Origin of the sequence: Streptomyces cacaoi (genome assembly GCF_006539165.1) — a bacterium.
Lineage (GTDB): Bacteria > Actinomycetota > Actinomycetes > Streptomycetales > Streptomycetaceae > Streptomyces > Streptomyces cacaoi.
In genome coordinates this window covers 1-106,008 of the sequence record NZ_BJMM01000025.1, presented here as the reverse complement: position 1 = coordinate 106,008, position 106,008 = coordinate 1, and the positions used below count along the sequence as shown (strand labels likewise).

General features: G+C 72.3%; 99 protein-coding genes, 1 tRNA gene and 3 pseudogenes. 61 read left to right on the top strand and 42 right to left on the bottom strand.

The features are described 5' to 3' along the window. Nucleotides 1–229: 229 nt before the first annotated feature. Both SCA03_RS22300 and SCA03_RS22295 read left to right on the top strand, forming a co-directional pair. Nucleotides 230–1,456, top strand: coding sequence for a low temperature requirement protein A (locus SCA03_RS22300; protein WP_030885837.1), 1,227 nt, complete (start codon nt 230–232; stop codon nt 1,454–1,456). Nucleotides 1,457–1,600: 144 nt separating this feature from the next. Next, nucleotides 1,601–2,074: a hypothetical protein gene (locus SCA03_RS22295; protein WP_086818457.1), complete on the top strand. Its 474-nt coding sequence runs from the start codon at nt 1,601–1,603 to the stop codon at nt 2,072–2,074. Nucleotides 2,075–2,285: 211 nt separating this feature from the next. Here SCA03_RS22295 and SCA03_RS22290 read toward each other — a convergent pair whose 3' ends face one another. Next, a complete protein-coding gene (locus tag SCA03_RS22290) occupies nt 2,286–3,104 on the bottom strand; it encodes a universal stress protein (RefSeq protein WP_230988847.1) in 819 nt (272 codons plus the stop codon). Between the two features lie 234 nt (nt 3,105–3,338). Between SCA03_RS22290 and SCA03_RS22285 the strand changes: the two genes are divergently transcribed. Next, nucleotides 3,339–4,454, top strand: coding sequence for an amidohydrolase family protein (locus SCA03_RS22285; RefSeq protein ID WP_371863972.1), 1,116 nt, complete (start codon nt 3,339–3,341; stop codon nt 4,452–4,454). 39 nt (nt 4,455–4,493) lie between these two features. Here SCA03_RS22285 and SCA03_RS22280 read toward each other — a convergent pair whose 3' ends face one another. Further along, nucleotides 4,494–5,165, bottom strand: a complete 672-nt coding sequence (locus SCA03_RS22280; RefSeq protein ID WP_141275596.1) for a class I SAM-dependent methyltransferase — start codon at nt 5,163–5,165, stop codon at nt 4,494–4,496. A 263-nt stretch (nt 5,166–5,428) separates the two neighbouring features. Then, nucleotides 5,429–5,935, bottom strand: a complete 507-nt coding sequence (locus SCA03_RS22275) for a hypothetical protein (RefSeq protein ID WP_086818454.1) — start codon at nt 5,933–5,935, stop codon at nt 5,429–5,431. Nucleotides 5,936–6,048: 113 nt separating this feature from the next. On the opposite strand from SCA03_RS22275, the gene SCA03_RS22270 reads away from it, so the two are divergent. After that, the gene (locus SCA03_RS22270) at nt 6,049–6,933 is read left to right on the top strand and encodes an LLM class flavin-dependent oxidoreductase (protein ID WP_086818453.1); all 885 of its coding nucleotides are present in this window, start codon (nt 6,049–6,051) and stop codon (nt 6,931–6,933) included. Nucleotides 6,934–7,392: 459 nt separating this feature from the next. Here SCA03_RS22270 and SCA03_RS22265 read toward each other — a convergent pair whose 3' ends face one another. The 6 genes and pseudogenes from SCA03_RS22265 to SCA03_RS22240 form a co-directional block, all read right to left on the bottom strand. Beyond that, nucleotides 7,393–7,986 carry a hypothetical protein gene (locus tag SCA03_RS22265; RefSeq protein WP_107061425.1) on the bottom strand — a complete coding sequence of 198 codons (594 nt, stop codon included), beginning with the start codon at nt 7,984–7,986 and terminating at the stop codon, nt 7,393–7,395. A 1,048-nt stretch (nt 7,987–9,034) separates the two neighbouring features. Beyond that, nucleotides 9,035–9,201 (bottom strand): annotated as a pseudogene (locus tag SCA03_RS36410) (LysE family translocator); the annotation flags it as partial. Nucleotides 9,202–9,297: 96 nt separating this feature from the next. After that, nucleotides 9,298–10,413 (bottom strand): MerR family transcriptional regulator, encoded by a 1,116-nt coding sequence (locus SCA03_RS22255; RefSeq protein WP_086816582.1) that lies wholly within the window; start codon nt 10,411–10,413, stop codon nt 9,298–9,300. A gap of 17 nt (nt 10,414–10,430) precedes the next feature. After that, on the bottom strand, nt 10,431–11,372 hold the full coding sequence (locus SCA03_RS22250) for a metal-dependent hydrolase (protein WP_086816581.1): 942 nt from the start codon (nt 11,370–11,372) through the stop codon (nt 10,431–10,433). Nucleotides 11,373–11,445: 73 nt separating this feature from the next. Further along, nucleotides 11,446–13,281, bottom strand: coding sequence for an SDR family oxidoreductase (locus SCA03_RS22245; protein WP_086816579.1), 1,836 nt, complete (start codon nt 13,279–13,281; stop codon nt 11,446–11,448). Further along, nucleotides 13,278–14,129 carry a M24 family metallopeptidase gene (locus SCA03_RS22240; RefSeq protein WP_086816577.1) on the bottom strand — a complete coding sequence of 284 codons (852 nt, stop codon included), beginning with the start codon at nt 14,127–14,129 and terminating at the stop codon, nt 13,278–13,280. The genes SCA03_RS22245 and SCA03_RS22240 overlap by 4 nt, the downstream gene beginning before the upstream one ends. 426 nt (nt 14,130–14,555) lie before the next feature. Here SCA03_RS22240 and SCA03_RS22235 point away from each other — a divergent pair, with 426 nt between their 5' ends. From SCA03_RS22235 to SCA03_RS22220, 4 genes are all read left to right on the top strand, one after another. After that, nucleotides 14,556–15,512 (top strand): ABC transporter ATP-binding protein, encoded by a 957-nt coding sequence (locus tag SCA03_RS22235; RefSeq protein ID WP_078874648.1) that lies wholly within the window; start codon nt 14,556–14,558, stop codon nt 15,510–15,512. Then, nucleotides 15,502–16,410 (top strand): ABC transporter permease subunit, encoded by a 909-nt coding sequence (locus tag SCA03_RS22230; protein ID WP_030880645.1) that lies wholly within the window; start codon nt 15,502–15,504, stop codon nt 16,408–16,410. Before SCA03_RS22235 ends, SCA03_RS22230 begins: the two co-directional genes overlap by 11 nt. Nucleotides 16,411–16,510: 100 nt before the next feature. Next, nucleotides 16,511–17,500, top strand: coding sequence for an ABC transporter ATP-binding protein (locus SCA03_RS22225; protein WP_030885797.1), 990 nt, complete (start codon nt 16,511–16,513; stop codon nt 17,498–17,500). 21 nt (nt 17,501–17,521) lie between these two features. Further along, nucleotides 17,522–18,244: an ABC transporter permease subunit gene (locus SCA03_RS22220; protein ID WP_030880641.1), complete on the top strand. Its 723-nt coding sequence runs from the start codon at nt 17,522–17,524 to the stop codon at nt 18,242–18,244. A 157-nt stretch (nt 18,245–18,401) separates the two neighbouring features. Here SCA03_RS22220 and SCA03_RS22215 read toward each other — a convergent pair whose 3' ends face one another. The 3 genes from SCA03_RS22215 to SCA03_RS22205 form a co-directional block, all read right to left on the bottom strand. After that, the gene (locus SCA03_RS22215; protein ID WP_086816575.1) at nt 18,402–19,820 is read right to left on the bottom strand and encodes a CynX/NimT family MFS transporter; all 1,419 of its coding nucleotides are present in this window, start codon (nt 19,818–19,820) and stop codon (nt 18,402–18,404) included. Between the two features lie 514 nt (nt 19,821–20,334). Next, nucleotides 20,335–21,045 (bottom strand): FadR/GntR family transcriptional regulator, encoded by a 711-nt coding sequence (locus tag SCA03_RS22210; RefSeq protein ID WP_030880637.1) that lies wholly within the window; start codon nt 21,043–21,045, stop codon nt 20,335–20,337. A gap of 448 nt (nt 21,046–21,493) precedes the next feature. After that, nucleotides 21,494–21,988: a chorismate mutase gene (locus tag SCA03_RS22205; RefSeq protein ID WP_230988846.1), complete on the bottom strand. Its 495-nt coding sequence runs from the start codon at nt 21,986–21,988 to the stop codon at nt 21,494–21,496. 786 nt (nt 21,989–22,774) lie between these two features. Between SCA03_RS22205 and SCA03_RS22200 the strand changes: the two genes are divergently transcribed. The 3 genes from SCA03_RS22200 (at nt 22,775) to SCA03_RS22190 (ending at nt 25,877) form a co-directional block, all read left to right on the top strand. Next, nucleotides 22,775–23,575, top strand: a complete 801-nt coding sequence (locus SCA03_RS22200) for an Fpg/Nei family DNA glycosylase (protein WP_086816571.1) — start codon at nt 22,775–22,777, stop codon at nt 23,573–23,575. A gap of 317 nt (nt 23,576–23,892) precedes the next feature. Then, the gene (locus tag SCA03_RS37320) at nt 23,893–25,215 is read left to right on the top strand and encodes an ATP-binding cassette domain-containing protein (protein ID WP_371863971.1); all 1,323 of its coding nucleotides are present in this window, start codon (nt 23,893–23,895) and stop codon (nt 25,213–25,215) included. Nucleotides 25,216–25,220: 5 nt separating this feature from the next. Continuing rightward, nucleotides 25,221–25,877 (top strand): hypothetical protein, encoded by a 657-nt coding sequence (locus SCA03_RS22190; protein ID WP_030880624.1) that lies wholly within the window; start codon nt 25,221–25,223, stop codon nt 25,875–25,877. Between the two features lie 75 nt (nt 25,878–25,952). Here SCA03_RS22190 and SCA03_RS22185 read toward each other — a convergent pair whose 3' ends face one another. Continuing rightward, entirely contained in the window at nt 25,953–26,441 is a 489-nt protein-coding gene (locus SCA03_RS22185; protein ID WP_086818035.1) for a PPOX class F420-dependent oxidoreductase, read from the bottom strand. Between the two features lie 981 nt (nt 26,442–27,422). Between SCA03_RS22185 and SCA03_RS35785 the strand changes: the two genes are divergently transcribed. Further along, complete coding sequence (locus tag SCA03_RS35785) at nt 27,423–28,019, top strand: restriction endonuclease (RefSeq protein ID WP_371863970.1); 597 nt, start codon at nt 27,423–27,425, stop codon at nt 28,017–28,019. Nucleotides 28,020–28,270: 251 nt separating this feature from the next. Here SCA03_RS35785 and SCA03_RS37025 read toward each other — a convergent pair whose 3' ends face one another. Next, a complete protein-coding gene (locus SCA03_RS37025; protein WP_086818247.1) occupies nt 28,271–29,386 on the bottom strand; it encodes a pirin family protein in 1,116 nt (371 codons plus the stop codon). A gap of 377 nt (nt 29,387–29,763) precedes the next feature. Then, entirely contained in the window at nt 29,764–30,216 is a 453-nt protein-coding gene (locus SCA03_RS22170; RefSeq protein WP_030880613.1) for a VOC family protein, read from the bottom strand. A 220-nt stretch (nt 30,217–30,436) separates the two neighbouring features. On the opposite strand from SCA03_RS22170, the gene SCA03_RS22165 reads away from it, so the two are divergent. Further along, nucleotides 30,437–30,694, top strand: a complete 258-nt coding sequence (locus SCA03_RS22165) for a hypothetical protein (RefSeq protein ID WP_086818248.1) — start codon at nt 30,437–30,439, stop codon at nt 30,692–30,694. Between the two features lie 220 nt (nt 30,695–30,914). Here SCA03_RS22165 and SCA03_RS22160 read toward each other — a convergent pair whose 3' ends face one another. Both SCA03_RS22160 and SCA03_RS22150 read right to left on the bottom strand, forming a co-directional pair. After that, nucleotides 30,915–31,622, bottom strand: coding sequence for an RNA polymerase sigma factor (locus tag SCA03_RS22160; RefSeq protein ID WP_030885765.1), 708 nt, complete (start codon nt 31,620–31,622; stop codon nt 30,915–30,917). 1,067 nt (nt 31,623–32,689) lie between these two features. Then, nucleotides 32,690–33,109, bottom strand: coding sequence for a MarR family winged helix-turn-helix transcriptional regulator (locus SCA03_RS22150; RefSeq protein WP_030880604.1), 420 nt, complete (start codon nt 33,107–33,109; stop codon nt 32,690–32,692). A 56-nt stretch (nt 33,110–33,165) separates the two neighbouring features. Here SCA03_RS22150 and SCA03_RS22145 point away from each other — a divergent pair, with 56 nt between their 5' ends. The 4 genes from SCA03_RS22145 (at nt 33,166) to SCA03_RS22130 (ending at nt 36,539) form a co-directional block, all read left to right on the top strand. Then, the gene (locus tag SCA03_RS22145; protein WP_086818249.1) at nt 33,166–33,696 is read left to right on the top strand and encodes a DUF6790 family protein; all 531 of its coding nucleotides are present in this window, start codon (nt 33,166–33,168) and stop codon (nt 33,694–33,696) included. Nucleotides 33,697–33,719: 23 nt separating this feature from the next. Next, nucleotides 33,720–34,379 carry a TMEM175 family protein gene (locus SCA03_RS22140; RefSeq protein ID WP_086818250.1) on the top strand — a complete coding sequence of 220 codons (660 nt, stop codon included), beginning with the start codon at nt 33,720–33,722 and terminating at the stop codon, nt 34,377–34,379. 294 nt (nt 34,380–34,673) lie between these two features. Next, the gene (locus SCA03_RS22135; protein WP_141275594.1) at nt 34,674–35,084 is read left to right on the top strand and encodes a VOC family protein; all 411 of its coding nucleotides are present in this window, start codon (nt 34,674–34,676) and stop codon (nt 35,082–35,084) included. 747 nt (nt 35,085–35,831) lie between these two features. Continuing rightward, nucleotides 35,832–36,539 (top strand): GIY-YIG nuclease family protein, encoded by a 708-nt coding sequence (locus SCA03_RS22130; protein WP_086815378.1) that lies wholly within the window; start codon nt 35,832–35,834, stop codon nt 36,537–36,539. Nucleotides 36,540–36,949: 410 nt separating this feature from the next. Here the strand turns inward: SCA03_RS22130 and SCA03_RS22125 are convergent, their stop codons facing one another. The 3 genes from SCA03_RS22125 to SCA03_RS22115 are packed head-to-tail and all read right to left on the bottom strand — an operon-like array spanning nt 36,950 to nt 38,139. Next, nucleotides 36,950–37,243, bottom strand: a complete 294-nt coding sequence (locus tag SCA03_RS22125) for a hypothetical protein (protein ID WP_086815379.1) — start codon at nt 37,241–37,243, stop codon at nt 36,950–36,952. Further along, the gene (locus SCA03_RS22120) at nt 37,240–37,686 is read right to left on the bottom strand and encodes an ATP-binding protein (protein WP_086815380.1); all 447 of its coding nucleotides are present in this window, start codon (nt 37,684–37,686) and stop codon (nt 37,240–37,242) included. Before SCA03_RS22120 ends, SCA03_RS22125 begins: the two co-directional genes overlap by 4 nt. Before the next feature lie 45 nt (nt 37,687–37,731). After that, nucleotides 37,732–38,139: an NUDIX hydrolase gene (locus SCA03_RS22115; RefSeq protein WP_086815381.1), complete on the bottom strand. Its 408-nt coding sequence runs from the start codon at nt 38,137–38,139 to the stop codon at nt 37,732–37,734. Between the two features lie 115 nt (nt 38,140–38,254). On the opposite strand from SCA03_RS22115, the gene SCA03_RS22110 reads away from it, so the two are divergent. The 12 genes from SCA03_RS22110 (at nt 38,255) to SCA03_RS22060 (ending at nt 45,597) form a co-directional block, all read left to right on the top strand. Beyond that, nucleotides 38,255–39,043 carry a GntR family transcriptional regulator gene (locus tag SCA03_RS22110; RefSeq protein WP_086815382.1) on the top strand — a complete coding sequence of 263 codons (789 nt, stop codon included), beginning with the start codon at nt 38,255–38,257 and terminating at the stop codon, nt 39,041–39,043. A 204-nt stretch (nt 39,044–39,247) separates the two neighbouring features. Next, nucleotides 39,248–39,598, top strand: a complete 351-nt coding sequence (locus tag SCA03_RS22105) for an SCO3933 family regulatory protein (RefSeq protein WP_086815383.1) — start codon at nt 39,248–39,250, stop codon at nt 39,596–39,598. Between the two features lie 2 nt (nt 39,599–39,600). Further along, a complete protein-coding gene (locus SCA03_RS22100; protein ID WP_086815384.1) occupies nt 39,601–40,977 on the top strand; it encodes an FtsK/SpoIIIE domain-containing protein in 1,377 nt (458 codons plus the stop codon). An 87-nt stretch (nt 40,978–41,064) separates the two neighbouring features. Further along, nucleotides 41,065–41,226 carry a hypothetical protein gene (locus SCA03_RS35205; protein WP_158102285.1) on the top strand — a complete coding sequence of 54 codons (162 nt, stop codon included), beginning with the start codon at nt 41,065–41,067 and terminating at the stop codon, nt 41,224–41,226. Between the two features lie 6 nt (nt 41,227–41,232). Beyond that, entirely contained in the window at nt 41,233–41,865 is a 633-nt protein-coding gene (locus SCA03_RS22095; RefSeq protein WP_086815385.1) for a DUF2637 domain-containing protein, read from the top strand. Nucleotides 41,866–41,884: 19 nt separating this feature from the next. Continuing rightward, entirely contained in the window at nt 41,885–42,070 is a 186-nt protein-coding gene (locus tag SCA03_RS22090) for a hypothetical protein (protein ID WP_086815386.1), read from the top strand. Further along, the gene (locus SCA03_RS22085) at nt 42,070–42,261 is read left to right on the top strand and encodes a mobile element transfer protein (protein WP_030885718.1); all 192 of its coding nucleotides are present in this window, start codon (nt 42,070–42,072) and stop codon (nt 42,259–42,261) included. Before SCA03_RS22090 ends, SCA03_RS22085 begins: the two co-directional genes overlap by 1 nt. Before the next feature lie 24 nt (nt 42,262–42,285). Then, on the top strand, nt 42,286–42,480 hold the full coding sequence (locus tag SCA03_RS22080) for a hypothetical protein (RefSeq protein ID WP_086815387.1): 195 nt from the start codon (nt 42,286–42,288) through the stop codon (nt 42,478–42,480). A 16-nt stretch (nt 42,481–42,496) separates the two neighbouring features. Next, nucleotides 42,497–42,769: a SpdD protein gene (locus SCA03_RS22075; RefSeq protein WP_086815388.1), complete on the top strand. Its 273-nt coding sequence runs from the start codon at nt 42,497–42,499 to the stop codon at nt 42,767–42,769. Nucleotides 42,770–42,863: 94 nt separating this feature from the next. Continuing rightward, nucleotides 42,864–44,210 (top strand): replication initiator, encoded by a 1,347-nt coding sequence (locus SCA03_RS22070; protein WP_086815389.1) that lies wholly within the window; start codon nt 42,864–42,866, stop codon nt 44,208–44,210. After that, nucleotides 44,207–44,425 carry an excisionase family DNA-binding protein gene (locus SCA03_RS22065; protein ID WP_086815390.1) on the top strand — a complete coding sequence of 73 codons (219 nt, stop codon included), beginning with the start codon at nt 44,207–44,209 and terminating at the stop codon, nt 44,423–44,425. The genes SCA03_RS22070 and SCA03_RS22065 overlap by 4 nt, the downstream gene beginning before the upstream one ends. Further along, on the top strand, nt 44,425–45,597 hold the full coding sequence (locus SCA03_RS22060) for a tyrosine-type recombinase/integrase (protein ID WP_086815391.1): 1,173 nt from the start codon (nt 44,425–44,427) through the stop codon (nt 45,595–45,597). Before SCA03_RS22065 ends, SCA03_RS22060 begins: the two co-directional genes overlap by 1 nt. A 53-nt stretch (nt 45,598–45,650) precedes the next feature. On the opposite strand, the gene SCA03_RS22055 is transcribed toward SCA03_RS22060, so the two are convergent. Next, nucleotides 45,651–45,721, bottom strand: a tRNA-Gly gene (locus SCA03_RS22055). 235 nt (nt 45,722–45,956) lie between these two features. Between SCA03_RS22055 and SCA03_RS35200 the strand changes: the two genes are divergently transcribed. From SCA03_RS35200 to SCA03_RS22045, 3 genes are all read left to right on the top strand, one after another. Next, nucleotides 45,957–46,124 (top strand): hypothetical protein, encoded by a 168-nt coding sequence (locus SCA03_RS35200; protein ID WP_169729632.1) that lies wholly within the window; start codon nt 45,957–45,959, stop codon nt 46,122–46,124. A gap of 182 nt (nt 46,125–46,306) precedes the next feature. Continuing rightward, nucleotides 46,307–46,882, top strand: coding sequence for a dCTP deaminase (gene dcd, locus SCA03_RS22050; RefSeq protein ID WP_030880585.1), 576 nt, complete (start codon nt 46,307–46,309; stop codon nt 46,880–46,882). A 55-nt stretch (nt 46,883–46,937) separates the two neighbouring features. Further along, nucleotides 46,938–47,435 carry a phosphoribosyltransferase gene (locus tag SCA03_RS22045; protein WP_030880583.1) on the top strand — a complete coding sequence of 166 codons (498 nt, stop codon included), beginning with the start codon at nt 46,938–46,940 and terminating at the stop codon, nt 47,433–47,435. A 159-nt stretch (nt 47,436–47,594) separates the two neighbouring features. On the opposite strand, the gene SCA03_RS22040 is transcribed toward SCA03_RS22045, so the two are convergent. Next, nucleotides 47,595–47,894, bottom strand: a complete 300-nt coding sequence (locus SCA03_RS22040; RefSeq protein WP_141275593.1) for a hypothetical protein — start codon at nt 47,892–47,894, stop codon at nt 47,595–47,597. 406 nt (nt 47,895–48,300) lie between these two features. Between SCA03_RS22040 and SCA03_RS22035 the strand changes: the two genes are divergently transcribed. Beyond that, entirely contained in the window at nt 48,301–49,830 is a 1,530-nt protein-coding gene (locus SCA03_RS22035) for a ricin-type beta-trefoil lectin domain protein (protein ID WP_086815392.1), read from the top strand. Nucleotides 49,831–49,919: 89 nt separating this feature from the next. Here the strand turns inward: SCA03_RS22035 and SCA03_RS22030 are convergent, their stop codons facing one another. The 4 genes and pseudogenes from SCA03_RS22030 to SCA03_RS22015 form a co-directional block, all read right to left on the bottom strand. After that, complete coding sequence (locus SCA03_RS22030; RefSeq protein ID WP_030880570.1) at nt 49,920–50,858, bottom strand: Yip1 family protein; 939 nt, start codon at nt 50,856–50,858, stop codon at nt 49,920–49,922. A 285-nt stretch (nt 50,859–51,143) separates the two neighbouring features. After that, nucleotides 51,144–51,548: pseudogene (locus SCA03_RS22025) on the bottom strand (ATP-binding protein); the annotation flags it as partial. Continuing rightward, the gene (locus tag SCA03_RS22020) at nt 51,542–52,531 is read right to left on the bottom strand and encodes an MEDS domain-containing protein (RefSeq protein ID WP_230988845.1); all 990 of its coding nucleotides are present in this window, start codon (nt 52,529–52,531) and stop codon (nt 51,542–51,544) included. The pseudogene SCA03_RS22025 and the gene SCA03_RS22020, both read right to left, overlap by 7 nt. A 268-nt stretch (nt 52,532–52,799) precedes the next feature. After that, complete coding sequence (locus tag SCA03_RS22015; RefSeq protein WP_086815393.1) at nt 52,800–55,112, bottom strand: (Fe-S)-binding protein; 2,313 nt, start codon at nt 55,110–55,112, stop codon at nt 52,800–52,802. A 307-nt stretch (nt 55,113–55,419) separates the two neighbouring features. Between SCA03_RS22015 and dnaK the strand changes: the two genes are divergently transcribed. The 4 genes from dnaK to SCA03_RS21995 are packed head-to-tail and all read left to right on the top strand — an operon-like array spanning nt 55,420 to nt 59,700. Then, nucleotides 55,420–57,300: a molecular chaperone DnaK gene (gene dnaK, locus SCA03_RS22010; protein ID WP_030880558.1), complete on the top strand. Its 1,881-nt coding sequence runs from the start codon at nt 55,420–55,422 to the stop codon at nt 57,298–57,300. Beyond that, complete coding sequence (gene grpE, locus SCA03_RS22005; RefSeq protein ID WP_086815394.1) at nt 57,297–58,007, top strand: nucleotide exchange factor GrpE; 711 nt, start codon at nt 57,297–57,299, stop codon at nt 58,005–58,007. Before dnaK ends, grpE begins: the two co-directional genes overlap by 4 nt. A 27-nt stretch (nt 58,008–58,034) precedes the next feature. Further along, complete coding sequence (dnaJ, locus tag SCA03_RS22000; RefSeq protein WP_030880550.1) at nt 58,035–59,228, top strand: molecular chaperone DnaJ; 1,194 nt, start codon at nt 58,035–58,037, stop codon at nt 59,226–59,228. A 1-nt stretch (nt 59,229) separates the two neighbouring features. Further along, complete coding sequence (locus tag SCA03_RS21995; protein WP_030880548.1) at nt 59,230–59,700, top strand: heat shock protein transcriptional repressor HspR; 471 nt, start codon at nt 59,230–59,232, stop codon at nt 59,698–59,700. Between the two features lie 102 nt (nt 59,701–59,802). Here the strand turns inward: SCA03_RS21995 and SCA03_RS21990 are convergent, their stop codons facing one another. Further along, nucleotides 59,803–60,720 (bottom strand): D-alanyl-D-alanine carboxypeptidase family protein, encoded by a 918-nt coding sequence (locus SCA03_RS21990; protein WP_030880545.1) that lies wholly within the window; start codon nt 60,718–60,720, stop codon nt 59,803–59,805. 329 nt (nt 60,721–61,049) lie between these two features. Between SCA03_RS21990 and clpB the strand changes: the two genes are divergently transcribed. Together clpB and SCA03_RS21980 are read left to right on the top strand one after the other, a co-directional pair. Further along, on the top strand, nt 61,050–63,680 hold the full coding sequence (clpB, locus tag SCA03_RS21985; RefSeq protein WP_030880541.1) for an ATP-dependent chaperone ClpB: 2,631 nt from the start codon (nt 61,050–61,052) through the stop codon (nt 63,678–63,680). Nucleotides 63,681–63,783: 103 nt separating this feature from the next. Further along, nucleotides 63,784–64,335 carry a type III secretion system chaperone family protein gene (locus SCA03_RS21980; protein ID WP_030880538.1) on the top strand — a complete coding sequence of 184 codons (552 nt, stop codon included), beginning with the start codon at nt 63,784–63,786 and terminating at the stop codon, nt 64,333–64,335. 99 nt (nt 64,336–64,434) lie between these two features. Here SCA03_RS21980 and SCA03_RS21975 read toward each other — a convergent pair whose 3' ends face one another. After that, entirely contained in the window at nt 64,435–65,661 is a 1,227-nt protein-coding gene (locus SCA03_RS21975) for a pyridoxal phosphate-dependent aminotransferase (protein WP_141275592.1), read from the bottom strand. Nucleotides 65,662–66,079: 418 nt separating this feature from the next. On the opposite strand from SCA03_RS21975, the gene SCA03_RS21970 reads away from it, so the two are divergent. From SCA03_RS21970 to SCA03_RS21955, 4 genes are all read left to right on the top strand, one after another. Continuing rightward, nucleotides 66,080–66,319 (top strand): hypothetical protein, encoded by a 240-nt coding sequence (locus SCA03_RS21970; RefSeq protein ID WP_141275591.1) that lies wholly within the window; start codon nt 66,080–66,082, stop codon nt 66,317–66,319. Nucleotides 66,320–66,637: 318 nt separating this feature from the next. Next, entirely contained in the window at nt 66,638–67,195 is a 558-nt protein-coding gene (locus SCA03_RS21965; RefSeq protein ID WP_086818461.1) for a DUF2617 family protein, read from the top strand. A gap of 139 nt (nt 67,196–67,334) precedes the next feature. Next, complete coding sequence (locus tag SCA03_RS21960) at nt 67,335–68,336, top strand: SRPBCC family protein (RefSeq protein WP_086818462.1); 1,002 nt, start codon at nt 67,335–67,337, stop codon at nt 68,334–68,336. A gap of 21 nt (nt 68,337–68,357) precedes the next feature. After that, nucleotides 68,358–69,185 carry an aldose epimerase family protein gene (locus SCA03_RS21955; RefSeq protein ID WP_051856446.1) on the top strand — a complete coding sequence of 276 codons (828 nt, stop codon included), beginning with the start codon at nt 68,358–68,360 and terminating at the stop codon, nt 69,183–69,185. 160 nt (nt 69,186–69,345) lie between these two features. On the opposite strand, the gene SCA03_RS21950 is transcribed toward SCA03_RS21955, so the two are convergent. Next, nucleotides 69,346–70,752 carry an arylsulfotransferase family protein gene (locus SCA03_RS21950; RefSeq protein WP_230988844.1) on the bottom strand — a complete coding sequence of 469 codons (1,407 nt, stop codon included), beginning with the start codon at nt 70,750–70,752 and terminating at the stop codon, nt 69,346–69,348. A 162-nt stretch (nt 70,753–70,914) separates the two neighbouring features. Between SCA03_RS21950 and SCA03_RS21945 the strand changes: the two genes are divergently transcribed. From SCA03_RS21945 to SCA03_RS21910, 8 genes are all read left to right on the top strand, one after another. After that, a complete protein-coding gene (locus SCA03_RS21945; protein ID WP_030885674.1) occupies nt 70,915–71,457 on the top strand; it encodes an orotate phosphoribosyltransferase in 543 nt (180 codons plus the stop codon). Nucleotides 71,458–71,781: 324 nt separating this feature from the next. Next, nucleotides 71,782–72,813, top strand: coding sequence for a class II fructose-bisphosphate aldolase (fbaA, locus tag SCA03_RS21940; protein ID WP_030885671.1), 1,032 nt, complete (start codon nt 71,782–71,784; stop codon nt 72,811–72,813). Nucleotides 72,814–73,024: 211 nt separating this feature from the next. Further along, the gene (gene malX / locus SCA03_RS21935; protein WP_268932865.1) at nt 73,025–74,821 is read left to right on the top strand and encodes a maltose/glucose-specific PTS transporter subunit IIBC; all 1,797 of its coding nucleotides are present in this window, start codon (nt 73,025–73,027) and stop codon (nt 74,819–74,821) included. Next, nucleotides 74,821–76,059, top strand: coding sequence for a MalY/PatB family protein (locus tag SCA03_RS21930; protein ID WP_086817557.1), 1,239 nt, complete (start codon nt 74,821–74,823; stop codon nt 76,057–76,059). The genes malX and SCA03_RS21930 overlap by 1 nt, the downstream gene beginning before the upstream one ends. Before the next feature lie 47 nt (nt 76,060–76,106). Next, entirely contained in the window at nt 76,107–76,520 is a 414-nt protein-coding gene (locus SCA03_RS21925; RefSeq protein ID WP_030885665.1) for a DUF3151 domain-containing protein, read from the top strand. Nucleotides 76,521–76,868: 348 nt separating this feature from the next. Further along, nucleotides 76,869–77,690 (top strand): tryptophan 2,3-dioxygenase family protein, encoded by an 822-nt coding sequence (locus tag SCA03_RS21920; RefSeq protein WP_086818451.1) that lies wholly within the window; start codon nt 76,869–76,871, stop codon nt 77,688–77,690. A 40-nt stretch (nt 77,691–77,730) separates the two neighbouring features. After that, the gene (kynU, locus tag SCA03_RS21915) at nt 77,731–79,128 is read left to right on the top strand and encodes a kynureninase (protein WP_230988843.1); all 1,398 of its coding nucleotides are present in this window, start codon (nt 77,731–77,733) and stop codon (nt 79,126–79,128) included. Nucleotides 79,129–79,183: 55 nt separating this feature from the next. Continuing rightward, the gene (locus SCA03_RS21910; protein WP_030885658.1) at nt 79,184–79,909 is read left to right on the top strand and encodes an alpha/beta hydrolase family protein; all 726 of its coding nucleotides are present in this window, start codon (nt 79,184–79,186) and stop codon (nt 79,907–79,909) included. A 111-nt stretch (nt 79,910–80,020) separates the two neighbouring features. On the opposite strand, the gene SCA03_RS21905 is transcribed toward SCA03_RS21910, so the two are convergent. After that, entirely contained in the window at nt 80,021–80,341 is a 321-nt protein-coding gene (locus SCA03_RS21905) for a hypothetical protein (protein WP_141275589.1), read from the bottom strand. A 153-nt stretch (nt 80,342–80,494) separates the two neighbouring features. Continuing rightward, nucleotides 80,495–80,665 (bottom strand): annotated as a pseudogene (locus tag SCA03_RS21900) (VOC family protein); the annotation flags it as partial. Between the two features lie 125 nt (nt 80,666–80,790). Between SCA03_RS21900 and SCA03_RS21895 the strand changes: the two are divergent. Together SCA03_RS21895 and SCA03_RS21890 are read left to right on the top strand one after the other, a co-directional pair. Continuing rightward, nucleotides 80,791–81,384 carry a Uma2 family endonuclease gene (locus SCA03_RS21895; RefSeq protein WP_086817926.1) on the top strand — a complete coding sequence of 198 codons (594 nt, stop codon included), beginning with the start codon at nt 80,791–80,793 and terminating at the stop codon, nt 81,382–81,384. A 237-nt stretch (nt 81,385–81,621) separates the two neighbouring features. Continuing rightward, nucleotides 81,622–82,941 carry an MFS transporter gene (locus tag SCA03_RS21890; RefSeq protein WP_086817927.1) on the top strand — a complete coding sequence of 440 codons (1,320 nt, stop codon included), beginning with the start codon at nt 81,622–81,624 and terminating at the stop codon, nt 82,939–82,941. A 94-nt stretch (nt 82,942–83,035) separates the two neighbouring features. Here SCA03_RS21890 and SCA03_RS21885 read toward each other — a convergent pair whose 3' ends face one another. After that, nucleotides 83,036–83,614 (bottom strand): Uma2 family endonuclease, encoded by a 579-nt coding sequence (locus SCA03_RS21885; RefSeq protein WP_086817928.1) that lies wholly within the window; start codon nt 83,612–83,614, stop codon nt 83,036–83,038. Nucleotides 83,615–83,725: 111 nt separating this feature from the next. Further along, nucleotides 83,726–85,009: an adenylosuccinate synthase gene (locus tag SCA03_RS21880; RefSeq protein WP_030885643.1), complete on the bottom strand. Its 1,284-nt coding sequence runs from the start codon at nt 85,007–85,009 to the stop codon at nt 83,726–83,728. A 520-nt stretch (nt 85,010–85,529) separates the two neighbouring features. On the opposite strand from SCA03_RS21880, the gene SCA03_RS37315 reads away from it, so the two are divergent. Beyond that, nucleotides 85,530–86,861 carry a diacylglycerol kinase family protein gene (locus SCA03_RS37315; RefSeq protein WP_371863968.1) on the top strand — a complete coding sequence of 444 codons (1,332 nt, stop codon included), beginning with the start codon at nt 85,530–85,532 and terminating at the stop codon, nt 86,859–86,861. Between the two features lie 105 nt (nt 86,862–86,966). On the opposite strand, the gene SCA03_RS21870 is transcribed toward SCA03_RS37315, so the two are convergent. From SCA03_RS21870 to SCA03_RS21860, 3 genes are all read right to left on the bottom strand, one after another. Then, nucleotides 86,967–88,151 carry a hypothetical protein gene (locus tag SCA03_RS21870; RefSeq protein ID WP_086818180.1) on the bottom strand — a complete coding sequence of 395 codons (1,185 nt, stop codon included), beginning with the start codon at nt 88,149–88,151 and terminating at the stop codon, nt 86,967–86,969. Further along, complete coding sequence (locus SCA03_RS21865) at nt 88,148–89,596, bottom strand: hypothetical protein (RefSeq protein ID WP_086818181.1); 1,449 nt, start codon at nt 89,594–89,596, stop codon at nt 88,148–88,150. Before SCA03_RS21865 ends, SCA03_RS21870 begins: the two co-directional genes overlap by 4 nt. Nucleotides 89,597–89,819: 223 nt before the next feature. After that, a complete protein-coding gene (locus tag SCA03_RS21860) occupies nt 89,820–90,365 on the bottom strand; it encodes a GbsR/MarR family transcriptional regulator (RefSeq protein WP_030885631.1) in 546 nt (181 codons plus the stop codon). A gap of 315 nt (nt 90,366–90,680) precedes the next feature. Between SCA03_RS21860 and SCA03_RS21855 the strand changes: the two genes are divergently transcribed. Both SCA03_RS21855 and SCA03_RS21850 read left to right on the top strand, forming a co-directional pair. Further along, the gene (locus SCA03_RS21855) at nt 90,681–91,814 is read left to right on the top strand and encodes an ABC transporter ATP-binding protein (protein ID WP_086817844.1); all 1,134 of its coding nucleotides are present in this window, start codon (nt 90,681–90,683) and stop codon (nt 91,812–91,814) included. After that, nucleotides 91,811–93,481 (top strand): ABC transporter permease, encoded by a 1,671-nt coding sequence (locus SCA03_RS21850; RefSeq protein WP_086817843.1) that lies wholly within the window; start codon nt 91,811–91,813, stop codon nt 93,479–93,481. Before SCA03_RS21855 ends, SCA03_RS21850 begins: the two co-directional genes overlap by 4 nt. 66 nt (nt 93,482–93,547) lie before the next feature. On the opposite strand, the gene SCA03_RS21845 is transcribed toward SCA03_RS21850, so the two are convergent. After that, the gene (locus SCA03_RS21845; RefSeq protein WP_037849403.1) at nt 93,548–95,473 is read right to left on the bottom strand and encodes a protein kinase domain-containing protein; all 1,926 of its coding nucleotides are present in this window, start codon (nt 95,471–95,473) and stop codon (nt 93,548–93,550) included. 425 nt (nt 95,474–95,898) lie between these two features. Here SCA03_RS21845 and SCA03_RS21840 point away from each other — a divergent pair, with 425 nt between their 5' ends. From SCA03_RS21840 to SCA03_RS21825, 4 genes are all read left to right on the top strand, one after another. Continuing rightward, nucleotides 95,899–96,726 (top strand): DUF4956 domain-containing protein, encoded by an 828-nt coding sequence (locus SCA03_RS21840; RefSeq protein ID WP_078874639.1) that lies wholly within the window; start codon nt 95,899–95,901, stop codon nt 96,724–96,726. Continuing rightward, complete coding sequence (locus tag SCA03_RS21835; RefSeq protein WP_030885619.1) at nt 96,723–97,541, top strand: VTC domain-containing protein; 819 nt, start codon at nt 96,723–96,725, stop codon at nt 97,539–97,541. The genes SCA03_RS21840 and SCA03_RS21835 overlap by 4 nt, the downstream gene beginning before the upstream one ends. Nucleotides 97,542–97,729: 188 nt before the next feature. Next, nucleotides 97,730–98,395: a DUF4232 domain-containing protein gene (locus tag SCA03_RS21830; protein WP_086818427.1), complete on the top strand. Its 666-nt coding sequence runs from the start codon at nt 97,730–97,732 to the stop codon at nt 98,393–98,395. Between the two features lie 635 nt (nt 98,396–99,030). Beyond that, nucleotides 99,031–100,215, top strand: coding sequence for a helix-turn-helix domain-containing protein (locus SCA03_RS21825; RefSeq protein ID WP_141275588.1), 1,185 nt, complete (start codon nt 99,031–99,033; stop codon nt 100,213–100,215). Between the two features lie 335 nt (nt 100,216–100,550). Here the strand turns inward: SCA03_RS21825 and SCA03_RS21820 are convergent, their stop codons facing one another. The 4 genes from SCA03_RS21820 to SCA03_RS21805 form a co-directional block, all read right to left on the bottom strand. Beyond that, complete coding sequence (locus SCA03_RS21820; RefSeq protein WP_051857177.1) at nt 100,551–100,799, bottom strand: hypothetical protein; 249 nt, start codon at nt 100,797–100,799, stop codon at nt 100,551–100,553. A 127-nt stretch (nt 100,800–100,926) separates the two neighbouring features. Further along, nucleotides 100,927–102,165, bottom strand: coding sequence for a helix-turn-helix domain-containing protein (locus SCA03_RS21815; RefSeq protein ID WP_030885606.1), 1,239 nt, complete (start codon nt 102,163–102,165; stop codon nt 100,927–100,929). A 192-nt stretch (nt 102,166–102,357) separates the two neighbouring features. Then, a complete protein-coding gene (locus SCA03_RS21810) occupies nt 102,358–103,620 on the bottom strand; it encodes a helix-turn-helix domain-containing protein (RefSeq protein ID WP_051857176.1) in 1,263 nt (420 codons plus the stop codon). 71 nt (nt 103,621–103,691) lie between these two features. Further along, complete coding sequence (locus tag SCA03_RS21805) at nt 103,692–104,144, bottom strand: Lrp/AsnC family transcriptional regulator (protein WP_030885600.1); 453 nt, start codon at nt 104,142–104,144, stop codon at nt 103,692–103,694. A 109-nt stretch (nt 104,145–104,253) separates the two neighbouring features. On the opposite strand from SCA03_RS21805, the gene SCA03_RS21800 reads away from it, so the two are divergent. Further along, nucleotides 104,254–104,898, top strand: a complete 645-nt coding sequence (locus tag SCA03_RS21800) for a LysE family translocator (RefSeq protein ID WP_170298105.1) — start codon at nt 104,254–104,256, stop codon at nt 104,896–104,898. A gap of 335 nt (nt 104,899–105,233) precedes the next feature. Here the strand turns inward: SCA03_RS21800 and SCA03_RS21795 are convergent. Further along, on the bottom strand, nt 105,234–106,008 hold a 775-nt coding region (locus tag SCA03_RS21795), incomplete at its 5' end, for a sensor histidine kinase (RefSeq protein ID WP_141275587.1).

Below are 106,008 nucleotides of genomic sequence, written 5' to 3'. Positions count from 1 at the left end.
GGAGCTCAGAGCCCGGCTCTGAAACAACAGCGCGCCAACCAGAAGAACCGCACAAGGCACGGCAACCGGCCAACAAGATGCGAGGGCGGAATCACCGCAAGACAAGGGCTCGAAGAGCAAGCGCAACGGCAAAGGCGGGCCCCGCCCCCCGTACGGCCCAGCACAAGGCGGCAGGCATAATCCCACCCGCCTAGCGTGCGAAAGAAGGCTCCACCCGGGGAGGAAGACGATGGCCGCAGACAGCGCCCCCCACGCCGGCGCAGCCCAACGCGGCCCGTGGCGCACCCCGATGACCCCCCGCTCCCCCGCGGAACCCCACCGCGCCGCCACCCCCCTTGAACTTCTGTTCGACCTCTGCTTCGTCGTCGCGGTCTCCCAGGCCGCCGCCCAACTGCGCCACGCCCTGGCCGAGGGCCACATCGGCGAGGGCGTCCTCGGCTACGCGATGGTGTTCTTCGCCATCTGGTGGGCGTGGATGAACTTCACCTGGTTCGCCTCCGCGTACGACACGGACGACGTCCCGTACCGGCTGCTGACCCTCGTCCAGATGACGGGCGTCCTGGTGCTGGCAGCGGGGGTGCGGGACGCCTTCGACTCCTACGACTTCGGCCTGGTCACCGCCGGATACGTGATCATGCGGGTGGCGATGATCCCGCAGTGGCTGCGGGCGGCGGCCGCGGACCCGCCGGGCCGCCCGGCGGCGCTGCGCTACGCCGTGGGCATCACGGTGGTCCAGGTCGGCTGGGTGGCCCGGCTCGCACTGCCGCACCCCGGCGACTACATCGGCTTCGCCGTCCTCGTCGCGGCCGAACTGGCCGTGCCGGCGTGGGCGGAGAGCGGGGGCCGGCAGACCTCCTGGCACCCGTCCCATATCGCCGAACGCTACGGGCTGTTCACGATCATCGTGCTCGGCGAGGTCCTCCTGGCGACGCTCGCCGGAATCCGTACGTCCGTCACCGAGCACGGGCTGTCCACCGCGCTCCTCGTCGTCGTCATCGGCGGGCTGATCCTCGTCTTCGGGATGTGGTGGATCTACTTCGCCGGGCCCGGCCCCCGGCTGCCGTCCCTGCGGGCCGCACTGACCTGGGGGTACGGACACTATGTCGTCTTCGCGTCGGTCGCCGCGCTGGGCGCCGGGCTGGAGGTGACGGTGGAGGCCGTCGAGCACCGCGGCCATCTGACCGAGACGGCCACCGCCTGGACGGTGGCGGTGCCCGTCGCGCTGTATCTGCTCGTCCTCGGGCCGCTGCACCGGCTGGTCCGCTCCGGCGCCGTCGCGCACCTCGCCCTGGTCGTCGCCGGGCCCGTCGTCGTGCTGGCACTGGCCGCGCTGGCCGGGCCGCTCACCCTGGAGGGGGCGGTGCTGGGCATGGGCGTCGCCCTCGCGCTGTCCCTGACCGCGAACCTCGTCCTCATCCATCGCCGCTCCTGCCGGACGGGCGGCCGGACGGAGTGACGCGGGCCCGCGGCAGGGGAGTTGAGACCGGAGCCGAGGCTCCCGTCGCCCCGGCCTCGGCGGAACGCCCCCGTCCGGCACCGGGTCGCTCCTAGGCTGAAGGGCACCGGCGCGGGGGCGCCGCGTGTGAGGAGGGTGAGGGACATGAGCGAGCGGCGAGGGCCTCCCGTCGCCCTGTTCAAGGCAGCGAACCACCTGGTCGGGCCGCTTCTGCGCTCCCCGCTGCACGGGCTGCTGAGCCGTCGGCTCCTGGTGATCCGGTACGAGGGCGCCAAGACCGGGCGCCGGTACGCCGTTCCCGTGGCCTACTACCGGTACGCGCAGGACGAGGTGTGGGTGTTCGGCGCCCGCACCGGCTGGATGTCCCACTTCCGCCGGCCCCGCACCGCCCGCCTGGTACTGCGCGGCCGCGAGACGAGGGCCGAGGGCACCGCCGTCGAGGACCGCGAGCAGGTGGCCGATCTCCTCCAGGAACTGGTCCGCCGCCTGGGGCCCCGCGCGATCCTGGACCCGTATCTGGCGCTGCCGCGCGACCGGCCGCCCACCCGGGAGGAGGCCCTGTCGGCGGCAGGCAGAGCACGCATCGCCCGCTTCCGCCTGACACCGCCCACCCCCTGACACCCACCCACGGCGAAACCGCCACCGACCCGGTGCCCCCGGCTGGCACCGGTTGACACCGGGGCACCGGTTGACCCCGGCCGGCACCGCCCACAGCACCGGCCGGCACCGCTCACCACCGGCAGGCCGCCGTCCCGCGCCGGGCCGCACCGGCGCGTGCGGTGTTCACGGCAGCGAGAGGGAGTCGTTCACGGCCGCGAGGCGGAGTCGTTCACAGCCGCGAGGCGGAGTCGAAGTCGCTCGCGGTGGCGCGGCGCAGCGCGGCCCGCAGGCGCCGGGGGAACCGGGGAGCGGGCACGGTGAGGACCGGGCACGTCGCCCGGGCCAGCACGCGGCGCGTCGTCCCGTCGTGCCGGAACAGGCCGCGGCGGCCGGCCCGGACACCGAGCACGAGCCGGTCGTGCGGCCCGTCGGCGGCCGCGCACAGGGCACGCCACGCCTGGTCGCGTACGAGGCGCCGCTCGACGCCGACACCGCGGGGCGGCACCCCACCGAACGCCGCGTCGAAGGCCCGTTCCATACGGTCCCGCGCCTGCCGGAACCCGTACTCGGCCCACACCGGGTCGGGCCGCAGCATGTAGCCCGCCTCCCCGCCCGGCGGCTCCCAGGCGACGACCGCCACGAGCCGCCGACCGGTCGCCCGCGCCTCCCGGGCAGCGGCCCGCAACGCGGCCGGATCAGCCGGCGAACCGCACAGCCCCACGACGACGACCCCCTGACCCCTCTCAACTCCTTCAGCCCCCTGAGCCCGCTGAGCCCGCTGAGCCGCCTTAGCCCCTTCAGTCCCTTCAGTCCCTTCAGTCCCTTCGGACCCTTGAGCCCCCGCCCCTCGCCCGGGCCCCAGCAACGGCCCGTGCCCCGAGGCCTGTTCGGGGCCCGACGTCCGCTCGGGGCCCGACGTCCGCTCGGGGCCCGGCTCCTGACCGTGGCCCGGCACCTGCCCCTGGCTCCGCGCCTGCCCCGCCCCGGCACCCGACTGCCGGGGCGACCTGCTCCGCCGGCGGGATCCGGTACGCCGTCTGCCGAGCATGGCCGTCCTCCTCCGCTCCGTCCCGTGCACTCCTCCGTCCCGGGAAGAGTGTTGCGACGGACGCACGGGCCTCCCAGGGCCAATCCCGGCACGGTGGCCCGATCCACCGGGCGGGACCGAGCTGTACCGGGGCACGACCGGGCGGGACCGGTCGGGACCGGACGGTGCCGGGCGGTGGCCGCCGGGCGTGAGCCCGTGGACAGCCGAACAGGCCGTTGCCTAGCGTCCCCGCACATGGGCACACGCACGGAGCAGGCCGGCCAGGAGCCGTGGACACAGACGGAAGCACGGGCCGGAACGGGCCCACGGGCCGAACCGGGAGCAGGGGAGGGGAACCCACCGGCGGACGGAAGCCGGGCCGCGGACGAGCACGGGGGCGGGTGCGGGGCCGAGCAAGGGAGTGAGCACGGGGGCGAGTGCGGGGCCGAGCACGTGGGCGAGTGCGGGGCCGGGCACGGGAGCGGGCACGGGGGTGCGGACGAGCGGGCGCGGGTCGCCGCGTTCCGGGAACGCAACGGTCTGCCCCAACTCATCGACATCCACACGCACTTCATGCCGGAGCGGCTGCTCGCCAAGGTGTGGGCCTACTTCGACGCGGCCGGCCCCCTCGTCGCCCGGCACTGGCCCATCCGCTACCGCCACGACGAGCGGCGCCGACTGGACACCCTGCGCGGCTTCGGCGTCCGCGCGTTCACGTCCATGCTCTATCCGCACAAGCCCGGCATGGCGGCCTCACTGAACGCCTGGGCCGCCGACTTCGCCGCCCGCACCCCCGACTGCCTGCACACGGCCACGTTCTTCGCCGAGCCGAGCGCCGCCGCCGACGTCCGCACCGCGCTGGACGCCGGTGCCCGCGTCTTCAAGTGCCACATCCAGGTCGGCGGGTTCGACCCGAACGATCCGCAACTCGACGAGGCGTGGGGCCTGTTGGCCGACGCCGGCGTGCCCGTCGTGACGCACTGCGGCTCCGGCCCCGTACCCGGCCGGTACACCGGTCCCGGCCCGATCGCCGCGCTCCTGGACCGGCACCCCCGGCTGCGCCTGGTGGTCGCGCACCTGGGCATGCCCGAGTACGACGACTTCCTCGCCCTCGCCGAACGCCACGACCGGGTCCTTCTCGACACGACCATGGCCTTCACCCCCTTCGTCGAGCAGGAGGCCCCCTTCCCCGACGCCTCCCTGCCCCGCCTCGCCGCGCTCGGCGACCGGGTCCTGCTCGGCACCGACTTCCCCAACATCCCCTACAGCTACGCCGACGCCCTGGACGTACTCGAACACCGCACCGGGCTGGGCGCCGACTGGCTCCGCGCCGTCTGCCACGACAACGCCGCCCGGCTGCTGGGGATATGACACCCGTCCGCCGTGCAGCCGGACCGCCTCCGCCCGTGCTCAGCCGCGGTCCGGCCGGTGGGCCAGGAAGAGCGTGTGCCCGCCGTCGCCCTCCGGCACGAACCGCTCGTCCTCGACACACATCCCGGACGCCTCCAGCCAGCCGTGGTAGTCCGCCGCACCGGCCTGGCTCCACCACATGGGCACGCCTCCGCCCAGCCAGTCCGGGTCCGTTCCCGTGAGCGCCACGGAGCCCGTCGTCGCGATCAGGAGTCCGCCCGGCCGCAGCCAGGAAGCGATCCGCCCCAGCAGGACGGGCTGCTCGGCGACCGGAATGTGGATGAGCGCATACAGACAGACGACGGCGTCGAACGAGCCCGGGGCGAAGTCCAGTTCGACGGCGTCGGCGCGTACGAACCGCGCCCGCCGGTTGGGCACCCGCCGCCGCGCCCTGCGCACCTGCTCCCCGCTGATGTCGACCCCGACGACCCGGTGCCCCGCCGCCACCAGCTCCCGCGCCACGGGAACCCCGCCCCCGCACCCGAGGTCCAGCACCTCGCCCGCACGCCCGCGCAGCCGCTCCCGCAGCACACCGAGCCAGGCGCCGTACTTCGTCTCCGACCCGAACACCTCGTCGTAGCGCGCCCCGAGTACGTCGTAACCGCGCCGCACGAGCGCCTTGCACTCCGCCTCCCCCGCGCCCGCCCCGTCGGCACCGTCCGCCCCATCCACCCTGTCCGCCCCCTCCGCACCGCACGAACCCCGCCGACCGCCCACCGTCGTCCCCGCCTCCCGCTCGGCCGAGCCCGTCTCCCGACCGACCGCCCCGCCTGCCGCTCGGCTGCCACCGCCCCAGCATGCCGCCGTAGCCAGAGAGACCCCACCGCATTTCCGCCCGCGTCCCGGCCGCCGTTCCGTCGACGCTTCCGCAGGACCGGGACGGGAAGGCAGGCCGCCCGGACGGGCACGCTCGGGGCGCGGGGCGGCCCCGGCCGTCAGTCCGCGAGGGCGCTCATCCAGCGGCTGAGGCCACCGTGCACAAGCGAGACGTTCTCCTTGTACGTACGGTCGCCGGGCAGCGCCACGATGAGCCGGCAGAACGGCGGATACCAGGTCATCTTCACCCGCACCCGACGTTCGAGGACCGCCTCCAGAAACGCCGGCGTCACCGAGCGCGGCAGATCGTGGAAGGTGATCCCGTCCACCGTGATGTGCGCGTCCCCCTCCTCGAAGAGCTGCACGGTGATCTGCGGAGTCGCCGGGCCACCGGACGGTCCGTCCGTCGCCGGGATCTCCAGCAGCGCCTCGTGCGGCAGCGAACCGTCCTCGTCCGTGACCGAGAACGCCCCCGCCGCGCTCCGCCGGGACGACTCGTCCGCCCCGATCGCATGCTCGACGGAAACCTCCAGGCCCCGGCGCTCCGCCACCTCCCGCAACGCCGCCACGGCCGCCTCGGTACTCGGCAGCTCCGGCAGGCCCCCGGCACCCTCCTTCTGGTACATGCCGGACATCATGCCTGGCCGGGCGAGCCGGTGCGACACGGCGGGGGAGGGCCGGAGCACGGGCCGGACAGGCGTCGGGCGGGCACCGGAGCGGGCGTGCGTAGGCTCGCGGTATGCGTCTGAGCACAGTGATCCTGCCCGTGCGCCGCTGGTCCGAGGGCGGACGGGACAGATGGCAGCGAGCCGAACAGCTCGGCTTCCACACCGCGTACACCTATGACCACCTGACGTGGCGCCCGCCCTTCCGGGACGGACCCTGGTTCGGGGCCCTCCCCACCCTGACGGCCGCCGCCACCGCGACCACCCGCATCCGGCTCGGCACGATGGTGACCTCGCCCAACTTCCGCCACCCCGTCCCCCTCGCCAAGGAACTGCTCACCCTCGACGACATCAGCGAGGGACGGCTCACCCTCGGGATCGGCGCCGGCGGCTCCGGCTTCGACGCCACCGCACTCGGACACGCGGCCTGGTCCACCCGCGAACGCGCCGACCGGTTCGGCGAGTTCGTCCCCCTGCTCGACCGTCTCCTCACCGAGCAGGAGGTCAGTCACGACGGCACCCACTACTCGGCACACGAAGCCCGCAGCCTGCCCGGCTGTGTGCAACGGCCCCGCATCCCGTTCGCCGTGGCCGCCACCGGACCGCGCGGCATGCGGCTCGCCGCCCGGCACGGCCAGGCATGGGTGACGACCGGAGACCCCGAAGCCAACGCCTCCGGCAGCCCCGCCCGTTCCCACGAGGCGCTGGCCCGGCAGATCGACCGCCTGGAGAAGACCTGCGCCGACGCCGGCCGCGACCCCTCCGACCTCCACCGCGTCCTGCTCACCGGCTTCACCCCGGACCGCCCCCTGGACTCCGTCGAAGCCTTCGCCGACTTCACCGGCCGCCACGCCGAGCTGGGCTTCGACGAACTCGTCCTGCACTGGCCACTCCCCGACACCCCCTTCGAGTCCGACCCGACCGTCTTCGAACACGCCGTCACCAGCCAACTCCCGTAACTGCCCGTACGCGGTGACGCGTTGGACGGCCGCACCCGGGAGCCAGGTGGGTGCGGCACCCCCTCGGGGCGCGGGAGGGCCGGCGCGAGGGGACAGCTCGCGATGGACGGGCCCGGGGCCTCGGAGGAGGCAACGACCAGGCCGCGAGAGACCCGGAGCACGAGGTCCCGCAGAGCGATCAGGGAACTTCGCGGCTCGGCCCGGGACTCCGTGCGCGGGCGGCGTTCCGGGCGCGAGGGCCGCCATACGAAGGCCGGGACGCGGGGGCCGGGACGCGTAGACCGGGCGCGAGGGGCGGGGCGCGAGGTGAGGGGCGCGGGGACCGGGCGCGAGGGGCGGGGCGCGAGGTGAGGGGCGCGGGGACCGGGCGCGAGGGACGGCGCGCGAGGTGAGGGGCGCGAGGTGAGGGGCGCGAGGTGAGGGCAGGCGTACGGAACGACAATGGGGGGGGGAACGGGCTCAGCCGTAGCGCTCGATCCGGAACCGGGTCTGCTCGGGGCCGGTGTTGCGGGTGTGCCCCACCGACCACGCACCACCGGTACCGGGCACACCGCAGACATCCCGCACGGTCACGTCCTCACCGTTCGCCTCGCCCCGCTCCCCCGACCAGGCGGCGCCGTCCCAACGCAGATACGGCGCGGTCGAGTCGTCCCAGAAATCCCACCCGGCCGCGAGCGCCGCACCGGTTCCGGGGCCCCGACCGGTACCGACGGCGCAGACGGCCTGCAACGCCCCGACGGAGAACGGAAGTCCGTCCCCGCTGACATGTGACCACGCCGACCCGTCGAACCGCGCCAGCACCACCCCCGGAGGCTTGCCCGGCGGCCCTCCCACACCGAACGCCCCGCCCACCGCCCAGACATCGTCCGGCGCGAACGGCAGCAGGTCCGTCACGACCAGCCGTATCCCGGGCACCGCCGGCAGCACCGTCCAGCCCTGCCCGTCCCAGCGAGCGAGGTCCCGCCCCACGAGGTGTGCCTCACCCGAGGGCGACAGCCGGACCCGCCCCGGGGCCTCCGCCGTCGACTCCCCCCGGGGACCGGCGGCGTCCACCTGCCCGCCTCCCCGTCGTGGTGCAGCAGCCTCGTGCCGTCCTCGAACCGGCCGGCCACCCACACCGAGCCGTCGTCGGCGGCCTCCGCCCAGGTCAGCTCCGTGCCGGGAGTCTCCTCCCCGGGGTAGGGCACCCGCTGCCAGCCCGCACCGTCCCACCGCAGCAACCGGGCCACGCCCGCTGCCCCCGCCCCGGCGACCGCCCACACCACCTCCGCACCCGCACCGGCATGCGCACCCGCACCTGTCGACGCCCGGCCGCCCGACGGACCGTCCGGCCCGCCCCCGCCGAAGGAGCCCGACACAGCGGAAGCGCCGGACGAGGACGAACCAACCGGCGCAGCACCGGAGTTACTCGCTACCGGCCGGGAACTCACCGAGCGCAGCGGACCCTCCACCCCCGCATCCCCCAACTCGCTCTGCCTCCACTCCGCACCGTCCCACTGCAACGCCAACGGCCGCCCCACATCGTCCGCGCCGAGCCCCTGCTCACCCACCGCCCACGCCCGCCCCTCCGACGAGGCCGTCACACTCAGCAGCCGTGCCCCCGGCTCCGTCACCGGACCCGGCACCAGCCGCCACCCCGCGCCCGCCGCGTCCCCGGCAACCGGCCCGCCGCCCGCACCGGCGGCACCCGGCACCCCGCGACCGGCGGCCTCCGCCCCACCGGCGCCGTAGCCGGACACCCCCGCCGTCGCCGCCAACACCCCGGCCCCGCCCAACCCGCGCAACAACGTACGTCTCCGCATGAGACAGCCCCCTCCATGACAACCCGGGCAACTCACGGTGACGCCCCACCCGTCGTCAAACAATCCGCCGATACGACCCCGCCCACCTACGCCCCCACGCCGACCAACCCCCACCAAAACGCGCACCCACCCCCACACCCCACCCCTGCCAGACCACACCCCAGCTCCGCCCAGCCGCCTCCCACAGGTCAGCCACAGCCCGCTCTGCCGACCCCGTCAGCCGCACCCCGTCCCGCTGCACGGGGTTCAGCTACTCCCCGACAGCACTCACCGCGCCTTCCATCCCTCTCCCGGCGCCCTCAGTCCTTACGACCGGTGACGGCCATGGACACACCGAGGCCGATCACCGACAGCCCTCCCACCCCGCCGACCACGGCCAGCCGACGCGGCGAACCCGCGAGCCACCCGCGAACCGCCCGCGAGCCGTGGTCGCAGCCAGCCCCCACACGCTGTCCGACACCAGCGCACCCCCATGGCGGCCACCCGCACGACGGCTACGCCCACGGCGCCCTACCGCACGACGGCTACCGCGCCGCGACCCCCGCACCCCGCTCCTCGCCCCTCACCCGCCCGTGCCCGGACGCTCCGTCTCCTGGTGCGGCGAACCCTGGTCTCCGGTGCCTTCCCGCACCGCACTCACCCCCGCCATACGGTCCATCGCACGGGCCCGCACCTCGCGTTCCGCCGCCGCGGCGACGAACTCGGCGACCTGGGCCTCCCCGACCAGCGCCCGCACCGCCTCGACCGTCTCCGCCGGCAGCCGTACCTGCTCGGCCGGCTGTACCTCCTCCGGTGACGGCGGGAGCGCGGCCGCCGTGCGCAGGTGGTCCCGCAGGTTGCGGGCCGCCAGCTTCTGCATGGCGCGGGCGAGTTCGGCGTCGACCGTCTGCTGGGCGAGTGGCCGAAGCCGGCGTACCAGGTCGGCGGCCTCCGAGGCGTCCACGTCCGACGGGTGTGCTCCCAGGTAGCGGATGAACACGTGCTCGTTGGTGAAGTCCAGGAAGCGGGCCGCGATGTGCTCCATGTGTCCGCGCAGCTCGCGCAGGTGTCCGGTGATCGCCGTCAACGGGACCCCCGCGCGGTGCAGTTCCGCGGCGACCGCCAGCTCCTGCGGGCTGGGCACCAGGTACTCGTCCCGGTCCGGCAGCGGCACCAGCACCCCCAGGGTGACCGCTTCCGCGACCGCTGTGTCGTCGTGCTCACCTCCGAACAGTTCTTCCAGCTCCGCCCGGGAGATCCGGTCGGATTCCTCGTCCGTCCATGGGCCGTCCACCTCTGTGACCAGGCCCAGCACCCCGCCGAGGCCGCGCCCCTCGTCCCACGCCTCCAGGAGCTCCTTGATGGAGGCCAGGGTGTAGCCGCGTTCCAGCAGGTCGGCGATCTGCCGGAGCCGGGCCAGGTGGGAGTCGTCGTACACGTTGGCCCTGCCGCGCCGTTCGGGCTTCGGCAGCAGGCCCCGGTCCTGGTACGCGCGGATGGTGCGGACCGTCGCCCCGCTGCGGTGCGCCAGATCCTCGATGCGGTACTCCGACCCCTGTGGGGAAGGGTCGGGGTCCCGCCCGCCGGAGGGAGTGGAGCCGGGCGGCGCTTCCCGCTGGGGTGCGGGCGGAGGCTGCCGGTCCGGGGACCGCTCTTCCGACGCGGGGTCGCCCTGCGGCGCGCTGGGGGACGGGGGCATGGACCGTATCTCCTCGCTCAACCTGCCACGGCGCGACGGCCTATCGCCCCTGCCGCGGCCCGCGCTGCGGGGGACGTGGCGAGGTAGTCCACGGCCCGGCGCAGCGAACCTTCCTGCGAGGGATGGTACGAGCGCCGGAAGTAGCGGGGTATCGCCGCTCCCAGCTCCCGCCAGGTCGGCAGCAGTCCCTTGGCCACCGCCCGGTTGTGCTCGCTCAGGGAGTACCGCAGGCGTCCGCCCAGCTGCGGGTCGTTGTGTATGAGGTACGAGGCGCCTCGCAGCCACAGCCAGGCCAGCACCGGGGCCGTCACCGTCATGGCCCCCGCGCGGCGCAGATAGCGGGGCAGACCGTGGCCGCCGCAGTGCTGGAACATGTCGAAAGCGACGGCGCGGTGTTCGACCTCCTCGGCTCCGTGCCAGCGCAGCAGGTCCAGCATCACGGGGTCGGGGCCGGCGGCGTCCAGTCCGTCCGCCCGGAGGACCCAGTCCCCGAGAACGGCGGTGAACTGTTCTATCGCCGCCACGAGCGCCAGCCGGAAGCGCAGCCATTCACGGGCCGACACGGGCAGGCCGAACGGTGGTGTCTCGCCGAGCAGTTGCTCGAAGAGATAGTCGACGTGCCGGGTGTAGGCCGAGGTGTCCAGGCGCTGGGCGGCCAGGTGGTCCAGGACGTGGGAGTGCTGGACGCTGTGGGTGGTTTCCTGGCCCATGAAGCCCTTCACATCGCGCAGCATCGCCTCGTCCCGCACCAGTGGCAGGGCCTCCTTGAAGACCTTCACGAACCACCGCTCCCCGGCGGGCAACAGCAGGTGCAGCACGTTGATCACATGCGTGGCGGTGGGTTCGTCCGGGATCCAGCGCAGCGGGGTGCTGTCCCAGTCGAAGGAGACCCGGCGCGGGGCGATCTCGTAGTGGAAGTCGTGGTCCTTGTCGAGGGTCTCTGCTTTCTCGTCGCTCATGACGACGCTCCTTGATCGGCAGGTGGAGGGCCGGACCGGCGGGCGCGAGGGTGCCCTCGGGCGGCCCCGGCACCTACAGGGGCGGCTGGATGCGGGCCACGGCACGCCGCGTGTGCGGCGCGAACCGCGCTATCAGGCGGGCACTGCGTGCCTCGGCGGTGACCGGGACGACCGCCTGGTTGCGGACGACGGCGCGGAGGATCGCGTCGGCGACCTTCTCCGGCGGGTAGTCGCGTATCCCGTACAGCCGCGTCGCCCGTCGCCTGCGCCGCTGTTCGGCGTTCTCGTCCAGCCCGGTGAGCCGTGCGGTCCTGGCGATGTCGGTGTTGACGAAGCCGGGGCAGACGGCCGTGACGCCGATTCCCTTGCCGGCGAGTTCCGCGCGGAGGCATTCGCTCAGCATCAGTACGGCTGCCTTGGAGGTGCTGTAGGCGGGGAGGATCCGCAGCGGCTGGAAGGCGGCGGCGGACGCGGTGTTGACGATGTGGCCGCCTTGGCCGCGCTCGGCCATCTGCCTGCCGAAGAGCCGGCACCCGTGGATGACGCCCCACAGATTCACATCCAGGGTGCGCTTCCAGTCCTCCGTGCTGGTGTCCAGGAAGGCACCCGCGACCCCGATGCCGGCGTTGTTGACCAGGACGTCCACGGTGCCGTACTCGGCGGCCACCTTCTCCGCGAGCTTCTCCATCTGTTGTTCGTCGGAGACGTCCACGGTCTCGGCCCAGGTCTGCCGGGCGCCGACGAGCCGGGCCATGTCGGCGGTGCGTGCCGCGCTCTCCCCGTCGCGATCCACCGCGATCACGCGGGCGCCCGCTTCCGCGAAGGAGAAGGCGGTGGCCCGGCCGATTCCGCTCCCGGCTCCGGTGACCAGGACGAGCTGACCGGCGAAGCGGTCCGCGTGCGGGCCCTTGGGCGCCGGCTCGCGTGCGGGCACGCCGGACTCCCTGGCGGTGACGAACTCCGCGATCCAGGCGGAGAGTTGATCGGGCCGGGTGCGTGGTACCCAGTGTTTGACCGGGAGCGTGCGCCGGGTGAGCTGCGGTGCCCACTGGTCGAGTTCGTCGTAGAGGCGTTCGCTGAGGAAGACGTCACCGGTCGGGGTGATCAGCTGCACCGGGACGTGTGCGTAGCAGTCCGTCCGGGGGCGGCGGGCCCGGGCGCGGACGTTGTCGCGGTAGAGCCAGGCGCCGTGGGCGGCGTCCCGGGGAAGTGACCGGGTCGGATACCCGTTGGCGGGGACCCGCTCGGCGCGCTCCATCATCTTCGGCCAGCTCTTGCCGAGCGGGCCCCGCCAGGCGAGCTCGGGCAGCAGCGGCGTGTGGAGCGCGTAGACGTACCAGGACCTGGCGCCCTGACCGAGGAGCTGGGCGGCGCGACGCGGTGTGGGGCGCTTGAGCCGGTTCTTGATCCAGTGTCCGAAGTGGTCGAGGGAGGGGCCGGAGATCGAGGTGAAGGACGCGAGGCGGCCCTCGGTGCGGTGCACCGTCGCGAACTCCCAGCCCTGCACGGAGCCCCAGTCGTGGCCCACGAGGTGCACCGGCGCGTCCGGGCTGACGGCGTCCGCCACGGCGAGGAAGTCGTCGGTGAGCTTCTCCAGTGTGAAGCCGCCGCGCAGCGGTTTCGGCGCCGTTGATTCGCCGCAGCCGCGCACGTCGTAGAGCACGACGTGGAAGCGGTCCTTGAGGCGGTGGGCGACGTCGGCCCAGACCTCTTTGCTGTCGGGGTAGCCGTGCACCAGCACGACCGTCGGCCGGTCGCTGTCGCCGAGTTCGACGACGGACAGTTCGATCCCGCCGGTGTGCACCCGGCGTTTCCTGCCGCCTTCCAGCAGCTGTTCCACGCCGGATGCCGTCTTCTGCTGCTCTGCGCCGGAGGGGCGGTGCGTGCGGCTCTCCTGCTTCCGGTTCATACGGTTGTTGCCTCCTCGCGCCGGCGCCGCACGTGCGGCAGATCGTCGTCCAGCCAGAAGGCGCTCTCGCCGGGGTCCCGGGAGTCGGTGACCACCAGGATCTCCTCGAACTTGGCGCCGGTTCCCCGGAAGCCGAGGTGCGGTTCGACCGCCCACAGGCCGGGTCGGGGCGGGTGGTCGGAGAAGCGGTAGGGGCTCCACAACGGGGACCAGCCGTCACGGTGGCCGTGCAGCGCGTCCTTGGCCAGGCCCCTGAGGGCGTTGGTGCCGAAGCCGAACACGGTGGGGGACCAGCGGCGCTCCTTCACGCGGTCGATCTTGTGCGCGATGACGCCGAAGGGATAGGCGCGGTGCCGGTTCACGTATCCCTGGCCGGCCATGAGGCGCTCGACGTCCTCATAGATCTCGCGCAGCGGGCGGCGCTCCCGGACCTCTCTGAGGATCAGTTCGCGGTGTTCCCGCAGATCGGTCATGAGGCGTTCGTGTACGGGGTTGAGGCCGAGACAGCCGGAGTACCCGATGTCGGAGGTGTATCCGTTGTGGATGGGAGCCATGTCCAGGATGAAGGGCATCCCCGGCTCCAGTGCGCGGTTGGTCGGGAAGAACTGCAACGGGATCTTGAAGCCGGTGAAGGCCGTACGGTCCCCGAACCAGGCGAAGGGCAGGTGGAACCAGTCCCGGACGCCGCGTTCGCGGAGCCACTCGCGCTGCATCCGGGCGGCTTCCCGCTCGGTCACCCCCGGTTCGAGACGGGCGGCGACCGACTCCGCGCAGGCGTAGCTGAGCTGCTGGACTTCCCTGAAACCCCGCAGGTCGGCGGGGGAGTATCCGATCGTCGCTGGGCGCATGGCCTACCGTCCGTCTCCGAGTCGTGCCGGTGAGTCCACAAGCTGACACCGATGAATGTGACATCGCTCCGTGGCGGGGTCAAGAGGTGTTCCCAGCCTGTGGATAACTTCGCGTGGGTCGCTTTTCCGGGGGGTTCAGGGAGGGTCCGGGCGATGCCGGGGTGTGCCCGCTCGCTCGTCGTTTCCGGTGAGCCGGAAATGCCAGGCTGAGGGCATCATGACTCAACTTCGGGGATTCGGTGGCGATTTGCTCCGATAGTGGGTTTTCTCATCGCCCTGCCCGGCCCGCTGTCGCCTCCCGGGGCGGGCCGGCGCGCCCCCTACTTCCGTCCCGGTGCCCCTACGGGCGCCTCCGACCTGAGGCGTACGCGGAAACCGACGTCCTGTCTGACGCGGCCCCGACGACTCGCCACTAGCGTCGAACACGTGACTGTGATCGCGACCGAAAGCCTCAGCAAGCGGTACCCCCGGGTGACCGCGCTCGACCGGCTGACCCTCGACATCACGCCGGGTGTGACGGGCCTGGTGGGAGCGAACGGCGCCGGGAAATCGACCCTCATCAAAATCCTTCTCGGCCTCTCGCCCGCCACGGAGGGCACAGCGCGCGTCCTGGACATGGACGTGCACACCGAAGGCGCCGCGATCCGGGAACGCGTGGGCTACATGCCGGAGCACGACTGCCTGCCACCGGACGTGACGGCCACCGAGTTCGTCGTGCACATGGCCCGCATGTCCGGGCTGCCCGGCACGGCAGCGCGGGAGCGCACCGCCGACACCCTGCGCCACGTCGGGCTCTACGAGGAGCGCTACCGCCCCATGGGCGGCTATTCGACGGGGATGAAGCAGCGCGTCAAGCTCGCTCAGGCCCTCGTGCACGACCCCCGGCTCGTGCTCCTGGACGAGCCGACCAACGGGCTCGACCCCGTGGGCCGGGACGAGATGCTCGGCCTGATCCGCCGCGTCCACACCGACTTCGGCATCTCGGTGCTGGTCACCTCGCACCTGCTCGGCGAACTGGAACGCACCAGCGACCACATCGTCGTCATCGACGGCGGCAAGCTGCTGCGCTCGTCCTCCACGCGGGAGTTCACCCAGCACACCGCCAGCATCACGGTGGAGGTCACCGACACCGATGCGCATCCCGACGGCACCGCGGCGCTGCGCGAGGCGCTCGCCCGGGCCGGTCTCTCCCCGCAGTCCCCGTCCGAGGCGAACGCTCCCGGAGCCGGCCACCTGCTGACCCTCCCCCTCGACGACGAGTCGGTGTACGACACCGTGCGGGACGCGGCGGCCGAACTCGGTCTGGGCCTGGTGCGCATGGAGCAGAGCCGCCACCGGATCGCCGAGGTCTTCAAGGAAAGGAGCGGCGCCGATGCCGCCTGAGCGCACCGCACCCGCGCCTGCCGCCCAGCGCGGCCAGGACGTCATCCACAACATCGGATACCGGTCGTACGAAGGGCCGCGGCTGGGCCGCTCCTACGCGCGGCGCGCCCTGTTCACGCAGTCCCTGCGGGGCGCCTACGGGCTGGGCCGTTCGGCCAAGTCGAAGGTGCTGCCGATGCTGCTGTTCGCCGTGGTGTGCGTCCCGGCGGCGATCATCGTCGCGGTGGCCGTGTTCGCCAAGCAGAAGGAACTGGCCGTCGGGAACGCCGAGTACGTGCTGATGCTGCAACCCGTCATCGGTATCTACCTGGCAGCTGTGGCTCCGCAGGCGATCTCGCTGGACCTGCGGTTCAAGACGACGCCGCTGTACTTCTCCCGTCCGATCGAACGGGGCGACTACGTCGCCGCGAAGTACGCGGCACTCAGTGCGGCACTTTTCGTGTTCACCGCCGTGCCGGTCCTCATCATGTACATCGGTGCACTGCTGGCGAAGCTCGACTTCGGTGAGCAGACGAAGTTCCTCGCGCAAGGCATCGTCTTCTGTGCCCTGTTCGCACTGCTGCACGCGGGAATCGCCGGCTTCATCGCCGCGCTCACCCCGCGCCGCGGCTTCGGCATCGCCGCGATCATCGTCACCCTGACGATCCCGTACTTCCTGATCAACGCGCTCCAGGCCATTCCCGGTCCCGACTCCCACGTGGTCGGCTGGCTCGGGCTGGGCTCCCCGGGAACGCTGATGGACGGTATCCAGAGCAGCTTCCTGGGCGGCGACTCGCAGTTCCCGTACGGGGCGAAGCCGACGGGCGGTGAGGGGATCGCCTACCTGCTGGTCTACGTCCTCCTCACGGTCGGCGCGTATCTGCTGCTGACCCGCCGCTACCGCAAGGCCGGACTGTGAACGCGCTTCCCCGGCCCCCGAGGACACCGCGCGCCGGGCAGGACCGCGCGCCGCTCCGACCGCTTCCCGCCCCTACCCTCCGAAGGAATGGGCCGCGCCCATGAGCACTCTCCACATCGACCGCGTTTCGCGTTGGTTCGGCAACGTCGTCGCCGTCAACGACATCACCATGACCATCGGTCCGGGTGTGACCGGACTGCTCGGCCCCAACGGTGCCGGGAAGTCCACGCTCATCCACATGATGAGCGGATTCCTGGCACCCTCCAGCGGCAGCGTCACCCTGGAGACGGGCGGGACCGCCTCCGGCGCACCGGCTCCGGTCGACGGCGCCGGTGACGGCGAGCGGACACCGCCCCCCGGCACCCCTGTCTGGCGGCACGAGGAGAGCTACCGCCACATCGGCCTCGTGCCCGAGCGCGAGGGGATGTACGACTTCCTCACCGGGCACGAGTTCGTGCTGGCCAACGCCGAACTCCACCAGCTGTCCGACCCCCGGGCCGCCGCCGCGGAAGCGCTCGCGACGGTCGAGATGGAGCACGCGCAGGACCGCCGGATCTCGACCTACAGCAAGGGCATGCGGCAGCGCGTGAAGATGGCGTCCGCGCTGGTCCACCAGCCGTCCGTGCTGCTGCTGGACGAGCCGTTCAACGGGATGGACCCGCGCCAGCGCATGCAGCTGATGGAGCTTCTGCGCAGGATGGGCGACGAGGGCCGCACCGTGCTGTTCTCCTCGCACATCCTGGAGGAGGTCGAGCAACTGGCCTCCCACATCGAGGTCATCGTGGCCGGACGGCACGCGGCCAGCGGCGACTTCCGCAAGATCCGGCGGCTGATGACCGACCGCCCGCACCGCTACCTGGTGCGCTCCAGCGACGACCGCAAGCTGGCGGGCGCGCTCATCGCGGACGCCTCCACCGCAGGCATCGAGGTCGACCAGCAGGAGGACGCCCTGCGCATCCAGGCCGTCGACTTCACCCGCTTCACCGCGCTGCTCCCGCGCGTCGCCCGCGAGCACGGCATCCGGCTGTACACCGTCTCGCCCTCCGACGAGTCCCTGGAGAGCGTCTTCTCGTACCTCGTCGCGGCCTGAGCGGCGGAAGGAGACCCACAGATGTTTCATCCCACCGTCGCGCGGCTGACGTACCGCGCGCTGCTCGGCCGCCGCCGCGCACTGCTGCTGTGCGCGCTGCCGGCACTGCTGATCGTCGTCGCCTGCGCGGTACGCGCGATGAACGGCGCGGACGACCAGGTCACCACACAGCTGTTGGGAGGTTTCGCGCTCGCCACGATGGTCCCGCTGATCGGAGTGATCGCGGGTACCGGCGCCATCGGGCCGGAGATCGACGACGGTTCGGTCGTCTATCTGCTGTCCAAGCCGGTGCGGCGGACGTCCGTCATCCTGACCAAGCTCGTCGTCGCCTCCGGGGTGACCGTCGTGTTCTCGGCGGTGCCCGTCTTCGTGGCCGGCTTCGTCCTCAACGGCAACAGCCAGCAGATCGCCGTGGCCTACACCGTCGCCGCGGCCGTCGCCTCCCTCGCCTACAGCGCCCTGTTCCTGATGCTGGCCACCCTCAGCAGGCACGCCGTCGTCATCGGGCTCATCTACGCGCTGATCTGGGAAGCCCTGTTCGGCTCCCTCGTGTCCGGCGCCAAGATGCTCAGCGTGCAGCAGTGGTCCCTGGCACTGGCCGAGAAGATCGCCGGAGCCGGTGCCGAGATCACCTCGGATGTGGCGCTGCCCGCGGCGATCGTCCTGCTCCTGGTGGCGGTCGTCGGCAGCAGCGCGCTGGCCGGCCAGAAGCTGCGCAGCCTGACGCTGGCGGGTGAGGACTAGGAGACGGAAAACTCCCGCAGCTGTGTCGAGTTGCATCCCACGGCTGCGGGACGTCGTCCCGACGGAGGGCGTCGTGCCCCGGGTACATGGAAAAGCGCGGCACGCGCGCGAGGGAGAGGTTTTCTCACTCCTCGCGCGCGTGCCGCGCTCTTTCCGGTCAGCCGGCCGCCGGTTCGCCGATCCTGCGGTTACGGCCCGCCCCCAGGCCGAGCAGCACCAGACCGGCGCACACGCACAGCAGCAGCACGATCGGCACAGTCCAGCCACCGGTCACCTGGTGGACGGCACCCAGCGCCAACGGGCCGGCCGCGGCGAGGAGATAGCCCCACGTCTGTGCCATCCCGGAAAGCCGCGCAGCTGTGTGCGCATCGCCGGAGCGCAGCACCATCAGCGTCAGCGCGATCCCGAGCGCACCGCCCTGCCCCAGGCCGAGCAGCGCGGCCCACAGCCAGGCGCCGCTCACCGGCGCGACCAGCAGCCCGCTGATGGCCACCGCCATCAGCAGCGCCGTCACCGCGCACAGCAGCCGCTGCCTGCGCATCCGGCCTGCCAGGGTCGGCACGATGAACGAGCCGCCCATTTGCAGCAGATTGCTGAACGCGAAGACCAGCCCGGCGGATGCCTTGCTCATCCCGTGATCGGTGAAGATCGTCGGCATCCACGCGACGGTTACGTAGGCGATGAGCGACTGCGACCCCATGAACAGCGTGATCTGCCAGGCCAGCGCCGACCGCATGAGCCGCGGTGCGGCCGCGTCGCCGCCCGCTTCCTGCGAGCCGTGGCCCTTCCCGGAACCGGCCTCCGTGCCGGAGGGGGTGGCCGCCGCGGAGCCGTGCGGTGTGCCGCGCCGCGAGAGGAACGCCTGCGGCAGCCAGGCGACGGCGGCCACGGCAGCCAGCAGCGCCCAGGAGACCAGCGAGCCGCGCCAGCCGCCCAGCGCGTGCTCCAGCGGCACCGCGACGGCCGCGGACACCGTGGCGCCCAGGATCATGGCCGTCGAGTACAGCGCCGTCATTCCGGCGGCCTTCTCGGGGAAGTCCCGCTTGATCAACCCGGGCATCAGCACATTGAGCAGCGCGATCCCCGAGCCGACCACGGCACACCCGGCGAACAGCGTCACCAGCGGCGGGGCGATGCGCAGGGCTATGCCGCCCGCCAGCAGGATCAGCGCCCCGAACAGCACCGCTTCCGTGCCCCAGCGCCGTGCGAGCTTGGGCGCCAGGGGCGAGACGAGGCCCATGAAGATCAGCGGGATGGTGGTCACCAGGCTGCTGACGGTCGACGTCATCCCGAAGTCGTCGCTGATCTCACCCAGGACGGGCGAGACCCCGGCGAGTGCGGCCCGCATGTTCAGCGACGCCAGCACGATGCCGACGAGCAGCAGCACCGGATGTGTCCGCAGCTGCCTGCGCGCCGCCGCCACGGGTGGCGAGGGCGTCAGATCCTCCTCGGCGTCGATCAGCTCGGCCTCCAGGAGGCGTTCGGCGCCGAGCTGCTCCTGTCGGCGTTCTCCGCCGCGGAACCTGTCCTCGGGGAGTCCCGCGTCCGCGAGTCCTTCCTTCGGGGTCGATGACATCAGTGCTGGGTGCCTTTCTCCTCAACAGTTGTTCAGGCCGACGGACAGCGCCCGCAGACGCCGCCCTTTTCGGCCCGGCCCGCGCCGCGCGCACGACGGAGCCGCGCCCACAGCGGGGCAGGGCAGGGCCCGGTTTCCGACCGCTGTTCGCGCGCACCGGATGTCCCGCGCGGCGCGCAGCGGCAACGCGTCGACGTCGACAGCTGTGCCACTCCTCGCCGCCCGGCAGCTCCCGACTCCCCGCCGGAAGGGGCGACGGGCCCAACAGCCGCCTTCCGTAGGCTCGTTCGCAGCAGACGGCAGTCCGCAGGCGCCTGCGCCGTGCCCACCGCCGACAGCCGCAGCTGTGTCGGCGGGCGTGCCACGCGCGTAACTCAAGACCGCGGCAACCGGACGGCTGCCGTCCCGTCCGGACACGGCTGTCCGAGACGCCGGGTACTTCCACAGCTGCGCTGCTGCGGATCGAGTCACGGCTGTGCTGCGCACGTTGAGCCGTCCCGGCTGGGACGAGTGCTCACTCCGCGTCGAGCAGCGCGTCCACCGCCTGTTTCGGCTTCGCGAGCAGCGCCCTTGCCGCTCGCTCCGCGACCTCCGGGTCACCTGTCGCGATGGCGTCCACCAGGTCGTGGTGGTCCGTCTTGTGGATCTGCGGCATCTGCTGGTCCTGCAACGCCGCGACCAACGCGTCCCGGACGGAGCTGCTGAACCAGCGGTACGTCGCGCTCAACGCGGTGTTGTGCGCGGCGTCCACGACGGCGATGTGGAACTCGATGTCGTGCTCCGCGTACATCTCGTACTGCCCGCTCGCCGGCTGGCCCTCGTCGTCCTGGAACGCGGCCTGCGCGGCGAGCGCCGCCCGCATCCGGTCGAGATCCTCCGGCCGGTGGCGCAGTGCGCCCAGCCGGGCACCCTCCGCCTCCAGGGCGATCCGCAGCTCCAGCACATCGCGTACGTCCGCGCGCTGCACGCCGCGCACGATGTCACCGGGGTCGGCCGTCGCGACGACGAATGTGCCCTCGCCCTGGCGCGAGCGCAGCATGCCCGCGTGCACCAGGACACGGACGGCCTCACGGATGGTGTTCCGGCCGACCTGGAGCTGCTCCGCGAGCGCGTGCTCGGTGGGGATGCGCTCGCCCACCGGCCACTCGCCCGCCGTGAGCTGTGCCCGTAGTTCGTCGACGACGGTGTCCACGAGCGACTGCCGTCCGGCGGCCTTCAGCGTCATGCCGTCCTCTCCTGCGTCTGCGTGCCCCGGGTCTGCTCGGCGACGCTTCCGCGGGCTCCCGGGGCCGTCTCGCGGCGCGTCTCGGGTGGAGAGCACGCGGTGCGTGCCTGTGCTCCGGCGGTCGGACGGGCCCCATGGATTGGGCCCGGTCACCGGATTGCCCAGTCATCCTACAAGTGCCTGCCGGTTGCCCGACGGCTCCACCCGGGAGACTCCGCTCACACCGGGAGGCGGGTGCCGGGGCGCAGGGGCCCGTGGCCCGCTGTGCGCTCCACCTGCCTGGTTTCTCCGTCGGCCCGCTCGGTGACGCGTCGGCTGGCTCCGCTGTGGGCCGGCGCCCCTCCCCGCCGCACGGAGGGCGCCGCCGCTTACCCCTGGCCCCGCTTCTTCCTCCGCTTCCTCCGCCGCGGCATCTGCCTACAGCTGAGGCGGACCGGTGTCGTCAGCCTCAGCAGACCGAAGCCAGCGCCCGGGACAGCCCGCGGCTGTGCAGAGGGTCGAACCGGCGCTGCACGGCCTGCCCGGCGGCTTTCGTCGTCAACGCGGCTCGGCAGCCTGGTGTCCCGCGCCGAGGCGCCACCTCGGTCAGTGCGTCGATCAGCCCGGTGGTGATCCGGTCCAGGGCGGGGCGTACCTCACCCGCCAGGTCCGGGCGGCCGGTGGGGCGTTGCTCCGGGTGCGCCCGCCAGCGCTGGAGAAGCCCGCGTTGCACGGCCTTGCTCGCCTCGATCTGGTCACGGAACACCCTCCTTGCGACCACCGGGTCGAGCCCGCGCGCCGTGGCCTTCCGGGCGGCCTCCTCCAGCACCACCCGTTCCCGCGCTGGGTCAGCCACAGGTGTCCCCGATCGCAGCTTCGCCGCGGCCACTTGATCCGCCAACTCAAGCCTCTCGGCGGAGAGTCCGGCCAACGCGGCGAAACCCCGGCCGTCTTCGCCCTGCACCCGCGCCGCACGATGGCCGGAGGCCGGCGGTGCGCCGGAGGTGTGCCCCGGTCCGGCCGCCGAAGACAACGGGAGCGGGGCGGCGGACGCCGGGCACGCGGTGAGCAGGACGACTGCCGCGGCCGGTCCGGCCAGCCATGCCACGGCTCGGAGCGCGGGCCGTGGACAGCGGGCACGAGCGCTCGGAGCCCTGACCGCGGACCGGCCCTGGACGGACGGACCCGGGTGTGCGGAACGAGTGTTCACCGGCACGGTGACCTCCTCGACGACGACAGCTCGACGGTTCTCCCAACTCCTCGGAATCGAGTGGGGAAATGGCCGGGGGGTCGAAGGAGCCGAAGAAGGCCGGGGCCTGACCCCGCGCTGAGTCCCATAACCGCAGGTGAGAGGCTCGGTGGCCGCTGCGAGGCCACGAGCTCACGGTCGGGCGGACCCGGTTGTCGGGCAAGTTATCCACAGGCTCTGGACATCGCTGGCGCGAACGGCCTTCCTCGTGAAACATGGTTCGTGCGCGGACGCCCCGCGGCACCAACCACCGGGCGGCCTCGCGTACTTGGTGCCCTGTGCCCGGGCCTTTTCGTCGTCTGCGCGCCCGGCCACCGTGCAGACGCTCTCCTGTACCGACCTCAGTAGACCGATCCCCCGACCGATCACCCGGCCCCGACTCGGACTCCGTACCAGCTCCTCCCCGCACGCGCCGATTCCGCACGCCTCGAACCGACCGACAGTTCACCCGGACGCTCAGCCGGCCGGGCTGCCAGGAGGTGACCGCCCTACGATGAGGAAATGCCTGAACTGCCCGATGTAGAGGGATTCCGCCGGACTTTGGACTCCTGTGCGCGCGGCAGGACGATCCGGCAGGTGGCCGTGCAGGACGCCGGCGTCCTGCACGGGGTCAGCACCGAAGGGTTCCGCAAGGAACTGGAGAAGCGCCGGTTCACCGAGTCCGACCGACGAGGAAAGTGGCTCCTCGCCCACACCGGGGGCCCCACGGTGCTCATGCACTTCGGTATGACGGGCCGGCTCGTGTGCGCGGAACCGGACGACACCCTGCACGCCCATGACCGCATCACCTTCACCCTGACAGGAGGCCATCAGCTCCGCTACCGCGACCAGCGCAAACTCAAAGGACTCTGGCTGGCCGACCGCCAGCAGGTCGCGGATCTGCTCGACGAACAGGGCCCCGACGCCCTGTCGATCAGCAGCCGAGACTTCGACGAGGTGCTCTCAGCCCACCACGGCGGCCTGAAGTCCACACTCACCAACCAGTCGGTCCTCGCCGGCCTCGGCAACCTGCTCGCGGACGAGATCCTCTGGCACGCTCGCCTGGCGCCGTCTCTCCGCGTGCAGGACCTCTCCCCGGACGAACGGGCAACGCTGTACAAGTCCATGGGCCAGGTCTTGAAGGCGTCCGTCCGCGAAGGGTGTGTACCGCCGCGCGACAACTGGCTGACCGGGCACCGCGACAACGGAGTCTGCCCGCGCTGCGGCACCCAGCTGCGGACCGGCCGTGTGGCAGGCCGCGGCACCGTCTGGTGCCCCCACTGCCAACCGTCCCCCGACCAGGACAGCACCGGCCGAGCCTGAACCGCCCGCCTTGCAACGGGCCGCCCGAAGATCCCGAATCGGTCGAGGGCGACCGACCGATCCCCGCACCTGGCGTCCCCGAATGCTGCACATACGGAGAGGAGTTGATGCGTAACCTTCTGATGGATTCCCTGAGCTGGTGTCGGGGGACGGGCCGTGCGCTCCCGGCCTGCCGCACCGCCGGCGCGCGCTGTAGCCTCCCCGCTCATGGGGAGGGAAACCACATGACCGCGGAGACCACGGGAAGGCCAGTTGTTCCGTTGCGGTTGGTGTCCGTCAGCAAACGCTTCGTCGGAGGTCGTTGGGCGCTCCGTGAGGTGCAAGCGGAGATACGGCCCGGCGAAGTGGTCGCGTTCTCCGGAAGCAACGGCTCAGGAAAGACGACGCTGCTGCGCATCCTCGCCGGCCTGTCACAGCCGACCGCCGGAAGAATCACCGGCCGACCGTCCCGAGTCGGTTACGTTCCCGACCGGTTCGTTCCCGACGCCCGTATGTCCGCCCGCTCCTACCTCCACCACATGGGCCGCCTCCAGGGGCTGCCCACCCGCACCGCGGCGGCCCGCGCCGAACGGTTGCTGGACCGTCTCGTGTTGCCCGACGGCTCCGAGGCCCCGATGGGCATCCTGTCCAAGGGCAACGCCCAGAAAGTCGCCGTAGCCCAGGCGTTGTTGGCGAAGCCGGGGCTCCTGGTGCTGGACGAGCCGTGGTCCGGACTGGACGCCTCCGCGCACGGTGTCCTGGCGGAACTGATGACCGAAGTGGCGGACGCCGGCGGGGCGGTGGTCTTCACCGACCACCGGGAGGCGATCACCCGCGCGTACGCCACCCGGACCTACCTGGTGGCCGGAGGACGCGTCACCCCCTACCACCCCGAGTCCCACGGCCGCCTTCCTCGACCCACCGACCACCCACCGACCGACGAACCCTCCGCCCACGGCCGACCCGCCCCGGCACAGGACGCTGCCGACCCGCATACCGCCGACCCGCACCCCGCCGTGCCCGGCATCCAGTCGGGCGCTCACACGACGATCACCTTGGCCATGCCGGGGCAGGGCCCGGGACCCCGCCCCCTCGACTGGTACGCCCTGCCCGGCGTCCGTGCCGCGACCGCTCAGCGGCGGACCTCCTCCGACGAGGATCCACCGCGAAGTCCGGGCGGACCGCTGCTGGAACTGACCGTTGACAGGGCGGCAACCGACACCGTCCTGCTGACCGTGCTCCAGCACGGGTGGTCGGTGGTGACCGTCAGCAGAGGCCCGGAAGCAGCCTCCGACACGGAGCGGCCGTCCGGCACCGGGACTTCCGGCAGCGGAGCTTCCGAGGCCGGGGCTTCCGACGCGGAGGCTGTCGGTGACGGGTCTGCTGCCAACAGCCCTGCTACCGCTGACCATTCCGGCACCGAGGAGGCCGAGAACACCGACGAAGGCAACGCATTCCAGAAGGAGGCCGGAACCGGGAAAGGACCAGAGGACGGGCCGGATCGCGACCGGCCCCGCCATCGGGCGGGGGACGAGCCGGAGGACGGGTCGGACGACGCGTCACACGAGTGGCCCGGGCGCGGGCCCGGCTCCACCGGGGACGCGCCGGGACGTGGACGTGCCACGGACGAGGACACGGATGAGGAGGGAGGGCCGCGGTGAACGGTATGCCTGCGCTGGTCCGGTACACACTGGCCACGGCGTTGCACTCGCAGCGCTATGTGGCGCCGATGCTGTTGTTCGCGGGCCTCCTGGGAGTGCTGACGGTCAACGGCAACGGACCGCTCCCGCCCGCTTACGCGGCGAGCGCGGGTGCGCTGTTCGTCTGCTCGACATGGTTGACCACCTCAATGCTGGCGATGGACGCGCCGAGCCAGCGTGCGATAGTCGCCGCGAACGTGGGCGGTACGGCGAAAACCCTGATCGGGACGGTGGTGGCCGCGCTGCTCAGCTGTCTCGGGCTGCTGGCGCTCGGTCTGCTGTTCCCGCTGTGGGTCGGGGCGTACGACCCCCTGCCGGCCGACTTTCTGCTGGGCGCCGAGGTGCAGCTCACCGGGGCGCTCGCGGGAGCGGCCGTGGGGGTGCTGTGTTCCCGGCTGGTCTTCCGACGGCAGGGCTACGCCCTGGTGACGGCCCTGACGCTGGTTCTCGCCCTGCTGTTCATCAAGGGCCTCCCACCGATGAATCTGCTCCTCACCGAACTCGCCACGACGCCCGACTCGTTCGCACTGATACCGGAGGCGACGGCGCAACTCATCCTGTCCATAGCCCTCCTGGTGCTCTCGGCGACGGTCGCGCACGCCGTGACCCTCTACCGGGATTGACCCGAAGCCTCGGCGGCCGGTCCGTGGTGGTCGGCCCGTGGCGGGCGGCCGGTGGCGGCAAGTCCGTCTTGGTGGTCAGTCCGCGACGCCCTGGAAGCTCACGATGTTGTCGATCGTCGCCCGAACCAGATACTCACCGGGCACGGCGTTGCGCTCGCCGTACTCCGCGGCCCTGTCCGGCCCCATGTAGCGCTCCGCGATACGGGTGGCCCAGAACCGCACGGTGTCGGGATCGTCGGTGAATCCGGCGGTGCACTCCAGCATGACGTAGCTGAACGGAGGGGCTTGATCGTCGATGCACAGGGAGAAGCGGGGGTCGCGGCGCAGGGCCTTGTGCTTGAGGGACGCGTGCCACGTGGTGAAGACGACCATCGGCACGGCCTGTCCGTCCCCGGTGCCGACTCCACCACCTGTCCCTGTCCCTCTTCCTGCCTCGCCGCCCTCGCCCTCGTCGAGCAGGAACCAGACGGGGGTGACGTGGGGGCGGCCGTCGGCACGGTGTGTGGCGAGCTTGCCGGTGCGCGTCCCGGTCAGCACGAACTCACGCCACTCGCTCTCGCCCATCGTTCTGATGACGAACCACTGAACCTTTCTCGTTCTGTCTCTCGGCTGTTCTGCCTTCTGCTGTTCCGTTTCGCGTCCCGCGCTCCAGGTCCCGCATTCCGCGTCTGAACTTCTGCGCCCGGCGTCCCGCGTCCCGTCCTTTCCGCTTGCCGTGGGCCTGTTATCGCCTGTCGCTGGTCCCTTCGGTATCAGCTCGGGGCTCGGGGGCGGTGCAGGCTCGGTGTCGATCATTGGGCGGGGAGGCTCTCGGGCTTCAACTCCGCGCTGCCTGCTGCTCGTTCGGCGGGGGCCCGGGCAGCGGGCGGCCGTCTGTCCGCTGTCGGTGCTGCGTGGTCCACTGGTGGGGCGAGGGGGTGGACTCGGCCGTGTCGGGTGGGCCGGATCGAACCGGAGGGGGCAGCACCGTGAGCAGCGTGAGTCCCGGAAGACACGTCGGACTGCACCGCATGAGGCCGCAGCGCATAGGACTGCATCCTGCACGGCTGCACATCGTACGGCTGCGCCGCGGACGGCCGCCGCGTATACCGCTGCGCCATGTACGGCGGTGCGTTCGCTGGGGCGTGGGGGCCGGTCAGGACGGCAGGCTGGAGGGGCGGGTCCGTGGTCAGGAAGGTGGCGGCGGCCGGGGGCGCGGATGTCGGCCGGGGCGAGGCGTTGTTCCGGCGCTCCGGGTGCTCGGGTGACGGGGCAGTGAGCGGGCGGAACCCTGCTCGGCGTCCGGGGCGGCGTGCGTCCGGGTATCCGCAACGTGTGCCGGTCAGCCGGTCCGCGGTACCTCGTGGGACCGGTAGGTCGGGTACCAGGGGCGCTGCCCGGTACGGGCCGGGGTCGCGGAACTCGTGGGCGGTACGGGCCCTTTCGGGCTTACGTCTCTTTCGGTGGGGTCGGTGGGGTCGGTGGGGTCGGTGGGGTCGGTGGGGTCGGTGGGGTCGGCGGGGTCGGAGGCGACGGCGGGGCGGTCCCGGGGCGCTGGGTGCCGTGGTGGTCGGCCTCGTGCTGGGGCTGTATGCGGTGGGTGCCGCGGTGCGGTGGCTGGCGGAGCACTGGTGGATACCGGCGGGGTGCGCCCTGGTGGCGGCGGCCGTGGGCGCCGCATGGTGGCGGGTGCGGGCCGAGCGTCGCCGCTGGGAGGCGGTCAGGGCCGCGGGCCTGCGCATGAGCCTGGACGAACTCGACGCCCTGCACCACACCCGCTTCGAATACGCGGTGCGCGACCTGATGTACCGCGACGGCTGCGCGGACGCGGTGCGGACCGGCGGACGAGGGGACAACGGGGCGGATGTGAAAGCCACCGATCCGCACGGCCGTCACTGGGTCATCCAGTGCAAGCACCGGGCGGCCGGCTGGGGCGGCGCCGCGATCGGCACTCCTGACCTGCATGTGCTCAACGGCACCGCACGCCAGGTCCATGGGGCCGATGTGGTGGTGCTCGTCACCAACGGTCGCTTCTCCCGCAACGCTGCGCCGTTCGCACGCTCCCAGCGCATCCATCTGGTGGACCGGCATCTGCTCGCCCGTTGGGCAGCGGGCCCGCAGCCCCTGTGGACCCTTCTCGACCATGTCCCGCCCGCACGCTGATCCACCGCGGTCACGGCTCGGCCCCGTCTGCCCACTTGTGATCCGGTTATGGCCCTGCACCGTTCACTTCCGAAACCGCCACCCCGGAGTCACTTGGAGCCATCCCGGAGCCGCCCCGCGCCGCCACAGCGCCCTCCGCTCGGCTCGCCTCGGTTCAGGCCCGCCCCTGCTCGGACGTCGGACCAGCTCCGGCCGGGACCCGGCTCATCCGGCACCGGCCAGGACCCAGCTCATCCGGCCCCGGCCGGGGCTCAGTGGGCGCGGAAGCGTGGCCGGGCGCGCAGGGGCGTCGTCGGCAGGGTCGGCGCGGGAAGGTCCGGCCCTTCGTATCCCTGCACGGCCCCGAACCGGTCGTCGGAGCCGGGGAGTTGACCAGGGGCGGCGCGGTCGGGGTACGGATCGGGAGCAACGCGGGACGAGGAGCCGGAGGTCGAGGCGTCGAGGGTGTCGGCGGCCTCGCGGGTCGTGCGCGCCTCGCGGGCCCGGCGTTCGGCCTCCCACGCGCTCCGGGCCTCGACGATCTCCTCATGGCTGCGGGCGACGAAGTTCCACCACATGACCAGCTGTTCCTCGAACGGCACACCGCCGAGCAGCAGCGCCCGCGTCGCGGTCTCCGCCGACAGCGACACCTCCCGCCGTCCGCGTCCCAGGTACAGCATGGCGCCGGGCGCGACCTCCCGGCCCTCGACCGTGACGGGATCCGCGACCGCGAGCACGGCGTGTTCGAAGTCGGCGTCCAGCGGCAGGCTCGGACGTGCGCCGGGGCGCAGGGCGATCTCGGCGCCGACGAGCGGGGTGGAGCAGCGTGCGGGCGAGGTGACGCCGCCCAGGTCGCCCATGAGGACGGTGACCGCGCAGCCCGATTCCTCGCCCTGCGGCAGGTCCGCATGGTGTTCGAAGCGGGCGGGTCCGTGCCGGTCCTGCTCGGTCTGGGCGACCCACAGCTGCACCCCGTGCAGGACGCCGGAACTCCCGGCAGGCGACTGCTCCGAATGGGCGATACCGGCCCCGGCGGTCATCAGGTTCAGTTCGCCGGGCCGCACCATCTGCCGGTTGCCGAGCGAGTCCTGGTGCCACACCTCGCCCTCGAACAGCCAGCTCACGGTCTGCAACCCGGTGTGCGGATGCGGCGGCACCTGCATGCCGGGCCCCCGGGCGACATCGTCGGGGCCGTAGGCGTCGGCGAAGCACCAGGCGCCGACCATCCGGCGGTCGCGGTTCGGCAAACTCCGCCGGACCAGCATGGCCCGTGGCCCGCCCAGCGGGACCTCTCGTGGGTCCAGCAGTTCGATGTCGGGCTCGCGACCACCGGTCTGCGGGCCCTCGCACACGGTCTGTTCGGCGGGACGCGCCTCCACATTGCTCACCCGGGAACCGTAGCCCCGCTCGTCCGGGCACGTCAGCGCCGCATCGCCTCGCCCCGCCTCACCCCGCCTCGTCCCGCCCCGCGGTGTCAGCCCTGTCCGCCGTGTCGGCCCCGCCCCCGCCTGGTCGGCCTTGGCCTTGTCCGGTCCTGCCAGCGCTGTCCGGCCCCGCCGCGGGCCCGTGTCCTGTCGCAGCGCGCCGCTTCCTGTCCAGCGGCAGCCTTGTCCGGCGCGGCCGTGGGTCCGTCCTCTCCAGCGGCAGTCCCGTCCGGCGCGGCGGCCGTAGGTCCGTCCCCTCCGGCGGGACCCCGTCCCGCTTCTGCCGCAGGCCCGCCCTGCTCCGCCGCGGCCCCGCCCGCCTGCTCTGCGACGGCTCCAGCTCACTGCGGTGTGGCCGGCGGATCGGCCAGCACACCCTCCAGCATTCCGGTCGCCTGCCCGACCTCGATGAGATAGCCGTCGGGATCGCGCATGTAGCACCGCAGCTCGGCCTTGCGGTCGATGGGCGGGGTCAGGAACTCGGCACCCTTCGCGCTCCACTCCCGGTGGCAGGCCGCGATATCGGCCACACGGATGTTGAGGAAGCTGGAGGCCCGCCCCGGATCGTCCGGGGTCTGCAACGTCACCTCGGGCTTGTCGGGTGTGGGCCCGCCACCCGGGTTCATGATCAGCCAGGCGTTGGCCAGCTTCACGATGCACGGGTTCTCGGCGAGCACCACTTCCCCGCCGAGCACCTCGGAGTAGAAGTGCCGCGAGCGGGCCACGTCCGCCACGGTGAGGAAGTGCGTGAGCAGGATCCCCGTCCGGGGCGCGGGCAGGTCTTCGTAACGCATGCGATCTCCCGTTCTCCGACCCCCACCTCCGGCCGGAGCGCACACCCGAGACCGCCGCCACCATCCCCGACGTCCTCGGACGCCCATCCGCCGCACGACGGCACCATCCGGGCAGGCCCTCCGCTCGCCATGGTGGGGGACGGCCGCGCAGCGCGAAAGCCGGGACCTGTGCCGGCCCCTTGCGGCGCCGTCCTACGGCTCCACCCCCGGTACGTCGGGAGTGGCAGCACCCGGCTCCCCGGGGGACGTCTTCGCCGAAGGCTCACCGGACGTGGACGGCGACGGCCCGGAGGGCGAAGAGGGCGAAGAACGAGAGGAAGACGACGAAGGAGAGGAGGAAGGAGAAGCGGGGGCGGAGGACGGTGAAGGGGAGTGCGGCGCGGTCGGTTCGGAGGGCGCGGGGCTGCCCGAGATGCCGGGAAAGTCCGCCGGGGGCTCCGGCTCCGTACGTCCCGGACTTCCGGGCAGCAGCAGGTAGCCGAGGACCAGCACCGCCGCCACGGCGGCAGCGACAGCGAACGCGGTCCGCCGCGCGCGACGTCCGCCCCGACGCCCGTCGCTCGGCGGCTCGTTGGGCGTCAGCGTATGCGGAGTGATCAGGTCCGCACGGGCCCGGAAGGCCGCCCGGAGCCGTACCTCCACGGCGCGGTGGTCCGCCGGCTTGCCGGATCCGAGTGGTTCACCGGAGCGGTGTGGTCTCACCGGCCCTCCTCCTCCAGCACCTTCTCCAGGGCGTCGAGGGCCCTGCTCGCGGTGGACTTCACCGTGCCGCGGGACAGCCCCAGCGTGTCCGCGATCTCGGCCTCCGACAGCTCCGACCAGTAGCGCAGCACGAGCACTTCACGCTGCCGCGAGGTCAACCGTCCCAGCGCGGCCAGCACTTCCCGGTGCTCCTCGGCCAGCAGGACCGCTTCGTCGACGGGTGCCTGGTCCGCCTCGTGCGGCGGCGTGTAGGTACGGCTCGTGCGCCGCCGACGCAGCACCGAACGCGCGGCGTTGACGACGGCGGTGCGCAGATAGGCGGCCGCGTCGTGCAGATCGTCCAGCGCGGTGCCGTACCGGCGGAACACGGCGGCGAAGGCGTCCTGGACCACGTCCTCGGCCGTGTGCCGGTCGTCGACGAGGAAGACCGCCATGCGCACCATGTCGAGCCGCCGGGCCCGGTAGAGATCGTCGAGCGAGGGCGGCGGCTCACCGTCCGCCTCGTCCGGCCCGCGGAGCATCCGCAGCCGCGGCTGCGTGTGGTCTCTCCCGGCCGGCGGCCCGTGCGGCGGCGATTCCGGCGTGACCGGGGGCGCAGCGCGCGACCAGCGCGCCAGGCGGAACCCGCCGCGCACCAGGCGCAGCCACCCGCGCGCGGCCGGCGTGTGCGCCGCCCCACCCGGCGGGACGAAAGCGAGCCTCATCTGTCTCGTCTACCTCATCCGACAGTTCGCATGGTTCCCGACCCCGAGGGCCCTGGTCCCCTGGGTCTCTGAGCCCGTGGGCCTCTGGGGCGTGCGCCGTGCGCCGTGCGCCCGGTGACCGGTCCGGGCCCACGGAAAGGCCCGGACCCGGTCACCCGGTGATCGTCAGCCGTCGTCCGCCGTCCGCCACTCGCGGACCGTCCGCCCCGGATGGCCCGACGGCACTGACGGCATCGATGACACCGGCTGCGTCGACGGCACCGACGGCACTGACGGCATCGACTACTTCGGCGCAGGGGCGGGCACAGCGCTCGACTGCCCCGGCTTCGTGGGCGCGGGCGCGGGGGCGGGCTGCGAGTGCCCGGGCTTCGTGGGCGCGGGCGCAGGGGCCGGCCGCGAGTGATCCGGCTTCGCGGGGGCGGGCCGCGAGTGGTCCGGCTTGGCGGGGGCCGGCCGCGGATGGTCCGGCTTCGCGGGGGCAGGCGCCGGCGCGGAGTTCGAGTGCTCGGGCTTCGGCTGCGGAGCGTGATCGCCAGAAGTGGCCTGGGCGGTGGCGACGCCACCACCGAGCAGCAGTGCGGCACCTGCGGCGAACGCCGGGATCCAGATCTTCTTGCGGCCGTGCGGCCGCGCTGTGCGAGCGTGCTTGAGGGACACGAAGTGACTCCGGAACGTAGTTGGTCACGCCGGTCGGCGGCGTAGGACTCGGCGGGCCCTCCGCCCCGGATGGCTTCCGGGGCGACGGCCCTGAACGAAAGGCGCCTTCACCCGACACGACGCGCGACCCATCCCGAGGTTGCGACCACCCCCGCAAAATTTCCGACCCGCCGCACCACGACGCACCCACCCGCCATCGCCCGGCCCCCGACACCCCGAACACCGGAACCCGAAGACCTCAACTCCGAAGCGCAGAACAGGAAAACCGTCTCCGGTACGTCTCCGAACCGGAGGTGAGCCGGACGGGAAGTCGGATGGGAAGCCGGGTGAGCCGGACCGGAAGCCGGACGTGAGGCGGGACAGGACCGGGGCAGGACCAGGGCAGGAGCCGCGGAACGCGGAGCGGCGACTCAGTCGGAGGCGAGGATCTCAGCCAGCCGAAGGGTGTCCTCGACGTAGCGTTCGTAGGGAAAACCGGCAGCGATGAGCGCGGTCCTGAACTCCTCGTCGAGCGGCTTTCCCGTGCTGTGGAACGCTTCCCGGCCGGCCTCGGTGAGGCGGACCAGCCGCCGCCGCGCGTGCTCGGGATCGACGGTGATCTGCACCAGGCCGTTCGCCTGCAACGGTCGCAGCGCACGGCTGATCGCCGGATCGGACACCGACAGGGCCTGCGCGAGCCGATGCTGCGTCGTCGGCTCGATGTCCTCCAACGTGCCGAGAAGCCGAATCTGGCTGTAGGTCAGACCGTCGCCGCCATCGGTACGCCGTCGCGCCGCCTCGCCCATCAGCAGGACCACGCGGTGCAGCAGGTCTGCGAGTCCATCATCCACGGCACCACTGTACCGGACTGTTGCGCGGTTAATATTAACCATGCAAGACTCAAGTCATGGACAACTTCTCCTACCTCGCGCAGTCCGCCTTCCCGCTGGTGTGGATCCTTGTGCCGGCCATCGGCGCCTTCGTGCGCACCCGCCACGCCTCGTCGCCCCAGCAGGCGCTGGAAACCTGGCAACGCTGGTGGGCCATCGGCGCCTTCGGCTGCGGCAGCCTGTGGATGACGGTCGCCTTCCTCGGCGTCCCGGACGTCATGGCCACGGCGATCGGCTTCGACCGGACGCCCTTCATGTTCGAGATCGCGTTCGCCAACCTCGGGCTGGCCGTCATGGGCTTCCGGGCCGCCTCGGCCTCCGCACGCGAGCGCCTCACCATCGGGATCGGCGGCGGGATGTTCCTCTGGGGAGCCCTGATCGGCCACGTCTACCAGTGGTTCGCAGGCGGTGACCACGCCCCCGGCAACACCGGCGGAGTCCTCGTCACCGACCTCCTGATCCCGGCGGTCATGATCATCCTGGCCGTCCGCTCCCGGCGTCTGGAACCGACCCCGCCCCGGTCGGCAACGCAGGCTGCCGCCACCTGACGCCGCGGGAACTGTCCCCCACCATGACGACGCAACACAGCCGCAGCCCCGCCCCCGACCCCGAGGGCGAAGAGGAGCGAACGGTCGCCACCGGCCGGCTCACCGCCTTCGTGGACGCGGCGATCGCGATCGCACTCACCTTGCTGGCCCTGGACCTCCCCGTCCCCGCCGGCGACACCACCGGTGCCATGCTGCGTTCGGCATCGGACCACAGCGAGGAGTACCTGGCCTTCGCGCTCAGCTTCGTGGTGATCGCCGCCCATTGGCGGGCCCACCACGAGGTCTTCCGATACGTCAACGCGCTGAGCAGCCGCCTCGTCGGCCTCACCCTGGCGTGGCTGTTCATGCAGGTCCTGATGCCGTTCGCGACCCGAGTGATCACCGCCGACGGCGCCTTCCCGCCCCGGTTCAGCATGTACGCGCTCGTGCAGGTCCTGGCCTCCACACTGATCGCGCTGATCACCCGCGAGATACGCCGCGCACACCTGTACCGCACCGACGTTCCACCCCGGGCGTTCGCCCAGAGCCGGTTGCGCAGCATCTGCCTGGCCGCGGTGTTCGGGGCGTCCATCCCCGTCTCGTTCCTGACCACGAGCACCGTCGCCTACCTGTCCTGGCTCGCGGCCCCGCTCGCACTCGCCCTCGCCCAACACCTCCAAAACCGCGCACCGTCCCGCCACTGACCAGCACACCGGGCAACGGCAGCCCAAGCCGCCCACGACGAGCGCGCACACAGTGCCCCCACGCTCAATGACCCCGAGACCCCGAGGCCCCGAGACCCCGAGACCCCGAAACCCGAGAGCCAAGTCGCAACACGGACACACCACTTACCCAGCAACCCCCCGACACCCCCCCCCGGTCGGGAGGGTCCCGCCCCCCGACCGCCGGTTGCCGGGACCTGCTGGACCACGCGGGGCACGGGAAGGCGCCGCCACCTGGGCCTGTCCCGAATCCGTAGCTCGTGACAACATCACGGAATGCTGCGACTCACCGACTTCATCATCGACTGCCCGGACACCATGAAGCTGGCGGCGTTCTACTCCGAGGTGACGGGCCGTCCGATCAAGGAAGGCAGCTCCGCGGACTGGGCCGGCATCCAGTTCGGCGAGGTGGAACTGGCATTCATCCGGGTCGACGACTACCGCGCTCCGCAGTGGCCCGACAGCGAGCACCCCAAGCAGTTCCACCTCGACTTCGAAGTCGACGAGATCGAGCCCGAGCAGCGCCGCGTCCTCGACCTCGGCGCAACGCTGAAGCAGGACTTCATCGGCCCCGACGGCTACGGCTGGCAGGTCTACACCGACCCGATCGGCCACCCCTTCTGCCTCTGCCGCAACAAGGGCGTCACCTGGACCGAAGACGGCCCAACCTGGCCCCAGCACAACTAACTCACCCGCCCCTTTCCGCCCCGGTACCGGGCGCCCCCCGCCGAAGGCAGGAGCGCAGCAGGGCGGTGCGGTGAAGCCGTGGAGAAAGCCGTGCCCCAGGAACCGGACGCCGAAGAACTCCCCAGCACAGAGCAGAAGCTGTCGCCCTGGCACCGTGCAAGAACGAGGAGGCGGAGACGATGCACGCGCATCAGCACCCCGACGCGGGCACAGTCATGCCCGCTGCCCTCGCAGGATGAGGCCCGACCAGCCACTCAGCACGCGGGTACTGCCCTGATGGCACCTCGCTGCGGAAACAACAAAGAACCCCCGGGTCACTGGCCTGGGGGTTCATGTCTGAGCGGGCGACGGGAATCGAACCCGCGCTCTGAGCTTGGGAATCACCATGCAACCTTGTTGTACTGCCCGTTTGACCTGTGGCTATGTCCGGTTGCCCAGGCCTGCAAGGCTCGGCTGAGACCCGTATTGACCGCCGTTGACCGCCCCTTCTGGTGCGTATCTGGTGCGCGCGCCGAGCAAGCATGTCCTCGGTCGGTGTCAGCGCTCCGGTGGCATGACCTCGCCGCCGTCGCAGATCGTCCCGCGGGGGCGTTGGTCAGCGGGTGCGACGGCCGTCACCTTCCGGTGCCCTCTGTCATCGTCGGCCACCCTCGTACAGCCCACAGAGGTCTAGACGTCATGCAGTTTCAATTCTGCTGATCTTGCAAAACCGTAACGAATGTCCACGCAACGTGCTAGGAATGCAGCATGACAGTAGATGATGCGAACAAGGCGGGGTACATATACATCCTGGTAAATTCCTCTCTTCCGAACCTCGTGAAAATTGGATTGACCAGAGGGCCGACGAAACGACGCGCTGCCGACCTGTCCCGTAGCTCTGGAATTCCAACCCCTTTCGTTATCGCCTACGATGAGTTGGTTGCCGATTGCGCGACAGTCGAAAAATGGCTGCATGAAAAATTCGCCGCCTTCAGGGAGAATGAGCGCAGAGAGTTCTTCCGAATAACGCCGAAGGAAGCGATCGACGGCCTCCAGAAAGCGGCGCGATTCTCGCCGTTCATCGATGACGAAGATATGGTGCGAATTGATGTTCTGCCGATCTTTGATGCACGCTGTCGCCGCTGGCTACGCAAGGACCTTGTTGGGCTAAGCTATCTTCAAACGCGCACACTCTGCGCCCTGGAGATGGCCACTCAGGAAGACTTCAGGGAAAGTGATTTCAAAGTAGTTCGCGAGAATCTGGATTTCATATCCGATTCGAGAGACCTTCTTTTTAGGCCCGAAGTTGAACCGGAAGAAAATGCGCGCCGCCTAGTCGCAATGGATAGCTACTCTTTGATCATGTGCTTCGATTTCATCGATAGGGAGGTGGGGATTTGGCTCAATGAACAGTCGGACGGCGATGTTCCTTTCTCGGCGCGAGCGTTCGACTCGACGTGGCAAATTCAACAGTAGTGACAGCGCGTGCCTGGGCTTTTTGTTTCCTGAAGGCAGCGGCACAAAGGTCGGTGGAGCGGCTTTGGGCTGGAGCTGCTTTGGCGCGAGAGATCAGGGGGCCTTACGCTCACCAGCGGATCGGGCAGCCCTGGCCTGCCCGCGTAGTGCCCGATCGGCCCCCTGATCTTGGAGGCTCGCGCCAAAGTGGCTGCCTAAAGCCGTGGAGCCGACCGCCCCAGCCACGACGTACCCCTTCTCTGACCTCAACTGGCCGCTGTCTGCTGTCGCGCGGGGCGGTGGGGGCGTGCCGGAGCGGGGCGGAGACAGGAGCGGCGGCGCGGTCCCGCCGCTCCGCGCGCGGGCCGCGTCAGCGGGCCGCCTTGAAGTCGTAGAGAAAGTTGTTACGCACGCGCCTCGTGCGCAGAGGGTCAGGCAATAGGGCTGATCGTCCAAGTTGCCGCCGTGGTGCGCTGCTTGAGGGTGAGTGTGTGGGGCTTGCCCGCTTCGAGGTCGTGGCCTGCTGCTTGTTGGCCGTGGTCGAGCCAGGATCGGGCTTGTTTGTAGGTCTCTTCGTCCAGCGTGATCGCGATCATCATGAGGCTGATGCGGACCCAGCGCAGGGCTTCGCGGGGGCTGTGAGCGTCGTAGATGCCGAGTCGGTGTTCGTTGACGTAGCACTCGCAGTAGTAGACCTGCGTCGAGTGTGGCGGCTGAGTGGTCATAGCGTCGGCCGTCCCGCGATTTGTGCCGTGTGCTCGTCGGTTCCGCCGGCCATTTCGACGGTGACGGTTCGGCCGTAGTCGTCGCCGCTGATCCGTACGCGACTGGCGAGCGCGGTCACGAGGCCCAGACCGCGACCGTTGATGTCGTTCTCGTCCGGTGATTCGACGTGCGGTTTGGTCTCGGCCCCGCCGGTGTCCGTGACCGCCAGGACGACCGTGCCGGGTGAGCGGTGCAGGGAGACGTGGAAGCTGCCGTTGGGGCTGCCGCTTGCGGAGTGCAGCAGTGCATTGGAGCCCAGCTCGCTCACGATCAGGGCTGCGTCGTCCGCGTACGGCGTGCCGCTCAGCACGTCGCGGGTCCAGCGGCGGACTCGGCCGATCTCTTCGGGGAGACCTGGACAGGTGAGTTCCCAGATCCTCACTTTGCTCGTATACTCGTGCATACAAGTTCCTCTGCGCTGGTGGCCGCTATGAAGAGTGGGTTGGAGCTAGATGAGTTTCACGCCGTCGTGGGCGCGGATGGCGGGCGGGGATGCCGCGTCAAGCGCGTCCAGGACGCGGACCGCGTACGCCTCATCCGCCAGCTCGGAGACTTCCTCGCGGGTCGCCCAGCGCAGGGCGCAGGTCTCCTCGCCGGTCGTCGGAGTCCCGTCCGCCACTTCGCAGCGGAAGACGAGCGAGACGATCAGCCCGGTCATGTTCTTGTAGACGCCGGTCAAGGTCGCCGGAAGCGCGATCTTGACGCCGGTCTCTTCCAGGACTTCGCGTTGAAGGGCGTCGGGGATGGTCTCCCCGGCTTCGAGGACGCCGCCCGGGGGCTCCCACTGGCCGTTGTCACGGCGCTGGATGAGCAGCGCGCGGCCCTCGTCGTCGACGATGACCCCGGCGACGCTCACGGAATGGGGGCGCTCTGCGGTGCTCACGTTCCTCGGTCTCCCCTCAGCTGACTAGGCTCTCCACCGTAGCAACACGACTCAGCATCTCGTCTAGATATCCAAAGGAGTACGACCTATGGCAGCTCTCCCGGCCGGCGTCCTGGGGACGCTGGATCCGACGAGCGATCGCGCGGTCTTCCGGCAGATCGCCGACCAGCTCCGCGAGGCCATCGACAAGGGACGCTTCAAGGAGGGCGCCAAGCTGCCGTCCGAGTCGGAGCTTGTCGACCACTTCGGCGTCTCCCGGATGACCGTCCGGAACGCGCTCTCGATCCTCCAGAGCGAAGGGCTGATCTCCTCCGAGCACGGCAAGGGCGTCTTCGTCCGGCCCCGGCCGCCCGTGCGGCGCCTCGCCTCGGACCGCTTCGCGCGTCGCCACCGCGACCAGGGGAAGTCGGCGTTCACGGTGGAGGCGGAAGCCGCCGGTTCGCGGCCCGAGGTGGACAGCCTAGAGGTCAAGGAAGAGCGGTCCACGCCGGAGATCTCCGCCCGGCTCGGGTCGGCCCGGAAGGTGCTCGCCCGGCGGCGCCGGTATCTGCTGGACGGGCGGCCGGTCGAGTTCGCTACCTCGTACCTCCCGCTCGACCTGGCGCGGGGTACGCAGATCGCCGAGCCGAACCCCGGGCCCGGTGGGATCTATGCCCGGTTGGAAGAGCTGGGGCACCGTCTCGATCACTTCGATGAGGAAGTGCGGGCGCGGATGCCTTCGCCAGGGGAGGTCAAGGCGCTGCGGCTGTCGTCCGGTGTGCCCGTGATTCACCTGGTGCGGACGGCGTACGACACCGAGGGGCGCGCGGTCGAGGTCTGCGACACGGTCATGGCCGCCGACGCGTACGTGTTGGCCTACCAACTGCCCGCCACCTGACGGCTGGAGGGCGCTGCGATGGTGCGTCCGGGTGCTTCTTGCGAACTCGTACACACCGAGAGGCATACTCGTATAGACGAGCAGGGAAGTCGTATGGCACAGTGGCTTGCATCCCAACCGAACGAGCCGGGATCGAGCTTGACGCGACTTGTCTAGACGACTAGCTCTCGCCGGGACCGGTTCACCAAAGAAGGAGTAACTACCTTGCGCACCATCCGTGTTGACACTTCCGCCGCCTCCGTCCTGCTGACCGAGGTTCCTGAGCCGAAGGTCCGGGACCGGCAGACGGGCGAGATCGCCAAGGACGCCATGAGCGGTGAGCCGCTGATGAAGGTCGGCGTCGTCTACATCGATGAGGGGGAATCCGCGCTCATCCACGTGACTGTGCCCGAGAGCGGTGTAACCGAAGGGCTCGCGCTGGGGGCTCCGGTTTCGCTGCCGGGGCTGGTCGCCCGGCCGTGGGAGTCCGTGTTCAACGGGCAGCAGCGGCACGGCATCGCCTACCGGGCCGCCGCCATCGCCCCGGGCGCCATTCCGGCGGGCGTGGGGGCCTGACCATGTCGGAGCTGGCGACGTTGATGGAGGTGGGTGGTCCGGTCGCCGCGTTCGGTGGCGGGGCCGCCTACCTCCGGGCCCGGCACCCGGCCGCCTACTGGTCCACGGTCGGCATGCCCGTCTCCGCCGCGCGGCTGCTGGGCACGTACAGGTCGGTCATGGAGGCATGTGGGCTGACCGTCGAGCCGTCGCGGTGGCGGGCGCTGGCCGTACGGGCTGTGGCTCGGCGGGAGGTGCGGCCGGTACCTCCTCGCCGTGGGCTGCTGCGGCCTACCTCGACCGGACTGCGGATACGGCTCCGGCTCGCGCCGGGGCAGGAGCCCGCCGACCTGGCCGCCTCCTGCGAGCGGCTGCGGCACGCGTGGGGTGTCCACGCCGCCTACGTCGAGCCCGTCAAACCGGGTGTGGTCGAACTGCGGCTCGTCGGGTTCGATGTGCTGCGACGGGTGCGGATGCCGCGTAAGGCCGGTGGCGGGCTGCTGCGGGTGCCCGTGGCCCTGCGGGAGGACGCGACAGCCTTCGTCCGCGACTACCTCACCGTCCCACACGAACTCGTGCTCGGTGCAACGCTGTCGGGCAAGTCCATGTACCTGCGGCACCTGATCAACGGGCTTGCCGGGCAATCGGTCGCCCTCGTCGGGATCGACTGCAAGCGCGGGGTTGAGCTGGCGCCGTTCGCGCCTCGGCTGTCCGCGCTGGCCACCGATCCGGAGCAGGCGGCCGAGCTGCTGCCCGCGCTGGTCAAGGAGATGGAGGAGCGATACGACCTGATCCGCGCCCGGCAGGGCATCGCCCCGTCCACGCCAGATGAGGAGATCACCTCGGACGTGTGGGGTCTCCCGGAGAGCGAACGACCGGTGCCGATCGTGCTGTTCGTGGACGAAGTTGCAGAACTCTTCCTCGTCGCCACGAAGAAGGACGAGGAACGGCGCGACGAGATGGTCACTCAGCTCATCCGCCTGGCCCAGCTCGGCCGCGCCGCCGGGATCTACCTGGAGGTGTGCGGGCAGCGCTTCGGCGCCGAACTGGGCAAGGGCGCGACCATGCTGCGCGCCCAGCTCTCCGGCCGCGTCTGCCACCGCGTCAACGACGAGCCCTCGGCCAAGATGGCGCTCGGTGACATCGCCCCCGAAGCGGTCGGCGCCGCCTGCACCATCGCCCCCGAACGCCCCGGCCTCGCCGTCGTCGGCGACACCTCCGGCGGCTGGTCCCGCATCCGTTCCCCGTACCTGTCGCTGGCCGATGCCGCCGCGCGCTGCCGGGAGACCGCGCACCTGGTGCCCGAGCTGCCCGCGCTGGAGCGCTTCCGGCCCGCCGTCCCATCTCGGCCGGTTGAGTCTCCGGCACCGCTGGTCAAGCCGCGCCCCGTGACCGACTGAGTTCCCGTTCCCCGATTCGGCCGGCGCGTCCGCCTCGCGCCAACTCCCTACCCCTCCCATGCCTGAAACCGGAAGGAGCGAGCCGCCATGTGCGACCGCTGCCACGACTACCGCCGCACCGCCCGCCTCCTCCTCGACCTGGCGCAGTACGTCAAACGCCCCGGCGCTGACGCGCGCTTCGCCCACACCGTCGCCTACGCCTTGGCCGCGTCCCTCCCGCGCACGACGAACACGACGCGGAAGAGGTGACGGCTGGTGCTCAAGTGGCCGCCGCGCCTCGACGCCGTACTCGTCCAAGCGATCATCGCCGCCGCGCTGTCCTTCGCGCACCTGCACGACCTTGCGGCGGCGGCCGGACAGGACGGCTGGAAGGCGTGGGCCTACCCGATCTCCGTCGACCTGCTGATGGTCGCAGCTTGGCGCCGTCTGCGGTCGGGGCGGGACAAGGCGGCGGCCTGGTGCTGGTTCCTCGTCGCCCTCGCTGCCTCACTCGGCGCCAACATCGCCACCGCCGGTCTCCTCGACTTGGGCGACGTGCCGGACTGGCTCCGCATCCTCGTCGCCGGATGGCCCGCCCTGGCCTTCCTCGGCGGAACGCTGCTGGCCCACACGGCAACGGACGCGCCCACCCCGGAAGCGAAAGACGAGCCGACGCCCGTCCCTGCTGCGGCCGACGCCGCCGAGCCAGAGCCGACACCCGCGCCCGTTGACCAGCCCCCGGAGCCGGATCGGTCGGCCCCGGTCCCCGCCGCTCTCGTCGAGCACGCGCGCAAGGTCGCCGACGCGCACCGCGTCCGGACCGGCGCCCCCATCGACCCGGACACCCTCCGCGCCCGACTCGGCGTCCCCGCGCCACTCGCCGCACAGATCACCGCCCAACTCACCTGACCGAACTGGAGGACCCGCCATGCCCGGACGTACTCCCGACGCCTTCGACTTCCTCGACGCGGCCCACGAGATGGCCACGACCGGCCGCCCCACCCTGGCCCGACTGCTCGCCGAAGAGGCCGCCGCACTCATCACCGACCCGGAAGAAGCCGCGCGTATCCTGCGCGACTTCCCTGGCGGCTCCCTGCGCCTCAAGGACTGCTGATGCCCGCCAACCGCCGCTTCCGCGCCGTGACCCGCATCGGCCCCGTCCAGGTCGGCACCGCCTACGACGCACGTGGCCGCGAGAAGCACACCGCCGCCTGCACGGCCCCGCGCTGCGGCTTCTCCGCCGACTACGACTCACGCGCCGCCGCCGAGCTGGCCGCCCGCACCCACCGCTGCCCCGTCCGCTGACCCGCCCCGAAGGAGACCGCGCTCGTGTCCGTGAACCTGCCACTGGTCGTCGTCCTGGGCCTGATCGTCTGGGGCGCCGTGAAGTTCCTCGGCGTTCGCGTCTGGCTCGTCGTCGTGATCGCGCTCTTCGGCTTCTACCTCGCCGACACCTTCCTCGCCCCCGCCATCGACAACGGCACCCGCAACGGTGTCGAGGCCGTCAACGGCACCCACGACTGAGATGGGAGAACCAACCATGCTGCTCCGCCCGCAACTGCCCTCGGCTCCCAACCTCCCGACCGCGCCGACGCACGCCCATGAACCGGCCTGCGCCTGCCAGCACACGGTGCAGCCCCCGGCGCCCCGCCGGGCGCTGCCGTCCGTGAGCACGGGCGCCGTGGCCCTCGTCCTGGTCGGCGGCGTGGTCGCCACCGCGCTCCTGGCCGCCGTCGCCGTCTCGGTCATCTCCGTCGCCGTCGCGGCCGTCGTCCTGCGCTCGCTCCTCAACAACCAGCAGCGCAACCGCTGAACGGCTCCCGGGGCGGCCTGACACCGCCAAGCATCCGCCGCCCCGGCAGCCCTCACCTTCCCGACTGCCAAGCCTGAGAAGGAGTACAGCCATCATCACGCGCCACGCCCCGGCCCCGGTCGCCGAACTGGCGAAACTCGCCACAAACGGCACCCTGCCCGGTACCCTCCGCCAGCTCTCCGGTCTCGGCGGCTGCACCAACCCTGTACGCCTAGCCGGACACCGCACCGAGCACCGCGTCGACACCACCACGGGCGAGATCGGCCCCGCCCTCCGGCGCCTCGACTCCAACGACCTTCCCGCCGGTGACCTCCTGGTCCGCTGCGGCAACCGCCGCACCACCCGCTGCCCCGCCTGCGCCGAGACCTACCGCCGCGACGCCTTCCACCTGATCACCGCCGGACTACGCGGCGGCAAGGGCACCCCGGAAGAAGTCACGTCGCACCCCCGCGTCTTCGCGACGTTCACCGCGCCGAGCTTCGGCCCGGTCCACAACCGCCCCGGCCCCCGCCCCTGCCGCTGCGGTCGGTATCACGCCCCCGATGACCCGTCGCTGGGTACGCCACTGAATCCGGATCGCTACGACTACGAAGCCGCGGTGCTCTGGAACGCTCACGCCGGGATGCTCTGGCGCCGCTTCACCATCCACCTGCGCCGCGAGATCGCCAAGCGCGCAGGACTCACCCAACGCGAGCTTCCCGAACGCGCCCGAGTGTCCTTCGCCAAGGTCGCCGAGTACCAAAAGCGCGGCGCCGTTCACTTCCACGCCGTCATCCGCCTGGACGGCCCCGCAGGCGGCGAGACCGCACCCCCGCACTGGGCTACGCCTGAGCTGCTGACCAACGCCATCCGCGCCGCCGCATCCCGCGCCCTCATCCCTGGCCCAGTCCTCGACGGCCGCGCCCCCACCTTCGCCTTCGGCCCCCAACTCGACATCCGTACGATCCACGGCCCCGACTTCAACGGCGGCCAGGCGCTCACGGATCGCGCGGTCGCCGCGTACATCGCCAAGTACGCCACCAAGGGCGCCGAGACCGCGACGGGCACCCTGGACCGCCGCCTACGTTTCGTCGCCGAGCTGGCCTCCCTCGACCTGCCCGCACACGCCGAACGCCTCATCCGCACCGCCTGGGCCCTGGGCGCTCGCAAGGATCTCGAACACCTCCGCCTGCGCGCCTGGGCCCACATGCTCGGCTTCCGGGGCCACTTCTCCACCAAGACCCGCCGCTACTCCACCACCCTCGGAGCCCTCCGCGCCGCCCGTGCCGAATGGCGCCGCCTCCAAGCCGCCATCGCGTGCGGAGACGACCCACACCCTGTGGACGGCCCGGACGAGACGACGCTTGTTCTCGCCCACTGGACCTACACCGGAACCGGCCTGACGCCAACCGAACAGTGGCTATCGGCATCCCTCGCCACGGAAGGAGACATCGCCCGATGAGCGGCCGTGACCGTTACCTCAACGTCGACCAGGTCGCCGAACTCCTCGGCACCACGTCCCGCTTCCCGCGCCGCCTCATCGCCGAGCGCCGCATCACCTTCGTGAAGGTCGGCCGGCATGTCCGCATCTCCGAAAGCGCGCTCGCCGAGTACATCTCAGCGCACACGGTCCAGCCGACCCGGCCCCGCCGTAGCCGCGTCCGGAGGGCTGCCTGATGGGGAACAAGAAGGGATCGCGCCGCCGCTTCGGCGCCGTACGCCAGTACCGATCCGGTCGCTGGACCGCGAGCTATCAGGACCGGACCGGGCAGGAGCACAGAGCGCCCGAGACCTTTGCCACGAAGACGGACGCTGAGGTCTGGCTCTCTCAGGTCGAGGCCGATCTCACACGGGGCGACTGGCGTGACCCGGACGCCGGGGCCGTGAACTTCGAGACCTACGCCCTCGAATGGCTCGACGAACGGGACCTCGCCCCGACCACCGAGGAGCTGTACCGGCGCCTGCTCCGACTCCACATCCTTCCGACCTTCGGCACGTACGATCTGGACGAGATCACCTCGCCCCGCGTCCGCGCCTGGCGAACGGAACGGCTCAAGGCCACCGACGCCCGGACTACCGTGGCCAAGGCGTACCGCCTCCTCAAGGCCGTCATGGAGACCGCCGTGGATGACGAGCTGATCCGCCGCAACCCGTGCCGTATCAAGGGCGCGGGAAAGGAGAGGGCGGCCGAACGTCGCACCGCCACCGTCGCCCAGGTCGACGCCGTCGCCGACGCCATGGGCCCACGCTGGCGCCTCATGGTCTACATTGCCGCGTACGGTCCGGCCCGGCCGGAAGAGCAAGCCGCCCTCCGTCGTCCCGACGTAGATGTCGACCGCGTAGGCGTCTGGATCCGCACCGCCGAGCCGGAACTCTGCACCGGCCGCCGCGCCCCCGGCGACACGAAGTCAGAGGCAGGTAAGCGATTCCTCGTCTTCCCGGCCTTCATGAAGAAGGACCTCGAACGGCACCTCGCCTGGTTCGCCGAGAAGGAAGAAGACGGACTTCTCTTCGTCGGCGAAAGAGGCGGCGCATTCCGGCGTTCCACCTTCGGGCGGAAATGGCGCCGCGCCCGGAAGAAGGCGGGACTCCCGGACGACTTCCGGTTCTACGACCTCCGGCACACCGGGCATACCCTCTCCACCCGCTCCGGCGCCACCCTCAAGGACACGATGGTCCGCGCCGGCCAGTCCTCCGAGCGAGCCGCGCTCATCTACCAGCACTCGGACGACGACCGTCAGACCGAGGTCGCCGCCGGGCTGGACGATCTGGTGCGCACCGAGCGGCAGAAGGCCAAGGGCAAGCAGGAGAACGGACCTTCTGGTGCGCATCTGGTGCAAGGCGCCTAGCGCAGCCCAGCAACAAAGAACCCCCGGGCCTCTGACCAGGGGGTTTCTGTCTGAGCGGGCGACGGGAATCGAACCCGCGCTCTGAGCTTGGGAAGCTCATGTTCTACCATTAAACTACGCCCGCGCGGAGCCGAGGAGGCTCGGCTCGACGTCGTTCAGCTTACCCCATCGCCGACCCCGGCTGCACAGGCCGGGGTCTTCTGCTGTGCCCGGGGCCGGGGTGCGGGAGGTGTTCCGGGTGGGGGCGGGGCGGGAGTTGGGGCGTACGGTGGGGCGGAGTGCCGATGGTCGGGGCGTCGGGTTCATCCCCTAACGTGGCTTTTGTCGTCCACGCATCCAATGACAGGGGAGAGGAAGCGATGGAAACCACCGTCGTCCGGTGTGCCGAGGGCCACGTGTTCAGCACCTCGACGTTCCCGATGCAGCAGCTGGGGACCAGCCGGATCGGCCCCGGGCGGCTTCTGCGCTGTCCGCGCTGTGGACGGTTGCGGCAGGCGGTGCCGGTGCCCGGGCAGAAGCGCGGCTAGCGGTTCCCCGCAGCCCCCAGCAGTTCGGATCGTTCGGTTCAGGGGCCGGGCCCGGGAGGGTCCGGCCCCTTTCGTGTGCCGGTCGGGGACGGGCCGGCCGGTCGGAGAAGGGGCCGGCGAAGAGGGGCGGCCGCGCAGGGACCGATTGGGACGGGCTCGGCCCGGGCGCGTAGTCTCGGCCCGTGCTTCTCTCAGACAAGGACATCCGGTCCGAGATCGACAACGGCCGGGTGCGGATCGATCCGTTCGATCCGGCGATGGTGCAGCCCTCCAGCATCGATGTCAGGCTGGACCGCTACTTCCGGGTGTTCGAGAACCACCGGTACCCGCACATCGATCCGTCGGTCGAGCAGCCGGACCTGACGCGGCTGATCGAGGTGCAGGGCGACGAGCCGTTCATCCTGCACCCCGGGGAGTTCGTGCTCGCGTCGACGTACGAGGTGATCACGCTGCCCGAGGACGTCGCCTCCCGGCTGGAGGGGAAGAGTTCGCTGGGGCGGCTCGGGCTGCTGACGCATTCCACGGCCGGGTTCATCGACCCGGGCTTCTCCGGGCACGTGACGCTGGAGCTGTCGAACGTGGCGACGCTGCCGATGAAGCTGTGGCCGGGCATGAAGATCGGGCAGCTGTGCATGTTCCGGCTGGCGTCCCCGGCGGAGCACCCGTACGGGTCCGAGCGTTACGGTTCGCGTTACCAAGGGCAGCGCGGGCCGACGCCGTCCCGCTCGTTCCTGAACTTCCACCGGACCCAGGTCTGACCCGTCCGACCGGCTCCGGGTCCCTCCCGCAGGCCGCACAGAAAGAACCCCTTCCGTGAGTGACGAGCGCGAGAATCTGACGTATCCCCTCTTCGGACAGGCCATCCGGGAGCTGGCCCGGAGCATCGCCGACGACGGATACGAGCCGGACATCATCCTGTCGATCGCCCGCGGGGGCCTGTTCGTCGCCGGGGGTCTCGGCTACGCGCTCGATGTGAAGAACCTGCACGTCATGAACGTGGAGTTCTACACGGGGGTCGGGGAGACGCTCGACATGCCCGTCATGCTGCCGCCCGTGCCGAACGTCGTCGACCTGAGCCGTAAGAAGGTGCTCATCGCGGACGACGTCGCGGACACCGGGAAGACGCTCAAGCTGGTGCAGGATTTCTGCGCGGAGCATGTCGCCGAGGCGCGCAGTGCCGTGATCTATGAGAAGTCGCACTCGCTCGTGCCGTGCGACTACGTGTGGAAGCGGACGGACCAGTGGATCAACTTCCCGTGGTCCGTGGAGCCGCCGGTCGTGCGGCGGACCGGCCAGGTGCTGGACGCCTGAGCGGCTCTCCGGTCTCCGGGGCGGCGCGGTGGCCGCGCCCTCCGGCTCGCGCGGTCTGCCCGCGGCCGCGGTGGCTTCCGCTTCCCCGTCGGGGAGCGGAAAAGGGGCGGCCCGGGCCGATAGCGGCGGCCCGGGCCATCCACAGAGGTACTGCTGGGACTACTTCTCGCCCTGGTCCTGCTCGGCGCCCTCGATCTCGAAGACACCCTTGTTGTGCTTGCCCAGGATCTTGCTGACGAGGTCGCCGGTGTCGACGGACTTGTCGCCCTGCGAGGTGGGGACGCCGATCGAGTCCTCCACGTGGTTGAAGGCGAGGTCGCCCGGGCCACGCTCGCTCACGAACGGGCCGACGCGGTGCTCGTTGACGAAGATGACATCGGCCATGGCGACCGGTGCCGAGGCACCGCCCAGGGCGACGGCGAGGCCGACCACGGCGGCGACGCGTGCAGTTCTCCTCATGCCTGAACTCCTCCTTGTGTCTGTCGAGTTCGCTCGCTTTCGTCGAGCCACGGCACTTGTTCACACTTGACCGGTCGTTTACGCAACGGGTGCCGACCATTCACCTGTGAGGCTGCATGGCGTGCCGCGTCTGCCGCAGAGTCCAGGGCTGGGCGGGCGGTCGTCGTCCGGCCGCGTGTCCGGTGCGGCGGGAGCGGGGGCGCTCTGCGGCCCGGGGTCCGGAGCCGGTCGTTCCGGTGGTCGCGGTGGAGCCCCCGGTACGGATGGGCGAGGGCGCGGACGGCCGGGGCCGGGTGAGGTGTGCGGGGGTGCGGCTGAGCAAAGTCCGGTCGGGAGGGTTCCGTTGAGCACTACTTACGGGTAAGTACCGCGGGTAACAGTAGTTGGCCGGCACAAGGGAGTGCTCATGGCACGGGCGAGACCTGTGGCAGCAGTGGCAGCGGCGTTGACGCTGATGTTCTCCGGGGCGGGGGTGGCGGCGGCCGCGCCGGGAGCGCCGCCCGGGCAGGACGGCACCGGAGGGGCGCGCGCGAGCAAGCCGCTGCCGCCCGAGCTGGAGAAGATCCGGGCGGCGGAGGCCGAGAAGCTGTACGGCAGCGCGGCCGAACGCCCCATGGACGAACGGAAGACGAGCCTGATCTCGCTGGGCGACAGCGAGATATCGGGCGAGGGGGTCGGCACCTACGAGCCGGGGACCAACGGCCCCGACAACTGGTGCCACCGCTCGCCGGACTCCGCGATCCACCGTACGGGCATCCTCGCGGACGTCACGTACAACGTCTCCTGCTCGGGGGCGAGCAGCGAGAACATCCGGATCGGCGGCACCAAGCAGTTCGCCGACGAGCTGGTGCAGAGCGACAGCCTGGCGATCAAGGCGCGCAACACCCGGCTGAAGCAGATCGTCCTGGTCGCCGGGGCCAACGACGATCTCCAGTTCGGCCCGGTGATGACGGACTGCGTCACCCGGTACCTCACCCTTCAGGGGCCGTGCGAGCCCAAGTACACACCGGTCTGGCAGGACCGTGTCGACGGGCTGGTGCCCAAGATCGAGCAGACGGTCGGCGACCTCAAGTCCGTGATGCGGGACGCCGGTTACGCGGACGACGACTATCAGCTGCTCGTCGTCGGCTACCCGAGCCCCATCGGCCCGGACTTCCACGACAACCCGGACTTCCCCGGCAAGCTGATCGGTGGCTGTCTCGGTCACACGAGCGACACCCGCTGGGGCCGCGACACCGCCGTCCCCGCCTTCGAGAAGGGCATGCGGAAGGCGGCCGAGGCGAGCGGCGCCGACTACCTGGACGCCTCCCGGCTGTTCCACGGGCACGAGGTGTGCATGGAGAACACCTGGACGCGCGGGCTGTACGTGGACCTCACCAACCCCGTGCCGCCCGACGAGAACTCCGTCCGGCAGTCGTTCCACCCGAACAAGCGGGGGCACGGGGCCTTCGCCGACTGCTTCACCAAGATGTGGCAGGCCGGCAAGGACGGCGTCCGTGAGGCGTCCTGCGCCGACCCGGACGGCTCCGGCCGCCCGCAGCTGTACCGGCAGGCCTGGGACGACGTGTTCCAGCCGCTGCGCAACGAGGACACCGGCACCTGCCTCGACGCCGACGGTTCGCACAGCGCGGTCGGCACCCAGGTGCGCGGCTGGTCCTGCAAGAGCGGCCAGCGCAATCAGCAGTGGTGGTACGACACCGAGGGGCAGCGGCTCTACACGGCGCTGACCCACGACCGGTGCGTCCGCAGCGCCGGCACCGACGGGGCGGGGCTGGAGCTGGCCAACTGCTCCGGCGCCGACGACCAGAAGTTCGTCCGGGACGGCGCGACCCTGCGCCCCGCCACGGCGAAGAACCTGTGCGTGACCCTGCACGGCCTGGAGGAACAGGCCCAGCTGGCCCCGTGCGACGACTCGGCGGCGCAGCGCTTCGCGTGACCGCTCGACCGCACACGAACGGGGCCCGGCCGTCGGACGGCCGGGCCCCGTTCCGCACGGCCGGGGCGGTGGAGCTGCGGCTCAGCGGCTCACAGGGTGCCCAGCTTGATCAGGAACAGCAGGGCCAGGAGCTGGATGGCGGAGGCGCCCAGGGCGCGGGGCCAGGGCAGATCGTGCGAGCGGCTCACCATCGAGGTGAACAGATAGCCGGCCAGCAGCCAGGTGGCCCAGCCGAGGATCTGCACCAGGCCCGCGTCGCCGCCGAGGAACAGGGCGAACAGCAGCCGCGGCGCGTCCGTCATCGACATGATCAGCATGGCCAGGCCGACCGTGGGCTGCCATGCGCCGTCGCCCCCGAACTGCCGGGCGAGCGTGTGCGTCACGGCGCCCAGGATGAGACCGGCGACGACGACGGCGATGCCGCTGGTGAGGACGTACGGGATGACCTGCGAGATCGTCGAGTTGATCGCGTCCTCGCGGGCCTTGTCGAACCCGAAGACCGCGAGCAGCCCGTAGAGGAACGCGACGATCAGCGCCGGGCCCCACATGGCGTGGTCGCGCATCTGCCAGAAGGTGGCGTTGGGGCGCAGGACGAGCCCGCTCAGCAGCTCCTTCCAGTGCAGCCGCGGGCCGGAGGGCGGGGGCGGGGTGCCGCCGGCGTGGTAGGTGGAGCCGTCGTTCCAGGGCTCGGGGCCGCCCTCCGGCCCGGGGCCGTACGGGTCGGGAACGCTGAACGACTGGGTGTGGCCGGGGGCGTTGGCGTACGGATCGGCGGGCGGAGCGCCGAAGTACTCGGGCTCGCCGGGCGAGGGCGGCGGACCGCCCTGGCCACCCGGGGGGCCGTACGCCGGCTGCCCGTAGGGCGCGGGCCCCGGGCCCCGGCCCTGCCAGGGCGACGGACCGCCGCCCTGCTGCGGGTACGGGGTGCCCTGCGGGGAGGGTGCGCCCTGCGGGTGCTGCGGGGGGAACTGCCCATGCTGCTGCGCGCCCCGGGATCCCCGGCCGCGTCCGCTCCTGAAACCAGCCACGCAATCGAACGTACCGTGTCCACGCGCCACGCGGTGCCTTCGCAGGGTGAGATGGCCGGACATCGCTGCTGACCTGTGACATCCCCTAGGGGAACCCGGTGGAGCCGGCCTCACTCCGCCGGTGGTGCGAGCTCCACCGTACGCCCCCGGTGGTCAGCCTTCCGCCGGGCCCGCCTCCGGTGCTCCGGCGGGGCCCGGCCGGCGGTCGTAGGGGTGCGTGTACGGGCGCCCGGGCAGCGTGGTGCGGGCGGCGGGCGGGCCGAGCGGGGCGCCGCGTCCCGGCTCGGGCAGCCGGACGGCCAGGGTGACGACCGCGCCCTTCGCGTCGGGCCCGTCGTTGGGGGCGATCGTCAGCCGGTCGGTCACCAGGCGCGCCAGCCACAGCCCGCGCCCGGTGTGCGCGCCGTCCAGCCCGGGCAGCAGTTCGGGGATGACATCGGCGGAGAAGCCCGGGCCCGAGTCCGTGACCCGGCACTCCAGCTCCTCGCCCAGGTTGCGCAGCAGCAGATGCCCGCTGCCGCCGGCGTGCTCGACGGCGTTGGTGGCCACCGCGTCGACCGCGACGACGAACTCGCCCCTGCGCGGCTCGCACAGCCCGGCACCCGCCGCGCAGGTCTCGACCTCGATGCGCAGCCGCGGCAGATCCCGGACCGTGAAACGCAGCCGGCACAGCAGTTCGGGGGTCAGCATGCCGTTCCCTCCTCGACGACGAGGGTGAGCGAACGGAGGGAGCCCGCGCCCAGATGGCGCAGGATGCGCTCCTGGACCCCGGTGCAGCGCACCGTCGCGTCGCCCGGCGCGGCCGCGCACGCGCGCAGCACGTCCGCGGCGCAGGCGGCACCGAGGAAGTGCAGCGCCCGCAGATCCAGGCGCAGCTCCCGGCCGGACGCGGGCGAGCCCGGCTCCCCGTGCCCCGGCGCCGTCCCGGCGAGCGCGGTGCGCAGGGCGCGGGTGAGTTCGGCGCGGGTGGCGATGTCCGCCTCGCCGGTCAGCCGCAGCTGAGGGCCGTCCGCGCCGGTCTCCCGCACCGCGTGCAGGGAGCCGACGCTGCCGAGCAGATTGACGGGGTGCGCCCGGTGCATCTCGGCCAGCAGCTCGTCGGTGAACGCGCGGTCGTCGTAGGCGCAGATCTCGCTGTAGGTACCGGAGTCGAACAGGTGCTGCGAGGAGCGTTCGCGGCGCATGACGGACTCCACGTCGGCGCCGAGGTCCTCGACCCAGGCCATGTCGATGTAGGCGCGCAGCGCCGTCCAGCCCTCGGCGCGGGCGCGGGCCGACTCCTCGCGCAGCCGGGCCCACTGCCGTGCGGCGGTGAACCGGCGGTGGGGCGCGATGAGCGCCCGCATGCTGCTGAGCACCACCTGGCCGCGCTGCCAGGCGTCGGACACGGGCGGCCCGTGCCCGTCGAGCAGGGACAGCAGTTCCCCGACGCTCACCCGGGGGTGGAGGAGCACGAGCACCTTCTCGCCGTATGCGAGGCCCTGCCGCACGAAGGCGTGCACGACGTCCCACTGCGGGTGCTCGCTGCCGTAGGAGGCGAAGCCGTGCTGTCCGGGGCGGAACCGCTGGACGGGCAGGGTGCGCACATCGGCGGCCGGCCGCGCGCGGTCCGCGTCGCGGGCGTGCTGTCCCTCCAAAGCCCCGGGACGCGGGACCTCATCAGGGTCCGACACCTGTCGTCCTCTCCTGTGTGCGCACGGCGTCGCGCTGCCGGAACAGCGTCGGTGCCGTCGTGAGGACAGACCCTAGGGGGGACTTTGGGTGATGGGTATACCGCGGGGGGTGATTGGCTCGTGTGCTGCACCAACTGATCGCATCTGACCGGACGGTGTCCGAAACCCGCCAGAGTGCACCTCGCGCGGGCCCGCACACACGCCGACGGCCGGCCCCGATGTGCGGTGTGCCGGGGCCGGCCGTCGTGGTGTGGGGAAGGGGTGTCCGCTACTGCGCGGGCTCCGGCTCGGGGGCGAGGGCGCTCTCGCCGTCGTCGGCCTCGTCGGCCGGCGGCGTCCTGACGGAGTCCAGCAGCAGCTGTGCGACGTCCACGACCTGGAGGTTCTCCTTGGCCTGGCCGTCGTTCTTCTTGCCGTTGACCGAGTCGGTCAGCATCACGAGGCAGAACGGGCACGCCGTGGAGACGATGTCCGGGTTCAGGGAGAGGGCCTCGTCCACGCGCTCGTTGTTGATGCGCTTGCCGATCCGCTCCTCCATCCACATCCGGGCGCCGCCGGCGCCGCAGCAGAAGCCGCGCTCCTTGTGCCGGTGCATCTCCTCGTTCCGCAGTCCCGGGACCTTGCCGATGATCTCGCGCGGAGGCGTGTACACCTTGTTGTGCCGGCCCAGGTAGCACGGGTCGTGGTAGGTGATCAGCCCCTCGACGGGGGTGACGGGCACCAGCTTGCCCTCGTCGACGAGGTGCTGGAGCAGCTGTGTGTGGTGGATGACCTCGTAGTGGCCGCCCAGCTGCGGGTATTCGTTGGCGAGCGTGTTGAAGCAGTGCGGGCAGGTGGCGACGATCTTCTTCGAGGCCGTCGGCTTCCTCGTCTCCGGGTCCACCTCGCCCTCCTCGGTGAGGGACTCACCGAAGGCCGCGTTCAGCGTGCTCACGTTCTCCTCGCCCAGCTGCTGGAAGAGGAACTCGTTGCCCAGCCGGCGCGCGGAGTCGCCGGTGCACTTCTCGTCCCCGCCCATGATCGCGAAGTTGACGCCGGCGATGTGCAGCAGCTCGGCGAACGCCTTGGTGGTCTTCTTCGCGCGGTCCTCCAGGGCGCCGGCGCAGCCGACCCAGTACAGGTACTCGACCTCGGTGAGGTCCTCGACGGTCTTGCCGACGACGGGGACCTGGATGCCGGTCTCCTTCTCCAGCTCCTTGGTCCACTCCAGCCGCTGCTTCTTGGCGAGGCCCCAGGGGTTGCCCTTCTTCTCCAGGTTCTTGAGCATCGTCCCCGCCTCGGAGGGGAACGCGCTCTCGATCATCACCTGGTAGCGGCGCATGTCGACGATGTGGTCGACGTGCTCGATGTCCACGGGGCACTGCTCGACGCAGGCACCGCACGTGGTGCACGACCACAGCACGTCCGGGTCGATGACGCCGTTCTCCTCGGCGGTGCCGATCAGCGGGCGCTCGGCCTCGTCCAGCGCGGCCTGCGGAACGCCCTTCAGCTGTTCGGCGGTGGCCTTCTCCTCGCCCTCCATCGTCTTGCCGCCGCCGGCCAGCAGATAGGGCGCCTTCGCGTGCGCGTGCTCGCGCAGCGACATGATCAGCAGCTTCGGGGAGAGGGGCTTGCCCGTGTTCCAGGCCGGGCACTGCGACTGGCAGCGGCCGCACTCGGTGCAGGTGGAGAAGTCCAGCAGGCCCTTCCAGGAGAAGTCCTCGACAGCTGAGACGCCGAAGCGGACCTCTTCCTCGTTGTCGTCGTCCAGCGCCGTCTCGAAGTCGATCTCCTTGCCGCCGGAGGTCATCGGCATCAGCGGGCCGAGCGCCGTGCCGCCGTCCGCCTCGCGCTTGAACCAGATGTTGAAGAAGGCGAGGAAGCGGTGCCAGGCCACGCCCATGGTGACGTTCAGGCCGATCGTGATCATCCAGATGAAGGAGGTCGCGATCTTGATCATGGCGATCAGGTAGACGAGGTTCTGGAGCGTGCCCGTGTCCAGCCCGTCGAACGCGGCGACCAGCGGGTAGGAGGCGAAGTACGCCGGCTCGTAGCCCGCCACGTGGTGCAGCGCGCCCTCCAGGCCGCGCAGCGACAGGATGCACACGCCGACGATGAGGATCACGTACTCGACGAAGTACGCCTGCCAGGCCGTGGAGCCGGTGAAGCGCGACTTGCGGCCCGCGCGCGAGGGCAGGCTCAGCAGCCGGATGACGATCAGCACGAGGATGCCCACCGAGGTCAGCAGGGCGAAGAATTCGGTGAACATCTCGTACGGCGTCCACGAGCCGATGACCGGGAGCGACCAGTCGGCCTTGAACAGCTGCCCGAAGGCGTGCGCCAGCGTCAGCAGCAGGGCGATGAAGCCGACGGCCACGAACCAGTGCGCCACACCGACGACGCCCCAGCGGTTCATCCTGGTGTGGCCGAGGAACTCCTTGGCGAGGGTGAGGGTGCGCCGGGCCGGCTCGTCCGTGCGCGTGCCCGCTGGCACCGGCTGGCCGGTCTTCAGCGACCGGATGATCTCGGCGATCGCGCGGGCGAAGAGCGCGACGCCCACCACAGTGGTGACGAGCGACACGATGATCGCGGCGAGTTGCATGGCGGAGCTCCTCGGGCCTGCGGGTGCATCTCTTACTAAGCGGTAACTTATCCAGTCCGTATGAGACTACCCACTCCGTGCAGCGCGCTGTACCGCGAACCCCGGTGATTTGTGCCTCCCCGGGCCGTTCTTCTTCCGCTGCGGCCTCCCTGTGTCCGTCGGTGCCCGCGGGCGCCCGTCCGCCGGGGCATGCGCGAGGCGCCAGCAGTCAGGTTGAGCCGACTTCGCTCAGGCTTTTTGACGCGGCGCGAAAGGTGAGGCACGCTTGAGTCAGCTTCACTCAAGACATCAGCTGGAGGAACCCGAAATGGCTCGTGCGGTCGGCATCGACCTGGGTACGACGAACTCCGTCGTCAGTGTTCTCGAAGGCGGTGAGCCCACCGTCATCACCAACGCCGAGGGCGCCAGGACCACGCCGTCCGTCGTGGCCTTCGCGAAGAACGGCGAGGTCCTCGTCGGCGAGGTCGCCAAGCGGCAGGCAGTCACCAACGTGGACCGCACCATCCGGTCGGTCAAGCGGCACATGGGTACCGACTGGAAGATCGGTATCGACGAGAAGGAGTTCAACCCGCAGCAGATCAGCGCGTTCGTGCTCCAGAAGCTGAAGCGGGACGCCGAGTCCTACCTGGGCGAGAAGGTCACCGACGCGGTGATCACCGTCCCGGCGTACTTCAACGACGCGGAGCGCCAGTCGACGAAGGAGGCCGGCGAGATCGCGGGCCTCAACGTCCTGCGCATCGTCAACGAGCCGACCGCTGCGGCGCTGGCGTACGGCCTGGAGAAGGAGGACCAGACGATCCTGGTCTTCGACCTCGGTGGCGGTACGTTCGACGTCTCGCTGCTGGAGATCGGCGACGGTGTCGTCGAGGTGAAGGCCACCAACGGTGACAACCAGCTCGGTGGTGACGACTGGGACCAGCGCGTCGTCGACTACCTGGTCAAGCAGTTCCAGTCCGGTCACGGCGTGGACCTCTCCAAGGACAAGATGGCCCTCCAGCGGCTGCGCGAGGCCGCGGAGAAGGCGAAGATCGAGCTGTCCTCGTCCACCGAGACGACGATCAACCTGCCCTACATCACCGCTTCCGCCGAGGGCCCGCTGCACCTGGACGAGAAGCTGACCCGGGCGCAGTTCCAGCAGCTGACGCAGGATCTGCTGGAGCGCTGCAAGACGCCGTTCCACAACGTCATCAAGGACGCGGGCGTCCAGCTGAGCGAGATCGACCACGTGGTCCTCGTCGGCGGTTCGACGCGTATGCCGGCCGTCGCCGAGCTGGTCAAGGAGCTGACCGGCGGCAAGGAGGCCAACAAGGGCGTCAACCCGGACGAGGTCGTCGCGATCGGCGCCTCGCTCCAGGCCGGTGTCCTCAAGGGCGAGGTCAAGGACGTCCTGCTGCTGGACGTCACCCCGCTGTCCCTCGGCATCGAGACCAAGGGCGGCATCATGACCAAGCTCATCGAGCGCAACACCACGATTCCGACGAAGCGTTCGGAGACCTTCACCACGGCCGAGGACAACCAGCCGTCGGTGCAGATCCAGGTCTTCCAGGGCGAGCGGGAGATCGCCGCCTACAACAAGAAGCTCGGCATGTTCGAGCTGACCGGCCTGCCCCCGGCGCCGCGCAACGTGCCGCAGATCGAGGTCACCTTCGACATCGACGCGAACGGCATCATGCACGTGTCCGCGAAGGACCTGGGCACGGGCAAGGAACAGAAGATGCAGGTCACCGGCGGCTCCAGCCTGCCGAAGGAAGACATCGAGCGCATGATGCGCGAGGCCGAGCAGTACGCGGACGAGGACGCCAAGCGCCGTGAGTCCGCGGAGACGCGCAACCAGGCCGAGCAGCTCGTCTACACCACCGAGAAGTTCCTCAAGGACAACGAGGAGAAGGTCCCGGCGGAGACGAAGACGGAGGTCGAGACCGCGGTCAACGACCTCAAGGAGAAGCTGAAGGGCGAGGACACCGCGGCCATCCGCGAGGCGTCCGAGAAGGTCGCGGCCACCAGCCAGAAGCTCGGCCAGGCCATGTACGCCGACGCACAGCAGGCCCAGGGCGGCGCCGAGGCGGGTGCCGCGGCCGGCGGTGCCGAGGCCGGCGGTGCGAAGGCCGAGGGCGGCGGCGAGGACGACGTCGTCGACGCCGAGATCGTCGACGACGACCAGCAGAAGCCCAAGGGTGGTGCGGCGTGACGGAGGAGACCCCGGGCTTCGAGCAGAAGCCCGACGTCCCCGCCGACGCCACCGAGCCGGCCCCCGCCTCCGAGCAGGAGGCGGCGGCCGGCGCCCCGGCCGGGGACAACGACGAGCACGATGCGGACACGGCGCGGGACATGCAGCACGAGCAGGATGAGCAGGCCGGTGCCGACGGCGCGGCGAAGGACGGCGGGGAGACCCCCGGCGACCCGGATCAGCTGCGCACGGCGCTGAACGAGCGGACGCAGGATCTGCAGCGGCTCCAGGCGGAGTTCCAGAACTACCGCCGCAGGGTCGAGCGGGACCGTGCGGCGGTCAAGGAGATCGCCGTCGCGAATCTGCTGACCGAACTGCTGCCGGTGCTGGACGACATCGGGCGTGCGCGGGACCACGGCGAACTGGTCGGCGGCTTCAAGTCGGTGGCCGAGTCGCTGGAGACGGTCGTCGCGAAGATGGGCCTGATGCAGTTCGGCAAGGAGGGCGAGCCCTTCGACCCGACGGTCCACGAGGCGCTCATGCACTCCTACTCGCCCGATGTCACGGAGACCACGTGCGTGCAGATCTTGCAGCCCGGGTACCGGATCGGCGAGCGGACGATCCGCCCCGCGCGGGTCGGTGTCGCCGAGCCGCAGCCGGGTTCCGGCAAGGGCGAGCCGGGCGACGGGGCAGCTGAAGAGGAGAACGGTGGCCCGGACGAGGCCTGACCGAGGCCGGGAGGAGGGACGTCGAGGATGAGCACCAAGGACTTCATCGAGAAGGACTACTACAAGGTCCTCGGCGTCCCCAAGGACGCGACCGAAGCCGAGATCAAGAAGGCGTACCGCAAGCTGGCCCGGGAGAACCACCCGGACGCCAACGCCGGTGACCCGAAGGCGGAGGAGCGCTTCAAGGACGCCTCCGAGGCGTACGACGTGCTCGGCGACCCGAAGCGGCGCAAGGAGTACGACGAGGCGCGCGCCCTGTTCGGCAACGGTGGTTTCCGGCCGGGCGGCGCCGGCGGGCCGGGCGGCGGGTCGTTCAACTTCGACCTGAGCGACCTGTTCGGCGGCGCCCCCGGCGGGGGCGGCACGGGCGGCGGCGGGGCCGGCGGCTTCGGCGGCGGGCTCGGCGACGTCTTCGGCGGCCTGTTCAACCGCGGCGGCGCCGGCACCCGCACCCAGCCGCGCCGCGGCCAGGACATCGAGTCCGAGGTGACGCTGAGCTTCACCGAGGCCGTGGACGGCGCGACCGTCCCGCTGCGCATGTCCTCCAGCGCGGCCTGCAAGGACTGCTCGGGCACGGGCGACAAGAACGGCTCGCCGCGGGTGTGCCCCACGTGTGTGGGCACCGGGCAGGTCTCGCGCGGCGCGGGCGGCGGCTTCTCGCTGACCGATCCGTGCGTGGACTGCAAGGGCCGCGGTCTGATCGCGCAGGACCCGTGCGAGACCTGCAAGGGCTCGGGCCGGGCGACGAGTTCGCGGACGATGCAGGTGCGCATCCCCGCCGGTGTGAGCGACGGGCAGCGCATCCGGCTGCGCGGCAAGGGCGCCCCGGGCGAGCGCGGCGGGCCGAACGGCGATCTGTACGTCGTCGTGCACGTCGACAAGCACCCCGTCTTCGGGCGCAAGGGCGACAACCTCACCGTCACGGTGCCCGTCACCTTCCCGGAGGCGGCGCTCGGTGGTGAAGTGAAGGTACCGACGCTGGGCGGCCCGCCCGTCACGCTCAAGGTCCCGGCCGGCACACCGTCCGGGCGCACCATGAGGGCGCGGGGCAAGGGGGCCGTCCGCAAGGACGGCACGCGAGGCGATCTGCTGGTGACGGTCGAGGTGACCGTCCCCGGGGATCTGAACGACAAGGCAAGGGACTCACTGGAGTCGTACCGGGACGCGACGGCGGGCGAGGACCCGCGGGCGGCACTCTTCAAGGCCGCGAAGGGAGAATGACGTGGATGGCCGGGACGGACGCAGGCGGGGTCACGCGGCACGTGCCGCGGCGTACGAGCTGACCGACGAGTCGCCGGTCTACGTCATCTCGGTCGCCGCGCAGCTCTCGGGGCTGCACCCGCAGACGCTGCGGCAGTACGACCGGCTGGGGCTCGTCTCGCCGGACCGCACGGCGGGGCGGGGCCGCCGCTATTCGGCGCGCGACATCGAGCTGCTCCGCGAGGTGCAGCGGCTCAGCCAGGACGAGGGCATCAATCTGGCCGGGATCAAGCGCATCATCGAGCTGGAGCAGCAGGTCGCGGCGCTCAAGCAGCAGGTGGCCGAGCTGTCCTCGGCCGTGGAGGGCGCGGCGGCGGCGATGCAGCAGCGCGAGGCGCAGGTGCACGCCTCCTACCGCCGGGATCTGGTGCCGTACCACGATGTGCGGCAGTCCAGCGCCCTGGTCGTCTGGCGGCCGAAGCCGCGCGACTGACGCGACCGGCCGCGCGCGGTTCCGTTTCCGCCGTCCCGTACCCCGGTGGCCGCCGTTCCCCGTGGTGCGTACCGCGGGGAACGGCGGCCCGGCGGGCGGGGGTTACGCGCTGAAGGCGTGTCCGAGCAGCTTCTTGGCGTCGGCCGTCCGCTTGGCGGCGGAGGTCGAGGCGAGGACGGTGCCGGTGACCGTCTTGCCGCCGCGGGTGGCGGCGAACACCAGGCAGTACTTGGCCTCGGGGCCGGAGCCGGTCTTCACACCGGTGGTGCCGCTGTAGGCGCCGAGCAGCGGGTTGGTGTTCGACCAGTTCATGTAGCGGTAGCCGCCGCTCTTGGTGGTGACCTTCTGCTTCGTCGACCTGGTTCCGACGACCGAGCGGAACGTGGAGTTCTTCATGGCGTCCGCTGCCAGCTTCGTCAGGTCGCGCGGGGTGGAGTAGTTCTTGCCCTTCCCGATCCCGTCGAACGAGTCGAAGTGGGTGTTCTTCAGGCCGAGGGTGCGGGCCTGGGCGTTCATCTTGCCGATGAAGGACTTGACCCGGGCCGAGCGGGACGAGCCGCTGCCGAAGGTGTCGGCGAGCGCGTAGGCGGCGTCGCAGCCGGACGGCAGCATCATCCCGTACAGCAGCTGGCGGACCGTCACCTTGTCCCCGACGATCAGCCGGGCCGAGGAGGCGGTGTTGCGGACGATGTAGTCGCTGTACGCCTTCTGGACCTTGACCTTGCGGTTCAGGTTCAGCTTGGGCTGGGCGAGCACCACGCGGGCCGTCATGATCTTCGTCGTCGAGCCGGTGGAGCGGCGGGTGTCGGCCGCCTTGCTGTACGTGGTGCGGCCGTTCTTCATCGTGTAGCCGCCCTTGGCGGCGATCGACGGCTTCTTCGCCGCCGCTGCCGGGGCGGCGGCCGGTGCGGTGGTGGCCGCCGCGTGCGCGGGGGCGCTGAGCGCGCCCGTCGCGAGGACGGCTCCGGTGGTGACGAGCAGAGCAGAGGCGCGGCGCGCTCTCGCGGTGCGGGTCTTCACAGTGTCGAGATCCCTCCCCTTGCTGGTGCCGCTGTCGTGGTGCGGCGCTGTCGATGTGCGTCTACGGGAGACACCCGGGGGTGCTGAGCGGATGCGGTTCCGCACGGGATTCTGCCCGGGTACATCCGTGCGAAGGGTCGCCGGGGTCGTCCGGGAGCCGCTGCCGGCCCCGGCACGACGGCTGAAAACCGGTCGTGCCGGGCGGGAACACCGGGGAGCGGCCGGTGGTTGAGCATATTGAGTGCGGTAGACTCAAGTTGTTGCAGGCGACCCATGGCAAGCAGGCCAAGTAGCAGTAGGTGGCGAAGCCAGAGAAGGAGCGCAGGACAGTGGACGCGGAGCTGACCAACAGGAGCCGGGACGCGATCAGCGCGGCCAACGAGCGCGCCGTCGCCGGCGGCCACCCGGACATCACGCCGGCCCATCTGCTCCTCTCCCTGCTCACGGGGGAGGAGAACGAGAACATCCAGGACCTGGTCGCCGCCGTCGAGGCCGATCAGGCCGCCCTCCGCTCGGGGGCCGAACGGCTGCTCGCCGCGCTCCCGAGCGTCCAGGGCTCCACGGTCGCCCGGCCCCAGGCGGACCGCGAGCTGCTGGCCGTCGTCGCGGACGCCGCGCAGCGCGCCAAGGAGCTGGGCGACAGCTTCGTCTCCACCGAGCACCTGCTCATCGGCCTCGCCGCCAAGGGCGGGCAGACCGGTGAACTGCTGGCCGAGCAGGGCGCGACGGACAAGAAGCTGCTGGACGCCTTCCAGACCCAGCGCGGCAGCCGCCGGGTCACCACCCCCGACCCGGAGGGCACCTACAAGGCGCTGGAGAAGTTCGGCACCGATCTGACGGCCGCGGCCCGCGAGGGCAAGCTCGACCCGGTCATCGGGCGCGACCAGGAGATCCGCCGCGTCGTCCAGGTGCTCTCCCGGCGCACCAAGAACAACCCGGTGCTGATCGGCGAGCCCGGAGTCGGCAAGACCGCCGTCGTCGAGGGGCTGGCCCAGCGCGTCGTCAAGGGCGACGTGCCCGAGTCGCTGCGGGACAAGCGGCTGGTGGCGCTCGACCTGGGGGCGATGGTGGCCGGCGCGAAGTACCGCGGCGAGTTCGAGGAACGCCTCAAGACCGTCCTCTCCGAGATCAAGGAGAGCGAGGGCCAGATCATCACCTTCATCGACGAGCTGCACACCGTCGTCGGCGCGGGCGCCGGCGGCGACTCGGCGATGGACGCGGGCAACATGCTCAAGCCGATGCTGGCGCGCGGCGAGCTGCGCATGGTCGGCGCGACGACGCTGGACGAGTACCGCGAGCGCATCGAGAAGGACCCGGCGCTGGAGCGCCGTTTCCAGCAGGTGCTGGTCGCCGAGCCCACCGTCGAGGACTCCATCGCGATCCTCCGCGGGCTCAAGGGACGCTACGAGGCGCACCACAAGGTGCAGATCTCCGACAGCGCGCTGGTCGCCGCCGCCACGCTCTCCGACCGCTACATCACCTCCCGGTTCCTGCCGGACAAGGCGATCGACCTCGTGGACGAGGCCGCCTCCCGGCTCCGGATGGAGATCGACTCCTCGCCCGTCGAGATCGACGAACTCCAGCGCTCGGTGGACCGGCTCAAGATGGAGGAGCTGGCGCTGGGCAAGGAGACCGACCCGGCCTCCGTCGAACGCCTGGAGCGGCTGCGCCGCGAGCTGGCCGACAAGGAGGAGGAGCTGCGCGGCCTCACCGCCCGCTGGGAGAAGGAGAAGCAGGGCCTCAACCGCGTCGGCGAGCTGAAGGAACGCCTCGACGAGCTGCACGGCCAGGCCGAACGCGCCCAGCGCGACGGGGACTTCGACACCGCGTCCAAGCTGCTCTACGGCGAGATCCCGGCCCTGGAGCGGGAGCTGGAGGAGGCCGCCGAGGAGGAGGAAGAGGCCAAGAAGGAGACGGCGGAGCGCGGCAACCGCGACAAGATGGTCAAGGAGGAGGTCGGCTCGGACGACATCGCCGACGTCGTCGCCTCTTGGACGGGCATCCCCGCCGGGCGCCTCCTGGAGGGCGAGACGCAGAAGCTGCTGCGCATGGAGGACGAGCTGGGCAAGCGGCTGATCGGCCAGACGCAGGCCGTGCGCGCCGTCTCCGACGCGGTGCGCCGCACCCGCGCCGGCATCGCCGACCCCAACCGCCCCACCGGCTCCTTCCTGTTCCTCGGCCCCACCGGTGTCGGCAAGACAGAGCTGGCCAAGGCGCTGGCCGACTTCCTGTTCGACGACGAGCGGGCCATGGTCCGGATCGACATGAGCGAGTACGGCGAGAAGCACTCGGTGGCCCGGCTGGTGGGCGCGCCCCCCGGCTACGTCGGCTACGAGGAGGGCGGCCAGCTCACCGAGGCCGTGCGGCGCCGCCCGTACAGCGTCGTCCTGCTGGACGAGGTGGAGAAGGCGCACCACGACGTCTTCGACGTGCTGCTCCAGGTGCTCGACGACGGCCGGCTCACCGACGGCCAGGGCCGCACCGTCGACTTCCGCAACACCATCCTCATCCTCACCTCCAACCTGGGCAGCCAGTACCTGATGGACCCCCTGGAGAAGGAGGACGAGAAGCGGGAGCAGGTGCTCGCCGCCGTCCGGTCGGCCTTCCGGCCCGAGTTCCTCAACCGGCTCGACGACCTCGTCGTCTTCTCGGCGCTCGCCGGGGACGAGCTGCGCAGCATCGCCCGGCTCCAGGTCGACGCCCTCCAGGCGCGGCTGGCCGAGCGCCGGCTGACGCTCGATGTGACGCCCGCGGCGCTGGAGTGGCTGGCCGTCGAGGGGAACGACCCCGCGTACGGCGCCCGGCCGCTGCGCCGGCTGGTGCAGACGGCCATCGGCGACCAGCTGGCCCGGGAGATCCTCTCCGGCGAGGTGCGGGACGGCGACGTGGTGCGGGTGGATCACGTCACCGGCTGGGACGGACTCATGGTCGGGGCGGCCGAGCCCGAGCGGGCCGCCTGAGCCCGGCGAAGGGTGAACGGAGGGGGCCGGGTACCCGCAGGGTTGTCATCGCGGGGGGACGGTACGGGAGGATGGCGGCCAGCCGTATGAAGGGAACACCCACGTGAGCATCGACCCCTCCTCGATCCCGAACTTCGGGGGACAGCCCGAGCCGGAGGAGACGGGCCCGACCGGCCCGGTCGTTCCGGACCAGGACCTGGTGAAGCAGCTTCTCGACCAGATGGAGCTGAAGTACGTCGTCGACGACGAGGGAGACCTCGCCGCACCGTGGGAGGAGTTCCGCACCTACTTCATGTTCCGGCCGCAGGAGCCGGGCAGCGAGGAGGAGCGCAGCCAGCAGGTCTTCTCCGTGCGGACGTTCTACGACCGTCCGCACACGATCGACGACAAGCCGAAGCTGCTGGAGGCCATCGACGACTGGAACCGCCGCACCCTGTGGCCGAAGGTCTACAGCCACACCCATGACGACGGCACGGTCCGCCTCATCGGCGAGGCCCAGATGCTCATCGGCACGGGCGTCTCCCTGGAGCACTTCGTCTCCAGCACGGTCAGCTGGGTGCGCGCCTCCATCGAGTTCGACCGCTGGCTGGTGGAGCAGTTCGGTCTGGAGAAGGACGCGGACTCCGCCGAGGGCGAGGGCGGCGCCGAGGCGTAGTCGGCGCGGCAGCCGTCGGCGGCCCGCGGTGGGAGCCGGCCCCCGGTGTTCCGGGCGGCCGGCTCCGTCGTGTGCGGGGCGCCCCGGCGGGCGCGCGGTTCACCGGCCGGCGCGCAGCCGCTCCGCCGCCTCGCGCAGCACGTCCTCCCGCTTGCAGAAGGCGAACCGTACATAGGGCGCCCCCGCGGCCTCGTGGTCGTAGAAGACCTGGGTGGGGACGGCGACGACGCCGCAGCGCTCGGGCAGGGCCAGGCAGAAGGCGACGCCGTCCGCGGCGCCCCGGCCCTCCTTCCCGTCCTGGCCGGGCAGTGTGCGGATGTCGGCGGTGAGGAAGTAGGTGCCGGCGGTGCGGAAGACGCCGAAGCCGGCGCTGCGCAGGCCGTCGGCGAGCAGGTCCCGGCGGGCGCGCAGCCCGGTGTTCAGCTCCCGGTAGTGCGCGTCGGGCAGGGCGAGGGCCTCGGCGACGGCGTACTGGAACGGCCCGGCGGAGACATAGGTGAGGTACTGCTTCGCGGAGCGCACGGCCGTGACCAGCTCGGGTGTGCCGGTGACCCAGCCGACCTTCCAGCCGGTGAACGAGAACGTCTTGCCCGCGCTGGAGATCGTCACCGTGCGCTCGCGCATCCCGGGGAACGAGACGAGGGGCAGATGTTCGCCCTCGAACACCATGTGCTCGTACACCTCGTCGGTGACGGCCAACAGCCCGCGCTCGACGCACAGTTCGGCGACGGCGGCCAGCTCGTCGCGGCCGAGCACGGTGCCGGTCGGGTTGTGCGGGGTGTTGAGGAGGATGAGCCGGGTGCGGTCGGTGACGGCGTCGCGCAGCTCGTCGAGGTCGAGCCGGAAGGTGTCACCGGAGGGCCGCAGGGTGACCGGGACCCGGGTGCCGCCGGCCAGCGCGATACAGGCGGCGTAGGAGTCGTAGTACGGCTCCAGCGCGATCACCTCGTCGCCGGGTTCGACGAGGGCCAGCAGGGCCGCGGCGAGCGCCTCGGTGGCGCCGGCGGTGACCAGGACCTCGGTGTCCGGGTCGAACTCCAGGCCGTAGAAGCGGCGTTGGTGCTCGGCGACGGCGGTGCGCAGCTCGGGGATGCCGGGGCCCGGCGGGTACTGGTTGCCGCGCCCGTCCCGCAGCGCACGGACGGCGGCCTCGCGCACGGACTCGGGGCCGTCGGTGTCCGGGAAGCCCTGGCCGAGGTTGATCGCGCCGGTGCGCTGGGCCAGTGCGGACATCTCGGCGAAGATCGTCGTCCCGAAGCCGGCGAGCCGGCGGTTGAGCAGGGGGCGGGCGGTTCCGGCGCCCTGGGCGGCATGGCCAGCAGTCATGTGCGCCATCCTCGGGCAAGCTCTTATCTTCCTCAACTGTGCTTTGGCTCCCGACGGGCGGGGGCAGGAGCCGGTTGCGCCCGCGGAGTCCCAACGGGGGGCGGGCGCAACCGGATTCGCGGCGCGCGCCACGGGGGCGCGCCACGGGCCCCGCGAAGGACCGCCCCGGCGGTGCGGTGGCCGACGGGCGCGATCCGCCCGGGTGCCATCCGCCGGCGCCGGTCGCCTGCCGGGGCCGGACGCGGGCCGGGGTGCGCGGAGTGCCGGGGAACGGCGGCGCGTTCCGGCTCGAACGGCCGTCGGACGGCCGGGCACGGACGAGTGGGCGCGCGGCTGTCGGCGCGCGGACGTTCCGGGGCCGTGCGGAAGCGCCGGAGAGCGCGTCGCGACGCACACGTACGCAAAGGGGGAACCGCGCATGGCGGCAGGAATGATCTTCATCGGCGTGGTGGTGCTCATGGCTGTGCTCGCCATGGCGACACAGTCCTCGGGCGGCTCGGGATCGGGCGGGGGCGGCCGGGGCGGCTCGTGGTGGGCCGGCGGCGGGGGCGGCGACTCCTCGTCCTGCGGCGGAGGTTCGTCCTGCGGCGGCGGCTCGTCCTGCGGTGGCGGTGGTGGCGGCGGCTGCGGTGGCGGGGGTGGCGGCGGAGGCGGCTGAGCCACCGGGCAGGGGGGGAGGGAGCGGCCCGCGGGTACGTGGGGACCGGATGCGGTTCCGACGTCCGGCGGGCCGCTCATCTTCCCCTCTGCCGACGCGAGTTGGGGGCCTTCCACCGGCCCTCGGAACGAACACCTGTCCTCTTCCATGCCTATGGGATGGAAATCTGGACTAGTTGGGTAAAAGCGCTGAGGACGGCGACGATTTCGTGATTCGGTGAAGTACGTTCCCGAACCGCGCGGACGCCGGCGCCGCGCCCCGGGACTTCGACGAGTGGGCCCCGCCCACCCTGCCCCTGCGTGTTTGCGGAGCCGTCCCATGCTCACCACCCTCAAGACCGCCTATTCCGACACCCGCGCGGGCGACCTCGCATGGGCGCTGGGCCGCGGGCCACTCCCGGCGCTCGCCACTCTCGACCTCGAACTGTCCGGCCTGCGTGTCGAGTTGAGACTGCTGGGCGCCTCCCACCAGGTGCTGCTCGACGAGGGGTTCGGCGGCTGCTCGGAGACCGTCGCCTGTATGCCCGGCAGCAGTTCGCCGCTGCCGCTCGGGGTGTCGAAGTGCTTCGGTGAGTGGGAGTACGAGTTCGCCGCGCGTGTCGAGACGCTCTCGCCCGGATCGTTCGCGGGCCGGGCGCAGGAACTGCTCGCGCTGGTCGCGGAGCATCCGCACGGACTCGCCGGCACCTTCCCCGGCTGCCCGGACGCCTTCACCGCGCTGCTCGTCCAGCGGCACGGGGCCCAGGTGCACTGGCGCACCTGGCATTCGTATCCGCAGGAGGGCCAGTTGGTCGCCACCCGCACCCGGGTCGCTGCGCGGACGGCCGGCGGGCCGGCCGGCAGCCGGCGGCCCGGGCGCGACGCGGCGGTGGCCTGAGCGGTGCCGGGGGCGGCGGCGCGCCCGGGCCCGGCGCGGTGGCGGCGGGGCGCGGCGCCGCCGGGGCGGGTGAGGGCTCGGGGAAAGATGCGGCCCGGTCATATGTGCGGCGGACCGCGGGGTAATAGGCTCTTTCCCCATGGAGCACGAGGTGTACGTTCCGTTTTCCGTCGGCTCTGTGCGGGCCGCGCTCGCCGACCGTGAACGCGTGACCCGCTGCATCCCGGGGCTGCGTCCCGAGGAGCCCGGGGAGACCGGGGAGTCCGGCGCGGGTGGAGCGGCGGAGGGCGCGGGCGGTACGGGAAGCGCCCCGCAGAGCCGTATCGACGGCCGGCTCCGGATCCGGGTCGGCAGCTCGACGATCACCTACCGCGGCAGCCTCACGCTGACCCCGCGGGGCGAGGCACCCGGCGGTTTCGAGCGGATGGACGTGGCGGGCGCGGGAGACGAGGCGCGCGGTGGCGGCAGCGTCGAGCTGCGGCTCTCGCTCCAGCCGCGCGGCGCCGACGACGGCGAGGGCACCACCCTGGTGTGCGCCGGCACGGTCACCGGCACGGGACGGTTCGCCGGGCTGGAGGAGAAGACCGCCAGGACCGCCGGTATCCGGCTGCTCGACCGGTTCGCCGCCGCGCTCGCCGACAGCATCCGCGAGGAGCCCCCGGCGGGCAGCGCCGAGGCGGAGTCCGGCACCGAGGGCGCCGGCGAGGGCGAGGGCCCGGTGCCGGGCGGCATCGGCTCGCCGGACGACAACGAGCGCGCCATCCCCGGTATCCCCGAGCCGGAGGCGCCGGAGTCCGAGGCACCGGCCCCGGGCCAGGACGCCGGCCCGGACGCCGAACAGCAGGGCGGGACCCCGCTGTTCGAGACGGACGTCCCGCCGTCCTCGCTCGGGCCGGACGAGCCCGGCGAGGGAGCGGGGCCGCAGGACTCCTTCCCGGCCGAGGCCGCGCACGCCCGGCGCACGATGATCGGCCGCAGTGCCGAGGAGGTCGACCACGCGCCACCGCGCGGCCGTTACGCGCCGATGCCGGCGCCCGAACACGGGAGCGCCACGGCCACCCTGCGCTGGGCGGCCCCGGCCGCCGCCGTGGTGGTCGCCGGAGCCGTCGTCCTCGGCCGAGTCCTGCGGCGGCGCCGTTGAGGGCGCCGTTAAGGTCGCTGTATGACTGATCTGCCCACCCCCGCGGACTCCTCGTCCGTCGTGCTCGCCGCCGGCGGGACCGAAGTGACCGTCGAGCCCCAGCACGGGTGCCGGATCGCCTCCCTCCGGGTGGGCGGCACGGAACTGCTGCGCCAGGGGCCGAAGTACGGCTCGTTCGTGATGGTCCCCTGGTGCGGCCGCACGGCCGAGGGCCGGTTCCGCAACGGCGGTGAGATGTACCAACTCCCGCTCAACAGCGGACCGCACGCCATCCACGGCACCGTGCGCGACGCCGCCTGGCACACCGCTTCCGGCGCCACCGGTACCTCCGCTTCCTTCACCTACGAACTGACCGACCCGTGGCCCTGGGAGGGCCGGGTCACCCAGGCCGTGGAACTGGCCGACGACGGCAGCGGCCTGACGCTGAAGCTGTCCGTGGAGACCTTCGACGTCTCCTTCCCGGCCCAGGCGGGCTGGCACCCCTGGTTCCTGCGCAACCTCGGCCGCGGCGGCGAGGACGTCCGTATCGACTTCGCGCCCGAGTGGCAGGAGGAGCGCGGCGACGACCACATTCCCACCGGCCGGCGGATCCCGCCCGGGTCCGGGCCCTGGGACGACTGCTTCGGCATGCCCGACGGCGTCGATGTCACCCTCACCTGGCCCGGCGAGCTGGAGCTGCGGGTCGCCGGCCGCGCCGAGTGGGTCGTCGTCTTCGACGAGCAGCCCGAGGCCGTCTGCGTCGAGCCGCAGACCGGGCCGCCGAACGGCCTCAACTCCCATCCCCGCCAGGTCACCCCCATCGATCCGCTGGAGACCGCCACCACCTGGACGTGGCGCAGCCTGGGCTGAGCCCGCTGTCCTGCTGTCCGGCGGAAGACCGCCCGCGCCCCTCCCGGAGCTCCGGTGAGGGGCGCTCGTGTGCCGGGGCGTTCCCCGGCGCCGTGTGCCGGGGCGTGGTGCGCGGGCCGGGGGTGCCGGACGGACCGGTCGGCGGCGGGCCTGCCGGGGTTCAGCGGCGAACGGTGCGGCCGGCGAGGGCGTGCCCGTCGTCGTCCAGCGCGGTCACCTTCACCGGGCCGTCGTCGCCGGGCGGCGCGGTGCGCGTCTCGAACCCCGACTTGCGGACCGTGCGGGTCTCGCCGTCCGCGCTCAGCCGCCAGGAGGCCACCTCCGTGGCGCCGTTCCAGCTCACGGCGAGCGTGCCGTCGCGCACGACGGCGTCCGGGCGCTTCGCCGGTGTGCCGTGCCAGTCGGCGCGCTCCGCGCGGTAGCTGAACCAGCCGTCGGGCCAGCGGCCGGTGAACACCGGTTCGTCGCCGCGGAATTCGGTGATCAGCCCGGTCTCCCCGTAGCTGACGAGCATGTTGCCGCCGGGAAGCTCCGCGCTGCCGCCGGTGTAGGAGCCGTAGACGGGCGGGTCCGGCTGGAGGTCGCGGGTGAGCTTCGCCGTCCGCTGTCCGTCGTCGAGGGTGTAGACGGCGCCGCGTGAGCGCTGCGGGGTGGCGAGGTTGCCGTTGTCGAAGACGGATATCGAGCCGTCCTTCAGCCGGCGGGCGTCGTGCTGGAAGCTGAACGCGTCGGCGAGGGACGGCAGGGAGTAGTCGCTGTTGGTGCCGCCGAGCCGCCAGGCGATGTCGCCGTCGGGCAGCGTGAGCTTGTAGACGGTGCTGGTGTGCCGGGCGCTGACCAGCAGCCCGCCGTCCGGCTCGTAGGCGAAGGAGTTGATGTGGAAGAAGTCCACGTCCTTCTCGGTGAGCGCGAGCTGGGTCTCGGTGACCGGTACGTGGTCCAGGGCGCTCCACTCGAAGGTGACCTCGCCGGTGTCGATGTCCTGTTCCTGGATCACCGCGTCGGTGACCGTCGCGTCCTTCGGCCCGCCGTACGCGCTCAGGTCGTAGGGCACCGGGTGGTAGCCCATCAGCAGGACGCGTTCGCCGTCCGGGCTGACGCGGAAGTCGTGGACGTCCGTCGTGCAGCCCTTCATCCGGAACGAGGCGACCTCACGGTAGGAGCGGTCCAGCAGGACGTACCGGCCCTCCGCTCCCTTGCCCTTGTGGACGCTCAGCACCGGCTCGCCCCGGTACGTGGTGGCGGCGAGGTTGGTGTGGCCGCCCTCGCCGCCCCACCAGATCAGCTCCCCGGAGTTGTCGTAGATGCCGACGCCGCCGGTGCTGTCGGTGCCGGGGGTGACCAGCAGCGGGCGGTCGTCCGCCGCGCCGGTGGTCTTCGTCGTCAGGGCGGGCGCCTCGGCGGCGATGTCGGGCCGGCTCAGCGCGGCGACCCGGTCGTCCGGCGCGCGGTCGGCCCGGGCGCCGGCCGTGGCGGCCGGGGCGGCGAGCGGACCGGCCAGGGCGAGGGCGAGCACGGCGGGGGCGAGCACGCGCCGGCGGGCGGAGCCGTGGGGCGGGAAGCGCACGGGGCCTCCTCGGGGACGAGGGGTGGGAGGGGCGTGGGACGGAACGGGCGGAGCGACAGGGGTTGTGCGCCCGGGAGCGTAGGGGCGCTCGGTGGCAGGGGGAAGCGGGGCGGCACGGGGAAGATGCCGGGGCGCGTGGGCCGCCGCATAGGCTGGGGTCCCATGAACGACGACGTGCGCAGCGCGCTGCTGCGGCAGATCAAGGAAAAGGCCGTGGTGCACGGCAGGGTGACGCTCTCCTCCGGTGCCGAGGCCGACTTCTACATCGACCTGCGCCGGATCACCCTGGACGGGGAGTCGGCTCCGCTGGCCGGCCAGGTCATGCTGGACGCCACCGCGCACCTGGACTACGACGCCGTCGGCGGGCTGACCCTCGGCGCCGATCCGGTGGCCGCGTCGATGATGCACGCCGCGGCGGCCCGGGGCCGGCGGCTGGACGCGTTCGTCGTCCGCAAGGCCGGTAAGGCGCACGGTCTGCAACGGCGTATCGAGGGGCCGGACGTGGCCGGGCGGCGGGTGCTGATCGTCGAGGACACCTCGACGACGGGGAATTCGCCGCTGACGGCCGTCGAGGCGGCGCGGCAGGCGGGCGCCGAGGTGGTCGGTGTGGCGACGATCGTCGAGCGCGGTGCCGCGGCGGCGATGGAGCGGGCCGGGCTGCCTTACGTTCACGCGTTCGACCTGGGCGATCTGGACCTCGCCTGAGCGGAGCCGGCCCCCGGCCCGTCCGGCCTTCCTCTCCCGTCCCTCTCCCGTCCCTGTCCCGTCCCGGCCCCTCGACGCGAGCCCCTTGACACGAGGCCCTCGGTGCACGGCTCGGCGGACGGCCCGGCGGGCGCATCGGCGGACGGTTTCACGTGGAACGAGCCGGCTCGTCGTCCCCGTCGGGGCGCGCACGGCGTGTTTGTGCGCCTGTGAACCCGACAGTCTGGAGCATCCGGTTTCTTCTGGGAGGATGGGCACGACGATGACGTCGTTCCGTGAGCTGAACCAGAGCCGGTACGAATCGCACACCCAAGGAGCGGTCTGATGCCCATCGCAACCCCCGAGGTCTACAGCGAGATGCTGGACCGGGCGAAGGCAGGCAAGTTCGCCTACCCCGCCATCAACGTCACCTCGACCCAGACGCTGCACGCGGCGCTGCGCGGTTTCGCCGAGGCCGAGAGCGACGGCATCGTCCAGATCTCCACGGGGGGCGCCGAGTTCCTGGGCGGCCAGTACAGCAAGGACATGGTCAGCGGCGCGGTGGCGCTCGCCGAGTTCGCGCACGTCGTCGCCAAGAAGTACCCGGTGAACATCGCGCTGCACACCGACCACTGTCCCAAGGACAAGCTCGACGGCTACGTCCGTCCGCTGCTGGCCGTCTCCCGGGAGCGGGTGCAGCGCGGTGAGAACCCGCTGTTCCAGTCGCACATGTGGGACGGCTCCGCCGAGACCCTCAAGGACAACCTGGAGATCGGCCAGGAGCTGCTCGCCGAGGCCGCCGCCGCCAAGATCATTCTTGAGGTCGAGATCACCCCGACCGGCGGTGAAGAGGACGGCATCACCCACGAGATCAACGACGAGCTGTACACCACCGTCGAGGACGCCGTCCGCACCGCCGACGCGCTCGGCCTCGGGGAGAAGGGCCGCTACCTGCTCGCCGCCTCGTTCGGCAACGTGCACGGCGTCTACAAGCCCGGCAACGTGGTGCTCCGCCCCGAGCTGCTCAAGGACCTCCAGGAGGGCGTCGCCGCCAAGTTCGACCGGCCCGCGGACAGCCGCCCGTTCGACTTCGTCTTCCACGGCGGCTCCGGCTCCACCGAGGAGGAGATCGCCACCGCGCTGGACAACGGCGTCGTCAAGATGAACCTCGACACCGACACCCAGTACGCCTTCACCCGGCCCGTCGCGGACCACATGTTCCGCAACTACGACGGTGTGCTGAAGGTCGACGGCGAGGTCGGCAACAAGAAGGTCTACGACCCGCGCAGCTGGGGCAAGGCCGCCGAGAAGGGCATGGCCGAGCGGGTGCAGGCCGCCTGCGGTCACCTGCGCTCCACGGGCAACCGCCTCAAGTAGTCCGCGCCGCCCGCGTGTTCGGCCGGGCCCGTCCCTCGGTGGGCGGGCCCGGCCGTCGTGTGTGCGCCTCCCGGTGCGGGCCCGCCCCTGCTGTGCCAGGTGTGCCGGGAGGGGCGGGGGTATGAAGTTGTGACCTGCGAGGGGCTGCAAAGAGCGGGGCGTGCGTGCCCAGACTGGGCGCGTGAGAACCGCACCACTGAAGGCCGCTCCCCTGAAGAAGGGCCGGGCGGCGCTCTGGGAGTTCCTCCAGGGCCTCGGCAAGACGTTCATGCTCCCCGTCGCACTGCTCGCGTTCTGCGGCATCATCCTCGGGGTCGGCTCCTCGCTCTCCAGCGACGCCGTCACCGACAACCTCACCTTCCTCAAGGGCGAGGGCTTCCATCTGGTCTTCACCTGGCTCGCCAACACCGGGCAGGTGGCCTTCACCTTCCTGCCGGTGCTGTTCGCGATGGCCATTCCGCTGGGCCTGGCGCGGGAGGACAAGGGCGTCGCGGCGTTCTCCGGCTTCGTCGGCTATGTCGCGATGAACCTGGCGGTGAACTTCTTCCTCACCGCCAAGAACGTCGACTTCGAGGACAAGAAGGCCGTCGAGCACTACGGCATCGCCGAGGTGCTGGGCATCCAGTCCATCGACACGGGCCTGCTGGGCGCGGTGGCCGTCGGCATCGTCGTCTCGGTGCTGCACCGCAGGTTCCGCACCCAGCGGATGCCGGACGCGCTGGCCTTCTTCGGCGGGCTGCGGTTCGTGCCGATCGTCTCGACGCTGGTGCTGAGCGTGGCGGGGCTGCTGATCCCGCTGGTGTGGCCGACGTTCAACGGCTGGATCAAGGACATCGGCGAGGCCATCGGGCACGCGGGCGTGTTCGGCCCGTTCTTCTTCGGTGCCGGTGAGGTGCTGCTGCGGCCGGTGGGGCTGCACCACATCCTGGTGGCGATGTTCCGCTTCACGGACGTGGGCGGCTCGGGCACGGTGTGCGGCGACCACGTCAGCGGGGCGCTCAACATGTTCTACGCCCAGCTGAACTGCTCGGCCCCGGCGGGCGACGAGGTGACGAGCGCGACGCACTTCCTCTCGCAGGGCAAGATGGCCGCCTATCTGGGCGGGCTGCCGGGTGCCGCGCTGGCCATGTACCACTGCGCCCGGCGCGAGATGCGCCCGGAGATCAAGGCGCTGCTGGTGTCCGGCGTGGTGGCGTGCGTGGTCGGCGGGATCACCGAGCCGCTGGAGTTCCTGTTCCTGTTCATCGCGCCGTGGCTGTATCTGCTGCACGCGGTGCTGGTCGGGCTCGGCTTCCTGACGGCGGCGGGGCTGGGCGTGTTCATCGGCAACACCGACGGCAACGTCATCGACTGGCTGGTCTTCGGCGTCCTCCAGGGCACGACGACCCGCTGGTACCTGGTGCCGGTGATCGCCGCGGTGTGGTTCGCCGCGTACTACTTCCTCTTCCGCTGGGCGATCCGCCGCTTCGACCTGCGCACCCCGGGCCGGGACGAGCCGGAGCCGGACGAGGCCGGGCAGGACGGGACCGGGCAGGACGCGCGCCCCGGGGCCGCCCCCGCTGCCGCCTCCGGGTCCGCCGCGGACGGGACCTCCGGCGCGGACGGGACCTCCGCTGGGGCGGCGGACGGCGGGCCGGGGCGTGCGCCCGCGGACGGTGCCGCCTCGGGCGGGGCCACGGAGGGGGCCGCCGCGGAGGGGACGGCCGAGGGCGGCGCTCGCACGGCCGCGCCCGCTGCCGCGCCCGCGCTCGTCGCCGGCCGGTACGACCCGGTGGCGATCCTCGACGCGCTCGGCGGCCCGGACAACATACGCACCCTGGACAACTGCATCACCCGCCTGCGGATGACCGTCGAGGACGCGGGCCGGCTCCAGGAGGCCCGGCTGAAGAAGCTGGGCGCGGTGGGCGTCGTCACGCTGGACGCGCACACGGTGCAGGTCGTCATCGGGCCGCAGGTGCAGTCCGTCAAGGACGCGCTCGACGGGCTGCTGCCGGGCGGGAGGTCCTGATGGCGGCGGACGGGGCACACAGCCCGGCGCACGCTTCGGGGCCCGGCTACGACTTCGACCGGGTGATCGACCGGCACGGCACCTGGTGCACCCAGTGGGACCACGTCGAGGACCGCTTCGGCGTCCCGGACCTGCTGCCGTTCACCATCTCCGACATGGATTTCGAGACGGCCCCCGAGGTGCTCACCGCCCTGAGGGCGCGGCTCGGCCACGGGGTGCTCGGCTACTCGCGCTGGCGGCAGCCGGACTTCCTGGGCGCGGTCACCGACTGGTACGCGCGGCGGTACGACACCGCCGTCGATCCGGAGACGGTGGTCTACGGGCCGTCCGTCGTCTACCAGATCTCGCAGCTGCTGCGTCTGTGGTCCCGGCCCGGGGACGGCGTCGTCGTCCACACCCCGGTGTACGACGCCTTCCCCAAGGTGCTGGCGGCGCACGGCCGGGAGCTGCGCGGCGCCCCCGTCGGGGACTTCGCCGAGCTGGAGCGGCTGCTGGCGCTGCCCGACAGCACCGTGCTGCTGCTGTGCTCCCCGCACAATCCGACGGGCAGGGTGTGGACGCGGGACGAGCTGGCACACATGGCCGAGCTGTGCGCACGCCACGGCGTCGCCGTCATCAGCGACGAGATCCACGCCGACCTCGCGCACCCGCCGCACGTCCACCGGCCGTGGGCCCGGCACGGGACGGGCCGCTGGGCGGTGCTCACGTCCGCGTCGAAGTCGTTCAACATCCCCGCGCTGACCGGCAGTTACGGGATCATCGCGGACGAGGGCTCCCGCGAGGCGTATCTGCGGGCGCTGAAGGAGGCCGACGGGCTGTCGTCGCCCGCGGTGCTCTCCCTCGTCGCACACATCGCCGCCTACCGGGAGGGCGGGCCCTGGCTGGACGCGCTGCGGTCCTATGTGCACGGCAATCTGCGCATGGTCGCCGACCGGCTCGCCGCCGCCTTCCCCGGCCTCGGCTGGGAACCGCCCCAGGCCGGATATCTGGCCTGGATCGATCTGCGCCCGCTCGGCGGCGGCACGGACGGCTACGACGAGGCGCTCCAGCGGCAGCTCATCGACCGGGAGAAAGTGGCGATCATGCCGGGCACGGCGTACGGTGCGCCCGGTTTCGTGCGGCTCAACGTCGGCTGCCCCCGCAGCAAGGCGGAGGCCGGGACCGACGCGCTGGTCAGGGCGGTGCGGCGGCTGGCGTCGCCGCCCGCCGCAGGGGACGGGCCCGGGCCCGAGCGGTAAGCGGAGGGCGGGCGAGGCCCGGACGGCGGTGGGGGCACACTTGGGCTATGGCCATTCATGAGAATCTGCTCGGGGGCCCGCCCCCGACCCACCTTCCCGACGATCCCGAGCCGCGCCGCCTCCTCGCGTCCGGCACGGCACCCGCCGAGGTCGCCGCGGAGTACCCCACCTCCTGCCTGGCGTGGGCCCAGCTCGCCGACGACGCGTTCGAGGCCGGCCGGACCGTCGAGAGCTACGCCTACGCGCGCACCGGCTACCACCGGGGGCTCGACGCGCTGCGCCGCAGCGGCTGGAAGGGCCACGGCCCGGTGCCGTTCGAGCACGAGCCGAACCGCGGCTTCCTGCGCGCGCTGCATGCGCTCGCGCGGGCGGCGCAGGCGATCGGGGAGCAGGACGAGTACGAGCGGTGCACCCAGTTCCTGAAGGACAGCTCCCCCACGGCAGCGTCCACCCTGGGCTGACCTGCCTTCCCTTCCCCGCCCACCCCCCGTCCACGGGGTGGGTGGGGAGCCGGACACTCTTCTCCGGCTCCGACCCGCGGCGCATTTCTTGCCCGCCCCCGCCCATGAGTGGGTCGGTGGGCGCCGGGCACCCTCCTCCGGCCTCGGTCCGCCCCCGCCTTCCTTGTCTGCCCCCGCCCATGGGGCGGTGGGTGGGGCGACGGGCGGGCATATGCCCCCTCACCTTGCCGTCGTCGCCGCGTGTCCCGCATGATGCGAGCGGGCCCTCTGCGGCCCGAGGGGACCGGGGCTCCGACGTCTTCGGACGGAGCGGACCGCTACCCGGAAGCTTCTGGAGTGGAGACAGCGATGTCACACGACCACGACGCCCCGACACTGGATTTCGCGGGCACCACACCGTACGAGGACTACGTACACGCCGATGTCCTCACCCACCTCCAGCAGCCGCTCTCCGACGATCCGGGCGAGCTGGCCTTTCTGGTGACGACCCAGGTCATGGAGCTGTGGTTCACCGTCATCGTGCACGAGTGGCACACCGCGGGGAACCGGCTGCGCGAGGACGACCCGTACGGGGCCATGGAGGCCCTGCAACGCTCGACCTACGAACTGCGCGCGCTCAACGCCTCCTGGGAGCCGCTGGCGCATCTGACCCCGGCCCGCTTCAACTCCTACCGCTCGGCGCTGGGTGAGGGTTCGGGCTTCCAGTCGGCCATGTACCGGCGGATGGAGTTCCTGCTGGGTGACAAGTCCGCCTCCCTGCTGGTGCCGCACCGCGGTTCGCCCCGGGTGTACGACGAGTTGGAGAAGGCCCTGCACGAGCCCTGCCTGTACGACGAGGTGCTGCGCCATCTCGCCCGGCAGGGCCTGCCCGTGCCCGACGAGGTGCTCACCCGGGACGTGTCCGGGCGTTACGAGCCGCACCCCGGCGTCGAGGAGATGTGGGCCCGGGTCTACGCGGGCGATCCGCAGGCGGAGCCCTACCGGTTGGGCGAGGCGCTGACGGAGGTCGCGGAGCTGGTGTGGCGGTGGCGCAACGACCATCTGGTCGCCACCCGCCGGGCGATGGGCGCCAAGGCAGGCACCGGGGGTTCGGCGGGAGTGGCCTGGCTGGAGAAGCGCGCCGCCAAGCAGGTCTTCCCCGAGCTGTGGACGGCCCGCAGCCATGTCTGAAGCCACGTCTGAAGCCGGCTCCGAAGGCATGCCCGAAGCCATGCGCGGAGCCGGGTCGGCGGCCGTGTCCGAAGCCGAATCCGGGCCCGGGCCCGGGGCGGCACCCGCGCCCGCCCCCGCGCCCGCCCCCGCGGACACCTCCGCCCGGAGGGACACCCCCGAGGCGCTGCGGCAGGAGGCCCGGGAGCGGGACGCCGCCGATCCGCTCGCGCCGTTGCGCGCGCGGTTCCTCCTCGACGGCGCGGGGCCCGCAGCCGGCCCCGACCGGGACGGGTCCGGCACCGGCGGCGGCACCGTCTATCTGGACGGCAACTCGCTCGGCGCGCTGCCGCTGTCCGTCCCGGGGCGGCTGGCCCGCGTCGTCGAGCACGAGTGGGGCCGGCTGCGCATCCGCGGCTGGACGGAGGCCGGCTGGTGGGAGGCGCCGGAGCGGATCGGCGAGCGGATCGCGCCGCTGGTCGGCGCGGGCCGGGGCCAGGTCGTCGTCGGCGACTCGACCAGCGTCAACGTGTTCAAGGCGGTGGTCGGGGCGGTCCGTATCGCCCGGGCGGAGTCCGCCGGACGCACGGAGATCCTCGTCGACGCGGCGACCTTCCCCACCGACGGCTACATCGCCCGGTCGGCGGCCCGGCTGACGGGCTGCACCGTGCGGCCCGTCGCCCCCGCCGAGGTGCCTGCCGAGGCCGGCCCGTCGACGGCGGCCGTGCTGCTCGGGCACGTCGACTACCGCACCGGTGAACTGCACGACCTGCCCGGCATCACGGCGGCGGTCCGGGCGGCCGGGGCCCTGACGGTGTGGGACCTGTGCCACAGCGCGGGCGCCCTGCCGGTGGAACTCGACGCGCACGGCGTCGACTTCGCCGTCGGCTGCACCTACAAGTTCCTCAACGGCGGCCCCGGCTCCCCCGCGTTCCTCTACGTCCGCCGGGCGCTCCAGCCCCGGTTCGACTCCCCGCTGCCCGGCTGGAACTCGCACACCGACCCGTTCGCCATGGACCCGGAGTACGAGGCCGCCGACGGCGCGGCCCGCGGCAGGGTCGGCACACCGGACATCCTGGCGATGGCCGCGCTGGAGGAGGCGCTGACGGTGTGGGACGGGGTCGATCCGGCCGCGGTCCGCGCCAAGTCCCTCGCCCTGACCGACTTCTTCCTGCGCTGTGTGGCCGTCCACGTGCCGGACGGGGAAGCGGACGGCGGCGGCCGGCGGGTGACGGTCCGGTCGCTCACGCCCGCGGAGCACGCCCGGCGCGGCAGCCAGATCGCGCTGCTGTGCGCACCGCAGGAGGCCGCGGAAGAGGTCATGGAGGCGCTGATCGCGCGCGGGGTCGTCGGAGATTTCCGGCGTCCCGGAGTCCTGCGCTTCGGATTCACCCCGCTCTACACTGCGTTCGCGGACGCCGAACGCGCGGCCCGGACCCTGGGCGAGGTGACCAGGTGACACCGGCGGGGCCGGTGGCCGGGAGGCCGGGCGGCGGCGCCGGGAGGGGGAGCCGATGAGCGGCACGGAAGACGCGGAAGAGAAGGCCCTGTTGGGCCTCGCCCCGGCCCCGCCGGAGCGTCAGGAACGGTACGGCGCGCACCCGTCACAGGTCATCGATCTGTACGGCACCGAGGCCACGGGCCCGCAGATCGTCGTCCTGCACGGCGGCTACTGGCGCCAGGAGTGGGACCGCACCCATCTGTCGCCGTTCGCCGCCGCGCTCGCCGGCCTCGGTATGCAGGTCGCGCTCGTCGAGTACCGCATGCTCGGCGGGGGCGGCGGCTGGCCCGCGACGGCCGAGGACGTGGACGCCGCCCTCGACCACCTGGGGGCGCCTCCGACGGTGCTGCTCGGCCACTCCGCGGGCGGTCAGCTCGCGCTGTGGGCGGCGGCCCGGCGGGAGCGGGCGGCGGCCCGTACCGTCGTCGTCGCGCCGGTCGCCGATCTGCGCCGGGCGCACGAGATGCGGCTCAGCGACGGTGCGGTGGCCCGGTTCCTCGGCGGGCAGCAGGCCGTCGCCGACGCCCTCGGGGAGGCCGATCCGATGCGGCTGCTGCCCCGCGTCCCGGTGGAGATCCTGCACGGGACGGCCGACCGGGACGTTCCCGTGGAGCTGTCCCGCAACTACGCCAACAACTGGGGCGGCCGGCTCCATCTGCTGCCCGGCGTCGGCCACTTCGCGCCGTTCACCCCGCGCACCCCCGCGTTCGACGTCCTCGTGACGGCACTGCGCGGCTGACCGCAACCGCGCGGCCCAGGAACCTCCGGGCCGCGCCGGGAAACGGCGGACGCCGGGTGGACCGCTGGCCCACCCGGCGTCGGGGAAGTACGTGCTGTCGGCCCGGAGCCGTCAGTCGACGAACGCGACGCCGCCCACGTTCAGGTTGGTGTTGAAGCTGTCGACCACGTTGTCCGAGACGTTCCTGTAGTCGACGTCCCAGTTCTGGTTGTGCGTGTTGTCGTTGTCGCTGATGTTCGCGTTGTGCGAGAGCAGCTCCTTGGTGAACTTCGCGACCGGCTTGTTCTCGTACTCCCAGCTCTGGTGGTTGCTCTTCTGGCAGCAGTGGTGCGTGCCGTGGTGGGGGTGGCTCCAGGCGAGTGCCGAACCCGCCGAACCGAGGACGGCAGCGGTGGCCAGGACAGCGGCTGCGGCCGCGGTGCGGATGCGCATGAAGTGCTCCTTGCAGAGGCGACATGAGGTGACACCGCACGGAATGTGCGGTTGCGCCGGGACCCGTTCCACATCGAGCACGCTGATCATCATCATTACCCCGCACGTGCCGTACGGCTACTCCGCCCGGACGCCCCCGGCCGGGCCCCGCTCCTAGACTGCTCCGCCCGCGTCCGTCGTCGGCGGGGCACCGATGCGGAGCCGGTTGCCGTCCGGATCGCGCAGCTCGATCTCCCGTGCCCAGGGCACCTCATCGACCCGGACCCCGAACTCCCGCGCGGGGCCGTCGACATCGCGCACCCGCAGATACACCGGGGTGTCCGGGCCCGGCACGGGGCTGCCCGGCGGTGCCGGCGCGGTGCTCACTCGCCGGGGTGAACTCCGCGCTCGTCGGCCGAGGAGGCGGTCCGGGCCTGTGAAGCTGGTCGCCACCCGGGAGGGGGTGCACCATGACGGTCATGACCGAGCGCAGGGCGCAGATGCCGGTGGCCGAGTTCGAACAGCTCGCTCATCTGGTCGGCAAGGAGTCCGAATCCGTCAGGTTGGAGTTCATCGACGGACGGATCGGGGCCAAGGGCATGCCGGACGGGGACCACAACGAGATCGTGCGCTGGGTCGCACGGCGCTGTATGCAGCACCGTCCGGATGTGTGGATGTACTCCGGCGACCAGGGCCTGAAGGTCGAGCGGTACCGCGGCGGCCGGGCCCGGCCCGACGGGACTCTCGCTCCCGACGGGCTGTTCGCCGGGCAGGGGGAGTGGGCCGACCCGCAGGGCGTACTGATGACGGTGGAGGTGACGTCCTACGACGCCGACACCCACCGCAGGGACCGCGAGGACATGCCCGCGGGGTACGCGGCGGCGGGCATTCCCGTGTACCTGCTCGTCGACCGGGAGCACGGCACCGTCACGGTGTGCAGCGCACCCGACCGGGACAAGGGCGAGTACACCGTGACGCAGACCGTCCGCTTCGGGGCGTGCCTCGTCCTGCCCGAGCCGGTGGGCGCTGTGCTGGAGACGGCCGAGCTGAAGCGGTTCGGCTAGACGCCCGGCGGGGTCCGGGCCGGGGTGGGGGCGGCGTCCCGGAAGCGGCCCGTGTCGGCGGTGGTGACGCGGGTGCGCACCGCGGCGAGGTCCGCCCGCACGTCCCAGGTGCACAACCGTCGGTTGTGTGCTGACCGAGAAGCGGTTGTTTGCCCGGTGGGCGGGCCGCTGGCTTGGATGTCGGGGTCCCGCACGGGGCGGGGTCCGCGGGGAGTGCGGGCAGGGCGGAGGTGCAGCATGCCGGGGAGGGTGGCCGGACGGTCCCTGGGGCGGCGGTTCGGATGGCTGTGGGCGGCGTACGCGGTCAGCTCGTTCGGTACGCGGCTCGCGTTCGACGCGTTCACCATGATCGCGGTTCTGCTGTTGCACGCCGGGCCCGCGCAGGTGGCGGCGCTGGCGGCGGCGGGGCCCGCGGTGGGCGCGGTGCTGGCGGTGCCGCTCGGCCCGTGGGTGGAGTTCCGGCGCAAGCGGCCCGTGCTGGTCGCGGCCGATCTGCTGCGGTGCGCCGCGCTGCTGACCGTGCCCCTCGCGTACGCGCTCGGGCGGCTCGGCCTCACCCATCTCGTGCTCGTCTCGATGCTGGTCGCCGCGGCCGACATCACCTTCACCGCGGCGAGCGGCGCGTACCTCAAGTCGCTTGTCGCGCCGGGCGATCTGCTCGCCGCCAACGGCCGCCTCGAAGCCACCACCTGGACCGCCACCATGGTGGGGCCGCCGCTCGGCGGAAGCGCCGTGGGGGCGTTCGGCCCGCTGGCCACCGTGCTGGCCGACGCCGTCAGCTATCTGCTGTCCGCCGCCGGGATCCGGGCGATCGGCGGCACCGAGCCCCGCCCCGAACGGCCCGACGCCGGCGCCCGGCTGCGGGCCGGTGATCTGCTCGCCGGCTGGCGCCACATCCTCACCGACCCGGCGCTGCGGCTGCTGTTCTGCAACACGGCGCTGGTCAACGGGCTGATCATGGCGACCGCCCCGCAGCTCGCCGTCCTCATGCTCGACCGTCTCGCCTTTCCCCCGTGGCAGTACGGCCTCGCCTTCGCCGTGCCCTGCCTGGGCGGTCTGCTCGGCGCACGGCTGGCCCCGCCGCTCGTCGCCCGGTACGGCCGGCACCGCGTCCTGCGCACCGCCGGAACCCTGCGGGCCTGCTGGCTGCTCGGGCTCGCCTTCGTGATGCCCGGCGTCCCGGGTCTGGTGCTCGTCATGACCGTCGAGCTGGGGCTGATCGCCTGCGTGGGGGTGTTCCAGCCGGTGTTCGCCACCTACCGGCTGGAGCGGACGCCCGACGACCTGGTCACCCGCACCCTGTCCGCCTGGTCCGTCACCGCCAAGACCGGCATGGCCGCGCTGACCGCCCTGTGGGGCCTGCTGGCCGCCGCCGTCGGCCCCCGCACCTCCCTGGCGGCGGCGGGCGCCCTCCTGCTGCTCTCCCCGCTCCTGCTGCCCCGCCGCGAGCACGGCGCGCCGCACCGGCGGCCGGAGGAGGCACGGCCGGAGGAGACACGGCCCGAGGAGACACGGCCCGAGGAGGCACGGCCCGAGGAGGCACGGACGGACGGATGACCGCGAGGCGCTCGGCGGGCCCGGCCCCGGCGGGAACGGATCCTCAGCGGGCCCGGTTCTTCAGCGGATCCAGTCCTTCAGCGGACCCAGTTCTTCAACGGACCCAGTTGTTCAGCGGCTCGGTGTCGAGGACGATGCCGACCGGGTCGGGCAGCTCGACGTCCTTGCCGAAGGGGATGCGCGCCGTGTGCTGGTACCGCACACCGTCCGGTTCGCTGTGGACGACGGCTTCCTGGCTGTCGCGGTCGATCAGCAGATAGACGGGGATGCGGCTCTCGGCGTAGGCGCGGGGCTTGTCGATGCGGCCCAGCCGGTCGGTGTCGGCGTCGTAGGACGTGATCTCGACCGTCATGAGGACGGGGGCGGGGCCCGCCCATTCGCCGCAGCCGGCGAAGGAACCGCTGTGGGCGAGGGTGCCGTCGGGACGGGCGCGCCCGGTCCGGTAACTCTCGACCCGCAGGCCCTGTGACGTGTGCAGATCGAGCTCCGGGCGGGCCTGGATGCAGCGCCGGAGCAGCCACATGATGATCGTCTCGTGATCTCCGTCAGGCACGGCCTTCTCTCCGATCCGTCCGTCGATGAACTCCAACGTGACGGTCTCGGGGGCGGTGGAGGCGATCTGCTGGAACTCTTCCACCGACATGTGGGACGTGCGCTCGGCCGTAACCGTCATGTTGCCCCTCCTTCAAGGCGATGGCCAGTGTGGCCCGGCGCTGGAGGGATGCGGACGGCAAGCGGCCCCGGTTCACCCACAGGGGGGGGGAACCGGGGCCGAAGTCCCCTGTCAGAGGAAGGAGTTGACCTGGATGGTCTCGTCGCGGCCGGGGCCGACGCCGATGGCGGAGATCGGGGCGCCGGACATGTCCTCCAGTGCCTTGACGTAGGCCCGGGCGTTCGGGGGGAGGTCGTCGAAGGTCTTGGCCTTCGTGATGTCCTCCGTCCAGCCGGGGAGGTACTCGTAGACCGGCTTCGCGTGGTGGAAGTCGCTCTGGTTGTACGGGAGTTCCTCCACCCGCTCGCCCTCGATCTCGTAGGCCACGCAGACCGGGATGCGCTCCCAGCCGGTCAGCACGTCGAGCTTGGTGAGGAAGAAGTCGGTGAGGCCGTTGACGCGCGTCGCGTAGCGGGCGATGACCGCGTCGAACCAGCCGCAGCGCCGGTTGCGCCCGGTGGTGACGCCGAACTCGCCGCCGATGCGGCGCAGCGCCTCGCCGTCGTCGTCGAACAGCTCCGTGGGGAAGGGCCCGGCGCCGACGCGGGTCGTGTACGCCTTGAGGATGCCGATCACCCGGTTGATCTTCGTCGGGCCGACGCCGGAGCCCGTGCAGGCGCCGCCGGCGGTCGGGTTGGACGAGGTGACGAACGGATAGGTGCCGTGGTCGACGTCCAGGAGGGTGCCCTGGCCGCCCTCGAACAGGACGACCTTGCCCTCGTCGACGGCGTTGTTGAGGACGAGCGCCGTGTCGGCGACATAGCCCTTGATCTGCTCGGCGTAGCCCAGGAGTTCGTCGACGACCTGCTGGGCGGAGATGGCCCGGCGGTTGTAGAGCTTGGCGAGCACCTGGTTCTTGAAGTCGAGCGCGGCCTCGACCTTCTGCAACAGGATCGACTCGTCGAACAGGTCCTGGACGCGGATGCCCACCCGGTTGATCTTGTCGGCGTAGGTCGGGCCGATGCCGCGCCCGGTGGTGCCGATCCGGCGCTTGCCCAGGAAGCGCTCGGTGACCTTGTCCAGCGTCTCGTGGTACGGCGTGATCAGATGCGCGTTACCGCTGACCAGGAGCTTGGAGGTGTCCACGCCGCGGTCTTCCAGTCCGCTCAGCTCGGAGAGCAGGACCGAGGGGTCCACGACGACGCCGTTGCCGATGACAGGGGTGCAGTCCGGGGAGAGGATCCCCGACGGGAGCAGGTGCAGGGCGTACTTCTGATCGCCCACGACCACCGTGTGGCCGGCGTTGTTGCCGCCCTGGTAGCGCACCACGTAGTCCACGGACCCACCGAGCAGGTCGGTGGCCTTTCCCTTGCCTTCGTCACCCCACTGAGCACCGAGCAGCACAAGTGCGGGCACAGGCGTACACCCCTTCCGGGTGGGGCATGTCCCACGTGCACGGCGCTTTCCGCAATGCGAGAGCCGTGGAACGGTGCCCCGGATAGACCAAGCCCCTGGCGCAACAGCGACAGGGGCTCTTGCACCGAGAGATTACCCAACAATTCTCTCGACTGACGAACAGGGGAACCACGGCACCGGGCAGGCGGACCCCGCGCCGGGTGGCCGTACGAGCCGTAGCACGCTGCGTGGTGACGAGGGGCGCGTCGGTGCGCCCGTACGGGAACGGCGGCCCCGGTGGCTGTCCGGCGCGGCCCCGTGGGACGGGCGGGGCCGCGCCGGGCCCGCCCGTGCTCCGAACGAGGAAGGACCGAGGTGGACCGAGGTGTCGGCACCAGACGCGCCAGCTCCAGCGCCAGCTGAGGAACCCGGCGGCGAGGCGCACGCCGGTGGCGGATCCGGGCCCCGGGGCCGTCCCGGGCCGCGGGGCGGACGGGGTCGGGGGACGGCCCGGGGCGGCGCGGGCGGGGCGCCGCTGCTGGTGGTCGTCGATCCGGTCGCGCGGCTCACGGACGGCGAGTCCGTGCGGATCGCCCGCGATGTGCTGCGAGCCGGTGCGCCGGACGTGAAGCTGTGTCTGCCGGACGATCCGGAGGAGACGGCGCGCGCCCTCTCCCGGCGCGGCAACCGGCGGCCGGTGCTGGTCGGCAACGACCGGGCGCTGCTGCGTGCCGTGCGGCTGCTGCACCGGGAGCGGGCGCTGCACGAGGCGGCGCTGTCGCTGGTGCCGGTCGGCAACGGGCCGTCCGTGGCGCTGGCCCGCAGCCTGGGGCTGCCGCTGGACGCCGTCGCGGCGGCCCGCACCGTGCTCAACGGTGCCGAGCGCCCGCTCGGGCTCCTCGTCGACGACGCGGACGGCATCGTGCTGGGCGGGCTGCACATTCCCGCGCTCCCGCCGCATGTGCCGTCCGGCGCGGGCGGGCCCGTGCCGCCGCCCGCCTCCGGACCGGGCCTCGCCCCGGGGCCCGGCCCCGCAGCCGGTTCCGCATCCGGTCCCGGTTCCGGATCCGCACCCGGATCCGCTGCTGCCGACGGCGAGGCTCCCGGTGGCGGTGGTGTCACCGGTGCCTCCGCTCCCGGCGACGGCTCCGCTCCGGGTGACGGCTTCGGCGTCGGTTCCGGCTCCGGTTCCGGCTCCGGTGTCGGCTCCGGTTCCGGTGCGGCCGTCGGGCCGGGCGGCGGTGCGGTGCGGCGGGTGTGCCGGTCGCTGGCGCGGGCGGTGGTGCCCGCGGGGCTGCGGCGCGGCAGGGGCGGGCGCGACGCCGGTACGGGCGCCGTGCCGTCCGGGGCTGCCGGCGGGGCCGAGGCGGCCGGTGGCGCCCGGGGGGCCGCGGCGTCCGGGGCTCCGGGCGGCGGCGCCGGGGGACGGCCGCGGGGGTGCGGGAGCGTGCGGGACGGCGGCGCGGACGGTGGGGACGGTGGGGAAGCGGACGGGGAGTCCGCGCGGGCCGAGCCCCTGTTGCCGGGTGAGCCCGCGGTGCAGCGGCTGCGGGTGGAGGCGGACGGCGCGGTGCTGGCGGATGTGCAGACTCCGGTGGCGGAGGTCGGGGTGCGGGCCGGCCGGGACGACGGGCTCGCGGAGGTGACGGTGCAGCTGGCCGGTGCGCCGGCGCCGGTGCGGGCCGTGGCGCGTACCGTCACCGTCTCCGGCGCGGGGTTCCGCTACCGCGCCGACGCCTCCCGCGTGACCGGGCCCGTCCCGGCCCGCACCTGGACGGCGGTGCCCGCCGCCTGGCGACTCGTCCTGCCGCCGGGATCCGCTCCCGCACCGGTGCTCCGGCCGTCCCCGCCCACGGCCGGCGGCGACGGCTGAGGAGGGGCCCGGCGGCAGGTTGCGGGCGGTCAGGCCGGTGGGCAGCTGGGCGGATTCCAGGGAAGTCGGGCGGGTTGTGGGGGGCGAGGGGGGCGAGGGGGTGGGTCAGGGGAGGTGGAGGTGGGTGCAGGTGTGGGTTCTGGCGGAGTGCTGGGCGAAGGACTTCAGTGCGGCGCGTTCCCAGGCGCGGTCCTTCGTGCGCTGTGCGGCGCTGCGCCGGTCCTCGTGCCGGAGCGGGTCCCGGTAGGGCGGGCGGACGGTGAACAGGGCCCGTTCGCGGCTGCCGGGGCAGGTGGCGGAGGCCCAGTGGCCGCCGTCGTGCAGCCGGCCGGCGGCCGCGGTCGCGGGGTTCTTCCGCCGGTCCGTGTAGTCGTTCTCGGCGTGGTCGGCGCGGGCCGCCTGGGCGTACGGGCCGTACAGCGCCTCGAAGCGGTAGGCGACGGCGGCGGTCGGTTCGGTGGTGCCGAGCACACAGGTCTCCAGCGGGGAGGCCGCGCCCGGCCGGCCGCGTGCGCTCTCCCAGGCGCGGGCGGCCGACCGGCCCCGGCCGGGTATGCCGGCGCAGGTGCCCTTCGCGTCGTCGAGCGGGACGTCGTCGTAGGCGCCGACGGGCAGGGCGATGTCCCCGTCGCGCGGTGTCTTTCCGGTGCGGGCGCCGCAGCCCCAGTGGTCGTCGGCGTGTGCGGCGGCAGCGGTGGCGACGCGGGCGTAGCGGGTGCGTTCGCGCGGGTCGTCGACGGGCGCGGCCCCGTCGTCCCGGTCGGGCTCCGCCCGGACGGTGACCAGCAGGTCGTCCTTCTTCGCGCGGCAGTCGAGCAGGACGGCGGTCACCAGCTCGCCGCCGGGCGAGCCGCGGAGCGACTCGCCCGAGCTGAACAGGCCGTTCCAGCCGTGGCCCAGCGGCTGTGCGGGCAGGTCGCCGGGCACCTTCGGGTACATCCCGTCCAGGTCGTGCCGGTGGCCGCGGGCGGGGACGCCGTCCACGGAGGCCGAGAGGGTGACGTCGTGGAGGCCTTCCACCGTGCAGCTGGATCTGAGCGACGCTCCGCGCCCGTCCAGATCGCCCGTGGTCCGGCCGGAGACGGCGTCCTCGCCGTACGGGCCGTCGCCCAGCAGCGCCCGGGCCTCCGGGACGCCGAACACGCCGCCGCAGGCTCCGGCCAGTTCGCTCTCCCGCCGGTGCTCCCTCAGCAGCAGGAGTCCGCCCACCAGCGCGGCGACGAGGACGAGCGCACCGGCGCAGCGGACGTACCGTGCGGGCCGGCTGTCCGGCCATATCCAGCGGTTCACCGCGATGTCTCCTTCCGCCGGTCCGCCGGCGCCCAGTCCTGGGCCTCGCCGAGCAGTTCGGTGCCGTGGCAGTGCGACTGCCGTGCCCAGCCGGCGCGGGCGTCCAGATAGCGGTCGAGGGTGCGGCGGACGTCCGCGGACAGCTGGGCGCGTTCCTCCTTCGTGAGGTGGCCGGGCGCCGGGTCGGGGGTGCCGAGGCCGACGGCCACCCGGTGGTAGGTGCGTCCGCCGTCGCACACCGACCGTGCCCACAGGGCGAGTTCGGGCCCGTCGTCGCCGCCGGCGCTCTCGGGGATGTCCTCGTCGCCGGGTTCGGGGAAGTCGGGCCTGTCGCGGGCGCCGGGGACCGCGCCCTTGTCCGCGTGGTCCTCGTAGGCGGTGCGCGCGTGGACGCCGGACCAGCTGTCCGCCGTGACGTGGGCGAGGCCGGGCCGGTCCCGGTCGCGGATCCCGGGCTCGTCGGTGCCGGCGGAGCAGTGCGCGGTGCGCCGGCTGTAGCGGGTGTCGCCTTCGGGCCGCCAGGCGTCGGACGCACCGCCGTCCAGCCGGAGCTTCTTCGCGTCGAGCCAGGAGCACAGGGCGGCGCCGCGGGCGCGTTCCGCCTTGTCGGGCGCGGGCCGGCCGGCGAGCGGGCGGGTGCCGCAGTGCTGTTGGGCGGTGATCCGGTCGGCGACGCGTACCGCGGTGCGGGAGGCCGTGCGCCGTTCGGCCGCGGTGGGGCGGTAGTCGGTCTCGTCCGTCTGCGGGAAGTCCAGCCCGATGTGCAGGTCGTGCAGCGGGCGGGTGCGGCCGGTCAGTCCACCGGGGCAGCTCAGCGTCAGCGAGGCCACGACCCGGCCGTCGCTGTCGACGGTGACGGCGCCCTCCGCGTCGGACGGCAGCGGGAGGCCGAACGCGGCGTGCGCCGGGCGGGGTTCGGTCTGGTCGTCGAGGTCCTTGGAGAACCGGGGGATCCGGCCCGGCGCCGCCTCGGCCCGGAGCCGGATGCCGGAGGTGCCGAAGGGCTTCCGGTCGGGCTCCCAGGAGACCGTGCAGTCGAGCAGGGCGCGGCTGGCCCGGTCCGGGGTGAGCGACGTGCCGAACTCGCGGGTGGTGACCGTGGATTCGCGGGGGAGGACGGGACGCAGCCCGGCGGCCGGGAGGAGGCCCCGGCAGGCGTGGGCGACGCGCTTCTCGTTCGCCGCGCGGTGGTCCTCGTCGTCACAGGCCGCGGTGGCCGCGAGGAGGGCGAGGGCCAGCGCCGCCGTCGCGGTCGCGCGTGCCGTTCTCCGGGTGTGCGCCGCTCTCCGTGTGCCCGTGGCGCTCCGTGTGGCGCCGCCCGCCGTCTTCCGTGCGCGTGCGCCGCCTGCCGTGCCGCGTAGGCGCGTTGTGCCTGTGCGCGTTGTGGCCGGTGTGTGTGCGCTGCCGTCCGCGCCGGTGGCGCGACTCCCCCGTGTCGTGGCCATCCGGCCGACCCTAACAACCGGTGTACTGCTCCTTCGTTGCCTTCGTTGCCTTCGGGCCCTTCGGCTCCTTGGGCTCTTTCGCGGTCTTCGGGGTCTTCGGGGTATCCGGGGCCGTTCGCGGTGCGGGGCTCCGGGCGGGAGTACCGGGCCGGGTTCGCCCGGATCGTCGACTCAGCGGGTGGCCGGGCTCAGCGGGTGGCCGGGGCCAGCGGGTTCGCCGGGGTCACCGGGAGCGGCCGGAGCGGTGGGCGCGCCAGCGGACGAGCACCTGGTCGAGTTCCCGCTGGAGGAACTCGAAGAACTCGACGGCCTCGCCGAGGCGTTGGCCGGCGGGGGTGTCCGGGCCCAGCTCGCCGAGACCGGTGTGCATGGTGTTCCGCAGCCGGCCGAGGACGTTGTCGCGCCCGGCGACGGCGGTGAACCAGACCTCCTGGTGGAGCAGGTACCGCTCGCGCCGGGAGCCGGGGTCGCGCCGCCGGCTGATGAGGTTGACCTGGGCGAGGTAGCGGACGGCACCGGAGACCGCGGCGGGGCTGGCCCGGAGGCGTTCGCTCAGTTCGGCGGAGGTGAGGGCGCCGTCGTCGGAGGCGAGGAGGCAGGCGAAGACGCGGGCGGCCATGCGCTGCATTCCGGCCTCGGTGAGGTCGGCGGCGAACTGCTCGACGAAGGGGGAGACCCGCGTCTCGTAGTCCTGCGGGGTCCGCTCTCCGGTGTCTTCGGCGGGCGCGCCCTCGTGGTGGTGGGGCGTGTGCCCTGCTGCCTCTGTCACGGTGGCCGGTCTCTCCTTCGCTGTCGTGCCTGTCCCCCCGCCTGTCCCCACCTGCCCCGCCTGCCCCCGGGGCCCCGGCTCGTCCCCCGCCTTCCCGTCCCCCGCCTTCCCGGACCGTCTCCACCCGGACCGTCTCCACCAGGGCCGTCTCCACCCGGGGCCTGCCGTCCCGGGTTTTGCCGTCCAGGGCCCTGCCGTCCCGGGCCCTGTCTTCCCGGGCCGGAGCGGGTGCCAAGGGTGCCGGTGAGCGCCCAGAGAAGACTCTAACGGTTCCTTAACTTCATAAATTTGTGAAACCAGCGTAGCTTCCGAAATATGAACGCCGTCACAGCTGCCGCTCCCCCGACCGCCCCGCGGACGGCCGAGCCGGCGATTCTCGTCTCGGGACTGGTGAAGACCTTCGGCAGGACACGGGCGCTCGACGGGCTCGATCTGCGGGTGGCGACCGGGGAGGTGCACGGGTTCCTCGGGCCCAACGGGGCCGGGAAATCCACCACTTTGCGGATCCTGCTCGGCCTGCTGCGCGCCGACACCGGCACGGCCCGGCTGCTCGGCTCCGATCCGTGGGCGGACGCCGTCGCCCTGCACCGGCGACTGGCCTACGTACCCGGCGACGTCGAACTGTGGCCGAACCTGACCGGGGGAGAGGCCATCGATCTGCTGGCCCGGCTGCGCAGCGGGCACTCCGGGGCGCGCGGCGGGGTCGATCCCCGGCGGCGGGACGAGCTGATCGAGCGCTTCGGCCTCGACCCCACCAAGAAGGGCCGCACCTACTCCAAGGGCAACCGGCAGAAGGTCGCGATCATCGCTGCGCTGGCCTCGGACGCGGAACTGCTGCTCCTGGACGAGCCGACGGCGGGGCTCGACCCGCTGATGGAGGTCGTCTTCCAGGACGTGGTCCTCCAGGCCAAGGAGGCCGGCCGCACGGTGCTGCTCTCCAGCCACATCCTCGCCCAGGTCGAGAAGTTGTGCGACAGGGTGAGCATCATCCGGCTGGGCCGCACCGTGCAGTCCGGGTCGCTCGGCGAGCTGCGGCATCTGACGCGCACGACCATCGAGGCCGAGACCGACGGGCCGCTCACCGGGCTCGCCGAACTGCCCGGTGTGCACGGCCTGCGGACCGAGGGCGGCCGGGTGCACTTCGCCGTCGACGGCGCACACCTGGACGAGGCCGTCCGCCGTCTCGGCACGCTCGGCGTGCGCAGCCTGGTCAGCCACCCGCCCACCCTGGAGGAGCTGATGCTGCGGCACTACGGCGACGAACTCCCGGAACTGGCCGGGCTGTCCGGCACGGGGGAGGACGCCGCACCGGCCGCGCGGGGACCGGCCGCGCGGGGACCGGTCGCGCAGGGACCGGTCGCGCACGGGGAAGCGAGCGACGGCGCGGCCGGTGACGGTACGTCCGCCGACGGCTCCACCGCCCGCGGTGACGAGAGGGGCCGGGCATGAGCGGCGTCCTCGCCGGTGCGCCGGCCCGCGCCGGCACCGCGCCGGGACGGGACACCCGGCGGGGCTCCGGCACGCTCGCCGGTGCGGGCACGCTCTACCGGTTCGCGCTGCGCCGCGACCGGGTGCGGCTGCCCGCCTGGGTGCTGGCGCTCCTGCTGGGCACGCTGGTGCCGGCCGCCAAGTTCGAGGGCCTCTACCCCGAGGCGCACGACCGGGCGGCGGCGGCCGAGACCATGAGCAGCCCCGCGGCCCGCGCCATGACGGGCCCCGAGCACTTCCTGGACGGCGCCTACACCGTCGGCGCCATGATCGGCCACCAGATGCTCGGCTTCCTCGGGGTGCTGGTCGGCCTCATGAGCGTGCTCCTCGTCGTGCGGCACAGCCGCGAGGAGGAGGAGACGGGCCGGGCCGAACTCGTGCGCTCCTGCGTCGTCGGCCGCCATGCCGCGCTCACCGCGGCGCTCGGCGTCGCCGCCACCGCGAGCCTGGCCGTCGGGCTGCTGCTCGCCCTGCTCCTGCCCGGGCTCGGGGTGGACGGCGTCGACGCCTCGGGCGCCCTGGTGTACGGCGCGGCGCACACCGTGCTGGGTCTCGCCTTCGCCGGGGTCACCGCCGTCACGGTGCAGTTCACCGCGCACACCCGCGCCGCGTCCGGTGCCGCGCTGGCCGTCGTCGGCGCCGCCTACGCGCTGCGTGCCGCCGGGGACGTGGGCGCCGACGCGCTCTCCTGGCTCTCCCCCCTCGGCTGGGCCCAGCGCAGCTATCCGTTCGTGGACGACCGGGTCTGGCCGCTGCTGCTCACGCTCGCCTTCGCGGCCGCCGTCGCCGGATGCGGCTATCTGCTCAGCACCCGGCGCGACGTGGGCGCCGGGCTGCGCGCGTCACGGCCGGGACCGGCGCGCGCGGGCGCGGCCCTCGGCCATCCGCTCGGGCTCGCGCTGCGGCTCCAGCGCGGGCTGCTGGCGGGATTCGCCGCCGCACTGGTGCTGTTGGGCGTGGTGTACGGCTCGATCCTCGGCGACGTCGAGGACATGCTGGGCGAGGTCGAGCAGGTGCGGCGGGCTCTCGCCGCGATGGGCGGCTCGGTCACGGAGTCCTTCGCCTCGACGGTGATGATCGTGCTGGCCGTCGTCGCCGCCGTGTACGCCGTGATGGCGACGCTGCGGTCACGGGCCGAGGAGGCGGCGGGGCGCGCCGAGCCGCTGCTGGCCACCGCGCTGTCGCGCTCCCGGTGGGCCGGCGGCCATCTGGCCGTGGCGGCGGCCGGGGGCACGCTGGTGCTGCTGGCGGGCGGGCTCGGCTTCGGGGCGGCGGGCGCCGCCTCCACCGGTGACGCCTCGCTCGTCCTCGAACTCGCCGGCTCCGCCCTGGCGTACGCACCGGCGGTGTGGGTGACGGCGGGACTCGCCCTGCTGCTGTACGGCTGGGTACCGAGGGCGGCGGGCGCGGCCTGGGTGGTGCCCCTGTACGGCTTCCTCGTCGGCTATCTGGGCAGCCTGCTGGACTTCCCGGACGGGATGAACAACCTCTCACCGTTCGGCCATGTGCCCCGGCTGCCGCTCGCCGACGTGGAACTGCTGCCGCTCGTCCTCCTCACCGCACTGGCGGCCGTGCTGAGCGCCGCCGGGCTGTGGGGCCTGCGCCGCCGGGACCTCCGGCTCACCTGAGCACGGGGCGCTGCGGGAGCGCCCCGGCCGACGTCCGGCGGGGCCGGCGCGGGGCCCCGCCGGACGTCACCAGGGGTTGGTGTCGGCCTTCGGGATGCGCGCCTCCTGCACACGGGAGAGCCGCAGCACGACGACCACGGCGAGCACCGTGACGGTCAGCCCGATGGCCGAGGCGACCTGCCCGAACACCGCGTCCTCGGCGACCGTGGAGAGCGAACTGTCCAGGTACAGGCCGGAGACGAAGGACAGCGGCTGGAGGAACAGGAACGCCACCCAGGCCGCCCACCACACCCGCAGCAGCCACGGCGTGAGCACGCTGCGGCGCTTCTTCGCCGGGTCCTTGGACGCCTTCCAGACGTCGTTCGTCACGCGCTTGGGAATCCACAGGTTCGCCACGGGGATGAACCAGGAGCCCACCGCCATGGACACCGTGTGCCGGATCCCGCCCGGCCGGAACAGCTCGGCGTTGCGCCGCAGCCGGCGGAACCAGAGGCACCACAGCACGACCACCGGCACCGTGGTGAGCGCCGTCAGCACGTCCGCCATCACGGAGTTGTACCGGAGGGTGTTGACGTGCGGGATCTTGTTGGCGGACGCCACGATCCGGGAGCCGGCGCCGTACTCCCGCGCGCTGCTCTCCACCGACTCGTACACGTTCAGCCGCAGCAGCAGCGCGACGGCGAACACCGCCAGCAGCACCACGAGCGCGATGGACAGCCCGCGCGGGTTCGTCAGCTGGTACCGCGGCGGCAGGCCGAGCCCGGGTGGCGGGCTGTGCCACATACCGCCGGGGCCCGGGCCCAGGCCGGGCGGCGGGCTCGCCCAGGCGCCCGCCGGCACACCGGCGGGACCGGCCACGGGGCCCGGCTGCCCCGGGTGCGGCGTGCTGTACGGGTTGCCGTGCGGCGGTGTGCCGGGCCCGGCGGACGGCGGAGGCATGGTGACGGGCGGCCCGAACGAGCCGGTCGGCTGGGCTCCGTCCGCGGCGACGGCGGCGGCGTTCCGTGCGGGCTCCCGCCCGGCGGGCTCGGCCGCGCCGGCGGACTCCGGGTCCTCGCTGTCGAGCAGATGCACCGCGTGCCGGCCCAGCTGGGCGAGGACGGCGCCCGGCAGCCACGCGCCGTCGAGCATCGTCCGCCCGGCCTCCGTGTCGCTCCCGGCGGCGCCGTCCTCGTCGCCGAACGCGGCCAGCAGGGCGTCCGGCGTGGGCCGTTGCTCGGGGTCCTTGTGCAGGGCGGCGGCGATCGGCTCGTGCAGCGACTCGGGCAGGCCCCGCAGATCGGGGTCCTCGGCGGCGACGCGGAAGAGCAGCGAGTGCACCCCGCCCTCCTGCGTGCCGAACGGCAGCCGGCCGGTGGCCGTGTAGGACAGGACGGCGCCCAGGCAGAACACGTCGCTCGCGGGCGTCACACGCTCCCCGCGCACCTGCTCGGGCGACATGAAGCCGGGCGAGCCGACGACGACGCCCGTGCTGGTCAGCCCGGAAGCCGACTGCGCGGACGCGTCCAGCGCGCGGGCGATGCCGAAGTCGATGACGCGCGGCCCGTCGATCGTCACCAGCACGTTCGACGGCTTCAGATCGCGGTGGACGAGCCCGGCGCCGTGGATGGCCCGCAGCGCGTGGCAGAGCCCCACGGCGAGCGCCCGCACCGAGTGCTCGGGCAGCGGACCGTACTGCTCGCCGACCACCTCGGCCAGCGAGGGCCCGGCGACATATCCGGTGGCCACCCACGGCGTCTCGGCCTCGGTGTCGGCGTCCAGCACCGGCGCCGTCCACTCCTCGCCCACCCGGCGGGCGGCCCCGACCTCCTGCGCGAATCTGCGCCGGAACCCCTCGTCGCGGGCCAGCTCCGCCTGGACGACCTTCACCGCGACCGTCCGGCCGCGCCGCGACCGCGCGAGGTACACGCGGCCCATGCCGCCCTCTCCGAGCTTGGCGAGCAGTCGGTACTCGCCGATCCAGCCCGGGTCGTCGGCGCTCAGCCCGTCCATCCGCTCAGCCCCTCCATCGACGACCGTCCCCTTCCCCCGGCCCGGACCCGGGCCTCGGCGTTTGCACGAGGATAGGGCTCATGCCCTCCGTCGTGCGACGTGTGCCGGGCATCGCCCGAACCCGCACGGTACCCGGACGGTTCCGCCGTCGTACGGCCGCCTGCCGCACATTCAGCGGAAGTTCGACGCCCGGGGCGGAACCCGCAGGAATGGGACGGTAGCCGCATCCGTCCCGGACCCGTACCGATCCCCTGTGCGCCCGCGAACGCCGCGGCCGGGCACGGGCCGGGGGGCGGCGAGGCACGGGGGCGGCGCGAGGCCGGCCGGGCAGAGGTGCTGCGGGGCAGCGGGACACGCAGGGAAGGGCCGCATCCTTAACGTCACGAGGAAGCCGCTTTAACCCGGCCGTCCCTACCGTCCTGGGCATGGATTCGCTCGGCCAGTTCCTCACACACCTGGTACTCGACCTCGTCGCCGTCGCGGTGCTGACCTTCGGGGTGTACTTCCCCCGGCACCGCCGCCGCGACCTGCTGCCCGCGTACCTGGCGCTGAACATCGCGCTGTTCGCGGTGGTCGCGGCCCTCGCCCGGGTCGGCGGCGACGGCGGAATGGCGCTCGGCTTCGGCCTGTTCGGCGTGCTGTCGATGATCCGGCTGCGCTCGGAGTCCATCCAGAACGAAGAGGTGGCCTACTACTTCACCACCCTCGTCATCGGGCTCCTCGCCGGTCTGCCGCACCTCCCGTTCGGCCTGACCGCCACGCTGTGCCTGCTGCCCGTCGTCGTGCTGTACGCCGCCGACCACCCGCGGCTGTACGCCCGCACCCGGCGCACGGTGGTCACCCTCGACGCCGCCGTGACCGAACCGGAAGCCGTGCGGGCCCGGATAAGCGCCCGGCTCGGGGAGCCGCTCGCCTGGAAGGTCACCGAGGTCGACTACGTCCGCGACCTCACCGTCGTCGACGTCCGCTTCCGCCAGCCGTCCCCGCACTCCCCGCAGTCCCGGCACACCGCGCCCGCGCACGCCCACCGGACACGGCCGGAAACGCCACCGGAATCCGCGGGGACGCGCACACCGGAGCCCGGCCGGGTACCCGTACCCGGAGACGCCGGAGATGCCGTCACGGCGGTGCAGGAGACCGCCGGGGGACGAAGCGGAACGTCCGTTCGTTACCAGGACGGCGACAGCGACACCCGTACGACGACGACGCCGACGCCTGCCACTGCCGCTCACCCGAGGGAGAACGCACGATGACCCCCGTCACCGCCGCCACCCGCCCCGCCCCGGCCCAGCGCGCGCTCGCCCGCGCCGCACTGGCCGCCCACCCCATCGGCCTGGACACCGTCATGGAGCGCGCCCAGCTGCTGGACCGCTACGACCGCTGCTACCTCGTCCCGGTCACGGCCTTCCAGGACATCGCGGCCCGGCTGACGGACCCGCGCCGCGACGAGCCGTTCAAGGCCCTGTCCATCGGCGGCCGGCGCTGGTTCCGGTACCACTCCACCTACTACGACACCCCCGGCCTGCGCGCCTACCACGACCACCGGCAGGGCCGCCGGCGCCGCTGCAAGATCCGCGAGCGGGTCTACCAGGACAGCGGTGAGCGGCAGTTCGAGATCAAGGTCAAGGGCGGCCGGGGCCAGACCCTGAAGTTCCGCCGCCGGCTCGGCGAGGCGTCCGAGCCTCTGGAAGGCGCCTCCCGCGACTTCCTCTCCCGCACCCTCGCCGACGTCTACGGCAGCGACTTCGACGTCCCGCAGGACCTGCGGCCCAGCCTCGTCACCGACTACACCCGCGCCACGTTCGTCGCCGACGGGCAGCGCATCACCTGCGACGCCGCGATGGTGTGCAGCGACCCGCAGGGCAACGAGGTGCACGCGGCCCGGGACATGGTGCTCATCGAGACGAAGTCCTACGGCCATCTGACCGAGGCCGACCTGCTGCTGCACGAACACGGCCACCGCGCGGCCGACTTCACCAAGTACGCCTCGCTGGCGGCGCTGCACCCGCAGCTGCCCGCCAACCGCTGGACCCGCAGCCTCGCGGAGACCTTCCCCCGGCACCGCTGAGGCGCGGCACCGTGCCCCCGGCCCCACCGGCCGGGGGCACGTTCGTGTCCGGAGTGATCCGGGTCACATTCCCTCCCCGGTCGTGAACCCGGCCGCCCCCCGCGGCATCAAACCGCCCGTAAGACCGACCGGCCGAACCGGTGGCCGCCCACCGGCGGGCGCCCGACGACCACTTGGGGGGAACGCACATGCGCGAGCTGCTCCGCACCCGCGCCGTCCGTGGCGCAGCGGCCGTCCTCGTCGCCGGCGCGCTGACCGGCACCGTCACCGCCTGCGGGGACGCCACGGCGGACGACCCGGCCAAGAACGCCTCCTCCCGGGAGCAGGGCTCAGGATCGGACTCCGGCGACACCGGCTCGGCCGCCTCCGGCCAGACCACCGGGAACGCGAAGGGCACCCAGACCGGCAACGGCGGCCGCACACCGACCTGTTCGGGCAGCGACCTGGCCGCCGGACTCGGCGGCGGGCGCGCCGCCACCCCCGACATGGACACCCCGGACGAGGTCACCCGGGCCGCCGTCTGGTTCAAGAACACCGGCTCGACCACCTGTGCGCTCAAGGGCTTCCCCGGCATCCGGATCAGCGGCCCCGAAGGCAGCGACGACCTGCGCCGCACCGCCCGGCACGCCCGCCCCGTGACGCTCGGGCCCGGCGAACGCGCCACCGCCGTCTTCTCGCTGCTCACCGGCGACAAGGACTCCGGCGAGAACCTGATCACCCCGGAGAAGGTCGCGACCACACCGCCCGGCACCACCCGGACCTTCGACCTGAAGTGGCCCTACGGCGGCGCCGTCCAGGTCCAGAGCACCGCGACCACCCCGGCAGCCACGGTCGAACCCGTCGGCGCCGGCTGATCCGTCCGGCGGCGGTCCTAGACGGGGGTCCACCGCCGGCCGAGGGGCCGTCCCCCGTGCGGCCCCAACACCCTGCGGGGGGTGCCCGTGCACCCTCCGCAGGGCCGTAACCACCCCGGCGCACAGCACTCCGCCGGGCACGAACCACCCCCCACCGACGGGCCCGAGGCACCCCGCCCCGGGCCCGTCGCCCTACCCCGTCGCCCCACCGCCGTCCGGACACCCGGGACGCCCGCACCGGCAGGGCGGAAACCGATCGCTGTACGTGACGGCCCCGCCCCGCGCGACCCCCACGACCCGCCTCGGCCCCCACACGACCACGACCCGCCCCTCCCCCTCCATCCGAACCCGCCCCACCCGCAGCGTCATCCGACTCCCCCCTCGGCTCATCGCGCGGCCTCGCGCAGTGTGTGCGGCGGTCTCCGTCTCGCGCGGGAGGGACACCGGCGCGCTCTGTCCTTCTGCCCGGCCGTCACCGTTCACGTTCGCTCTCCTTCGTCCGTGGAAGCTGCCACGCACGAGGAAATCCGGCGCACAATCGGGAGAACAGGGCGAACTCCGTGCACAGCAGGGGCGTTTGCCGGGCGGACCGGTGGAGCAGCGTGCAGCCGGGGAGAGGACCGGGAGGCGGCGGCATGGCCGAGCGGGTCAGGCGCACACGGCTCGCCGAGGTGCGGTGGGCGCACGGGTTCAGTCAGGAACGGCTGGCCGAGGCGATCGGCATGGAGGTCTCCGCCGTGCGGCGCTGGGAGCGCGGCGAGCAGTGTCCTCGGCCCGGACAACGGCGCGCGCTGTGCACCGTGCTGGGGCTCACCCCGGCCGAACTGGAGGCGCTGCTGGAGACCGACGAGCCGGAGCCGTCCCCGCCGGAGCGGGACGACGCGCTGGACGCGCTCGAACTGTCCCGCCTGGCCCAGGCTTCCGACGTGGGCGGCGGCGTGCTCGACGAACTGGACGAGCGCTTCGACGAGCTGGCGACCCGCTACCAGACCGTCCCTCCCGAGGCGTTGCTGGCGGAGGTCCGCCGCCACTGCGCCTACGTCGGCGAACTGTGGGACAAACGCGCCACCTTGGCGGAACGCCGCCGCCTGCACGCGCTCGGCGGCTGGCTCTCCCTGCTCGCCGCCACCCTGCACGTGGATCTGCGCAGCCCCGGCCCGGCCCGCTCCCGGCTGCGCACCGCTCGACTGCTGGCCCGGCACGCGGGCCACGCCGAACTGGAGGCGTGGACCTTCGAGACGGAGGCGTGGCGGGCGCTGACGACGGGGGACCACCGGCGCGCCGCGGACCTGTCCCGCGCGGCCCTGCACCGTGCGCCGCGCGGCTCGTCCGTCGAGATCCAGGCCACCGCGCAGGAGGGCCGCGCGCGGGCCCGCATGGGCGAGCGGCGCGCCGCGTACGAGGCCATCGACCGGGTGCGGAACCTCGCCGCCGGAATGCAGCTGACGGCACGCCGCGAACACCACTACCAGTACGACCCGGCCAAGGCTTCCTCGTACGAGGCGACGACCCTCGCGTGGGTGGGCGACCCGGCGGCCGAGGCCCCGGCCCGCGAAGTCATCGGCGGCGCACCCCCGGCGGACGCCACCGCCTGGCCCCGCCGGATCGTCACGGCCCACATCGACCTCGCCCTGGCGCTGCTCACCCAGGACCGCCTGGACGAAGCGTGCGAGGCGGCCCGCACCGCCCTCACCTCGGGCCGCGTCCTGCCCGCCAACCACTGGCGCGTCACCGAGATCCTCACCGCGGTGGAATCCCGCACCCTCCCGGAAGCCCGCGACCTCCGCGAGGCGTACGAAACCCAGACGCTGCGCCCCTGACCGGGCCGGGCCGAGGGCTCAGGCGGGTGGTGTGCCAGAGGTTCACGTCGAGAGCCGACGGACAGACACCGGACCCGCTCGACGCACCGGGGCCGCATCCCGTCACGGGGACGACGTCGTGCCCGGACGGTGATCGACGCCGCTGTCGGCCCGGACGTTCCCGTCCGGACATCCGGGACGCCCGCACCGGCAGGGCGGAAACCGGTCGCTGTACGTGACGGCCCCGCCCCGCGCGACCCCCACGACCCGCCTCGGCCCCCACACGACCACGACCCGCCCCTCCCCCTCCACCCGAACCCGCCCCACCCGCAGCGTCATCCGACTCCCCCCTCGGCTCATCGCGCGGCCTCGCGCAGTGAGGTGGCGAGCTGCTGTGCGGTCTCGGCCGTGCAGCTTCCCAGGGCGAGCAGCGGGGGACGGCCTCCCGGCACGCCGGGGACGGAGGCGAGGTCGACCCCGAGCGAGGGCAGCACGATCCCGTGCAGTGACAGCGCGTCGCGCAGGGAGTCCAGGGCGGCGTCGGCGTCGTGGAACGGGGCTCCGTCGGGCGAAGGGGGATTCGTGGGGTGCGACACGGTCGTCATGTGTGACCTCCTCGTGGGGAGTTCGGGCAGAACACGGACGACCGTAGGGAGATAAAAGGTACGGCTCCAGATGTGGAGAGTTGCCGTTCCTTGCTCGCCGCAACCGAGGGAGCACGCTACGTGCCTGTCAGCCGACCACGCCGAGGTGTGCGGCCATGTCCCGCATCTCCTGGGTGAGGGTCCGCTTGCGGGACGCCAGGATGTCGCCCATCAGATGGCGGGCCATCTTCTGGTGGCGGATCCATTCGGGAGCCTCCTGCCGGATGGGGGAGAGCTCGTCCATGGCGTCCTGGTGCGAACCGAGCAGTACGTGAGCCCGGGCGACGTCCATCCTGTGTCGGTACCAGCTGGCCGGGCTGGGCCTTCCGCACCGCGTCAGGGCCTTGGGGCTCACCGCTCCCTCGTCGGCCCGGCGCAGCACCCCGCGCGCGTTCCCGTCGAGTGCGAGGTCTTCGATGGCTTTCGCCTCCACCGTCACGGGCCCGAAGGTTCCCCAGTGCGTACCGAACCGGGACTGCTCCGCCCCGACGGCGCTGGCCGCCGTCGCCGCTCGGCGGCGGGCCTCGCGCGCGACCTCCGGCCGGTTGTTGCGCACGGCGGCCGCGGCGACCCGCAGCTGTGCTTCTCCCCAGGCGAGAGCGGTTCCCTGCGGATCGGACATGGTGGGCTCGATCTCGTCGGCGAGTCGGGCGGCGAGAGTCTCGCACTCGTCGAAACGGTCCTGCCGCAGCAGCAGCCAGCTGAGGCCGATCACCCCCGTGGCGGCCAGCAGCCGGTCGTCGGTGGACCGGGCGTCGTCGATGGCGCTCGCCAGCGCGGCGTAGGCCAGGTCGTACTGCCTGATCTGCACGAGGTACTTGCCCGTCAGCAACAGCACCCGTGCTCGGCATGTGAGCGCCCGGCTCCGGCCACGTTCGTCCCCGTCCTGCTGGTCGACCGCGCTGTGGGCCTCGTGGAGGAGACCGGGGAGCTCCAGCGCCACGGCCTCGTACCGGTCGCCGTGGTAGAGCCTGTGAACCTTGGAGACCTGCTGGGCCAGGGCGTCCAGCGCGACCGGTGGACCGCCCGGTGCCGGGTCTGACGCGGCCGAGAGCCCGATGGGCGGCATGAGTACCCGGCGCAGCGCCATGAGGCGACCGCTCGCTCCCTCGTCGTCCCGAACCGGCTCGGGCACCCCCGGCGCGAACAGGGCGGATGTCGTGGTGCCGAGCGCGCGGGCCAGCGCGTGCAGATTCTCCACGCGGGCGTTGCCCCCGGATTCCACCTTCTTGACGACGCCGAGGGACAGCCCCGCGTCGGCCGCGAGCTGTTCCTGCGTGAGGCCGGCGACCCGGCGGTGATGGCGGACATTGTCGGCAAGGGACATGGGACTCACCTCCCGGCAAGGGTATGCCCGTGCCGACCACACGCGGCACCGTCAACCCGCAGGCGGACACACGGAGTTGACCGGGAGAGGCAGGAACGCCACAGGCAGACCGGGGCCGCTCACCTGCGCCGCGCTTCATCACCAGGGCGGAGCCGAGGAGTTGACGCCGGGCGGGAGACGCACGCCCCGCGTCTACGCAGCAGGGGCGCTGTGGCCTGCTGCGCGGGGCCCCGTTCCAGGGTGCCGGGTGGTGACGCCGAGGAAGTCCGCGAGGGGGCGCAGGCCTTCGGGGCGGCGGGGGCCGTTCCACAGGTCGGTGACGATGGCGACGGCCAGGGTGTGGTGGCGCATCCAGGACGGTGCGATGCGGCGCAGCGACTCCAGCGTCTTGACGGCGCCCTCGGCGTTGCCCAGGTCGGTGTGGGCCCGGGCGACGTCCAGCAGGAGCCAGGTACGCCAGGAGGGTGGGATGTCCTTGCTGAGGCGCATGCCCCTGGCCAGCTCCAGGGCCTGAGCGGGGTGGCCGTGCTGTACGGCGAGACGTACCCGCTCGATGCGCACGGACGAACGGCTGAACACGGACACCATGCGGCCGTCGGACGCCGGGGGGAGATGTGCGAGGCGTGCCGTGGCCTTCTCGGCCGTGGTCATCATCTCGTCGGCGCGCGTGTAGTCGCCGCTGCGAGCGGCGCTGGTGGCCGCGGACATGATCAGGCCACCCCAGACGCGCAGCTCCTCCGCGGTGCGGATCCGATGCCGTTCGACCCCGTCGGCCGCGTGCACGGCGAGCGCACTGGCGTCGTCCAGCCTGTTCTGCCGCTGGTACGCCCACGCGACGGAGTTGGCCACCATCGGCACGAGCAGCGGGTCCGACGAGGCGCCGGCTGCGGCGTGTGCGCGTTCGAGGCTCGCCAGCGCGAGGTCCGTCTTGCCCAGCCGGATGGCCAGATGGCCGCCGAGCTGAAGTGCCTTGCCGAGCGCGGCGTTGCCCGCGCCGCGCTGGTCCGCCGTCCCGGCGGAGGCCAGCAGCCTGGCGTGCGCGACCATCCCCGGCAGGCCGTCCATCAGCCTGTCGAATTCCGCCGAGTGGTACAGCGTCCAGCCGTGCGCCAGTTGCTCTTTGAGGGAGGCGAGCGCGGGGACGCTGCCTGCGGGCGGTTCGGCCGGTGGCGCGAACAGCGGCGGCATGATGGCGCGCCGCACCGCCACGAGTTGCGGAGGATCGCCGCCCTCGTGCGAGGCGACGGCGGGTGGGTCCCCCATGAGGGCCGTCACCTCGACACCGAGCCCCCGTGCGAGCGCGTGCAGCGAGGGCAGCCGGGCGGAATGCTTCCGCTTCTGCTCCAGCCGGCGCAGCACGTCCACGGAGAGCCCGGCCCGCTCGGCCAGCTCCTCCTGCGTGAGGCCGGCGAGCCGGCGCAAGCGGCGCAGGCGGTCGCCGATGTGCTCAGCCATACGGTTCAGCGTAGCGCGGTGGGGGAACCGGAGGCGGGCGAAAACGGGGGGTGGGGTGGGCAGTTGGGCGCTCAGGCCGGGAGTGGTCGTTCGTGGACGACGTGTTTCATCACCAGGGTGGAGCTGAGGCGTTGGACGCCGGGGAGGGTGGCGAGGTTCTCGTCGTAGAGGCGTTGGAACGCGGCGAGGTCCGTGGTGACGATGCGCAGGAGGTAGTCCGGGTCGCCGAAGAGCCGCTGGGCCTGGATGACCTGGGGGAGGTCCGTGAGCGCCTGCTCGAAGGAGGCGATGGTGGAGCGGTCCTCCTGGCGCATGGTGACGAAGACGAGCGCGTCGAAGGCCAGGCCGACCCGGTCGGCGTCCAGTACGGCGCGGTAGCCGCGGATGGCCCCGCTGCGCTCCAGCTCACGCAGCCGGCGATGGCAGGGGGAGAGGCTGAGGCCCACGCGGCCGGCCAGCTCGGTGACCGTCAGCCGGCCGTCCTCCTGAAGCTCCGCAAGGATTTTCCGGTCCATGTCGTCCATGGGGAAGATTCTTCCACGTAAGCCCACTGCGGCGACCATTCAGGGAAACACATTCCGCCCGATTTTCCGTAATCTTCCTCCCAGCCGCCATCTGAGAGGAAGGACTGTTTTGGCCGTCAGCTCCATAGCCGCGTTCCTGGGCTTCTCGCTCTTCGCCGTGCTCGTGCCGGGCGCGGACTGGGCGTACGCGATCACGTCGGGACTACGGGACCGCTCCGTCGTGCCGGCGGTCGGCGGGCTGATGCTCGGCTACGTGGCGCTCACCCTCGTCGTCGTCGGCGGAGTGGCCGCGCTCCTCGCGCAGAACCCGGCCGTGCTGACGGCGGTCACCGTGCTGGGCGCGCTCTACCTGGTGTGGCTGGGCGTCACCACCTTCGTCGGCGCGAAGAACGCCACGGGGCCGCTGGCCGCCGCGCAGAACGGGGAGACGGCCCCGGCGTCCGGTCCCGCAGCGGGGCGGCGCGTCCTCAAGGGCGCCAGCGTCAGCGGGCTCAACCCGAAGGCGGTGCTGCTGTACGTCGCGCTGCTGCCGCAGTTCGCCGACAAGGGCGGGAGCTGGCCGCTGGCCGCACAGGTCGGGCTGCTGGGCCTGGTCCACATGGCGACGTCCGGCGTCGTCTACTTCGGCGTCGGCTCGCTGGCCCGCATCGTCCTGAGCGCCCGCCCGGTGGTGGCCCGCCTCGTCACCCGCGCCTCCGGCATCGCAATGATCGTCCTCGGCGCCTTCCTCCTGGTCGAACGCCTGACGGCCTGAGACGGCCCGAACAAGACCAACAGGCGCGATATGCGTATGTGGGCGCCAGGGAGCGGGGGTCTCCTAGAGGGGGCGGAGCCCCCTGCAGCGGGGGGCTGTCGGGGTGGGGGTGCCCCCGGACAGAGTCTGGGGGAAGAGCCCCCTGACGCCCGGCCGGCGAGGCCAAGGAGCTCAGAGCTTCGCTCTGAAGTGGGGCGAGCCAATCGGACGGACCGCACAGAGCACGGCAGCACCCCACCGAGGGGCAGCTGGCAAACAACGCCAGGGGACCGGGCCGCCCCAGAGGCAAGGCAGCACCAGGCGACGGACCGCGCAGAACGAGGCGCGCGGAGGCGCTAACCCGCCGGGCCGAACCGGCACACCACAGCGGCCCCCCGCCGGGCAGGCGACCGCGTGAGCCGCACCCCACCCCCGGAGTCCTCCGCGGCGGTCCGCGCGATGTCGAGCCCGAGCCCGGTGGACCCGGCCCCGCTGGCCCCCCGTTCGGCGACGGCGTCGTCGTCGAACCCGGGCCCGTCGTCCTCGACCCGCAGAACGGCGCAGCCGTCCTCGTCGGGGGAGGCCGGTTCGACGGTGAGCCACAGCCCGCAGCCCTCGGGCGTGTGGTCGAGCACGTTGCCGATCAGGGTGTCGAGGACGGCGGCGAGTTCGTCGGGCGCGACCCGGACGGGCACGGCCCCGCGGGGCAGGGAGACGGTGACGGCCCGGTCCTGGTCCTCGGCGAGCGGGGTCCAGAAGTCGGCGCGTTCCCTGGTGACGGCCGCGAGGTCGCACCGCTGGGTGCCGGGTTCGGCCCCGGCCCGCCGGGCGGCCCTGATCACCCCGTCGACGCTGCGTTCGAGCGCGGCGACGGACGCGCCGATCCGCGCGGCTTCTTCCTTGTCCCGCAGCCCCTCGGCGTCGAGCCGCAGCGCGGCGACGGGGGTGCGCAGCCGGTGCGCGAGGTCGGCGCCGCGCTCGCGTTCGGCGGTGACGAGCCCGTCGATACGCCGGCCGAGTTCGTTCAGCCGCCCGGCGAGCAGCCGTAGTTCGCGGGGCCCGGACGGTTCGGCGCGCGCGGTCAGTTCACCGCCGGCGAGCCGGTCGGCGGTGCCGGCGATACGGCGGGTG

Coding starts and splice junctions, on each gene's coding strand:
- SCA03_RS22300 (WP_030885837.1), top strand. CDS start 230: ATGGCCGCAGACAGCGCCCCCCACGCCGGCGCAGCCCAACGCGGCCCG.
- SCA03_RS22295 (WP_086818457.1), top strand. CDS start 1,601: ATGAGCGAGCGGCGAGGGCCTCCCGTCGCCCTGTTCAAGGCAGCGAAC.
- SCA03_RS22290 (WP_230988847.1), bottom strand. CDS start 3,104: ATGCTCGGCAGACGGCGTACCGGATCCCGCCGGCGGAGCAGGTCGCCC.
- SCA03_RS22285 (WP_371863972.1), top strand. CDS start 3,339: ATGGGCACACGCACGGAGCAGGCCGGCCAGGAGCCGTGGACACAGACG.
- SCA03_RS22275 (WP_086818454.1), bottom strand. CDS start 5,935: ATGTACCAGAAGGAGGGTGCCGGGGGCCTGCCGGAGCTGCCGAGTACC.
- SCA03_RS22270 (WP_086818453.1), top strand. CDS start 6,049: ATGCGTCTGAGCACAGTGATCCTGCCCGTGCGCCGCTGGTCCGAGGGC.
- SCA03_RS22255 (WP_086816582.1), bottom strand. CDS start 10,413: ATGCCCCCGTCCCCCAGCGCGCCGCAGGGCGACCCCGCGTCGGAAGAG.
- SCA03_RS22250 (WP_086816581.1), bottom strand. CDS start 11,372: ATGAGCGACGAGAAAGCAGAGACCCTCGACAAGGACCACGACTTCCAC.
- SCA03_RS22245 (WP_086816579.1), bottom strand. CDS start 13,281: ATGAACCGGAAGCAGGAGAGCCGCACGCACCGCCCCTCCGGCGCAGAG.
- SCA03_RS22240 (WP_086816577.1), bottom strand. CDS start 14,129: ATGCGCCCAGCGACGATCGGATACTCCCCCGCCGACCTGCGGGGTTTC.
- SCA03_RS22230 (WP_030880645.1), top strand. CDS start 15,502: ATGCCGCCTGAGCGCACCGCACCCGCGCCTGCCGCCCAGCGCGGCCAG.
- SCA03_RS22225 (WP_030885797.1), top strand. CDS start 16,511: ATGAGCACTCTCCACATCGACCGCGTTTCGCGTTGGTTCGGCAACGTC.
- SCA03_RS22220 (WP_030880641.1), top strand. CDS start 17,522: ATGTTTCATCCCACCGTCGCGCGGCTGACGTACCGCGCGCTGCTCGGC.
- SCA03_RS22215 (WP_086816575.1), bottom strand. CDS start 19,820: ATGTCATCGACCCCGAAGGAAGGACTCGCGGACGCGGGACTCCCCGAG.
- SCA03_RS22210 (WP_030880637.1), bottom strand. CDS start 21,045: ATGACGCTGAAGGCCGCCGGACGGCAGTCGCTCGTGGACACCGTCGTC.
- SCA03_RS22200 (WP_086816571.1), top strand. CDS start 22,775: ATGCCTGAACTGCCCGATGTAGAGGGATTCCGCCGGACTTTGGACTCC.
- SCA03_RS22190 (WP_030880624.1), top strand. CDS start 25,221: ATGCCTGCGCTGGTCCGGTACACACTGGCCACGGCGTTGCACTCGCAG.
- SCA03_RS22185 (WP_086818035.1), bottom strand. CDS start 26,441: ATGGGCGAGAGCGAGTGGCGTGAGTTCGTGCTGACCGGGACGCGCACC.
- SCA03_RS22170 (WP_030880613.1), bottom strand. CDS start 30,216: ATGCGTTACGAAGACCTGCCCGCGCCCCGGACGGGGATCCTGCTCACG.
- SCA03_RS22160 (WP_030885765.1), bottom strand. CDS start 31,622: ATGAGGCTCGCTTTCGTCCCGCCGGGTGGGGCGGCGCACACGCCGGCC.
- SCA03_RS22145 (WP_086818249.1), top strand. CDS start 33,166: ATGGACAACTTCTCCTACCTCGCGCAGTCCGCCTTCCCGCTGGTGTGG.
- SCA03_RS22140 (WP_086818250.1), top strand. CDS start 33,720: ATGACGACGCAACACAGCCGCAGCCCCGCCCCCGACCCCGAGGGCGAA.
- SCA03_RS22135 (WP_141275594.1), top strand. CDS start 34,674: ATGCTGCGACTCACCGACTTCATCATCGACTGCCCGGACACCATGAAG.
- SCA03_RS22130 (WP_086815378.1), top strand. CDS start 35,832: ATGACAGTAGATGATGCGAACAAGGCGGGGTACATATACATCCTGGTA.
- SCA03_RS22125 (WP_086815379.1), bottom strand. CDS start 37,243: ATGACCACTCAGCCGCCACACTCGACGCAGGTCTACTACTGCGAGTGC.
- SCA03_RS22120 (WP_086815380.1), bottom strand. CDS start 37,686: ATGCACGAGTATACGAGCAAAGTGAGGATCTGGGAACTCACCTGTCCA.
- SCA03_RS22110 (WP_086815382.1), top strand. CDS start 38,255: ATGGCAGCTCTCCCGGCCGGCGTCCTGGGGACGCTGGATCCGACGAGC.
- SCA03_RS22100 (WP_086815384.1), top strand. CDS start 39,601: ATGTCGGAGCTGGCGACGTTGATGGAGGTGGGTGGTCCGGTCGCCGCG.
- SCA03_RS35205 (WP_158102285.1), top strand. CDS start 41,065: ATGTGCGACCGCTGCCACGACTACCGCCGCACCGCCCGCCTCCTCCTC.
- SCA03_RS22090 (WP_086815386.1), top strand. CDS start 41,885: ATGCCCGGACGTACTCCCGACGCCTTCGACTTCCTCGACGCGGCCCAC.
- SCA03_RS22085 (WP_030885718.1), top strand. CDS start 42,070: ATGCCCGCCAACCGCCGCTTCCGCGCCGTGACCCGCATCGGCCCCGTC.
- SCA03_RS22075 (WP_086815388.1), top strand. CDS start 42,497: ATGCTGCTCCGCCCGCAACTGCCCTCGGCTCCCAACCTCCCGACCGCG.
- SCA03_RS22065 (WP_086815390.1), top strand. CDS start 44,207: ATGAGCGGCCGTGACCGTTACCTCAACGTCGACCAGGTCGCCGAACTC.
- SCA03_RS22060 (WP_086815391.1), top strand. CDS start 44,425: ATGGGGAACAAGAAGGGATCGCGCCGCCGCTTCGGCGCCGTACGCCAG.
- SCA03_RS35200 (WP_169729632.1), top strand. CDS start 45,957: ATGGAAACCACCGTCGTCCGGTGTGCCGAGGGCCACGTGTTCAGCACC.
- SCA03_RS22040 (WP_141275593.1), bottom strand. CDS start 47,894: ATGAGGAGAACTGCACGCGTCGCCGCCGTGGTCGGCCTCGCCGTCGCC.
- SCA03_RS22035 (WP_086815392.1), top strand. CDS start 48,301: ATGGCACGGGCGAGACCTGTGGCAGCAGTGGCAGCGGCGTTGACGCTG.
- SCA03_RS22015 (WP_086815393.1), bottom strand. CDS start 55,112: ATGCAACTCGCCGCGATCATCGTGTCGCTCGTCACCACTGTGGTGGGC.
- dnaK (WP_030880558.1), top strand. CDS start 55,420: ATGGCTCGTGCGGTCGGCATCGACCTGGGTACGACGAACTCCGTCGTC.
- dnaJ (WP_030880550.1), top strand. CDS start 58,035: ATGAGCACCAAGGACTTCATCGAGAAGGACTACTACAAGGTCCTCGGC.
- SCA03_RS21975 (WP_141275592.1), bottom strand. CDS start 65,661: ATGACTGCTGGCCATGCCGCCCAGGGCGCCGGAACCGCCCGCCCCCTG.
- SCA03_RS21970 (WP_141275591.1), top strand. CDS start 66,080: ATGGCGGCAGGAATGATCTTCATCGGCGTGGTGGTGCTCATGGCTGTG.
- SCA03_RS21965 (WP_086818461.1), top strand. CDS start 66,638: ATGCTCACCACCCTCAAGACCGCCTATTCCGACACCCGCGCGGGCGAC.
- SCA03_RS21960 (WP_086818462.1), top strand. CDS start 67,335: ATGGAGCACGAGGTGTACGTTCCGTTTTCCGTCGGCTCTGTGCGGGCC.
- SCA03_RS21955 (WP_051856446.1), top strand. CDS start 68,358: ATGACTGATCTGCCCACCCCCGCGGACTCCTCGTCCGTCGTGCTCGCC.
- SCA03_RS21945 (WP_030885674.1), top strand. CDS start 70,915: ATGAACGACGACGTGCGCAGCGCGCTGCTGCGGCAGATCAAGGAAAAG.
- fbaA (WP_030885671.1), top strand. CDS start 71,782: ATGCCCATCGCAACCCCCGAGGTCTACAGCGAGATGCTGGACCGGGCG.
- SCA03_RS21930 (WP_086817557.1), top strand. CDS start 74,821: ATGGCGGCGGACGGGGCACACAGCCCGGCGCACGCTTCGGGGCCCGGC.
- SCA03_RS21925 (WP_030885665.1), top strand. CDS start 76,107: ATGGCCATTCATGAGAATCTGCTCGGGGGCCCGCCCCCGACCCACCTT.
- SCA03_RS21920 (WP_086818451.1), top strand. CDS start 76,869: ATGTCACACGACCACGACGCCCCGACACTGGATTTCGCGGGCACCACA.
- kynU (WP_230988843.1), top strand. CDS start 77,731: ATGCGCGGAGCCGGGTCGGCGGCCGTGTCCGAAGCCGAATCCGGGCCC.
- SCA03_RS21910 (WP_030885658.1), top strand. CDS start 79,184: ATGAGCGGCACGGAAGACGCGGAAGAGAAGGCCCTGTTGGGCCTCGCC.
- SCA03_RS21905 (WP_141275589.1), bottom strand. CDS start 80,341: ATGCGCATCCGCACCGCGGCCGCAGCCGCTGTCCTGGCCACCGCTGCC.
- SCA03_RS21895 (WP_086817926.1), top strand. CDS start 80,791: ATGACGGTCATGACCGAGCGCAGGGCGCAGATGCCGGTGGCCGAGTTC.
- SCA03_RS21890 (WP_086817927.1), top strand. CDS start 81,622: ATGCCGGGGAGGGTGGCCGGACGGTCCCTGGGGCGGCGGTTCGGATGG.
- SCA03_RS21885 (WP_086817928.1), bottom strand. CDS start 83,614: ATGACGGTTACGGCCGAGCGCACGTCCCACATGTCGGTGGAAGAGTTC.
- SCA03_RS21865 (WP_086818181.1), bottom strand. CDS start 89,596: ATGGCCACGACACGGGGGAGTCGCGCCACCGGCGCGGACGGCAGCGCA.
- SCA03_RS21855 (WP_086817844.1), top strand. CDS start 90,681: ATGAACGCCGTCACAGCTGCCGCTCCCCCGACCGCCCCGCGGACGGCC.
- SCA03_RS21850 (WP_086817843.1), top strand. CDS start 91,811: ATGAGCGGCGTCCTCGCCGGTGCGCCGGCCCGCGCCGGCACCGCGCCG.
- SCA03_RS21845 (WP_037849403.1), bottom strand. CDS start 95,473: ATGGACGGGCTGAGCGCCGACGACCCGGGCTGGATCGGCGAGTACCGA.
- SCA03_RS21840 (WP_078874639.1), top strand. CDS start 95,899: ATGGATTCGCTCGGCCAGTTCCTCACACACCTGGTACTCGACCTCGTC.
- SCA03_RS21835 (WP_030885619.1), top strand. CDS start 96,723: ATGACCCCCGTCACCGCCGCCACCCGCCCCGCCCCGGCCCAGCGCGCG.
- SCA03_RS21830 (WP_086818427.1), top strand. CDS start 97,730: ATGCGCGAGCTGCTCCGCACCCGCGCCGTCCGTGGCGCAGCGGCCGTC.
- SCA03_RS21825 (WP_141275588.1), top strand. CDS start 99,031: ATGGCCGAGCGGGTCAGGCGCACACGGCTCGCCGAGGTGCGGTGGGCG.
- SCA03_RS21820 (WP_051857177.1), bottom strand. CDS start 100,799: ATGACGACCGTGTCGCACCCCACGAATCCCCCTTCGCCCGACGGAGCC.
- SCA03_RS21815 (WP_030885606.1), bottom strand. CDS start 102,165: ATGTCCCTTGCCGACAATGTCCGCCATCACCGCCGGGTCGCCGGCCTC.
- SCA03_RS21810 (WP_051857176.1), bottom strand. CDS start 103,620: ATGGCTGAGCACATCGGCGACCGCCTGCGCCGCTTGCGCCGGCTCGCC.
- SCA03_RS21805 (WP_030885600.1), bottom strand. CDS start 104,144: ATGGACGACATGGACCGGAAAATCCTTGCGGAGCTTCAGGAGGACGGC.